Origin of the sequence: Bradyrhizobium sp. STM 3557, from assembly GCF_045571465.1 — a bacterium.
Taxonomy (GTDB): domain Bacteria; phylum Pseudomonadota; class Alphaproteobacteria; order Rhizobiales; family Xanthobacteraceae; genus Bradyrhizobium.
This window is the reverse complement of sequence record NZ_CP120697.1, coordinates 7,191,439-7,304,342: the sequence shown is the minus strand read 5'-3', so window position 1 is coordinate 7,304,342 and position 112,904 is coordinate 7,191,439. Positions and strand designations below refer to the sequence as shown.

Genomic DNA, 112,904 nt, shown 5'->3' with positions numbered 1-112,904 from the left:
GCCGTCCGGCTTGCGGGTGAATTTGTACGCACCGTGCGAGGTCCCCATCGCGATCGCGAGCGCGTCGACCTTGGTCTCACGCACGAACTTCACGGCCTCATCGGGATTGGTCAGCAGCTGGTCATGCGACAGCTTGCCTTCGGCGCCATGGCCGTCCTCCTTGTCGCCCATCCCGGTCTCGAGCGAGCCGAGCACGCCGAGCTCGCCTTCGACCGAGATGCCGCCGAGATGCGCCATGGTGGTGACAGTCCTGGTGACGCCGACATTGTAGTCCCAGTCGCCCGGTGTCTTGCCGTCGGCCTTCAGCGAGCCGTCCATCATGACCGAGGTGAAGCCGGACTGGATCGCGGTCATGCAGGTGGCGGGCTCGTTGCCGTGGTCGAGATGCACGCAGACCGGAATCTGCGGATGGATCTCGGTGAGCGCATCCATCATGTGGCGCAGCATCACGTCATTGGCATAGGCGCGGGCACCGCGCGAGGCCTGGATGATGACCGGCGCATCCAGTGCGGAAGCGGCGTCCATGATCGCGAGCGCCTGCTCCATGTTGTTGATGTTGAAGGCCGGGACGCCGTAATCGTTCTCCGCCGCGTGGTCTAGCAATTGCCGCAACGTGATCCGCGCCATCTGTCCAATCTCCCTTTCAGGGCGTCTCGCCCAAATAATTAGCGTGCCTTCAGAACCTCGACGCCGGGCAGAGGTTTCCCCTCCATCCATTCCAGGAAGGCGCCGCCGGCGGTCGAGACATAGGTGAACTGACCGGCTACGCCGGCCTGGTTGAGCGCCGCGACGGTGTCGCCGCCGCCGGCGACCGAGATCAGCTTCTTGGCCTTGGTGCGCTCGGCCGCGTGCTTGGCCGCGACGATGGTGCCGCGGTCGAACGGGGCCAGCTCGAAAGCGCCGAGCGGGCCGTTCCAGACCAGCGTCGCCGCATCGTCGATCGCGGCATGGATGCGCGCGGTCGATTGCGGGCCGACGTCGAGGATCATGCTGTCCGCGGGAATGGCATCGAGGCCATAGGCGAAGGAGGGCGAGTTGGCCGCGAAGTGATAGGAGACGGTGGCGTCCACGGGGAGGATGATCGCGCAGTTCGAGGCTTCCGCCTTCTCTATGATCTTCAGCGCGGTGGACGCGAGGTCCTTCTCCGCCAGCGACTTGCCGATCTGCACGCCCTGCGCATGCAGGAAAGTGTTGGCCATGCCGCCGCCGATCACGAGCGCATCGACCTTGGTGACGAGGTTTTCCAAGAGCTCGATCTTGGTCGAGACTTTTGCGCCACCGACGATCGCGATGACGGGACGGGTCGGCGCTTCCAGCGCTTTCGTCAGCGCATCGAGCTCGGCCTGCATGGTGCGACCGGCATAGGCCGGCAGCTTGTGGCCGAGGCCTTCGGTGGAGGCATGGGCGCGGTGCGCGGCCGAGAAGGCGTCGTTGACCCAGATGTCGCCGAGTTTTGCCAGCTCAGCGACGAAGGCCGGATCGTTCTTCTCTTCCTCTTTGTGGAAGCGGGTGTTCTCCAGGCACAGGATGTCGCCATCCTTCATCGTATCGATGGCTTTCGCTGCCGGCTCGCCGATGCAATCATCGGCAAAGGCGACGGGCTTCTTGACCACCTGCGCCAGCGCCGCGGCGACCGGCTTCAGCGAGTCCTTTTCGTCACGGCCCTTGGGCCGGCCGAAATGCGCGAGCAGGACGACCTTGCCGCCCTTGCTCGAAATCTCGGTGATGGTCGGCGCGACGCGCTCCAGCCGCGTCGCGTCGGTGACGCGGCCATTCTCCATCGGCACGTTGAGGTCGACGCGCAGCAGCACGCGTTTGCCCTTCACGTCGACGTCGTCGAGGGTGCGGAATTGTTTCATGACCTGATTACTCGCTTGCTGGCGTCAGGAAAAAGGACCCGGCGGGCTGATGCTCCGGCGGATTGCCTTCCTGTCTAGTCGTCACCTTGCCACCCCAGCGAAAGCCGTACGCGATCAAGCCGATCAGCAGGATCGCGCCGGGAATTCCGAGCCAGTGTGGCAGGCCCATGATGGCGACGCCTTACAGCAGCTTGCCCATCGCGACGGCGGTGTCGGCCATGCGGTTGGAGAAGCCCCACTCATTGTCGTACCAGGACATCACGCGCACCAGGTTGCCGTTCATGACCTTGGTCTGATCCATGTGGAAGGTCGAGGAGTGCGGATCGTGGTTGAAGTCGATCGAGACGTTCGGCGCGGTCGTGTAGCCAAGGATGCCCTTGAGCTGCTGCTCGCTGGCGCGCTTCATCGCCTCGTTGATCTCCTTCGGATCGGTGTTGCGCTTGGCGACGATCTTGAGGTCGACGACGGAAACGTTCGGCGTCGGCACGCGGATCGCGACGCCGTCGAGCTTGCCCTTCAGCTCGGGGAGCACGAGGCCAATCGCCTTGGCGGCGCCGGTCGAGGTCGGGATCATCGACATCGCAGCCGCCCGGCCGCGATAGAGGTCCTTGTGCAGCGTGTCGAGCGTCGGCTGGTCGCCGGTATAGGCGTGGATCGTGGTCATGAAACCGGTCTCGATGCCGACCGTGTCATTCAGCACCTTGGCGATCGGCGCCAGGCAGTTGGTGGTGCAGGAGCCGTTGGAGACGACGAGGTGGTCCTTGGTCAGCGAGTCATGGTTGACGCCGTAGACGATGGTGGCGTCGGCGCCGTCGGCGGGCGCGGAGACCAGCACGCGCTTGGCACCGGCGCTCAGATGCGCGGCGGCCTTGTCCTTGGCGGTGAAGATGCCGGTGCATTCCAGCGCGACCTCAACGCCGAGATCCTTCCAGGGCAGCTTCGACGGATCGCGCTCGGCGGTGACCTTGATCTTGCCGTTGCCGAGGCTGATCGAGTCGCCGTCGACGGTCACGGTGCCGGGGAAGCGGCCGTGCACGGAATCGTAGCGCAGCAAATGGGCGTTGGTTTCGACCGGGCCGAGGTCGTTGATCGCGACCACCTCGATGTCCTTGCGGCCGGACTCGGCGATGGCGCGAAGCACGTTGCGGCCGATGCGGCCAAACCCGTTGATTGCAACCCGGACTGCCATCTGCGTCTCCTTCATGCCTTTTGTCATCCCCGCACAAGACCCGTATGGGTCCCGTCACGAGGGGGTGAGGTGTCTGCGTCCGGTTCTGCCGGACGGAAAGCGACAATATGGGTCCTTGGTAGTCCTTTTTTCAGGACACCTCAACCGTTCTTGCGGCCGGTGGATGCGCGAGCCCTGCGTGCTGGGAATACGGTTTACCAAACTTTCCGCAGGGGAATGAACCAATGCGGCCCTGCCGGGTTGGTGTTCTCGCGGTTTGGCCAGTCCCTTGATGTCGATTATGGCATCCCAGCGCCAGTGCACCGCGGTTTGTGGATTTGGCGTTCCGCCTGGAACGCCAGCCATGTCTCGGCCTTCGACACACGGCGGCGGTTTCGCAAATCTGTCACGTTGGCGACAAGTTTGATCGCCCTGCCGCCGCGACCAGCGCCAGCAGTTCGTCGCCGTAATGTTCGAGCTTCTTGTCGCCGATGCCGGGGATGGTGCGGAGCTGTCCGAGCGTGATCGGACGTGCGCTTGCGATGCCATCGATCGTAGTATCGTGCAGCACCACATAGGCCGGCACGCCGCGCTTGCGTGCGACCTCTGAGCGCCACGCCCGCAGGCTTGCGAGCAGGGTTGCGTCGCCCGCCTGGCCCGGTCGCGGCACGAGATCGCCGCGCCGCGATCTGCTCCGGATCGCGCGGGCGGCGCTCGCAGTCTGCTCGCGCAGCATCACCGCGGTCTCGCCTTTCAAGACGCCGCGCGATGTCGCCGTCAGCTTCAGCGCGCCATAGGCTTCGTTGTCGGGCGCAAGATGGCCCATCGCCACGAGCTGGCGCAGCGCGGCGCGCCATTGTTTCTCGTTGAGTTCGCGGCCCACACCGAACACCGACAATTTGTCATGCCCGAACTGCTTGACACGCTCGGTCGCGCGGCCGACCAGCACATCGATCAGGTGCATCGCTCCGAAACGCTGCCCGGTGCGATAGGCGCAAGATAGCAGCTTCTGCGCGATGACCTTGCCGTCGACGACACGCGGCGGCGACAGGCAGTTGTCGCAATTGCCGCACTTGGTGGCTGTCACGGTCTCGCCGAAATAGCCGAGCAGGCGCTTGCGCCGGCAGTCTGCGGTTTCGGCCAGGGCGACCAGGGCGTCGAGCTTGCGGATCGACACCCGCTTGTAGGCCTCCGACCCGTTCGACTCGTCGATCATCCGGCGCTGCTGCACGATATCTGTGAGCCCGTAGGCCATCCAGGCGGTCGACGGCTTGCCGTCGCGGCCGGCGCGCCCGGTCTCTTGGTAGTAGGCCTCGATGCTTTTCGGCAGATCGAGATGTGCGACGAAGCGCACGTCCGGCTTGTCGATGCCCATGCCGAACGCGACCGTGGCGACGATCACGATGCCGTCCTCGTTGATGAACCGGTCCTGGTTGCGGGCGCGCAGGCCGGCGTCGAGTCCGGCATGATAGGGCAGCGCCGTGATGCCGGCCTCCGTCAGCGTGGCTGCGATGTCCTCGACCTTGGCGCGGGACAGGCAGTAGACGATTCCGGCATCGCCGGCATGGCGTTCTGCGATGAAGGTCTTGAGCTGGGCCGGCGCGTTGTACTTGTCGACGATCTCGTAGCGGATGTTGGGGCGATCGAAACTCGCGACGAATTGCGGGCTGCCGACAAGCGCGAGCCGCTCGGCGATTTCCTTGCGAGTCAGCTCGTCGGCGGTCGCGGTCAGCGCGATGCGCGGCACGTCGGGAAAGCGCTCCGCAATGACCGACAGGCCGATATATTCGGGGCGGAAGTCATGCCCCCATTGCGACACGCAATGCGCCTCGTCGATGGCGAACAGGGCTATCTCCGCGCGCTCCAGCAGCGCGAGGCAGCGCGGCGTCAGCAGCCGCTCCGGCGCGACATAGAGCAGGTCGAGATCGCCGGCGATGAGCCGCCGCTCGATCTCATCGGCTTCCTCGCGCGACAGCGTGGAGTTCAGGAATGTGGCGTTGACGCCAGCTTCGAGCAGGCCGGAGACCTGGTCGCGCATCAAGGCGATCAGCGGCGACACCACGATGCCGCAACCCTTGCGCAGCAGGGACGGCAATTGATAGCACAGCGACTTGCCGCCGCCGGTCGGCATCAGCACTAGGCAATTGCCGCCCTCCGTGACATGCCTGACCACCGCTTCCTGCGCGCCGCGAAAGCCTGACAGCCCGAACACCGAGTTGAGCACGGCCAGCGCGCGATTGGCCGTGTCGGTCGTGGCGTTGGGAGCTGTATCCATCGTGCGGAGACTATGCGGAGTGGGACATCTGGTCAGCCGATTTTAGAGCGCTTTGCCGCGCGGGAAAGAGCGATCTGTTTGGTTGGACCGCGGTCGTGCTCTCTCTGCACCTCTCCACCTCTCCCCACCGGGGAGAGGTCGGCGCGCAGCGCCGGGTGAGGGGGCTTGCGCCGACGGATGGTCCGTAAGCCCTCACCCGGATTGCATCTGACGATGCAATCCGACCTCTCCCGATGGGAGAGGTGGACCTCCAGTGCTGCGCCAGCGAGGTTGACTGCGCTGGACTTCAGCCCAGCCGCTTGACCGCCGCCTCGACGGCCGCCTCGGCGGTGATGCCGAAATGCTTGTAGAGCGCCTTGTAGGGGCCGCTCTCACCGAAACCGTGCATGCCGATGAAGATGCCGTCATGGCCGATCACAGCGTCCCAGCCCCAGCGCACCGCGGCTTCGATCGCGATCTTGACCGGTGCGTGGCCGATGATCGCCTTCTGGGCTTCCTCCGGCTGCGCCAGCAGCAATTCCAGCGACGGCACCGAGATCACCCGCGAGGCGATGCCGCGCTCAGCAAGCTGCTTCTGGGCGGTGACCGCGATCTCGACCTCGGAGCCGGAGGCGAACAGCGACACCTTGGCCTCGCCTTGCGCTGCGACTAGCTCGTAGGCGCCGCGGCTGCACGGATTGTCCGCAGGCGCGCTGGTGCGCAGCTGCGGCAGGTTCTGGCGCGTCAGCACCAGCACGGTCGGACCGTTGGTGCGGTTCAGCGCCAGCTCCCAGCATTCGGCGGTCTCGATGGCGTCGCAGGGGCGGAACACGCGCATGTTCGGGATCGCGCGCAGCGCGGCCAGATGCTCGACCGGCTGGTGGGTCGGACCGTCCTCGCCGAGGCCGATCGAGTCATGGGTCATGACATAGGTCACGCCGGTGCCCATCAGCGCCGCCAGCCGCATCGCCGGCCGCGCATAATCGGTGAAGCACAGGAAGGTGGCGCCGTTCGGCGCGAAGCCGCCATGCAGGAAGATGCCGTTCAGCGCCGCGCACATGCCGTGCTCGCGGATGCCGTAATGCACGAAGCGGCCCTTCGGCGTCTTGGCCGAGAACGCGGTCGCCGATTTGGCCTTGTTGTTGTTGGAGCCGGTGAGGTCGGCGGAGCCGGCCAGGAATTCCATCGGCATCGCGGCGGCGATCACCTCGATCGCGGCTTCTGATGACTTGCGCGTGGCGACGTTGAGCGGGTTTTCCAAGAGCGCCTTCTTGTGGTCCTTCAGCGCCTTCGCCAGCCCTGCGGGGCGCTCATGGCGCAGCCGGCGCTCGAACTCGGCGCGCTTGCGCGGACCCATCTCGCCGATGCGCGTTTCCCACTCGGCGCGCGCGGCAGCGCCGCGGCTGCCGGCCTCGCGCCAGGCCTTGAGGACATCATCCGGAACCGAGAAGGCTTCCAGCGAAATGCCGAGCTTCTCCTTGGCGCCCTTCAGCTCCTCAGGCCCAAGCGCCTCGCCATGCGCTTTCGCGGTGCCGGCCTTGGTCGGCGCGCCATAGCCGATCGTGGTCTTGCAGGCGATCAGGGTCGGCTTGCTCGACTTCTGCGCCCGGCTGATTGCAGCGGCAATCGCTGCTTGGTCCTGGCCGTCGATCAGCTCGGCGGCCCAGCCGGCGGACTTGAAGCGCTTCACCTGATCGACGCTGTCGGCGATTGAGGTCGGGCCGTCGATCGAGATGCCGTTGTCGTCATAGAGCACGATCAGCTTGTTGAGCTTCCAGACACCGGCCAGCGCGATCGCTTCCTGCGACACACCTTCCATCAGGTCGCCGTCGGAGGCGATCACATAAGTATGGTGGTCGACGATCTTCTTGCCGTATTCGGCCTGGAGCATCTTCTCGGCAACGGCCATGCCGACCGCGGTCGCAATGCCCTGGCCGAGCGGGCCGGTGGTGGTCTCGACGCCCTTGGTGCGGAAGTTCTCGGGGTGGCCGGGGGTGAGCGAATCGACCTGGCGGAATTGCTTGATCTGGTCGAGCGTCATCTCCTCGTTGCCGGTCAGATACAGGAGCGCATAGAGCAGCATCGAGCCGTGACCTGCCGAGAGCACGAAGCGGTCGCGATCGGGCCAGGCCGGATCGGCGGCGTCGTATTTGAGGAACTGCGTGAACAGCACGGTGGCCATATCCGCAGCGCCCATCGGCAGGCCGGGATGGCCGGACTTCGCCTTCTCGACGGCGTCCATCGCGAGCCCCCGGATCGCATTGGCCATACGGGTGTGATCGACCTGCGTCATGATGAAAATCCGTCTGAAATGAGATGCTTGGTGGGTGGTACACCGCCGGATGCAGCGGGTGGCGGGATTTCGAGGGGGGAATAGCACCTCGGTTCCGGAAGTCCAAGGCAATGAAACGTCAAAACCGGGGAGCCTGTTCCGATGCTCGCCATTTCGGACGCCCTTGTCCCAGCGCTCCAGCCGCAAAGGGATATGGGGCAGGGCGCCGCCGATCCCCAATCCGCCATCAATGGCTTAGCGGTGCATAGTTTCGACACGGCGTTGCGCTCGCCTGCCATCGCACGTAAATTTCCCCGTGTAAGCGTTTGCCGGACAGCGGCTTTTGTCCCGTACGGCCGGCACAGTTGAGGCCTGCGTTCGACCCCAAGTATCCGATTTCATGAGCGATCAGACAGCCATGTATCCCGGCCAGATGGAACCCGCCGCCGCGGATCTCGAACTGGCGACGCGTCGTCTGATGGCGGCGCTGGATGCGTTGGAAAGCGCGGTGGAGCGCCGGCGCGAGGCCGATCGCGACGAGGATGAGCTGGCGACCCGCATCCAGGCGCTCGGTGCCGATCGCTCGCGGCTCGCCGACGAGCTCGACGGCTCGCTGATGAAATCGCGCAAGCTGGAGCGCGCCAATCGCGAGATCGCGGAACGGCTCGATGTCGCGATCGGCAGCATTCGTTCGGTGCTGAGCGGCGCTGCAACGGCGCTGGCCGAAACCGTGCACGAGGAACACGAGGACAACGTGCACGAAGACGAAGATGCGGAAGACGAAGAAGACGCCGAAGACGAACACGACGACGAAGGCGAAGATGCCGAGGACGAAGACGAGGACGCTGAGGAATGAGCCACATCAACGTCACCATCAACGGCCGCCAATACCGCATGGGTTGCGAAGAGGGGCAGGAGCTGCGGCTCCTGAAACTCGCCGAGACGCTGGAGCAGCGCATCACCAATCTGCGCGGCAAGTTCGGCGAGATCGGTGACGCGCGCCTCACCGTGATGGCCGCGCTCACCGTCTGCGACGAGCTGCTCGATGCCGGGGCGCATGTGCGCAAGCTGGAGGAAGAGGTCGAGAGCCTGCGCAACGTGCGCAATCAGGCAGCCGATCGCGCCCGCGCCACCCAGGCTGCGGTGGCGAAGGCGCTCAATGCCGCCGCCGAGCGGATCGAGAAGACGACCCAGGTGCTCAACCGCACCATCGGCGGCGGAGTGGCGATCGGGTAGCTCGACCGGCCGTGTAGGACTTAGTGACCACCGCCGTCATTGCGAGGACGTGGGAGACGTCAACGAGACGGTTTAGACGACCTCCTCGAAGTCCGTAGCCCGGATGAGCGCAGCGATATCCGGGTCCCGCATGTCGCTTCGCACATGCGGGCTATCCTCGCGACAAACATCAAAGCTGCGCCTCGATCGCCGCCTTGTCGATCACCGACCACACCTGCTCGATCCTGCCATCGCGGAATCGATAGAACACGTTTTCGGCGAAGACGACGCGCCTGCCGTTGACGTCGAGGCCGAGGAATTGTCCCTTCGGCGTACAGTCGAAGCGAAGCCGGCTCGCAACGTGAGGCGGGTCGGCGACCAGCAGCTCGACGTCGAAATAAAGATCGGGGATATCAGCGAAATCCCGCTCTAGCATCTGGCGATAGCCGGACAGGCCGAACGGCCGGCCGTTGTGGGATGCGCCGTCATGAACGAACCGCCGGAGCTGTTCCCAGTCCTGCGCATTGAGGCAGGCGATGTAAGCGCGATAGATATCCGCAAGCTCGTCTCTGGTCACGGCGAGTCCTCTGCCTTGAAGCCGGATGGGCAAGATAACATCGTTGAGATCATATCGGTTCCTGCAGCGAGAATGCTCGCGCAAGCGCAGGAGAAATCGAGCATGGGCTGATCGAATTCCGCGATTCATTGCCGTCGGCGATTCTGCTAAAAGCTCGCGCCGTATACGCCTCGGAGACCCTTCATGCCGCAAGCCCCGTCTTCAATTCCGTTTTCGTCTCGCCTCATCGATCGCTACGTGCTTGTCACCGGTGCTTCGCAAGGCATAGGCCGCGCGGTCGCGGTCCGCTTTGCCCAGGAGGGTGCGCATGTCGCGATCAACCATGTAGGCTTACCCGATGGCGCCGAGGAGACGCTGAGGCTAGCGCGGGAAGCGTCTGCCGCACACGGACACGAAGGGCGCCATCATTTCGTGGTTCATGCCGACATCGGGATCGAAAAAGATATCGACGCCATGTTCGCCACGCTGTTCAAGCGCTGGCCGCGATTGGATTGCCTGGTCAACAATGCCGGCTTTCAAAAGGAATCGCCAAGCGAAGCGCTGGACATCGAGACCTATCGCAAGATCATCGAGGTCAATCTGACCGGCGCCGTGCTGTGCGCACGCCACGCGTTGGCGCATTTCGTGAGCCGCGAGGGTGGCGGCAACATCATCAATACGTCGAGCGTGCACCAGATCGTCCCGAAGCCCGGTTATCTCGCCTATTCGATCGGCAAGAGCGCGATGGCCGGCATGACGCGCACGCTGGCGCTGGAATTCGCCGGCCGCGGCATCCGCGTCAATTCGGTCGGGCCCGGCGCGATCGACACGCCGATCAATGCTGCTTGGACCAATGATCCGGTGCGGCGCGCCGCGGTCGAATCCCACATCCCGATGGGACGGGTCGGCACGGCGGAGGAGATCGCCGGCGTGTTCGCGTTCCTCGCATCCGACGAGGCGAGTTACATCACCGGTCAGACCATTTATGCTTGCGGTGGCATCACGCTGTTTCCGGAATTCCGCGACAACTGGGCGAGCTAGGCCGGGGCGCCCGCGCCAACGCACCGTCATTGCGAGGAGCGCAAGCGACGAACCAATCCAGACTGTCCGCTCTGGATCGCTTCGCTGCGCTCGCGATGACGGCTTCAGATCGGTGCCATGCGCTGGCCTTCCTTGCGGTTGTCACTGCGGTCTGTTCTAATTCAACGGGCAGGCGGACGTTTGAGATCGCATCATAAGCGATTCCGATCCGCCGCTCGGGAGGCACTCATGAGAACAACAATGCAGGCATTCGCCCTATCGGCGGCTGCGGCCGCTTTCGCGTTCCACGCCGCCATCGCGGCCCCCTTGCCCGAAGCCAGACCGGAGGATGTCGGCTTCTCGCAAGCAGGCCTGGCGCGGATGGATGATTTCTTCGCGCGCGAGATTGCGGCCAAGCGCGTGCCCGGTGCGGTGGTCGCGATCGCGCGCGACGGCAAGCTCGTGCACTACAAGGCCTATGGCAAGCTCGATCCGGCCAAGGATACGCCGATGCCGCTCGATGCGATGTTTGCGCTGGCCTCGATGACCAAGCCGATGGCGGCGGTCGCAGGCCTCACGCTGATGGAGCAGGGGCGGCTGCCGCTGCAGGCGAAACTGTCGGATTATTATCCTGCTTTCGCCGACATGAAGGTCGGCGTCGCGCAGCCGGATGGATCGCTGAAGCTGGAGACGCAGCTGTCGCCGATCTTCATCCACGATCTCTATCGCCACACCTCCGGCCTGATGTATGGCGGTCGGCCGGACTCGTCGAGCCCGGTGGCGCGGCTCTATCCTGACGGCGTGGCGCCCGCGATCGAGGGCGACACGCAGGCCTTCATCGATCGCATCGCCAAGCTGCCATTGGCGCACCAGCCCTCGACGGAGTTCGAATATGGCTTCTCGATCGACGTGCTGGGCGCAGTCATCGAGAAAGTCAGCGAGCAGCGGCTCGGCGAATATCTTTCGAAGAATGTCTGGCAGCCGCTCGGCATGAACGACGCCACGTTCTCGCCCTCGGACGCGCAGCGCGCCCGACTGGCCCGCCCGTTCGCCAACGATCCGCTGACCGGCAAGCCGCAGTCGATCCGGCTCTTGGACACATCGACCAAGTTCGATTGCGGCGGCGCCTGCTCGTTTGCGACTGTCGGGGACTACATGCGGTTCGGCCAGATGCTCCTCAATGGCGGCGAACTCGATGGCCAGCGCATCCTCAGTCCGAAGACGGTGCACCACATGACCTCCAATCATCTCGGGCCGGAGATCAAGAACAACGTCGCCAATATCGAGCCGCATCGCGCCGGCTTCGGGTTCGGCCTCGCCGTCGCCGTGCGCACCAGCGAGGGCCTGTCCTCGGTGCCGGGCAATCCCGGAGAGTTCACCTGGAATGGCGCCTTCGGCACACAGTTCTTCTGCGATCCCAGGGAGCGTCTCGTTGTTGTTGTCGGCACCGCCGCGCCCGGTGAGCTCAGGAAATATTATCGCGAGCAGGTGCAGGACCTCGTCTATGGCGCGATGGTGAGATAGACACGAACAATATCTGTAGCCCGGTGAGCGCAGCGACACCCGGGTTGATAGTCCCGCATGGCGCTTGCGCTCATGCGGGCTACTTCGCATTACGATTGGAGTCTCCATGCTCACCGTCCATCATCTCGGCAAGTCGCAATCCGAGCGCATCGTCTGGCTCTGCGAGGAGCTGGAGATACCCTATGAATTGAAGACCTATGCGCGCGACGCCAAGACCATGCTGGCGCCGCCGGAGTACAAGGCGCTGCACCCGATCGGTTCGGCGCCGGTCATCACCGACGGTGATATCGTGCTCGCCGAATCGGCTGCCATCGTCGATTACATCGTCGCGAAGCACGGGCAGGGCCGGCTCACCTTGCGCGCCGATGATCCCGGATTCGCATCCTTCCTGTACTGGTTTCACTTCGCCAACGGCACGCTGCAGCCTGGGCTCGGGCGGCTCATGATCCTCAACCGGCTGGCATTGACCGAGGACAATCCGATGCTGATGGCGATGAAGGCGCGCACCGAGCGCGCGTTCGATCTCGTCGAGGCCCGTTGCGGCCAGGCGGAGTATCTGGCGGGCAGCGCCTTCACCACCGCCGACATCATGAGCGTTTTCACGCTGACCACGATGCGCTACTTCCAACCCTACGATCTCGGCCGTTTGCCTAACATCCGCGCCTATCTCGCCCGGATCGCCGCGCGGCCCGCGTATCAGCGCGCGATGGCGAAGGGCGATCCCGGCATGGCGCTGCTGCTCAGCTGAGTGCTTGGTTTTCAGTCATTCCGGGGCGTTGGCGACAGCGAGCGAGCCTGGGATGGTATGAAGGGTGAGGTGTCATTGCGAGGAGCGCTAGCGACGAAGCAATCCAGATTTTTGCCTCCGGAACAGACTGGATTGCTTCGCTTGTGCTCGCAATGACGGCGGAGAGAGTGCTGCGCATGCCCGTCATGCATAAATTGCCCGTCGGGTTACTTTGTCGCACGCGTGCACGCTTGCGTTGTCGGGCAAATCAGAACGATCTTTCCGCACGTCCCACCTCGGCAAGAGGGGCGTGTCGCGACCGTCACGAGACGCGAGGTGGGATGCGATGGCCTGTCGGTATTGCAGCACGCATGTTGCGCGCGGACGAACAATACGGACAGGACGGTGAAGTCGTGTGGTCCTGGCATCCCGGTGCTGATGCCGTGCCGACGCGCAAGCGTCGCGCACAGACAGGGGCAAGAAAGCCGGTCCCTGGGGAGAGCGCGTATAACCCGTAACCCATTCGCGCAGGGAAGGCCGGTTGTCTCGGCTCGTACCTGTGGTTCTGCCGCGTGCTTTCTTGTTGCACGCGGACCGCGGGTGCGACCAGCACCCGGCCTTCCCTGCGCCCTCTGCGCTCAAGAGGGTGATTCGACTCAAATAACTCGGGCAGTTCGTGTCGCGAGAACGAGGATGCATGCCCTGCGAGGCGATGCGCGGATGCAGCTACATGTCCGCTGTCATCATCCGCGAAGGCGGATGATCCTGTACGCTGCGGCCTCTCAGTCGATCACTGCTGTCTGTGGATACTGGGTCGTCGGGTCAAGCCGGGCGACGACATCCGAGTGTTGGCGACTTGGTGCCCGATGGGTTGGCTGTTTGAAACGTGGAGTTAGGAATTTCGGTGTCCCACCGTCCGGCGCCGCTGGCGGAACGGCGCGGTCGTTGCTACATTGGGTCTCAGCGAGGCTGTGGCGCGCGTCAGGAGCCATATATCCCCGGGGCCTTATCGATCCTTTAGGGAACTGTCCCTGGCCGGGTCCGTGGATCCGGACATATGGTGCCCACCTACTTTCGTAGGGAACTCCGGGATCGAGCGCTTCAACGGCGACCGCGGCTTCGCGCTTCGTTTTCCCCAGTCGTCATACCCCGCGAATGCGGGGTAACCAGTACCCCGTGACAGTAGATGTCGGCCGTGCCGCTTGTGGATACTGGATCGCCCGCATTCGCGGGCGATGACAGCTGATGGTGAAACATACATGCCGCCGCAAATTGCCCCGCAATCCAAGCAGCAGCTGCGCGCAGCGGCGCTTGCGGCACGCGATGCGCTCGATGAGAACGCGCGGGTGGCGGCGGCCCAGGCCATTGCCGCGCGCGGCCTGCCGTTTGCGCTTGCAGCCGGCACGGTGGTGTCGGGCTATGCGCCGATCCGCAGCGAGCTCGACCCCACGCCCTTGATGCTGCATCTGGCCGGGCTCGGCGCGCGGCTGGCGCTGCCTGTGGTGCTGGCTCGCGGCCATTCGCTGTCGTTCCGCGCCTTCGCGCCGGGTGACAGGCTGGTGCTGGGCCCGCTCGGCATCCCCGAGCCGTCGCCGGCTCAAGCTGAGCTCGTGCCCGACGTCATGCTGGTGCCGCTCGCCGCGTTCGATCGCATCGGCCACCGCATCGGCTATGGCGGCGGCTACTACGATTACACTTTCTCGCATCTGCGAAGAACGAGGCATGTGATCGGCGTGGGGCTGGCCTTCACTGTCCAGGAAATCCCCGCGGTTCCGGCTTTGGCGCACGACGCGGCGCTGGATTATGTGCTAACCGAGCGGGATATGTTCGACTTCCGGAGCACATGACTTGCGTATTCTCTTCGTCGGCGACGTGGTCGGGCGTGCCGGTCGCGCCGCCGTCTCGGACCATCTTCCCGGCATGATCCGCGACTGGGCACTCGATCTCGTCGTCGTCAATGGCGAGAATGCAGCCGGCGGCTTTGGCATCACGGAAGCGATCTATCAGGAGCTCGTTGACGCCGGCGCCGATGCGGTGACGCTCGGCAATCATTCCTGGGATCAGCGCGAGGCGCTGGTCTTCATCGAGCGTGCGCCGAAGCTGGTGCGGCCTGCGAACTATCCGAAGGGGACGCCGGGCCGCGGCGCGGCGCTGGTCGACACCAAGAAGGGCGGCCGCGCACTGGTGATCAACGCGCTCGGCCGCGTCTTCATGACGCCGTTTGACGATCCCTTCAAGGCGATCGGACACGAGCTCGATGCGTGCCCGCTGCGCGAGGCCGCAGACGCGATCGTGGTCGACGTGCATTGCGAGGCGAGCAGCGAGAAGCAGGCGCTCGGCTATTTCTGCGACGGCCGCGCTAGCCTCGTCGTCGGCACGCATACGCATGTGCCGACCGCCGATCATCAGATTCTCGCCGGCGGCACCGCCTACATGACCGATGCCGGCATGACCGGCGATTACGACTCGATCATCGGCATGCAGAAGGACGAGCCGATGCGCCGTTTCCAGTCCGGGATTCCGTCGGCGCGCTTCGAGCCGGCGGTCGGCACGGCGACGCTGAGCGGCGTGGCGGTCGAGACCGACGATGCGACCGGGCTTGCGGTCAAGGTCGCGCCGGTGCGGATCGGCGGCCGGCTGTCGGCGGCAGGGCCGGAATTCTGGTAGCTTGAGCCCGCGGAGAGAAGGTCCAAGGATCAGCTCTGCCGGAAGCCGATCCGGAAAGCGCCCCAGTGCCGACCCTTCACGATGATGGGCGAGGAGACGTCCTTCATCAGCACGAAATTGCCGCCGCCCATGTCGCGCCGATAGGTCTGCAGCAGGAACGGCTTGGTGTTGGCCGCGACCTTCTTCACGGCGCGATCATTGAACAGCCGCCGGTTGCGGCAGTTCGCATTGTTCCAGACCGGGTCCGGCCCCTGTGGCAGCCGATAGTTCGGATTGTGGGTCGGCAGATAGCCGCCTTTCGCCCACGCCACCGAGAATACGATGCGCGGATCGGATTTCTGGACGGGGTCCTGGATCGGCGGCAGGATGCGATCGGTGAAGGTGACGTAGTCGGTCAGGTATTGGGCAGGATTGGTGCCGGGAATCTCCCGATAGGTCTCGTCCATCAATTGACCGAGCTGAATCTCGCCGCGGTCGATCGCGCCTTCGAATGCGGCCGAGATCACCTTTGCTGTCTCCACCGCGGTGCGGATCAGCGGTGTGTCCGAGGTCTCGACGCTGCTCTCGGCGATCAGCGCGATCAGGCCTTCCGAGAGGTCCAGCAGCTTGGCGATCCGGCTGTCCGCCTGCTTCAGCTCGGCCGAGGAGCGGTCGACGCCTTGCGCGAGTTCCGCCAGCTCCTCGATCACCATGTCGCAATGAGCGAGGTTCGAGGTTGCCGCGCGGGCGACGGCGTCGATCTCCCGGCCGACATTGGTGAAGCCGTCCTGCACGCGCGCGATGATGCCTTCGATCTGCTGCGCGCCGCTGCCGGCGTTCTTGGCCCGGGACGAGGCTTCTCCGCTCTCGCCCAGCAAGCTCTTGATCTGGCCGTCGAGGCCGCGAAGCGTGTCGCCGATCTGCTGCGTCGCCTGGCGCGTCGCTTCGGCGAGGCTCTTCACCTCGCTTGCGACGACGGCGAAACCGCGTCCGGCGTTGCCGGCGCGGGCAGCCTCGATGGTCGCGTTGAGCGCAAGCAGGTTGGTCTGCTTGGCGATCGTCTCGATCGCGACCGACACCTTCGCCACCTGCGACAGCGCCGAGCCGACGGCGCCGAGCCTGCTTTCGATCCGTTCCACGGAGTCGATCAGTTCGCCGATATGCTTGACGGCATTTTCGACCGCGCCGCGGGATTGGGTGATCTCGCCGACCGCGGCCGATGTGGCGGACTGCACGGCCTCGGAGGCGACCGCGATGTCGTGATTGGCCGCGACCATGGTCTTCGCGGTTCGCTGCAGATGGCCCAGCCGCTCGGATTGATGGCTGACGCGGGCCGCAACCTCCTGGACATTGCCAGCCACATCGGCGAGCTCGACACCGAGGCCACCGATCCGAGTTGCGAGCTCCTCGATCAGATTTTCGGCGCCCGATCGCGCATTTGCATGTTCCAGTATTGCACGCTGCGCGAGCGACATCTCAGAGCTCCTCGATCAAGCCACGACCACGACCATTTCCTGACGTCCAATGTACTCAAAGTTTGTAGGCGGTGCGGAAACCGCCCCAGTGCCGGCCACGCACGCGGATCGGCACGTCGATCTCGCGCATCATCACGGTGTTGCCGCCACCCATGTCGCGGGCGTAGCTCTGGATCAGATAGGGCCGCTGGTTGCGTCCCGCGGCGAGCCCGGCGGGATCGTTGAAGATGCGGCGGTTGCGGCTGTTCGCGGTGTTGAAGGCGACATCGCCCGGCCGCTGTGGATGCGAATAGATGCGGTTGTGGACCGGCAGATAGCCGTTGCGGTCGATGGCGACGCAGAACGCCATCCGGCTATCTTTGGTGAGGAACGCCTCCTGGAACGGCGGCAGGGCCCGCTCGGCCCAATCGAGGATCTTGGTGCGGTGCTGCTGCGGGTTGGTGCCGGCGATCTCGACGTAGTCGGTGTCGAACATGTCCTCGAGCGTGATCTCGCTGCGTGAGACCGCATTCTCGAAAATCCGCGTGAGCTCAGTGCCGGCCTCCATGGCACGGGCGATGAACTCGTTGTTCTCCTCATGCAGCGCCCATAGCCGATCCTCGATCTTCTCGCGCAATTCTGCAGTGGGTCCATCGAAGCGGGCGCGGGCGCCGGCAGGAACCTGCTCGGCGACGCGGACGGGGCAGGCGCCGACGCCTTCCAGCGTCGCATTGAAGCGCTCGTTGACCGCGAGCCGCGCGGCTTCAGGGCCTGATATCAGCAGGTCCTCGGCAGAGATCTCGTAGACCGGCGCGGCAATGCTGCGGCTGCCGACCTTGAGCTCGATCTTGAGATGGCAGGGCAGACGCTCGCCAAGGCGCTTGCTGCTTCGATCATCCTGGCGCAGCAGCACCGCGCAGCGCGCCTTCAGCCTCGAGGCGTGCATCGTCACGGCGCGGCCGGCGCTGGTGACTCGCTCGCCATAGGCCTCGGCCTGCTGGGTGGCTTGGTCGATCTCGGCGGCGCTCTCGACCACCGAGGCGATGAAGTGCGAGGCTTGGGCCGCGTTGTCGGAGATCTCGCCGGTGGTCCGGTTCTGCTCGGCCACCGCGCCGTCGACATTGGCGAAGACCGGTCGGATCGCCTCGATCGCCTGCGCGATCCGGTGCACGGCATCCGCCGAGCCGATGGCATCCTTCTGCAGCGTTTCGATCTTGCGGCTGATCTCCTCGGTGGCGTGCTGAGTCTGAACGGCCAGGGCCTTCACCTCGGTGGCGACCACCGCGAAACCGCGGCCGGCTTCGCCGGCGCGGGCGGCCTCGATGGTGGAGTTCAAGGCCAGCAGCGTGGTCTGGCGGGCGATCTGCGAGATCAGGGCGACGACATTGCCGATCGCAGCCGAGGACTCGCGCAGGCGGTCGACATTGGCTCGCGCCTCGTCGGCCGCCGCGCTCGCGGCATCGGCGAGCTGGCCAGCATCGCGGACCTGGGCGCCGATGCCCTGCGCCGATCGGGTAACCCTGTCAGCGGCCTCCGCGAATGTCGCAGCGGTGCCTTTAGCGGCATTCGAGCGCCCACTGAGCGCCTCAGTGCGCTGGCGGATGTCGGAAAGTGTGCCGGCGGTCGCGTCGGCGCCGCTTGCCACCGAATTGGCCGCGCGCTCGAGCTGCCGGATCATGCCACCGAGCTCAAGCTCCAGCAGGTCGAGAATCGCTTTGGCTGATTCGGCCTCTGCCGAGGGGACGGGTTCCGAAGGCGGAGCAGCAGTCGACGCGATGGCCTCGGCCGCCGCCATCGGGGCAGCACGTTTTCGGAACCACGCGAATGCCATCGGGGATCTCTCGAAAAAGTCGAATTCTTACAATTGGCGGTTGAGGTGCATATCCTTTCACCTTCTCATGAAGTCATGGTTAACAAATGGGCGTCTGGCAGGTGCAGGGAGAGTGCTTAAATACCGGAAAGTTGGACTATCTTTGATTCTAACGGAGCCCGGCCTATAACGCCGCGCTCCCCCTTATTCGACGGATTCAAGAGACCTCGCATGGCCGGCCATTCGCAATTCAAGAACATCATGCATCGCAAGGGCCGGCAGGATGCGATGAAATCCAAGCTGTTCGGCAAGCTGGCGCGTGAAATCACCGTCGCCGCCAAGCTGGGCACGCCGGATCCCGCGATGAACCCGCGGCTCCGTGCCGCCGTCCTCGCCGCGCGCGAGGAGAACATGCCGAAGGACAATATCGAACGCGCCATCAAGAAGGCGGTCGGCGGCGAGGGCGAGAACTATGACGAGATCCGCTATGAGGGTTATGGGCCCGGCGGCGTTGCAATCATTGTCGAGGCGCTGACCGACAATCGCAATCGCGCCGCCTCCGACATCCGCTCCTTCTTCACCAAATCGGGCGGTAATCTCGGCGAGACCGGCTCGGTGTCGTTCATGTTCGATCGGGTCGGCGTCATCGAATACGATTCCAGCGTTGCCTCGGACGATGCGATGCTGGATGCCGCAATCGAGGCGGGTGCCGACGACGTGATTTCGGGCGAGAACGGTCACGAGGTCTATACCTCTCCGGATAATTTCCGCGAGGTTGCTAAAAACCTCGAGGCCAAGTTGGGCGAGCCGCGCAAGGCGGCGCTGACGTGGAAGCCCCAGAACACCGTGATGGTCGATGACGAGACCGGCGAGAAGCTGCTCAAGCTGATGGACCTCCTGAACGATCACGACGACGTGCAGAACGTGTTCGCCAACTTCGAAATTTCGGAAACTCTGATGGCCAAGATGGGCGGTTAACGAGCTGTTGACCAAGCCCGGCGGCGAGGCGCTGGACGTTCTGTTTATGTTTTCCTCAAGCCGGCCTGAGGTTATCACTGCGGTATGACCTCGCAGCCGATTCGCATCCCAGTCCGCATCATCGGGATCGATCCCGGCCTCCGCCGCACCGGCTGGGGCGTGATCGAGAGCGAGGGCAACCGGCTGGTTTATATCGGCTGCGGCTCGGTCGAGCCGCCTGATGACCTGTCCCTGGCAAGTCGCCTGCGCGCCATTCATGAAGGTCTTGCCGCCGTGCTCGGCGAGTTCAAGCCGGCGGAGGCCGCGATCGAGCAGACCTTTGTCAACAAGGACGGCGTCGCGACCTTGAAGCTCGGCCAGGCGCGCGGTGTCGCCCTGCTGGCGCCCGCGTTGTTCGGTATCGAGGTCGCCGAATATGCGCCGAACCAGGTGAAGAAGACCGTCGTCGGGGCGGGCCACGCCGACAAGAACCAGATCGGGGTGATGCTCAAGATCCTGCTGCCCAAAGCCGAGCCGCCGTCTCCGGACGCGGCCGACGCGCTCGCGATTGCGATTACGCACGCTCATCATCGCCAGGGCCAGGCGCTGCGGATGAAGGTGGCCGGGCTATGATCGGGCGCAGGTGGCAATTGCTCCCTCCCCCCTTGTGGGGGAGGGTCGGGGAGGGGGGTAACCAAAGCGGCGGTCTTTGTGGATCCACCCCCACCCCCTCCCCGCAAGGGGGAGGGGAGTCAACCGGGCCCTCGGCGACGGCTCTGTGTCTCACTGCGAGTGCCTCTTCATGATCGGCAAGCTCAAGGGCCTGATCGATTCCTATAGCGAGGACTTCGTCATTCTTGACGTCGGCGGTGTCGGCTACCAGGTGCATTGCTCCGCGCGCACGCTGCAGGCGTTGCCGAAGCCGGGTGAGGCTGCGGTGCTGTCGATCGAAACCTATGTGCGCGAGGACCAGATCAAGCTGTTCGGCTTCAGGAGCGACGTCGAGCGCGAATGGTTTCGCCTGCTGCAGACCGTGCAGGGCGTCGGCGCCAAGGTGGCGCTCGCCGTGCTCGGCACCTTGCCACCGTCTGATCTCGCCAACGCGATCGCGCTGCGCGACAAGGCCTCGGTGGCGCGCACGCCGGGCGTCGGTCCCAAGGTCGCCGAGCGCATCGTCACCGAGCTGAAGGACAAGGCGCCGCATTTCGCCGATGCCGATCCGACCGTCGTCAGCCTGTCGGGCGCGATCGACGAAGCGCGCGCGCCGAAGCCGGTCGCCGATGCGATCTCGGCCCTGGTCAATCTCGGCTATGGCCAGCCGCAGGCCGCGGCAGCAATCGCCGCCGCGACCCGCAGCGCGGGCGACAAGGCCGAAACCGCGCAACTGATCCGGCTCGGGCTGAAGGAGCTCGCGAAGTAGGTTATCGTTGCCGGAACGCGCCAATCGAGAGGGATATGAGTTTTGAGCATGGTGAGCAAGGCCGACCAGGAACTGATCGATGCGGCGACCTCCGTCATTAGCGATCGCTATCGCAACGACTGGCAGGAGGTCGGCGCCGCCATGCGCACCCGCGACGGGCGCATCATCACCGGCGTTAATATCGATGCCTATATCGGCCGCATCGCCGTCTGCGCCGAGGCGATCGCGATCGGGCGGGCCATCACCGAGCATGGCGATCATGGCATCGAGACCATCGTCGCCGTCCGCCATCCGAAGCCCGGCGAGCCCGGCAAGATCGCGGTGGTCTCGCCCTGCGGCATCTGCCGCGAGCTGATCCACGACTATGACGCCAAGGCACGTGTCATTGTTCCCGACCAGGGCCAGCCGCCGAAAGTGGTGAGCATCGGCGAGCTCTTGCCTAACAAGTACAAGCGCGGCAGCGAATGAAGCAGCCCGCCCGCATGGTCAGCCCGGAGCGCCGCTCGGACGATGTCGGCGATACTGCGCTGCGCCCGCAGCAGCTCTCCGAGTTCGTGGGCCAGCAGCAGGCACGCGCCAACCTCTCGATCTTCATCGAGGCGGCGCGCAAGCGCGGCGAGGCGCTGGACCATGTGCTGTTCGTCGGTCCACCGGGGCTCGGCAAGACCACGCTGGCGCAGATCGTGGCGCGCGAGCTCGGCGTCGGCTTCCGTGCCACCTCGGGGCCGGTGATTGCCAAAGCCGGCGATCTCGCCGCGCTGCTGACGAATCTCGAAGAGCGCGACGTCTTGTTCATCGACGAGATCCATCGCCTGAGCCCGGCGGTGGAGGAGGTGCTCTATCCGGCGATGGAGGACTTCCAGCTCGACCTCATCATCGGCGAGGGCCCTGCGGCGCGCTCGGTCAAGATCGATCTGTCGAAGTTCACGCTGGTCGGCGCCACGACGCGCGCGGGCCTCTTGACCAATCCGCTGCGCGATCGCTTCGGCATTCCGATCCGGCTCAACTTCTACACCATCGAGGAACTGGAGAAGATCGTCACCCGCGGCGCCCGTGTGCTCGAGGTCGGCATGACGGCCGATGGCGCCAACGAGATCGCGCGCCGCGCCCGCGGCACGCCGCGCATCGCGGGACGGTTGCTTCGGCGCGTGCGCGATTTCGCCTCCGCCGCCAATGCAGATGCGATTGATCGCGCCATCGCCGACCATGCCTTGAGCGCGCTGGAGGTCGATGCCGCCGGGCTCGATGCGATGGACCGGCGCTATCTCACGATGATCGCGATGAACTATGGTGGCGGGCCGGTGGGGGTGGAAACGATCGCCGCCGCGCTGTCCGAACCGCGCGATGCGATCGAGGACATCATCGAGCCCTATCTGATCCAGTGCGGCTATCTGCAGCGCACGCCGCGCGGTCGGCTCCTCACCGCGCACGCGTTTCGCCATCTTGGCCTTGCCGAGCCGAGTCGCGATCCCACCCAATTTGGGTTATTTGGCGGGGAGGACGAGTGATGGACGCTGGTACAATCAAGATCGTTGCGGCGCTGATTTGCGATGATGCTGGCCGGATGCTCCTGGTGCGCAAGCGTGGCACCAAGGCATTCATGCAGCCGGGCGGTAAGCGCGATTCTGGCGAGGATGACGTCGCCGCCCTTGCGCGCGAGATCGCTGAGGAACTCGGATGCCGCGTGGTCTCGGCCTCGATCCGATCGCTCGGCGAGTTTGACGCGATCGCGGCGAACGAGCCCGGTTTCCGCGTGCAGGCAAGCCTCTACGCCGCCGACGTGATCGGCGAGATCACGCCGGGTCGAGAAATCGACGAGACAATATGGATCGATCCCGCGACGCCTTCCGATGTCCTGTTGGCGCCGCTGACCCGCGATCACGTGCTACCGCTGGCTGTTTGTCTGCGCAATGGCGAAGCCCCCTTGGGCAATAACTGCTGATAATCTGCACGAGCCGACCCGAAAGCGGCTGTAATCAAGCTCTAAGACAGTACACAGCAGAGGTTTCAAACGTTCATGTTGTCTCGCCGCCGCTTTATTCAGGCCTCTACCGGCTTTGCCGCCTTCGGTTTTTCCACCGCCAGCTATGGCGTTGGCATCGAGCCGCTGCTGCGGCTGCGTATCGCCAACTATCAGGTGCATCCGCAACGCTGGCCCTCCGGTCTGACATTGAAGATTGCTGCAATCGCCGACCTGCACGCTTGCGACCCCTGGATGTCGCTCGCGCATATCGAAGCCATCGTCGCACGCGCCAATGCGCTCAGGCCTGACATCATCGTCATGCTCGGCGACTATGTCGCCGGCCACCGTCATTTCACTGGACGCATCGAGGCATCCGAATGGGCGTCCGTGTTGGCCGGCCTGAAGGCGCCGCTCGGCGTGCATGCCATCCTCGGCAATCATGATTATTGGGATGACCACAACGTGCAGCGCGACGGCCGCGGATCGCCCGCGGCGCGGCGTGCCCTGGAAGCTGTCGGCATTCCCGTCTACGAGAATGACGCGACGCGCCTGAGCAAGGACGGACAGCCGTTTTGGCTCGCCGGGCTCGGCGATCAATTGGCCTACTGGCCGATGCGGCGGTTTCGCGCGATGCCGCGTATCGGCGTCGACGATCTCACCGCCATGCTCGCGAAGGTCACCGATGACGCGCCGGTCATCCTGCTCGCGCATGAGCCCGACGTGGCGGTGCGCGTGCCGTCGCGAATCGCGCTGCAGCTCTCCGGGCACACCCATGGCGGCCAGGTGCGGCTGTTCGGCTGGTCGCCAGTGGTGCCTTCGCGCTACGGCAACAGGCTGGCCTACGGTCACGTGCGCACCGCCTGCGACGTCATCGTCTCCGGCGGCCTTGGCTGCAGCATCATTCCGGTGCGGATCGGCGTGCCGCCCGAGATCGTGCAGGTGACCGTCGGTCCCGCGTCAGCGCCGGTGTCGTAGTTCCACGCTTGCGTCCGAAGCGGATTTGCGCAAAACGACCGCTTTGCTCGGCAGCGAGGGCGCCAAGTGACACATCAAGTGACACGTTCCCATCTCGACGGCGAGATCCGCGACGGCCGCCATCACATGCAGGTGCGGGTCTATTACGAAGACACCGATTTTTCGGGCATCGTCTATCACGCCAACTATCTCCGCTTCATGGAGCGCGGGCGCACCAATCATCTGCGGCTGATGGGGGCCGAGCAGCATGCGCTGTTCGAACAGGCCGAAAGCGAAGCACCGAGCTTCGCCTTCGTGGTGCGCTCGATGGCGCTGGATTATTTCAAGCCCGCGCGCATGGATGACGTGCTCGACATTGTGACTTGGCCGGTCACCGTAAAAGGCGCCTCCATCACCATGGCGCAGGAGGTGCGCCGTGGCGAGGAGCTTCTGGTCAAGGCAGAGGTGCGCGTTGCCTTCATCAGCGAAGGCAGGGCGCATCCGATTCCGAAAGCGTTGCGCCAGCTCCTGAAGGCCGACCTGCTCTAGTGCCGGCCGTCACGCCGCCGCGCGGTGGCGGGCGAGCTCGGCCTTGTAGAGCTCGAGCTCCTCGGCGATCGCCTTTGCGATCGCAGGCCGCTTCCGCAAGCGCTCATGATAGGCCTTCACGACAGGCCATTTCGCCAGCTCCACGGGCGGGGTCGCCATGGTCCAGTTGATCACCGTGACCAGATAGGCGTCGGCGACGCTGAAATGGTCGAGCAGATAGTCCCGGCCCTTCAGGTAGTTCTCCAGGTAATCGAGCCGCGACAGGTTCTTCTTCAGCACATGCGCCTTCATTTCCTCGGGCGCGGTCTTGTCGAGGATCGGAATGAACAGGCCCTTGTGCAGCTCGGTGCCGATGAAGCAGAGCCATTGATGCAGCCGGCTGCGGTCCATGCCGGGCGAGGTGCCGAGATTGGCGTCCGGAAAGCGATCGGCCACATATTGCAGGATGGCGGCATTCTCGGTCAGCACCTGGCCGTCATCGGTGCGCAGCGTCGGCACCAGGCCAAGCGGATTGACGGCGCGGAAATCGGAGCCGTCGCGCAGCACCGTCTTGGTCTTCGGGTCGACTTCGAGAAAATTGGCCTCGGCGCCGGCTTCATAGAGCGCGATCCGGGTCGCGAGCGAGCAGGCCATCGGCGAGTAATAAAGGTCCATGGACGCCTCCTTTGGGCTCCCGGCAGGAGCATTGTTGATTTTTATACTGTCTCGCATAATATACCGGACGTCAAGGAATTTAATGCGAAATGGTACAAAAAAGGAAGGGCGGCGCTCCACCCCCGGGTTCGCCCACAAAGCCCGCGCCCTCCGAGCCGAAGCGCCGCGGCCGCCCGCGGGCCTATGAGCCGGACGTGGCACTCGGCAAGGCGCTCGACCTGTTTCGTCAGGGCGGCTTTGCCGCGACCTCGCTCGACGATCTCTCGGCTGCCACGGGCATGAACCGGCCGAGTCTCTATGGCGCGTTCGGCGACAAGCGCGAGCTCTACATCAAGAGCTACCAGCGCTACCGCAACGAGGCGCGCGCTGCGATGGCCGATATTTTCCGCAGCGATGCCTCGGTCCGCCAGCAGCTCGAACGCATCTTCGCCACCGCGCTCGACATCTATCTGTCCGGCGAGAACGGCCCCCGCGGCTGCTTCACGGTGATGACCGCGGGCTCGGAAGCGGTGCAGGACCCCGACATCCGCGCCATGGTGCAGGACGCGCTGTCTGAGCTCGACAAGGCGTTCGCGTTCTGCTTCCGCCGCGCCAAGGAGACCGGCGAACTGCCCGAAAAGGCCGATCCGGCCGTGCTGGCTCAGCTCGCCTCCGCCACCATCCATTCGATTGCGATCCGTGCCCGGGCGCACGCCTCGCGCAAGGAGCTGGAGGCGATTGTCAAGGGCGCGCTCGACGTGATGCTGGGGCCAAAGTCGTCCCGTTAGTATCCCCTCCCACGGTCGACCACATTCTCCAGCGCGCCGCCTTGCTCGAAGCGGGCGATCTGCGCGGCGACGTAGCGGGAGATCGCGTCGGCGTCGGTGTCGGCGGCATTGTGCGGTGTCAGCACCACCTTGGGATGGGTCCAGAAGGGGCTGTCCGGCGGCAGCGGCTCCTGGCCGAACACGTCGAGCGAGACGGCACCGAGCGTGCCGTCGTCCAGACAGGCAAGGATATCGGCCTCGTTCTGCAGGCCGCCGCGGCCCGCATTGATGAGTACGGGCGCGCCGAGCGGGCTGGTGCGGTTGAGCTTCGTGAACACGTCGCGCTTGAGGATGTGCCGGGTGTCCGGCGTCAGCGGCAGCAGCGAGACCAGGATATCGGTCCGCTTCAGGAAAGCATCGAGCTGGTTCGCGCCATGGAAGCATTCGATCCCATCGATGCGTTTCTCGCTGCGGCTCCAGCCGGCCACACGGAAGCCGAGCCGTTTCAGCACATCGGCCGCATCGGCGCCGAGCGTGCCCAGCCCCATAATGCCGACCCCGATCGCCCCCGCAGCCCATTGATATTTCGGCGCCCAGCGCTTCTCGCGCTGCGACTGCCGCAAATAAAGCTCCTGGCGATGATGCATCAGCACATGCAGCACGACATATTCCGTCATGCGCGAGGTCAAATCGTCGACCGCGACGCGCACCAGCGGGACGTCGGGCAGGGTCTGGTCCGCCATCAGCGCGTCAACGCCGGCCCCGAGATTGAAGATCACACGCAGATTCGCAAAGCCGGCGAGCTCGCCTGGCACCGGCTTCCACACCGCCGCATAATGCACCTCGGCCGGATCGAGCGAAGCATCGGGCAGCAGCACCACAGGGCGGTCGCCGCAGACCTCGCCAAACCGTGCCTGCCAGCGTTGCGGTGACCAATTATCGCTGCCGCCATGGATCAGGAGTGCCAGTGCGCCTTTGCTCATCGTCTGGTCCTTTATCTTGGAATTGCTTGAGGCTTGGAATTGCTTGACCTGCACCACATAGCAGATCGTGCCGGCTGGCAATCTCCGTGCCAGTGCGCCGCATGCCGCCCTGCGCCACAGGGAGCCTGCCGCCGCGAGGCGGCGCAACAGCGCCGCGGGAACCCCAAAGAAATTTTCTTCTTCGGCCCGTCGGCGGAAGGCATACTCCTTCGTCTTAAGATCAGATGGAGATACTTCCCGATGCTGTATGCCGTGCTTTGCTATCATGATGAGGATTTCGTCGGCTCCTGGAGCAAGGAGCAGGACGCCGCCGTCATGGCCAAGCTTGCTGTGGTGCAGGAGAAACTTGCCAAGCAGGGCCGGCTCGGCCCGGTGGCGCGGCTGTTGCCGACCACGGCGGCGACGACGCTGCGCAAGGACGATCCGCCGCTCGTGATCGACGGCCCCTATGCCGAGACCAAGGAGCAACTGCTCGGCTTCTATATCGTCGACTGCGAGAATCTCGATGCGGCGCTCGAGGTGGCGCGGGATCTCGGCGCGGCCAATCCCGGCGGCTCGTACGAGATCCGGCCAGTCGGCGTGTTCAGGCCCGGTGCGGTGAGCTGACATGACCGATGCTGCCTGGATCGATGCGGCATTGACCTCGGCCCGTCCCCAGGCCGTCGGCGCGCTGTTGCGCTATTTCCGCGATCTCGACACCGCCGAGGAGGCCTTCCAGAACGCGTGCCTGCGCGCCTTGAAGAGCTGGCCGCAGAATGGCCCGCCGCGTGATCCCGCCGCCTGGCTGATCATGGTCGGACGCAACGCCGCCATCGACGAGGCGAGGCGCAACCGCAAGCAGGAGCCATTGCCGGAGGACGAGGCGATCTCCGACCTCGACGATGCCGAGGACGAGATCGCCGAGCGGCTCGACGGCTCGCATTATCGCGACGACATCCTGCGGCTGTTGTTCATCTGCTGCCACAAGGAACTGCCCGCAACGCAGCAGATCGCGCTCGCGCTGCGCGTCGTCTCCGGCCTTTCGGTCAAGCAGATCGCACGCGCCTTCCTGGTCGGTGAGGCGGCGATGGAGCAGCGCATTACCCGCGCGAAGGCGCGGGTGGCGCAGGCCAGCGTGCCGTTCGAGACGCCCGGCGCCGTCGAGCGAAGCGAGCGGCTGACAGCGGTCGCCGCCATGATCTACCTGATCTTCAACGAGGGCTATTCGGCCAGCGGCGAGACTGCCGATCTGCGCATGCCGCTGTCCGAAGAAGCGATCCGGCTGGCGCGCCTGCTGCTGCGGCTGTTCCCGAGCGAGCCGGAAATCATGGGGCTGACCGCTCTGCTGCTGCTCCAGCATGCGCGGGCTGCCGCGCGCTACGACGCCGACGGCGGAGTGATCCTGCTCGAGGATCAGGACCGCTCGCTCTGGAACCAGACCATGATCGCGGAGGGCGTGGCGCTGATCGACAAGGCGATGCGGCACCGGCGCAGCGGCCCGTACCAGATCCAGGCGGCGATCGCCGCGCTCCATGCGCGTGCCGCGTCGTCCGACGAAACCGATTGGACCCAGATCGATCTGCTCTACGGCGCGCTCGAAGTGGTGCAGCCCTCGCCGGTGGTGACGCTCAATCGCGCGGTTGCGGTGTCGAAGGCCCGTGGCGCGCAGGCAGCGCTCGACATGATCGAGCCGCTCGCGTGCCGGCTGTCGAATTACTTCTATTTCTTCGGCGTGCGCGGCGCGCTGTTGATGCAGCTCGGTCGCAACGAGGAGGCGCGCGTCGCCTTCGATCGCGCCATCGCGCTCGCCCACAGCTCGGCGGAGGCGGCCCATATCCGGATGCAGATCGACCGTCTCAAGCGCGACAGCGCCAAAGAGAGCACAACGGATCGCGCCGGGATGCGCGGCGCGACCAAACGTCCGTAACTGGGGGAGAGTGCGATGTCGACCGTTCTGATCATCGTCGTGGTGCTGCCGACGATCGCGATTGCGGCGGCCCTGATCGCCGCCAGCGCCAAGCCGGATACGTTCCGTGTGCAGCGCTCGGCCGTCATCGCGGCATCGCCGGAGAGGATCTTCCCGCTGATCGCCGATTTCCACCAATGGGCCGGCTGGTCGCCCTGGGAACACCGGGACCCCGCGATGAAGCGGATCTTCGAAGGGCCCCAGAGCGGCGTTGGCGCGATCTATGCCTGGAACGGCAACCGCAATGTGGGGGCAGGGCGGATGGAAATCATCGAGGCGACGCCGTCCAGGATTGTGATCAAGCTTGATTTCATCAAGCCGTTCGCAGGGCACAACATCGCCGAGTTCGCGCTGCGGCCCAACGGACCATCGACCGAAATCGTCTGGACCATGCATGGTCCGGCGCCGTTCCTGTCGAAGCTCATGCAGCTTGTCATGAATATGGACAGGATGATCGGTAAGGATTTCGAGGCCGGCCTCGCGGGCCTGAAGCGTCTCGCGGAAACGTGAGCGCCGGCGCCGCTCGCGTCGACAATGATGTTCACCAAGGAGGAAATGATGATCAGTCCCTATCTGATGTTCGACAGCAATTGCGAGGAAGCACTCAAGCACTATGAGAAGGTGCTCGGCGCCAAGATCGACATGATGATGCGCAACTCCGATGCGCCGCCAGAGGTGCCCTACCCACCCGAGCGCAAGGACAAGATCATGCACGCCCGCTTCTCTATCGGCGACGATGTGCTGATGGCGTCCGACTCTCCGCCGGAACATTTTCAGAAGCCGCAAGGCTTCTCCGTCTCCTTGCAGATCGCCGATCCGGCCGAGGCCGAGCGCAAATTCGCCGCCCTGATCGACGGCGGCACCGTGATGATGCCGTTCGGCAAGACATTCTGGTCGCAGGGATTTGGCATGGGCGTCGATAAATTTGGTATCCCCTGGATGATCAACGTGCCGGCCGAGGGCCAATGAGCGCGCGGCCATCGGGCAGAGCTACCGGCACGACGGGTAGATTGCCTTGAGCTCGCGCCCGCGCAAAAGGAGCAGCCGCGACGTCAAGCCGCCGCGGCGCTCGATCCAGACGCGAACCGGATCGGGATAGGCTTGCAGCACCAGCTCCGATGCTTCGGGCTCGGCATAGAGGTGGCCGCGCTGGTCGATCGAGCGCGCGGCGTGGAAGCCGAGCACGGCGCGTTTGGTCACGCATATGCGGTTCTCCGGGACGACGCTCAAGACCAGCGTGCAGGCCGACAGGCAGGGGCCATCGATCACCACGCGCTCGCCGGAGGCGCGGACCTTCTCGAACAGTCTGAGGAACGGACCGACCTCGCCGCCCGGCGAAGCGAGGATGCGGATATCGGCGCGCGCCATCATGGTGGCGATGACCCAGAGCGCCACACCGAGGAAAACCGTGAGGATGATCCGCGTCCAGCTCACCATGATCTGATCCTTTGTGGTCTCATCCTGTGCGTCGTTCACCGCGCAAGGTCGGCAGGCCGATGCCGGCGGCATCGAAGCCGCCATCCACCGCCAGCATCTGCCCGGTGATGTAGCTGGAGCGGTCGCAGCTCAGAAAGAAGATGGCTTCCGCGAGCTCCGCTTCAAGGCCGTAGCGGTTGAGCGGAATGGCATCGTGATAATCGGCCCGGATCTCGGGCGTGTGCACCGCCTTGGCCATCGCGGTCTCGACCGGTCCCGGTGCCACCGCGTTGACGCGGATGCCGGCCGAGGCCAGCTCGACCGCGAGCTGCTTGGTGAGATGGGCAAGGCCGGCTTTGCTGGTGCCGTAGGCTGAGCGCAAGGTCGAGGCGCGCACCGCCGAGATCGAGGTGATGTTGACGATGGCGCCGCCGCCACTGGCGCGCATCAAAGGCACCGCGGCCTTGGTGCACAGGAACGGGCCGGTCAAGTTGACTGCGAGAATCCGATTCCAGTCCTCATTCGTGGTGTCGAGCAATGGCGCGAACGTCGCCACGCCGGCATTGTTGATCAGTGCATCGAGCCGGCCGAAGCGCTTGGCGACGGCCTCGATCGCCGCATTCACCGCATCCGCATCCGAGACGTCGCAATGCAGGGCTATCGTCTCGTCCGGCCGCTTCAGCCCGCCGACCGCGTCCCGCAGCAGCTCTGCTTCGATGTCCAGCAGCGCGACGCGCCAGCCCTCTGCAAGGAAGCGCTCGGCGGTGGCGAGCCCAATCCCGCGTGCAGCGCCGGTGACGAGAGCAACTTTGGGCAAGGCGGCGGGCATGATCAACTCCGGAACCGATCGATATGATCCGTCGGCTTTACGCCAGCACGTCGGCGAACGCTCGGCTTTTCTGCAACATTCTACACCCCATCAAGCGGCTCCGCGCGCATCCGGCATCGTCGGCAAGACGGATCATGGCTTGCCTGCCTTTGCCTTCCGCGCGACCACCTTCTGATAGGCGGCCTGGAGGCGCTCGCCAGCGCTGGGGCCCGGTTTCTTCGGTCGTTTCACGCCAAGATGCAGCTCGCGCAATTCGTCCATGAGCTCGTCCCACATGTCAGGGCCGCCGTCGCGCAGCAGCTTGGCGCGAATGCCGAGCTCCTCGGAGACCGGGAGATATTTGTAACCCCAGGCGGCCATCTGCGCGAGGACCGGCAACAGCTCGATGCCTTGCTCGGTCAGGGAATAGATCCCCTTCTGCTTGTGGCTCGGATCGTCCTCGCGGGTGATGATGCCTTCCTCCAGCAGCGTCTTCAGCCGGTCGGCGAGAATGTTGGAGGAGATGCCTTCCTCGGATCGGGTGAGCAGCTCGCGAAAATGCCGGCGATTGCCGAACATGATGTCGCGGATGATCAGCAGGCTCCATTTGTCGCCGAGCACCTCGAGCGAGAGATTGATCGGACAGCCTGAGCGCTTGGCATCGGTCATGGTCGTTCCAGAGGTGCGGCGAAACAGCCGGCAAAAACCACTTGCAATATTGCACCGGTTTCGGCATCCTGCAACCAGTTGCAAAACGCAATCAGTATGGAGGAGAGCAGATGGGCAGACTGGTGATGTGGAATCTGATGTCGCTCGACGGCTTCGTCGAAGGGCCGAACCGCGACATCTCCTGGCATGAGGACGTCTGGGGCGAGGAACTGGAGCAGTTGTCGATCGCGCAGCTCCATGAGGCCGGCGGGCTGCTGTTCGGCCGCATCACTTACGAGCTGATGGCGGGGTATTGGCCGAAGGAGCGCGGTGAGATCGCCGACTTCATGAATACAGTGCCGAAACACGTGTTCTCGCGTACGCTGGCGCGTGCCGACTGGACCAACACGCAATTGTTCACTGGCGATGTTGGCGCCACTGTCGCGCGACTGAAGCGCGAGATCGCCAAGGACATCTTCCTGTTCGGCAGCGCCGATCTCGCCGCAAGCCTCATTGCCGAGGGACTGATCGACGAGTTCAGGATCGCGATCAATCCGCTGCTGCTTGGTGGCGGCACGCCGCTGTTCAAGCTCGGCACGCGCTTGAAGCTGAAGCTCACCGATGCCAGGCCGCTGTCGAACGGCGTCGTGATTATCCGCTACACGCTTGCTCAATAGGAGAGACCTATGTCGCTCACTTTGTACTATCACCCGCTGGCGTCGTTCTGCTGGAAGGTGCTGATTGCGCTCTATGAAAACGACATTCCGTTCACGCCGCAGCTCGTCAAACTCGGCGATCCCAGTGAACGCGCGGCGTTCCTGAAGCTGTGGCCGATCGGCAAGTTTCCGCTGCTGCGCGACCAGGCGCGCGGGCAGACCGTTCCGGAATCGAGCATCATCATCGAATATCTCGACCAGCATTATCCGGGACGCACACGCTTGATTCCGGAGGATGCCGAGCTTGCGCTCCAGGCGCGCCTGCGCGACCGCTTCTACGATCTCTATGTGCACATGCAGACGCAGGCCGTCATCGACAACCGGCTGCGCCCGCAGGACGCCAAGGATCGGCACGGAGCCCGCAATGCGCGGACGCGGCTGCGCACCTCCTATGCCATCATCGACGAGCAAATGAAGGGCAGTGGCTGGGCGGCGGGCGCGTCGTTCACCATCGCCGACTGCTCCGCGCTGCCGGCGCTGTTCTACGCGAGCGAGGTCGAGCCGTTCGGCAATGGCCTTGCCAATGTCTCCGCTTATCTTGAGCGGCTCAAGGCGCGGCCTTCTGTGGCACGTGTGCTGAAAGAAGCCGAGCCGTACTTCCACATGTTTCCAAGAGAGGGGGATTAGATGGGCGACAAAGCGGACATCATTCGCGCGCTGTTCGCCGCCTATCTCGCCGGCGACCGCCAGGCGGTCGATGATTGGCTTGCTGCGGATTTCCGCTTCACCAGTCCCTATGACGACGAGATCGACAAGGCGACCTATTTCGATCGCTGCTGGCGCGGCAGCGAGTGGATCGCCAGGCATACGCTCGAGCGCATCTGCGTTGACGGCGATACAGCCTTCGTCATCTATCAATGCGTCGCCAGGGACGGCAAAAGCTTTCGGAATACGGAGGTCGTCGCCTTCGCCGGCGACAGGATCCGCCGCATCGATGTCTATTTCGGCGCGACCTATCAGGATGGTGCGTTCGTCCGTCAGCAGGGATGACGTCCTGACTGTCCGTCTTGTCATTGCGAGGAGCAACGCGACGAAGCAATCCAGTTCTCCTTCGGATCGGCAGTCTGGATTGCTTCCACCGTCGCCCTTCGGGCTAAGGTGGACACGTCGCTTCGCTCGCAATGACGGAGCTCCAGTCGTTGGTATGGATCAAACGTTCTCGCGGCGCGGTCTGCGCCCGAGTTCTGCCAAAATCTGCCCTCCTCCGAACGGAGGGCGCAGGGAAGGCCGGGTGCCGGTCGCACCCGCGGTCCGCGTGCAGCAAAAAGCACGCGGCAGAACCACAGGTACGAGCCGAGACATCCCGGCCTTCCCTGCGCGATGGTTTGAGCGGCTTATACGGGCTCTCCCCGGGGACCGGCTTTCTTGCCCCCGTCGTCGGAGTGATGCGCGAGCGCCACAGCCGACTTGGCATCAGCACCGGGATGCCAGGACCACACGATTTCGCCGTACGCGTGGTGTTGTTCGTCCACGTGAGATTCACGCTGCAACACCGACGCGCCCACCGCATCCCGCACCCAACGTTCGTGACGATCGCGAAGCGCCCCTCTTGATCGAGCGCAGGACACCGGCAATTGATACCAAGTTCTGAAAAAGCGAAAGCGAAATATTTTTACGCGAAGGTCTGGACAGGGGTGATCGGCCTGAAAGTGCTTGCGAAAATAGTTTTTTCGCGCAAGCAGACGCGGCCCTGGAACCAGGACGCGGACGACGGCGTGCCGGATAAATCGCGCTTGCCGTCTGCCGATTTGCCCGTCGGGCTGGCACTCGGACTTAAAGGTATGGACGATGACGTCGCCGGCGGCCGCCGCGTGGTTTGCGGCCGGACTAGGGCGCAGCGGGAGAGGACGGAAAGGTCAACCTTGCGGGAACTCGCTTGCACCTCCCTGCTGCTCTCCTGTGTCTTTGGAACCGTCGTGGCAGGACAGGCGGCCGCAGCCGATAATGCCGCGCGCATCGCGCGGCATGTCGTCGACAACGAAAAAGGGCGGGCAGAGCGCGAGCTCGTGCCACCGGCTCAGACGCAGCAGGACGCCGAAACGGCCATGCGACAGCCCGAGGCGCCGACGACGGGTCTGAGCGTCAGCGCGCCATCGCCAGAGCCGCAAAAGCCTGCGCCGGAAGCTGCGGAGCCAAAGCGTGATGCGCAGAAATCGGGTCTCAAAGCCAACGCGCCAGCGGCGAAGGACCTCGCGGTGCCGCCGCTCGTGCTGTCGGCCGACATGGCCAGGAAGATCGGCCAGAAGATCTGGCTGAACGAAACCGGCGGCAACCGCAATGCGATCACGTCATGGAATGCGAACGAGGAATTTGCCTCGCTCGGCATCGGTCACTTCATCTGGTTTCCGCTGAACAAATGGCTGCCATTCGAGGAAAGCTTTCCGAGCCTTCTCGAATTCATGCGCAAGAACAACGCGCATCTGCCGTCCTGGCTGGACCAGCCGCAAATTCCGGCCAATCCGTGGACGAGCAAGGCCGAGTTCATGAAGGACTTCAACTCACCGCGGATGCGCGAGTTGCGACAGTTTCTGCTCGATAACGTGGCGTTGCAGACCCAATTCCTGGTGGAGCGGGCGCAGGGCGCGATGCAGAAGATCCTCAAGAATACGCCTGATAATGCCGAGCGCGAACATATCGTCACCCAGTTCGCGCGCGTCGTCCGTGCATCCGACGATGTTTATCCGCTGATCGATTACATCAACTTCAAGGGCGAGGGCACCAACCCGAAAGAAACTGCCGTTGACAAACAGACCGGGCAGCGGCAGGGCTGGGGTCTCAAGCAGGTGCTGCTCAAGATGAACGGCACGACCGCCGACCCGAAGGCCGTGCGCGCCGAGTTCACCGATGCGGTGCGATTCATCCTGCAGCAGCGGGTCCGCAACATTCCCACAAACCGTGTCTTCGAGATCGGCTGGCTGCGCCGCGCCGACACCTATCGCCGTCCCGTTGGTGAGCTGGAGCCGAGCCCGAAGCGCCTGCGACGTGAATCATCCCGCGCAATGGCGCTCCAATAGCATTCTGAAACCGGCGCCGGGTAGGCTCCCGCCTTTTTCATTGGCCACGGGCAGGCTCCCCTTGAACGCGGAGCCAAGGCTTCCATATGCCATCCTTATACCATCCAGGAGGATGGCAAAGGACATTGGTAATGCCCGAAAACCTACGTGAACTCCGCCCCAAGGTCCCGGATACCGAGAAGATCACGGTCAACCTCGGCTATGTCGATCTCGGTCAGGTCGATCTGATGGTGCAGGAAGGCTTTTATTCCAACCGAACCGACTTCATCCGGACCGCAATCCGCAACCAGCTCGAGCGGCATGCAGACGTCGTGAAGCAGTCGACGGTCCGCAACAGCCTGGACCTCGGCATGCGACACTACAGCCGTGCCAATCTCGAGGCGGCGCAGCGCACCGGCCAGATGCTGCAGATCAATGTCCTGGGCCTTGCGACCATCGCCGCCGACGTCACGCCCGAACTGGCGCGCGCCACCATCGCCTCGGTCTCGGTGTTGGGCGCGTTGCATGCCACTCCCGCGGTCAAGGCCGCTCTCGCCGACAGAACGAGGTGATGCAATGCTGAATCCGAACATGGTCCGCGAAGCGACACGGCTGACACGATCAGGCCGATTGGTCGAAGCCACGGCACTCCTGCAACGCATGCTGCGGGGAGAGAGCGCGCCGGCAACCGACGCCGCGGGTCCTGCTCGGACCAAGCCTGGGCGGCTGGAGCCACCGACCATCGAAGGCAAGGCGACGCGTGTTGCGGAGCGTGAGCATCAACGCGCGCGAGCAGCGCCCACTCAGGCTGCGTCTGCTCAGGCACGCAGGCGCCCGCGCGCAGTCGTTGGCGAGATCCCGGGCCTCAATCTGCGAGGTCCGATCCGGCGCGCGCCCGCGATGCGGGAGATCGCACCGGAGGGCACGCGATTCATCGAAGGCAGCTTTGCCAATGCGGCGGGACGCCGAAGCTACAAACTGTTCATCCCGAGCTGCTCCAAGGGACAACCGCTGCCGCTGGTCGTGATGCTGCATGGCTGCACCCAGTCGCCGGATGATTTCGCGGCCGGCACACGGATGAACTTCCTGGCGGAGGAGCAGAGCTGCTTCGTGGTGTATCCCGAGCAGCCCAGCGGAGCCAACCAGGCGAAATGCTGGAACTGGTTTCGCAGCGCTGACCAGCAGCGCGATGGGGGTGAGCCGTCGCTGATCGCTGGCATCACCCGCCAGATCATGCGGAAACATGCGATCGATCCCAAGCGCGTCTATGTCTGCGGCCTGTCGGCTGGCGGCGCCGCTGCCGCGATCATGGCCGCGACATATCCTGATTTGTACGCCGCTGCCGGAATTCATTCTGGCCTGGCCTGCGGCGTCGCGCGTGACCTGCCCTCAGCGCTGGTCGCCATGCGGCAGGGCGGCGTGTCCGATGTGACGGCGGACGCAAGATCAGCAGTGCCCACCATCGTCTTCCATGGCGATCGCGACACCACCGTGCATCCGGACAATGCCGATCGGATCGTGGCGCAATCGTCAGGAGCCACGCGCCAGACGAAGTCTGTCGTTCGTGGGCGGGTCCCCGGCGGGCACGCCTATACGCGGACGATGTCGGCAGACCCGGACGGCAAAGTGACGTCCGAGCACTGGACCATCCACGGCGCCGGTCATGCCTGGTCGGGAGGCAGTCCCGCCGGCTCCTACACCGATCCGAAGGGGCCGGACGCAACGCGGGAGATGCTGCGCTTCTTCCTGGCGCATTCACTCGCCAGCTAGATCCGGCATGAAGGCCCTGCCGACGAATTGAGCGGCCGCGGCGTACTGGCGCTCGCGCGGGAGTGTGTCATCAGCCTGTCATCCGGCCGATCATAGGCCGGACCGGGTGGCGGACGATGACATTGGAATGCGTGGCAGCGCCCGAGCATTGCTCAGGCAGGCTCGCCGTCCTGCTGCGCCATCGGCGTAAATTTTTCATCGAGACATGTCGGCCGCGGAGCAGGCCATTCGTCTTTCAGGCACCACACGTTGGAAGCCAATGGGAGGAGCCAAGGGATGCGGTTCATGGTGATCGTGAAAGCCACCAAGGATACGGAAGCCGGCGTGATGCCGAGCACCGAGATGCTGGCCGCGATGGGCAAGTTCAATGCCGAGCTGGTCGAGGCCGGCATGATGGAAGCGGGCGAAGGGCTGCACCCGACCGCGCGGGGCGCGCGGCTCGATTATGCCGACAGCGAGGCCGCGGTCACACGAGGACCGTTCGCGCTCACGGCGGATACGGTGGCCGGCTTCTGGCTGATCAAGGCGAAATCGCTCGACGAGGTGATCACCTGGATGAAGCGCGCGCCGTTCGAAGCCGGCGCTCGAATCGAGATCCGCCAGGTGTTTTCGGCCGAGGATTTCGGCGAGGCGCTGACGCCCGAGCTGCGGGCGCAGGAAGAGGAGCTGCGCGCCAAGTCTGCGAAGAACTAAGGCCGCCAAGCACTGAATTTTCAACAAGCCTTCAGACCAGGAGCAACCCGATGCGATTCATGATGCTGATGATCCCGCTTGGCTATGAGAGCGCGCCGCCGGACGTGCAGCTCGATCCCGAACGCGTGGCGGCGATGATGCGCTATAACGAGGCGCTGAAGGACGCCGGCGTGCTGATCACGCTGGACGGGCTGCATCCGCCGTCGATGGGCGCGCGGGTCTCGTTCGCAGGCGGCAAGCCGGTCGTGACCGATGGGCCGTTCGCGGAATCGAAGGAGGTGCTCGGCGGCTATTGGATGATCGACGTCGCCTCGCGCGAGGAAGCGATCGCCTGGGCCAAGAAGTGTCCGGCCTCCGACAATGAGATCATCGAGATCCGCCAGGTGCAGGAGATGACGGATTTCTCCGAGGACGTGCAGAAGGCTGCGGCTGGCTTCGACAAGCTGAAGCAGGCCGGCCCGCGGTGAAGTTGGGAACTGCGACCACGGATTCGGTTCACCTCTCCCCAGCGGGGAGAGGTCGGATTGCGAAGCAATCCGGGTGAGGGGCTCCACCTCGAGTTAGATCGCAACCCCTCACCCGGATTGCATCTGGCGATGCAATCCGACCTCTCCCGATGGGAGAGGTGAACCTCCGATGCCGAGCGAGATCAACACACCACTCACAACTCCAAACTCACTCAAACGGAAGGAAGCAACATGACCGACAATACGAACACCTATCTTGCCGTCTTCCTCGGCAGCCGCACCAGCGCGCGATGGAAAGCCTGGGAGGCCCTGCCCGAAGCCGAGCGACAGGCCACGATGCAGCGGGGCATGGCCGCTTGGCACGCCTGGGTCGACCAGCACAAGGACGCGATCGTCGGCATGGGCGGTCCGCTCGGCAAGACCAAGAAGGTCGACAAGGACGGGGTCACCGATATCAGCAACGAGATGAGTGGCTTCACTGTGGTCCGCGCAGCATCTCACGAGGACGCGGCAAAGATGTTCGAGAACCATCCGCACTTTGCGATCTTCCCGGGCGAGCGGGTCGAGATCATGCCGGTGCTGCCGATCCCCGGTGGTTAGACGGTCACTGGCCCGAGACAGGGCGGCATTCGCGCTACCCACCCTCCGCCTCAAGGGGAGGGTGGGCACCTTTGTGGCGGCGTCACGCATGTGCCGCGTCGGACCGCGACGCGCGCATCCTCGTCGATGTGAAAAGTTTCTGGCCTGCCGGCGCCCGGCTCATGTAAAAGCCATTCACATGAGCTGGCGCAAGGAACGCGGCCGCGCTGAGCGCGGCTATCACCACGGCAATCTGAAAGAGGCGTTGCTGCAGGCTGCGCTGGACCTGATCGCGCAGAAGGGCGCCGCCGGGTTCACTTTCGCCGATGCCGCACGCATGGCCGGCGTCAGCCCGGCCGCCCCATACCGCCATTTCCGCGACCGTGACGAATTGCTGTCGAGCATCGCCCAGCGCGGGTTCGAGCAGTTCGAAGCGCAGCTCTCGGCCGCCTGGGACGATGGCCGTCCCGACACCGTCACCGCCTTTGAGCGGGTTGGGAAAGCCTATCTCGCCTTCGCCCGTGAGGAGCCGGCGTTCTACTCGGCGATGTTCGAATCCGGCATCGCCGCCGATTCGACCGCCGGCCTGATGGCTGCGGGCGAGCGCGCGTTCGGCGTTATCCGCGCCGCAGCCGAGCGACTTGCGGCATTGGCGCCGGCCGGCACGCCGCGGCCGCCGGCGCTGATGATGGCCCTGCACATCTGGTCGATGGCGCATGGCGTCGCCTCGCTGTTCTCGCGCGGCGATGCGGCGCGGCGCAAGCTGCCGATGTCGCCGGAGGAGCTGTTAGAGGCCGAAGTGCTGATCTATCTGCGCGGGCTCGGCTTCTCGACCGATCGTAGCGGCGGGCAGGCTGGGCCTTCGTCGGGGCCGCCACCGATTCCGCAGGATGACACGCCACCCCAACCTTGGGGCAAGCCGAAATAATCTTGCCCAAATAATTCCGAGCCTGCGTCAGGCGGCCGCCTTGACAAAAATCCTGGTTGGTTTAGCTATGTAAATGTTATTTACATTCACAACGGCGTGACGCCGTATGGAGAGCCACATGGCCTACACCGCAGATGTCAATCGATGGCGCGGCCCGGACGACGACCAGTATTATCGACGACCGCATATGCTGGAGACGCCCTGGCATCCCGGCTGGATCGCCGTCACCGTGCTCGGCTTCATCATCTGGTGGCCGATCGGACTTGCCCTTCTCTTTTTCACACTCGGGAGCAGAAAGATGGCGTGTTGGAGCCCTGATCGCTGGCAGAACAAGATGGACCGGATGCAGTGGAAGATGGAGCGGATGCGCGACAAGATGGAGCGCCGCGGTTTCGGCTTCGGCTTCTCGGCCCCCTCCAGCGGCAACCGTGCGTTCGATGAATACCGCATGGAGACGCTGCAGCGCCTCGAGGAGGAGCAGCGCGAGTTTCGCGAGTTCCTGAGCCGGCTGCGCCATGCCAAGGACAAGGAAGAGTTCGACGCCTTCATGGCCCAGCATCGGCAGCGCCCGACGCCGCCAAACGATCAGCCGCAGGGCCAATAGGCTGAAGTTCAAGGTTGATCTCGTGACGGTTTAGCCTCAGGTCGATCAGCCCCCCGCCTGATGGCAGTGAAGCGCCCGCCGGTTGTATAAGCCGGCGGGCGTTTTGCTGCGGGCGTGGAACTTCCGCCTTTCAGAGAGCGGTTCCTGAGTGTTTCGGCCTGGACGGCCTTAGCGCGAGACGACGCGCTGGCGCCCTGCGGCGTCTCGGCGCGGCCGGCAACAGCGGCTTGAATCCCAAACATTTGATTGTAAAAGCGTATTAAGGGGCTGCGGCGGCTCGGCTTTCGCCGACGAAAGTTGCCGCTGGTAACTCCGCGTTAACCGCGGTTGGGGTTTGGTTGGACGTGTAGCGCCTGCGCAAACAGCCCTTGTTTTGACATGATGGCGGGGGAAGGAGGCCAGGGCTTCGGCGGGCCTCCCAAGCGACCAGGACAGGGCTTTTCGCGCAGGCGCGCAAACCGCCGCGATTGCAGCCGCCGTGATGACGGCTGCCGCATGGTCCCGCAGGGTCGGGACAGTTGAGAGGATGCTGTCAATGAACCCGGCCGAAGTGGGTCAATCCGCCCTTCCGGTTGTCTCCGGCGACGTCTCGCTGATCGCGTTGTTCTGGCAGGCCCATTGGGTCGTGAAGCTGGTCATGCTCGGCCTCATCACCTGCTCGGTCTGGGTCTGGGCGATCGCGATCGACAAGATCTTTCTTTACTCCCGCACCCGCCGCTCGATGGACCGCTTCGAGCAGGCGTTCTGGTCGGGCGAGTCGATCGAGGAGCTTTACCGTGCGCTGTCGGCCAAGCCGACGCAGTCGATGGCGGCCTGCTTCGTCGCCGCGATGCGCGAGTGGAAGCGCTCCTTCGAAAGCCATGCGCGCTCCTTCGCCGGCCTGCAGATGCGGATCGAGAAGGTGATGAACGTCTCGATCGCGCGCGAGATCGAGCGGCTGGAGCGGCGCCTGCTGGTGCTCGCCACCGTCGGTTCTGCAGGTCCTTTCGTCGGCCTGTTCGGCACCGTCTGGGGCATCATGTCGAGCTTCCAGTCGATCGCCGCCTCGAAGAACACCTCGCTCGCGGTGGTCGCGCCCGGCATTGCGGAGGCGCTGTTCGCCACCGCCATCGGCCTCATCGCGGCCATCCCGGCGACGATTTTCTATAACAAGTTCACCTCGGAGGTGAACCGGCAGGCCCAGCGGCTGGAAGGCTTCGCAGATGAATTTTCGGCCATCCTGTCGCGTCAGATCGACGAGCGGGGCTGAGGGCGGGTATAGTGTGACCGCATGGCGAGCACCACGATGAGCACCCCGACATGGGCATGAGCATGGGAAGCGCCTCCGGCGGCGGTGGCCGTCGGGGCGGCCGGCGCAAGGCTGTCATGGCGGAGATCAACGTCACCCCCATGGTTGACGTGATGCTGGTGCTGCTCATCATCTTCATGGTGGCGGCGCCGCTGCTCACCGTGAACATCCAGGTCGATCTGCCGCAGGCGCAGGGCGGCTCGGCCTCGACGGCCGATGCCAAGCCGCCGCTCGAGGTGACGGTGAAGAAGACCAGCGGCGGCTGCCAGTCCAAGGTCGACGTCTATCTCGGCGACACCCAGATCGCGCTCAATGAGCTCGAGCCGAAGATCAAGGCGATCAAGGATTCCAATGCCGGCGGCGAGAACGTGGTCAAGATCCGCGGCGATCGCGACGCCTGCTATTCCGACATGATGAAGGTGCTGGGGCTCGCGCGCGACGCCGGCTACCGCGCCAGCATCGTGGTGATTCCGGATCAGGGCTCATGACGGCAAAGGACGTCATCAGCTTTCTTCGTACGCGCAGGGGCACGGTGCTGTCCGTGGCCCTGCATGTCCTCGTGGTCGGCTGGGGTCTGTTCTCCTTCTCCGCGCGCTCGGTCCCGGTGCCGCCGCCGGAGGATCTCGTGCCGGTGGACGTGATCTCGGAGGAAAGCACCAAGTCCAAGCTCGGTCATAAGGAGGGCAAGAAGGAGCATCCGAAGCCGCTCGCGGACAAGATCGGCGAGGTCAAGCCGACCGAGGACATCGTCGGCAAGGTCGATCCGAAGCCGGTCACCGAGACTGATTCCGCGCCGACGCCGCTACCGAAGCCGGAGAAGCCCGTCGAGAAAAAGCCGGATCCGCCAAAGCCCGTTGAGAAGAAGCCTGATCCGCCCAAGCCTGTGGTCGAGAAGAAACCCGATCCGCCCAAGCCCGTCGCGCAGGACAAGCCGAAGCCCGAAGAGAAGAAGCCCGAGGCCTTCAATCCGGATCAGATCGCAAGCGTCCTGAACAAGGACAAGGCCAAGCAGCCTCCGAAGCCGCAGCAGGCCGAGGCCGCACAGCCGGAACCGCCCAAGCACAAGAGCGAGCGCAAGTTCGACTACGAGAAGATTGCAGAAGCGATCAATCAGAAGGACCCGACCCGGCGTGCGGCGACCGGTAGCGAGCTCAACGCCCATGCAGCGCTGGGAACCGCGACCGGCAACGCGGTCGCGAACGTCGCGAGTTGGCAGGCCGCTTTCCAGGATGCGGTCAGCCGCTGCTTCAACACGCCGTTCAATGGCGTGGACGAGGACAAGATCGAAGTCGATATCGACATTCAGATGCGCCCCGACGGATCGCTCGCCGCGGTTCCCGCGGTTGTCGCCATGAGAGCGCCGAACAGGGCGGTCGGTCTGGCGATGGCCGAGAGCGCCAAACGCGCGGTCGAGAATTGTCAGCCATACGCGTTTCTGCCGAAGAACCAGTACAACGACTGGAAGCTGATACCGACGACATTTAACCTCAAAATGATGAATTCGATGCGAGGCCGAACTTGACGACACCTCCGAGGAGCAAAGCCGGTGTGATTACGCGACGCCAGGTGGTGGCGGGTGCGGGGGCCGCGTTCGCGGCGCTGGGTATCGGACCCGCGTTCGCGCAGTCGGGGCAGGGGCGACTGTCGATCCAGCCAAGCGGTGAATTCAGACCGATCCCGATCGCGATCCCACCCTTCGTGCCGGGCGGGCCTGGCGATGGCGACGTCGCCAACGGCATCTCGCAGGTCATTACCAACAATCTGAAGCGCAGCGGCTTGTTCTTGCCGATCGATCCCTCCGCCTTCATCGAGCGCATCACCAATTTCGATGCCGTGCCGCAGTTCGCGAGCTGGAAGCAGATCAACGCGGATGTGCTGGTCACGGGACGGGCGACGCGGCAGGGCGACGGCCGGCTGAAGGTCGAATTCCGGCTGTGGAGCGTCGCCTCCGGCCAGCAGCTCGCCGGCCAGCAATATGTCACGGCGCCGGAATATTGGCGGCGGATCGCTCACATCATCTCCGATCAGATCTACACGCAAGGGACCGGCGAGAAGGGCTATTTCGACAGCCGCGTCGTGTTCGTCGACGAAAGCGGCCCGTCGGAGCGCCGCGTCAAGCGGCTCGCGCTGATGGACCAGGACGGCGCCAATGTGCGTTACCTGACCCGCGGCGCCGACCTCGTGCTGACGCCGCGCTTTTCGCCGTCGAGCCAGGACATCACCTATATGGAATTCGGACAGGGCGATCCGAAGGTCTATTTGTTCAACATCGAGACCGGCCAGCGCGAGATCGTCGGCAATTTCCCCGGCATGTCGTTCTCGCCGCGCTTCTCACCGGACGGCCAGCGCATCATCATGAGCCTGCAGCAGGGGGGCAATTCCAACCTGTTTGTCATGGACCTGCGCTCGCGCACCACGACACGTCTCACCGACACGCCGGCGATCGATACCTCGCCGTCCTACTCGCCCGACGGCAGCCAGATCTGTTTCGAAAGCGATCGCGGCGGCAAGCCGCAGATCTATGTGATGCCCGCCAGCGGCGGGCAGGCGCAGCGCATTTCGTTCGGCAACGGCAGCTACTCGACACCGGTGTGGTCGCCGCGCGGCGACTATATCGCCTTCACCAAGCAGGGCGAGGGCCAGTTCTCGATCGGCGTCATGAAGACCGACGGCTCGGGCGAGCGCATTCTGACCGCCGGCTTCCACAATGAGGGGCCGACCTTCGCGCCGAACGGCCGCGTGCTGATGTTCTTCCGCGATCCCGGCGGCAATGCCGGGCCGTCGCTCTACACGATCGACGTCTCCGGCCGCTTCGAACAGAAGGTGCCAACCCCAGGCTACGCCTCAGACCCGGCCTGGTCACCGCTGTTGTCCTGAGCACTGCAAGTTCCTGCTCGGCGATATTTCTCGCCGGGCATGTCGTGTTCACGTTTTTCGATGTCAGTTGTTCTGTCAGCGATTGCCAGTCATGTCCTCCCGAGATCAGTTTCTTGGTTCAGATCCGAGGCCGACGCGCCGCAACGTGATCCTGGCCATGGCCGGCCTTGCGGCCCTGCCCGGACGTGTGCTCGGGGAGCAGCGCATCACCATCACCCCGGGCGAGTTCGTGCCGATCCCGATCGCCGTTCCGCCTTTTCTGCCCGGCAGTCCTGCCGATACCGAGATCGCCAATGGACTCGCGCAGGTCATCACCAATAACCTGACGCGCAGCGGCCTATTCGCGGCGGTCGATCCTTCGGCCTTCCCCGAGCGCATTGCCGATATCGACACGGCGCCGCAATTCGACGGCTGGCGCACGGCAAAAGCGCAGGCCGTGGTGGTGGGGCAGGCCAAGAAGCAGGACGATGGGCAGATCCAGGTCGGCTTCCGGCTGTGGGACATCGAGACCCGGCAAGACCTGGTCGATCGGGCCTTCAGCTCTCCGCCGCAGAACTGGCGGCGCATCGCCCACCTCATCTCCGACCAGATCTACACCCGCATGACCGGCGAGCAGGGCTATTTCGACAGTCGCGTCGTGTTCGTCGACGAAAGCGGCCCGTCGGATCGCCGCATCAAGCGGCTCGCGCTGATGGACCAGGACGGAGCCAATGTGCGCTATTTGACGCGCGGCGCCGAGCTGGTGCTCACGCCGCGCTTCTCGCCGTCGAGCCAGGCGATCACCTATATGGAGTTCGGACAGGACGATCCGCAGGTTTGCCTGTTCAACCTCGAGACCGGCCAGCGCGACGTCGTCGGCAACTTTCCCGGCATGTCGTTCTCGCCCCGCTTCTCGCCGGACGGGCAGAGCATCGTCATGAGCCTGCAGCAGGGCGGCAACTCGAACCTGTTCGTGATGGATCTGCGCTCGCGCGTCACCACGCGGCTCACCGACACGCCGGGGATCGACACCTCCCCCTGCTACGCGCCCGATGGCAGCCAGCTCTGTTTCGAGTCCGATCGCGGCGGCAAGCCTCAGATCTATGTGATGCCCGCTGGCGGCGGCGAGGCGAAGCGCATCTCGTTTGGGGAGGGAACCTACTCGACCCCGGTCTGGTCGCCGCGCGGCGACTTCATTGCCTTCACCAAGCAGGGCGGCGGGCAGTTTTTCGATCGGCGTCATCAAGCCGGACGGCTCCGGCGAGCGCATTCTGACCTCGGGCTTTCATAACGAGGGGCCGACCTTCGCGCCGAACGGCCGCGTGCTGATGTTCTTCCGCGATCCCGGCGGCGATGCCGGGCCGTCGCTCTATACGATCGACATTTCCGGCCGCTTTGAGCAGAAGGTGCCGACGCCGGGCTACGCCTCCGATCCGGCCTGGTCGCCGCTATTGTCGTGACGATTTTGAGGCTATGAACTTCTGGTTGAGATCGGCGCCTTCGGCGGTCAGCAGATAATCTGCTGATTTGGTGGGCAAAAGCCGACCGTCGCCCGGCTGTGGCAAGGTTCCGGTAACGATGTTCGCTCAGAAAGGCTTCATCTGCCACCGGTAATACTCCGCGCGGAACAAGACGCGTGCGGGTCGAATGCAGCTTGCAACTCAGGACGGCGATGCCGATCAGAAGATGTCGCCCGCGATCCACGCGGCGTTGATCGATTCGCTCTTTCAGGATCCCGGCCCGATGTTCGCTGGCGCGCTCTGCGCGGCGGTCGCGGCCGTCATGACCGCCGTCAAGAGCGGTGATCCCACGCTTTGGCCCTGCGTCGTCCTGCTGATCCTCGTCGGCGCGTTTCGCTCGCTCGACATGCGCCACTATGCGCGCCTGCGCGACTCGGGCCGGCTGTCGCAGACGGCGGTCGCGCGCTGGGAGCTCAGATACCAGGTGGGCGCAATGATGTATGCGCTCGTGCTCGGCGTCTGGTGCCTCGCCGCCGTCACCGGCAGCGACGATGCGGTCGTTCATCTGATCGCGATCGCCGTCACGCTTTGCTATATGTCGGCTGGGGCCGGCCGTACCTACGGACGCCCCTGGATCTTCCATGTCCAGATCCTGCTGGCCTGCGGACCGCTGACCGTCGCTCTCGTGGCCAATGGCAGTCCCTATTATCTCGGAATGGCGGCCTTCTGCGTGCTGTTCTTCCTGTCGCTGAAGCACATCTCGACCAATCTGCAGAAGATGTTCGTCCAGGCGTTCGTCGCCCGCGAGGGCGAGGCGGCGCTTGCCAGCCAGTTCGACAGCGCGCTGAACAACATGCCCCACGGGCTTTGCATGTTCCGCGCCGACGGGCGGCTCGCGGTCATGAACCATCGCTTCAGCGAGATGATCAGCCTGCCCGACGATCTGACGCGTCAGGGCGCCGACGCCGAAAGCATCGTCAATGCCTGCGTGCTCGCAGGCTCGATCTCGGCGGCAAACGGCAAGGTGATCCTGGAGCAGATCAAGAACAGCCAGCCACACGACATCGTCACCAGCGATCCCGATGCGAGGCGCGATCGCTCGCTGGCCTGGACCTTCCAGCCGAAGGTCGGCGGCGGCGCGGTGGTGCTGCTCGAGGACATCACCGAGCGCCGCCAGGCCGAGGCCCGGATCTCGCATCTGGCGCGCTATGACGAGCTGACCGCGCTGCCGAACCGCGTCTCGTTCCGTGACGAGATCGAGCGGCTGCTCACGCGGCCGCAGCCGGATGGTGAGCTGTCGGCGTTGTTGTTCGTCGATCTCGATCAGTTCAAGCAGGTCAACGACACGCTCGGCCATCCCTGCGGCGACCAGCTGCTCTGCGCGGTCGCCGATCGGCTGCGCGAGATGCTGCGGCCGGAGGATTTCGTCGCCCGCTTCGGCGGCGACGAATTCGTGGTGTTCCAGCGCGGCATCCGCTCCAACGACGACGCCGCGACGCTGGCGCGGCGCATCGTCGACCGCTTGAGCGAGCGCTATAAGATCGACAACCACCTGGTCGAGATCGGCGCCTCCGTCGGCATCGCGCTGACGGCGCCGGGCATCAGCGCCGACACGCTGCTCAAGAACGCCGACATGGCGCTCTACCGGGCGAAGGCCGACGGCCGCGGCACCTTCTGCTTCTTCCGCGACGAGCTCGCGCAGACCGTGGAGGCGCGCCGCATTCTCGAGCTCGACCTGCGCAAGGCGCTGGCCAACGAGGAGTTCGAGCTGTTCTACCAGCCGCTGGTCAACCTCAAGTCCGGCAAGATCTCGACCTGCGAGGCGCTGCTGCGCTGGAACCATCCGGTGCGCGGCACCGTGTCTCCGGTCGACATCATCCCGGTCGCCGAGGACATGGGCCTGATCGTCGATCTCGGCCGCTGGATCCTGCGCCGCGCCTGTCTGGAATGCATGAAATGGCCGGAAGGGGTCTGTGTCGCTGTCAATTTCTCGCCGCAGCAGTTTCATCAGCGCGACGTGCTGAGCGAGGTGCGCTATGCGCTCGAGGTCTCGGGCCTGCCGCCGCATCGGCTCGAGATCGAGATCACGGAATCATCCTTGCTGCGCAACACCCAACTGACGCACGACGTGCTGTCGCAGCTGCATGCGATCGGCGTGCGCATCTCGCTCGACGATTTCGGCACCGGCTATTCGAGCCTCAGCTATCTGCACAACTTCCCGCTGCAGAAGGTGAAGATCGACCGCTCCTTCCTGGAGGGCATCGACAGCGATCGTCCGCTGACCCTGCTGCGTGGTGTCGCCCGGCTGTCGGCCGATCTCGGCATGTCGGTCGTGGTGGAGGGCATCGAGACCAACGAGCAGCTTGAGCTGATCAGCGTCGATGGCACCGTGAGCGAGGCGCAGGGCTATCTGTTCAGCCGGCCGGTGCCGGCGGTGCGCATCCGCCAGCTGCTGAATGCCTCCCATGGCCGCCGGCCGGCGGACGAGCCGAAGCTCGTCGTGGTCGCGCGCTCGATCGCCTGATCGGCCGCCATCGATTTCGTACATGTGGTCTTCGTACATCTTGAGATGGCCGAGCTCGATGCCGCCTGCCGCAGTTAACCCTATAAAAGTCTAATCTTTGCGTCTTCGTTAAGGAGCTGTTAACGTTCTTCCCTGCCCGTGAGAGTTGTGTGCGTGCGTGAGGGGGGTTGGATGTCGGCAGCTGAGGCGAGCAGCACAGCTTCCATGAGGGGTTTGGAGTTACTGGATCAGGTCGATTATCGATTGGTGCAGACCGCGGAAGAAAAAGAGCAAGTCTATCAGCTTCGCTATCGCGCTTACTTGCGCGAAGGCGCGATCCTTCCCTCCGACAGCGGTCGGGTCACGGACGAATATGACGATCTGCCGAACAGCTTCATTTTCGCAGTCTATGTCGGCGGCGAGCTCTGCAGCTCGATCCGCGTCAGCATCCTCACACCGCAATGGCGCGAGTCGCTGTCGGCGGGCATGTTCTCGGATCTGCTCTATCCGGAGCTGGATCAGGGCAAGGTGATCGTCGATCCGACCCGCTTTGTCGCCGACTATGAAAAAGCGCGCCGCCTTCCGGCACTGCCCTATGTCACCGTCCGTCTCGGCTACGTCGCCTGCGCCCATTTCAACGCGGATATTGGCCTGGCCAATGTCCGGCCCGAGCACCGGGCCTTCTATCGCAAGGTGTTCCTGCAGGAGCCCTGGGGTGAGCCCCGACGCTATGGTGGTCTGATCAAGCCGGTCGGCCTGGTCGCCGCGCATTATCCCTCGATCCGCGACCGCGTGTTCCAGCGCTTCCCCTTCATGCGCTCGAGCGCGTTCGAGCGGCGCATGCTGTTCGAGCGCCCGGGGCAGGCGGCTTCCATCAGACCTCCGCTTCCTCAATTGGCCCCGGCCATCGCAGCCGGTTGAATCGTCGGACGCGCAAGGCTGTGCTGATTCGGCCCGCTTCGCGTGGAAAATGAACAAAACGTCCGCCGCCTAGCGCGGCAAGACTGCCATACCTAGCAAAAAACGACGCAATAGGCGCGGGTTCCGGGCGGGCCGCCGCTTGCCTTCACCCTCGCGCCACATTTACAAACGATTAACCATCGCGGTCGCTTTCCGCCGATTGTTGGCATTTGAGTCGGGCTGGCAAGACCTCATCAAGGTTGACGGAACGTTCGCTTAACCATCGCCCTGTAGACCGGATGACAGTCTAGAACGTGAGCGTGGAGGCTCTCGGAATGAAATATCAGATGCGTATCCTCCAGGGATTGAAGCTGGCCGCCGTGCTCGCGGTCGCGCTGTCGATGGGCGCCTGCGCCAACAAGAATCTGACCGGTACCGACGCCATGGCGAGCGCTGCCACGCCCGGCAGCCAGCAGGACTTCGTGGTCAATGTCGGCGACCGCGTGTTCTTCGAAAGCGACCAGACCGACCTGACGCCGCAGGCGACCGCGACGCTGGACAAGCAGGCGCAGTGGCTGCAGACCTATCCGCGCTATCAGTTCACCATCGAAGGCCACGCCGACGAGCGCGGCACCCGCGAGTACAACATCGCGCTCGGCGCCCGGCGCGCCCAGTCGGTGCGCAACTATCTGGCCTCGCGCGGCATCGATCCGAGCCGGATGCGCACGATCTCCTACGGCAAGGAGCGCCCCGTCGCGGTCTGTAACGATATTTCCTGCTGGTCGCAGAACCGCCGAGCGGTGACGGTCCTGAACGCCAGTTCATGAAGCTGAACGTCGCTGTCCGTTAGCTTGCAATCAAAGGCCGGCGCGCCCTCGCGCCGGCCTTTTTCGTTTGCGTTTCGCTCGAACGTCATTTGTATGAATCGCGTTTTTGACGTAGTCCGTGTCCCAATGAGGCGGGCTTCACCGCGCGCGTCACGCTGATCCGGTCGTCAGGGCAAGATGTCATCCATTTTCCAATACGGACGCACCACTGCGGCGATTGCCGCGCTGGTGCTGTTGTCGTCGCAAGCATTGTCTCAGCGGGCCATGTCACAGGTCCTGACACAGGCCGATGAGGATCCGGAGGTGCGCATCGAGCGGCTGGAAAACCAGCTCCGTCAGCTCACCGGTCAGAATGAGGAACTGCAATACAAGAACCGCCAGCTCGAGGAGCGGCTGCGGCAGCTCGGGGGTGGCCAGGCCGGCGCGCCGGCCGGCCAGCCGCCGGTTGCAGCAGCGCAGCCCGGTTACGGGCAGGGCGGGCAGCCGGCTTACAACCCCCCGCCGCAACAGCCGCAATATGGCGCCCAGCCGCAGCAGAATTATCCGCAGCAAGCCTATCCGCAGCAGGGCTATGGCCAGCCGCAGGGCGGGGCGCCCGCGCCGATCGTGCAGGAGCAGGCTGCAGGTGGTCGCGGCCGTGGTGATGCCTTCGATCCCTCCCAGAATCCGAATGCGCCCGGAGCGCCGCGCGCGCTCGGCGGCGGCCAGCTGCCGATGCAGCAAGGCGGTGGCGGGCCGACGAACTTCGCCAACACCGGCGGCGGCCGTTATCCGCAGGGCGGCCCGCCGCCCGCGGCACCGGCTCCGGGCGGCGGCGCGGGCGGGCTCGACACCCTGCCGCCCACGGCGACGCCGCGCGACGAATACGACCTTGGCATCGGCTACATGCAGCGCAAGGACTATGCGCTCGCCGAGCAGACCATGCGCAACTTCACCCAGAAGCATCCCGGTGACCCCTTGGTCGGCGACGCGCAATATTGGCTCGGCGAGAGCTTCTATCAGCGCCAGCAATATCGCCAGGCGGCCGAGACCTTCCTCGCCGTGACCACCAAATACGAGAAGGCCGGCAAGGCGCCCGACGCGCTGCTGCGCCTCGGCCAGTCGCTCGCCGCGCTGAAGGAGAAGGAAGCCGCCTGCGCCGCGTTCGGCGAGGTAACGCGGAAATATCCGCGCGCCTCCGCCGGCGTCAAAGCCACCGTCGACCGCGAGCAGAAGCGCGTGAAGTGCTGAGGCCTGCGCGCGCATGACATGCGCGTGTCGATTGGTAGCGCCACGTCAATTAGTGCTGTCGTCCCGGCGAACGCCGGGACCCATAAACACAGTTGGGCGTGGATAGGCTCAAGCTGTCGCTCCCGCACATTTCAACAATTTCCGCCGGTGGTTATGGGTCCCGGCGTTCGCCGGGACGACAGTGGAGTTTGTGGTTCGCTCCGCCCGCGCCTAATCTTCCGCGCAATGGTACAGCACAAGATTCCGCAACCCAAAGGCTCCGACGACGATCGCCCGATCTCGGATGCAGATGCTGCGCGGCTGTTCGCGGGATTTGCTAATGCACCCGCGCTGGTGCTTGCGGTGTCCGGCGGACCCGATTCGATGGCGCTGATGTGGCTCGCCGCGCGTTGGCGGAAAGCGCAGGCGAAAGGGCCGCAGCTCGTCGTGGTGACGGTCGATCACGGCCTGCGGCCGGAGGCGGCGCGCGAGGCCCGCGTGGTCAAGCAGGCGGCGCGCAGCCTCGATCTGCCGCACCGGACACTGCGCTGGCGCGGCGACAAGCCCGATACCGGCGTGCCGGAAGCCGCGCGCGCGATGCGCTATCACCTGCTCGCCAAGGCTGCTAGGGCTGCGGGTGCCAGCCATATCCTCACGGCACATACCCGAGACGATCAGGCCGAGACGCTTCTGATGCGGCTATTGCGCGGCAGCGGCATCGCCGGACTGGCGGCGATGGCTGCGGTCAGCGAACGCGACGGGCTGCTGCTCGCCCGGCCATTGCTGGATGTGCCCAAAGCGCGGTTGATCGCGACGCTCAAGGCTGCGCAGCTCGACTTCGTCGACGATCCGACCAACAGAGACGTGACGTTTACCCGGCCGCGGCTGCGTTCGCTGATGCCGACGCTGGCCGCCGAAGGTGGCGATGCCCGCAATTTGGCGCGGCTGGCGGCGCGCCTTGCCCGTGCCAATGCCGCGCTCGAGGTGCTGGCCGATGGCGCCGAACGGTATCTGGCGCTGATCGGACGAAAACCGTCTCTCATCGGCCAGCATGGCGAGATCTATGACGCGCGCGCCTTCGCACGCCTGCCGGACGAGGTGCGGCTGCGGCTTCTGATGCGTGCGATCGATCGTTTCGGCACCGAGGGTCCGGTGGAACTGGGCAAGGCGGAAACCTTGCTCGCTGCCTTGGATCAAACCCTGAATCACGCGTCTGGCGACCGGACTTTTGCGGGGATTGCCGGGAGTGGCGCAGCGGCGCGGGGCAGGTTAAAACAGACGCTGGCCGGGGCATTGGTCAGCGTCGGAAAGGGCTGGATCCGCATCACGCCCGCACCGCCGCGCTGTGCGCGCCGGAGCTGATCGTCCAAGCGGGCGACGGATCCTTTCGGCGCGCCTTAACCACCTGCCAGGACGCAGCTTTCCGGCGTCACTTTTTACGCGGGAATCAGGCCAGGATGCGCTAAATAGTCCCGTGTGGTTCCCTTGGCATTGATGCGAGCGGCACCTAGATTATGGGACGATCGACCGGGGGATTCCCTCGTGGCTACCTGGACATAAAGTCCGTAAAGGTCGAAGGACAGACGGCCGCGATCCGCGCGACCACGAAGGAAAATCGATGAACGCCAATCTGCGCAATTTCGCCCTTTGGGTCATTATTGTCCTGTTGCTGTTGGCGCTGTTCACGCTCTTCCAGAACCCGGGTCAGCGCGCCTCCTCGACAGACATTTCATTCTCGCAGCTCCTGACCGAGGTCGATCAGGGCCATGTGCGCGACGTGCAGATCCAGGGGCCGGAGATCCACGGCACCTTCACCAACGGCACCTCGTTCCAGACCTACGCGCCGAACGACCCGAGCCTCGTGAAGCGCCTGTACGACGCCAAGGTGCAGATCACCGCGAAGCCGCCGGGCGACAACGTGCCGTGGTTCGTGTCGCTGCTCGTCTCGTGGCTGCCGTTCATCGCGCTGATCGGCGTCTGGATCTTCCTGTCGCGCCAGATGCAGGGCGGCGCCGGCAAGGCGATGGGCTTTGGCAAGTCGCGCGCGAAGATGCTCACGGAAGCGCATGGCCGCGTCACCTTCGAGGACGTCGCCGGCGTCGACGAGGCCAAGCAGGATCTGCAGGAGATCGTCGAGTTCCTGCGCGACCCCGGCAAATTCCAGCGGCTCGGCGGCCGCATTCCGCGTGGCGTGCTCCTGGTCGGTCCTCCCGGCACCGGCAAGACGCTGATCGCGCGCGCGGTCGCGGGCGAAGCCAACGTGCCGTTCTTCACCATCTCGGGTTCGGACTTCGTCGAGATGTTCGTCGGCGTCGGCGCCAGCCGCGTCCGCGACATGTTCGAGCAGGCCAAGAAGAACGCGCCGTGCATCATCTTCATCGACGAGATCGACGCGGTCGGCCGTCATCGCGGCGCCGGCCTCGGCGGCGGCAATGACGAACGCGAGCAGACGCTGAACCAGCTCTTGGTCGAGATGGACGGCTTCGAGGCCAATGAAGGCGTGATCCTGATCGCCGCGACCAACCGTCCCGACGTGCTCGATCCGGCCTTGATGCGTCCCGGCCGCTTCGATCGCCAGGTCGTGGTCTCGAATCCCGACATCATCGGCCGCGAGCAGATCCTCAAGGTTCACGTCCGCAAGGTGCCGTTGGCGCCGGACGTCAACCTCAAGACCATCGCGCGCGGCACGCCCGGCTTCTCCGGCGCCGACCTGATGAACCTCGTCAACGAGGCGGCCTTGACTGCGGCACGCCGCAACAAGCGCATGGTGACGCAGGCCGAGTTCGAGGAGGCCAAGGACAAGGTGATGATGGGCGCCGAGCGCCGCTCGATGGTGATGACGGAGGAGGACAAGCTCCTCACCGCCTATCACGAGGCGGGCCACGCCATCGTCGCGCTCAACGTGCCGAGCCATGACCCGATCCACAAGGCCACCATCATCCCGCGCGGTCGCGCGCTCGGCATGGTGCAGTCGCTGCCCGAGAGCGATCGCCACTCGCACACCCGCGAATGGTGCGTCTCCAAGCTCGCGATGGCGTTCGGCGGCCGTGAGGCCGAGGTGCAGAAGTTCGGTCCCGAGAAGGTGACCAACGGCGCCACCGGCGACATCCAGCAGGCGACGGGCCTCGCGCGTGCCATGGTGATGGAATGGGGCATGTCGGACAAGCTTGGCCGCGTGCGCTACCAGAGCAATGAGCAGGAGGTGTTCTTAGGGCATTCGGTGGCGCGCTCGACCAACATCTCGGACGACACCGCACGCCTGATCGACTCGGAGATCCGCAGCCTGATCGAGGCCGGCGAGCAGGAAGCGCGCCGCATCATCACCGAGAAGCGCGATGACTGGGAGAAGATCGCCCAGGCGCTGCTCGAATACGAGACGCTGACCGGCGACGAGATCATCGACCTGCTCAAGGGCAAGAAGCCCAACCGCGAGTCGGTCATCGAACCCTCGACGCCGCGGGCCTCCGCAGTGCCGCCGGCAGGCCGCCCACGCCCGCGTCCCGATCCGGACCCGGGCCTCGAGCCGCAGCCGCAGGCCTAGTCCTCCGACTGCGCTACCCAATCAAAGCCCGGCCTTGTGCCGGGCTTTTTGTTTGTTTGGCTCGCAGGATTATTTGTTTGGCTCGCAGGAAGGGCTGAGCCGGATGCAAGGCGCGGCCAAGCGGCATCATGGCGAGCCAACGGGCTGCGCGGCGAAGCTCGAATGCGACGGCGGCCGGATGCCCCGCCATCGGCAGCTTAAGTCTTCCTCAAACCTATCCGCCTATTGCTGGGCTTTGAGTGCGCCTCCAGGTGCAGAACGAGACCCGCATGGCCGAAAGCTTTCCCGCCTCTGCAACCAAGCCTCAGGCGAACGCCGCCCCCGGTGCACTGTTCGTGGTCTGCTTCGTGCTGTTGTGCGTCAACGCGACGTTCTTCCCGGCGTCGCTCTTCTCCGGCGGCTGGATCTGGCAGAAGGATGGGCTCGGCATCCCCACCGATTTCGTCAACGTCTGGGCTGCCGGCAAGCTCGCGCTGCAAGGCCATCCGGCGCTGGCCTGGGACTGGGACGTCCAGCGCGCAATCGAGCTCGATGTGCTCAAGCAGGACTGGCCGGGCGGCTATTTCGCCTGGCACTACCCGCCGCCCTTCCTGTTCGTGGCGGCGTTCCTGGCGCAGTTTCCCTATACGGTTGCTTTCGTCGGCTGGGTCTGTGCGAGCTTCGTGCCCTACATCCTGGTGATGCGCGCCATTGTCGGCCGCGCGTTCGGCTTCATCCTCGCCGCCGGCTTTCCGATCGTGTTCACGAACGTGCTGGTCGGGCAGAACGGCTTCCTTACCGCGGCGCTGGTCGGCGGCACGCTCTATCTGCTGCCGGTGCGCCCGGTGCTTGCCGGCATCTGCCTCGGCTTTCTGACCTACAAGCCGCAATATGGCTTGCTGTTTCCGATCGTGCTGATTGCGAGCGCGCGCTGGACCACCTTCGTCTCGGCCGCCATCACGGCTGTTGCGCTGGCCGCGATATCGGCGCTCGCTTTCGGCCTGGAGAGCTGGCAGGCCTTCTTCCACTGGCTGCCGCACTTCTCGCAGGCATTCCTGGTCGAGGGCAAGGCGACCTGGTGGAAGCTGCAGAGCCTCTATTCGCTGGTCCGGTATCTCGGCGGCAGCGAGCAGCTCGGCTGGGCCTTCCACTGGGTGCTGACGTCAGCGGTGGCGGTGGTGCTGGTGCTGCTGTGGCGCAGCCCGGTGCGCTACGGCTTCAAGGCCGCTGCGCTGGCGGTGGGCACGTTGCTGACCACGCCCTATCTCTTCATGTACGACATCATGGTGCTGGCGGTCGCGGTCGCCTTCCTGGTGCGGATCGGCCTCAGGGAAGGCTTCCTCGCCTACGAATTGCCGGCGCTCGGCGGCACGCTCCTGCTGCCGATCGTGTTCGTGCTGTCGGGCATTCCCGTCGGCCTTGCCGCCAACCTGATCGTCGCCAGCCTGATCCTGCGTCGGGCCGGACACTGGTGGCGGCGCGAGCCGGCCGGATCGCGGGCCGCGATGGCCGCCGCCTGACGCCGTCCTCTCATATTCTTCTGATGAGCCTGCCATTTGCGGCTTGTCATCCGGTCTGAATAGTTGTTCAGTTCTTCCGCGTGGCCCCTCGCGTGGTCACCAAAAACACTGAACATGTGTGCGTCCTGGCACGTGTCCGGACGGCCCGGCCGGGATGAGAAGCGCATCATGGTGTATCGGCGGACCCATCAGGTGGTGAAGCGGCTCGCTGCGCGTCGCAGCGCGATCCTCGCTGCCGCCAGGGAGACCGCCGCCGAAGGCGGCATGGCCGCGGTGCAGATCGCGCCGGTCGCGGTCCGCGCCAACGTCGCCGCGGGAACTGTGTACCGCTATTTCCCTTCGAAGGCCGATCTGATCTCCGAACTGATCGCCGAGGTGTCGCGCGACGAACTCACCGCGATCCGCCGCGCCGCCGACGCCGCGCCAGGCCCGTCATCGGCGCTGGCGGCGGCGGTCTCCACCGTTGCCGTGCACGTGCTGTCGCAGCGCAAGCTCGCCTGGGGCATCCTGGCCGAGCCGGTCGATGTCGACGTCACCGCCTCGCGCGTGGCGAGCCGCCGCGAGATCGCGGGCGAGATCGCGGCCCGCATCGATGCCGCAGTCCGCGCCGGTCATCTGCCGGCCCAGGATACCCAGCTCGCCGCGACCGCATTGCTCGGCGCGCTGCATGAAGCCCTCGTCGGGCCGCTCGCGCCGGAGAATCTCGAGGATGCCGGCAAGCTGCGCGACACCGTGCAGGCGGTGACGCTGCTCGCCTTGCGTGCGGTCGGCGTCATGGATGCGCGCGCGCGCGGGCTCGTGGTGCAGGCGGTGCTGCCGGTAAAGAGCCTGGTCGGGGCTTAGCGGATCGAGCGCTGCACCTTAAAGAAGATTTCACGGCTGATGCGCATCCTGAGCGCCGGCTCATTTCCGATTGCAGCGCTCGTTGGCCGCGGCGCTTGGCGCATAATCATCACGCAGGCGTTCCCCTCCATGGTCATCGCGCGCAAACTTCCTGCGATGCCGGTCGTGAGCTTGGCGGTGATCTTGGGCGCAGCGCTCACCGGCGCGCTCTATGCGCTTTACGCCGGTGAAGACGTCAATTGGGACTGGCAGAACTACCACGACTATGCCGGCTTCGCGCTGCTCCACGGGCGCTTCGATGTCGACGTCGCGCCGGGCGGCTTTCAAAGCTACCTCAACCCGCTGATCTATACGTTGCCCTATCTCGCGCGGCACGGGCTCGGCGCGCCGTGGTGGGGCATTGTGCTCGGCGCGCTGCATGGCCTCAATCTCGCGCTGATCTATTGGACTGCGCGCAATCTGCTGGGGCGGACCGAAAACCCGATCGGGCCGCTCGCTTCTGCCGTCGTCGCGGCGTTCGGTCCGATGACGCTATCGGAGGTCGGCACCAGCTTTGCCGACATCCTGACCGCGCTGCCGATCATCGCCGGCGTCGCGCTGATGTTCGCGGACGACGACGGGGAAGGGCAGGGGCAATTGCGCCGCCTTGTGATCGCAGGCGTTCTGATCGGCGCGGCCACCGGCCTGAAGCTCACCAACGCCGTCTTCCTGATCGGCGCCGGCATCTCGCTGCTGCTGCTGATGCGACCGCTGCCAGCGCTGCTGTGCTTTGGCATTGGCAGCGGCCTCGGCATGCTGGCCACCGGCGGCGCCTGGGCATTCCACCTGTGGCGCGCGTTCGGCAGTCCGCTCTTTCCGTTCTACAACACGATCTTCCATGCCAGCGAGGCGCCGGTCGAATCGATCGTCGATACCCGCTTCATGCCGCATGGCCTGCTCGATGCGCTGGCTTATCCGTTCTATTGGCTGATCGGCAGGCACCCGTCGTCGGAGTGGCCGTTCCGCGATCCGCGCTTCGCGCTCGTCATCGTGCTGATGCTGCTGGTGCTCTGTGCCAGCATCGGGCGCCGGCGCGAGCTGCTCGGCCGAAAGGATCGTCGGCTGCTGTTCTTCTTCTGGGGCAGCTACATCCCATGGCTCCTGGCCTTCTCGATCCAGCGCTATGCGATCGTGCTCGAATTGCTTTCGGCGCCACTGATCGTGCTGTTGCTGACGCGCCTCGGTGCGGCCCGGCGAGGTGAGGCCGACGCGCAGAGGATCACACCATCGCATGGGCTGCAGCTCGCGACCGGCGCGGTCGCACTCGCGATTGCGCTATGGTCGCAGCCGACCGACTGGATGCGCCGTCCCTGGTCCGACCCCTATCGGCCGCAGGTCGCCGAGGCTCTGCAAGCGCCGGCGACGTTCCTGCTGTTGCAGAAGCCGCTCGGCTATATCGTGCCGCTGCTGCCGCAAGGTTCTCGCGCCTATCAGATCTCCGATGTCGTGCTGCCGGTGGTGCCGGACGGCGTGCTGGATCGCCGGATTCGCGCCGGCCTGGCGCAGCCGCTGCCGGGCGGTCTCTGGGCGCTACATCTTGCCGAGAGTCCCGAAGGCAATCCGCTGCGGCTCGATCTGCTCGATGCCTACGATCTCAGAATCGATCCGGATCGCGCCTGCCTGCGCATTGCCGGCGCCGAGCGCATCGACGTTATGGCGTGCCCGTTGATTCCACGCGCGACCAAAGCCTCCACCGCCGAGCTGAACCCGAGCGCATCCCGCAACTAATTACATATTCGCATCGCCGGACGGGCCGACATAGGCGATGCGCACCATGTTGGTAGTGCCGGGCGTGCCGAGCGGCACGCCGGCGACGATCAGCACGCGCTGGCCTGATCGCACGAAGCCGTCGCGAAAGGCAATCGAGCCGGCGCGGTTCACCATGTCGTCCTGGTCGCGCGCGTCCTCGGCAACCACGCAATGCACGCCCCAGACCACCGACAGCTTGCGACCCGTGGCGAGGTTCGGCGTGATCGCGACCACCGGCGTGCTCGGCCGCTCGCGTGCCACCCGGATCGCGGTCGAGCCCGACGAGGTCCAGCAGATGATGACCGGCAGATCCAGTGTCTGCGCGATCTGCCGCGCCGCATCCGCGATCGCATCGCCCGCGGTCGCCTCCGGCTCGGGTCGCTGGGCCGAAATGACGGAGCGATAGACCTGGTCGCGCTCGACCTCCTCGCCGATCTTGTTCATGGTCGAGACCGCCTCGACCGGATATTTGCCGGCGGCCGATTCCGCAGACAGCATGATCGCGTCGGCGCCCTCATAGACGGCGGTGGCGACATCGGAGACCTCGGCGCGGGTCGGCACCGGCGCCTGGATCATCGATTCCAGCATCTGGGTTGCGACCACCACGGGCTTGCCGGCGCGCCGCGCCATCCGCGTCATCTGCTTCTGCAGGCCGGGCACCCGCTCCAGTGGCATCTCGACGCCGAGATCGCCGCGCGCGACCATCAGTGCATCGGCCGCCTCGATGATGTCGGCAAGGCGGTCGATCGCCTGCGGCTTCTCGATCTTGGCCATGACGGAGGCTCGGCCGCGGATGATCTTCTTCGCGTCCAGCACGTCGTCGGCGCGCTGCACGAAGGATAGCGCGACCCAGTCGATGCCGGTGTTGAGCGCGGCATCGAGATCGGCGCGGTCCTTCGGCGTCATCGCCGAGACCGGCAGGTCGGTATCGGGCAGGCTGACGCCCTTGCGGTCGGACATGCGGCCGCCGACCACGATCCGTGTCAGCGCGTGCGTCGGCGAGGTCTCCTCCGTGATCAGCTTCACCTTGCCGTCGTCGAGCAGCAGCGTATGACCGGGCCGGAGTGCGGCGAGGATCTCCGGGTGCGGAAGGTAGACGCGGTTGGCGTCGCCGGGCGTCTGGTCGTTGTCGAGGGTGAAGCTCTGGCCGTTCTGCAATTGGACGGCGCCGCCTTCGAAGGCACCGACCCTGAGCTTGGGGCCCTGCAAATCGATGAGGATGCCGATCGGCCGGCCATAGCTTGACTCGACATTGCGGATGGTCGCCACCAGCTCCCGCATCTTGTCATGCGGGGTGTGGCTCATGTTGATGCGGAAGATATCGGCCCCGGCCTCGAACAGGCGACGGATCATCGCGCTGTCGGACGAGGCGGGACCCAATGTTGCGAGGATCTTGATCCGCCGCAGCCGTCTCATGGCTTCTGCCCGGGGGCAGGCGGAGGCGCAAGTGCTGGCGGCACTCCTGGCGCTGCACCCGGCGGAGATGGCGGAGCGCCTGGCGGCTGCGCGCCCTGCGGGGCCGGCAGGCCCGGCAGATTGCCGCCCGGGCCCACCGGTCCCGGAATCCCCGGAACCCGTTGCTGTGAGGGCTGCTCATTGGCTTCCGTGAGTTGCACGGTCCAGGCGCGCTGGTCGCCGGTATCGACCTCGAAGAAGCCGGTGCGGTCGAAGCCGCGCGCCAGGCAATTCTCGGTGCCCTTGATGGTGAATTCCTTGTCGCGCGAGCACATGAACGCCTGGCCGGACCATTCGCCGCCACGGTCGTAATCGAGCGCATAGATGTAATAATAGCGGGCGACCAGCGTGCCTTTGAGCAGGGTCTCGCAGCTTCGCGACGAGACGTTCCACCAGCCCTCCGTGGTCCAGCCTTCGGCATCCTTGTAGCCGAGCGCGATGCCGACACGGCTCGATGTGTTGTTGCAGAGGCGGAAATCGGCCGCTGCGGGGCTGGTCCAGAGCGCTGCGAGGCACAGCGTCAGCGCTGCCAGCAGGCCGAGGTGGTGGCGAAGCGAATGCGCGTGACGGAGGATTGAGGATCTGGGGATCATTTCACGAACGAGTTTCAGTGGACGTGTCGGGGCGGCCGGGCGGCAAGAGTCGGAGATAGCATCTTCATGCAAATTGCGCGTCCGGGCCAGTCCCGTTCAATCGCGCCCATTCAGCTCCTTGCAACCCCTTGTTTTGCGCTGCGATATGGCAAAATCGGCGGGCAGTCGCCATTATACCTGAAATCGGCAACAACAGCACAACGGACGACATGGCTATGGACAGCACGACCCGCACCGAACTCGAGGCCGCCGCCTTCCGCCGGTTGCTTGAGCATCTGCGCAGCCGCAGCGACGTCCAGAACATCGATCTGATGAATCTGGCCGGATTTTGCCGCAACTGCCTCTCGAACTGGCTGAAGGATGCCGCCGACGCCAAGGGCACGCCGATGACCAAGGACGAGAGCCGCGAGGCGGTCTACGGCATGCCGTACGAGGAGTGGAAGGCGAAATATCAGCGCGAGGCGACGCCTGCGCAGCTCGAGGCGATGAAGAAGAGCCATCCCGGCCATTGAGCGCCGCGGATTCCTTAAGGGGAACAAGGCTAACGAAGTCTTGGGCGCTTCCGATCTGTTTACCCTGACGGATTAGGGATTGGGCAAGCCGGATTCGCCGCCTCGCGAATCCATCTGTCTCGGCAAGGCAACGAAAAACGCAAGCGGCGTGACTGCCTTTTGTGGGCGCTGCGACCTGCAGCTACAACAAGATGTGGGCACGCTGTGGATGAGGGTGATGTTGCCTTGACGCAAGGCGCGCCGAACGTTGAGGGTTTTCCTCAAGAAACGCGCGCGTTGCGTTGACGGCGCCTTCATCGAGCCCACACCAGTTCCACCAGGAGTCATAGATGGCCACCTCCGCCGCCATGAAGGAAGACGAGTCGCCCGCGACGCGCTTTGCCGTAGACCAGCTCAAGTCGATCATCGAACGGATCGAGCGGCTCGAGGAGGAAAAGAAGGCGATCTCCGAGGACATCAAGGATGTCTACGCCGAGAGCAAGGGCAACGGTTTCGACGTCAAGGCGCTGCGCACCATCATCCGGCTGCGCAAGCAGGATCCCAACGAGCGCCAGGAGGAGGAGAGCATCCTCGAGACCTACATGCAGGCGCTGGGGATGATCTGAAGCGCTTTCAAGCCCTGCAAAAACGCTCCCTGGCCGAGGCCATGGGAGCGTTTTTCGTTGTGATAGAGCGTTTTCAAGCGAAGTGGATACCGGTTCGCGTCAAGAAAACGCGTCAAAACAAAAAGCTAGAGCCCCGTTCCGATTCAATCGGAACGGGGCTCTAGACGCAGAGACGCCGATTGCGCTGCGCGCTTCATCCTGCGCAAAACGTGGCGCTGCGCGGATGGCCGCAGATGCGAGCCTCAGCGCAGCGCGGCTGCGCGCATCACGAAAGTTCGCGTTTCCAGCTTGATCGCCGCCGGGCCGGTAAACTGGTCGTAGGTCAGTCCCGGCGTCGCGTCGCCGGAGAAGCTGATCGCAATCGCGCTTTGCGGCTTGACGAAAAAGCTGCGCATCACACTGAGGTCGGCGTCACCGAGCATCGTGACCGACATCGCGCGCGAGGCGCTCGGTGCCAGCATCATCGCCCGGATCCAGATTGCGTCGCTGTCCTTGGCGATCGAAACGCGGCTGGCCGTAACCAGGCCGTCCTGAGTCTGCGCACCCCTGGTTTCGGTCGCATCGGCCTCGCTCGTGGACGTCGCGCTACGGGATGACGAGCGGCTGCGCTGCTGCGGGACCGGAGCAGAGGCGGCGCCGGCGTTCGCGCGATCGGCCGGCGAGGATGCGAGCGGCACAAAGGCCATCGCGTTCATCACCGATGTGCTTCCGGTCGGCTGCGGATCCGACGTTGCTGCCCGGCGGGCCGTGATCGCTGCGACCTGCTCCGGCGTTGCCTGTTTCGGTGTCGCGGGGTTGTCACCCCAGAAGCCACGGGCGTTGATGATATCCGCGACGCTCTGCGGGCCCGCGCTTGGCGCCGGCATCGCGGGCTCTGCCTTGCCGGCGGCGTCAGGCGCTTGCTTCGGCTTCTGAACCAGCTGGGAGTCGGCGGAGGCGAGCTGCAGGGCGCTGGCGAGCTTGCCGCGCGCGCCGGACGGCTTGTCGGCCTTGTCCGAACTCCTGGTGTCGTTCGACTTGGCCGCGCTGACGGAGGCGACCTGGATGGGCTTGGCCTCGCTCTTGGCCTCGCTCTCGGCCGCGCCCTCGTCGTCATCCTCGCTGGGCTTGCCTCGGAACAGGCGGGCCAGCAGGCTTGGCATGCTGACTGTCGCAGCATCATCGCCATTGCCGCGCTTCTCGATCTCGGCCCGCGCGAGCTCGTAGCCCTTCAGCGGAACGCCATCGGAGGGAATGTGGACGGTGCGGCCGTCCGGGAACACCTTGGCCAGCTGGTCATGCGTCATCCGCGGCCAATGGCGGATGTTGCCGGTATCGAGATGGACGAAGGGCGAGCCGGAGGTCGGATAGAAGCCGACGCCGCCCCGCTGCAGCCGCAGACCGGCAAAGCGGATCTGCTCCAGCGGCACGCCCGGAATGTAGAAGTCCATGGCGTGGCCGAGCATGTGCTGGCTGTGACGCGCCACGCCGGAATGCGCCGAGCGATGGCGCAGCATCGCGTTGGTGCCCGGCGAGCGATAAGACGAGACGATCTGGATCGGCTGCTTGGCCTCGACGTCGCGATAGACTTCCCAGAGGATATCGAACAGGTGACGGTCCATCACCGTCTCGTCCTGGGTCCGCCAGTCGCGCAAGTAATGATTGAGCTGCTTCAGCGCGTTCTCGTCGTAGCGGCCGTCGCGCTTGAAGGTGATCGTGAGGTCTTCGCCGGAGTGGGTGTGGTGGAAGGAGAGTGTGCGGGTCTCGTTGGATGCGGAGGCATCATGGACCGATCCGGCGCCCATGAGCAGCAACAGCGACGTCAGGCCAAGATGGCATCCGGCCAACCATCCGCTCCGGCCGAAACGTCCGTTGCTGAAGGCTTGGCTGCTCAAGACCCCGTTGCTGAAGATCTTGTTCTCAAAGATCTTGTTCTCAAAGATCTTGGGCAGCGATTGCCAGTGGCGCACGAAAACAGACAGCAAGATGCAGCCCACCCGTCGACGAGCGTTTACTCAAATACCCTCTTGCGGCCCGTCCCGGCGGAAGAGAGAGCAAACGCGTTTTAAGGCGGGATGGTTAAAGGAGATTCACCGGCCCGCCCCCCAAGTCAGTCTTAACTATAATCCCTTGAGTGTGGCGAAAAAGCGCCAAGGAATCATAGTGATCCGGAGTAGTTAACAATCAATGACCCCGCCTCTGGGGTGAGGCGGGGTCATTGATATCACACGGATAATTCCTGAAGTCTTCCAGACAGCATCCTTAGCGGGTGAAGATGCGCCGCTGCTGCATCCGGCGGCCGATCGGAGCCGGCGGCGCTATCGGGCCGCCGCCGCCGAACAGCCGCTCGAAGAAGTTCATGCCCGATGACGAGCTGTTGTCGCTGGCGATGCTGACCGAGCTCGGCAGCGGTCCGGTCGGGCGCGCATAGCTCGGCTGGGCGCGGGCGACATAGTTCTCCAGGTCCTTGCCCTTGTTGCCGTTCCTGAGCATGGCGATCATCTCGGCGTCTCGGCCGTAGATGTCCTTGCGGAAGTTCAGCTTGCCGGCATCGTCCACGAAAGCGGTCTGGTAGGTGATGTTGACCGGGATCGGGGTCGGGAATTTCAGGTCGATCTCGCTCGAGCCGTACATGCTGCGGATCCTCTCCGGCGTGTAGTGCTCGTTCGGCATGGTGATGTTGAGCAGCACCGAGGCGTACTGATCGGGATTCTGCACGCGCATGCAGCCATGGCTGTAGGCGCGCTCTTCCTTGGCGAACAGGTACTTGTCCGGCGTGTCGTGCTGATAGACCAGGAACTTGTTCGGGAAGTTGAAGCGGATGCGGCCGAGCGCGTTGCGCTCGCCAGGCGGCTGCGAGATGTGCACCGAGCCGTCGCTGTTCCGCTCGAGCCTCAAGCCCATACGCGCAAGCACGTCCGGATCCTGCTGCAGCGCCGGCAGATACTCGCCATAGACGATCGATGGCGGCACGTTCCAGGTCGGGTTGACCGTGATGTACTTCATGGTCTCGGTCAGCAGCGGCGTGGCATGAATACCGGGCTTGCCGGTCACCACCCGCGTGGTCCACACCTGCGCGCCGTGCTGCATGACCTTCAGCGTATAGTCGGGAATGTTGAGGATCACATAGGCATCGCCGATCGCGGGCGCGCCGAGGTCGCGCGGCAGCCAGCGCCAGCGCTCCATGTTGACGATGACGGTGTCGATCTGCTTGTCGCGCTTGGGCGTGTTGAGCGCCTTGACGGTGCGCTCGTCGAGCACGCCGGTCGGCTTCAGGTCGACGCTGTCCTGGAATTTGCGCACCGCGGCCGCGACCTTGGCATCATAGCGATCGTCGCTCGGGTTCTCGACGCCGAGCCGCGAGCGAAGCTGCGGCACGCGCGGGTCCGACATCTGGGCTTCGGCCTCCGGCGCATTCTTGGCGCGGGCCGGGGTATATTTCAGCGCTGGGCCGTCACTGATCTTGATGGCCGCGCCGCCGGTCTCCCCGCGCAGCTCGGCCAGCTTGGCCTTCAGCTCCTTGTAGAGCTTCTGCGGCGGGTTGTAGCTCTCCAGCGCCGCAGAGGCGTCGGTCGCGCTGGTGATCTTCGCGAGCACCTCGTTCGGATCGACCGGGTGCTCGGGATATTGGATATCGGCCGAGACCTGCGACCAGTGCATGCGGCCGCTCTGCGCCTGGCGCGCATAGTCGAGCATGCTCGCGGTCAGCTTCAGATCGGCTTCTGCGAGCGCGTCAGGCGTGGTCGCTGCGGCGAAATCCGGCACTGGATAATCGGCCGGGTTGAGGCCATCGGCGGCGGCATCGTTGAGGCGGGCGATCACCCCCTTGGCGGCGGAGGTCAGGCTGCCGCCCTGGGTCCAGATCGGGGCGTAATCATGCGCGGTGTAGAATTTCTCGACCGCGGCACGCTCGTTCTTGCGGTCGAAATAGCGGGCGCTCTTGGCGCCCATGAGGTCGCGCAGGCGATCGGCAACCGGCTGGTCCGCCGCCGGCACGTTGCTCGCGGCCTTGGCCGGCTCGGCGGCGGGAGCTGTGGCGGTGGCCGGTGTGGATGGTGCTGCGGCCGGCGTCGTTGCGACACTGGCTGGCGCCGTGGTGGCCGGGGCCGCGGGAGCCATATCCTTGGTGTTGTCCTTCGTCGCGTCCTGCGCTGGAGCGGCTGCGGTGAGGGGCTTGCCAGATGCCTTTTCGGATGCGTTGGCGCTGTCGGTGGCCGGCGGCACGGCCGCTGTGGTGTCGAGCTTGAAATCGGCGGCGGTCGGCGGTGGAACGTTGGCCGGTTCGGGCATCGGGACGGCGGCGTCGATGGCGAGCTCGGCGGCGCTGCTGCGCGGCTGGCCGCTTTGCGCCACCGCCGACGTCGCCGACACCGTGAGGAAGGTCGCCGCGACAGCCATCAGCACGCGGTCGAATCCGCCACGGGAATTCACAGAGTCTCGCATCGTCGCATTCCTCGGATGATTTGTTCCGTCATGGAAACAGCGCAGGTTTCGTCCGTCAGCTTTTCGCTCAATCGCCGGCGCTCAGAGTTGGATCCGCCGACGCGTCATGATTCACGCCAAAACGATACCCAGGCCTCGCTTTCGCGCCAGCGCACGCGAGGCTGCTCACGACAACTGACTCTTGGGAAAACCCTCGGGCCACGCCAATCGTGCGTTTGTGCCACGCGACATTTCCTTTGTCTGTCACTCCAACGCAACGGTTCATATGTTCCATAGTTGCGGGTACTTACGGCATTTTTCGGCCATAATTCGATCCGCACCGCGCAACTACGGTGACAGCAAATGGCGATGTCATTCGATTGGACGCGTCGTCGGGGCTGCATCCTCGCCGGTGGCTTCGTCGAGCTTGCGGTAGAGCGTCGAGCGGCCGATCTTCAGCCGCCGCGCCACCTCCGACATCTGGCCGCGGTAATGGGCGATGGCGAAGCGGATGATCTCGTTCTCCAGCTCCTCAAGCGGCCGCACCTCGCCATTGGCCGAGAGCATCGACAGCGTACCAACCTGGTGAGGGGCGGGCAGGGGCGCGATCGGAATCTCGCTGCCTGAGACCATTGCAGGCTGGGCCGCGGGCCGCTCCACCATCAGCGGCGGGGCGTGCTCGACCGGGGGGGCATGCGCCGGGATCAGCGGAAAATCCGCGATGCCGAGCTGATCGCCCTCGCTCATGACCACGGCACGGTAGACCGCGTTCTCGAGCTGGCGGATGTTGCCGGGCCAGTCGAGCTGCGACAGATAGGCCACCGCCTCGCCGCTGATGCCGGTCACCGCGCTGTTCTCCTCGGCGGCAAAGCGCGCCAGGAAATGCCGCAACAGATGCGGGATGTCGTCGCGACGGGCGCGCAGCGGTGGAATCGTGAGCGGCAGCACATGCAAGCGGTAGAACAGGTCCTCGCGGAAATGCCCTTCCTTGACGCGCTCGAGCAGCCGGCGGTTGGTCGCCGAGATGATGCGCACATCGACCTTGACCGGCTTGCGGCCGCCGACCGCCTCGACCGCGCCTTCCTGCAGCGCGCGCAAGAGCTTGACCTGGGCGGTCAGCGGCAGCTCCGAGACCTCGTCGAGGAACAGGGTGCCGCCATGAGCCTCGACGAACTTCCCCATGTGACGCTCGGTCGCGCCGGTGAAGGCGCCCTTCTCGTGACCGAACAGGATCGATTCCACCAGGTTGTCCGGGATCGCGCCGCAATTGACCGCGACGAAGGGCTTGGCCCTGCGTTCGCTGCTGCCATGGATGGCGCGGGCGAACAGCTCCTTGCCGACGCCCGAATCGCCTTCGATCAGCACGGGGATCGAGGAGGCCGCAGCCTTTTCGGCGATGCGCAGGATCGGCGCCATCGCCTCGCTGCGGGTGATGATGTCGGAGAAGGTCAGCCGGCCTTCGCGGCTGTGACGGATGCGCTGCAGCTCGCCTTTCAAGGCCGACGTGTTGAGCGCGTTGCGCAAGCTAACCTGCAACCGCTCCATGCCGACCGGCTTGACCACGAAATCATGGGCGCCGGCGCGCATCGCGGAGACGACATTGTCGATGCCGCCATGCGCGGTCTGCACGATCACGGGCATGGAGATGCCGGCCTCGCGCATCTTGCTGAGCACGCCCATACCGTCGAGCCCGGGCATCACGAGGTCGAGCACGATGGCGTCGATGGCGCTTGCGTCAGGGCCGGTCAGCCGCTCGATGACGGCGTCGCCATTGTCGACGACGATGGCCTCATAGCCACATTTCTGCACCATGTTTTCCACCAGCCGACGCTGGACCGGATCATCGTCGGCAATCAAAATGCTGGCAGCCATGGTCTTCCCCGCACGCTACAACTATCTGTCTCGAATCGGGGCACTCTCGCCGATGCCGATTAACGCGACCTTAAACCTTGCTAACCGCACTCAGCTTGTGACCTGCGAATTCGCAATCTCCCGTTTGAACAACAGGTTCCCCACCCGATGACCTTGCGCGCTTCCGCTCTCCGCAAACCCGCCAAATCTACTGCTGCCAAGACCGCCTCTGCCAAGACCGCTTCCGCCAAGACCGCTTCTGCCAAGTCTGCTTCAGCCACGTCTGCCAGCAAGACCACCGCCAAGGCCAAGGCCGCCGCGAAGCCGGCCAAGAAGATCGCAGTCAAGGCGCCCGCTAAAGGATCGGCGAAGCCCAAAGCGAAGATCGGCGCGCTGCCGGAATGGAACCTGGCTGATCTCTATTCCGGCATCGACGCGCCGGAGATCGCGCACGACCTGCAGAAGATGGACGCCGACTGCGTCGCATTCGAGACCGACTACAAGGGCAAGCTGGCTGAGCATACCGCGCGTGAGGACGGCGGGGAATGGCTCAGTGAGGCGGTGAAGCGCTATGAGGCGATCGACGATCTCGCCGGCCGGCTCGGCTCCTATGCCGGGCTTGCCCATGCCGGCGACAGCGTCGATCCGGCGATCTCGAAATTCTATGGCGACATCTCCGAGCGGCTGACGGCCGCCTCGACGCATCTGTTGTTCTTCCCGCTCGAGCTCAACCGGATCGACGACGAGGTGATCGAGCGCGCCATGGCGACGCCGGCGCTCGGCCACTACCGGCCGTGGATCGAGGACCTGCGCAAGGACAAGCCGTACCAGCTCGAGGATCGCGTCGAGCAGCTGTTTCACGAGAAGTCGCAGACCGGCTATTCCGCCTGGAACAGGCTGTTCGACCAGACCATCGCCGGCCTGCGCTTCAAGGTCGGCGGCAAAGAGCTTGCGATCGAGCCGACGCTGAACCTGCTGCAGGATCGCGATGGCGCCAAGCGCAAGGCCGCCGCCGAAGCGCTTGCGAGCACGTTCAAGGCCAACGAGCGCACCTTTGCGCTGATCACCAACACGCTGGCCAAGGACAAGGACATCGCCGACCGCTGGCGTGGCTTCCAGGACGTCGCCGACTCCCGCCACCTGAACAATCGCGTCGAGCGCGAGGTGGTGGATGCGCTGGTTGCCTCGGTGCGCGCGGCCTATCCGAAGCTGTCGCATCGCTATTATGCGCTGAAGGCGCGCTGGTTCAAAAAGAAGAAGCTCGCGCATTGGGATCGCAACGCGCCGCTGCCGTTTGCCGCGACCAACGTCATCGCATGGCCGGATGCCAAGAACATGGTGCTGACGGCCTATCGCGGTTTCTCGTCCGACATGGCCGAGATCGCCCAGCGCTTCTTCGATGACCGCTGGATCGACGCGCCGGTGCGGCCCGGCAAGGCGCCGGGCGCGTTCTCGCATCCGACCACGCCGTCGGCGCATCCTTACGTGCTGATGAACTATCAGGGCAAGCCGCGCGACGTGATGACGCTGGCCCACGAGCTCGGCCACGGCGTGCATCAGGTGCTGGCGGCGAAGAACGGCGCGCTGATGGCGCCGACGCCGCTGACGCTCGCGGAGACCGCGAGCGTGTTCGGCGAGATGCTGACCTTCAAGCGCCTGCTCAAAGAGACCAAGAACGCCAGGCAGCGCCAGGCGCTGCTCGCCGGCAAGGTCGAGGACATGATCAACACGGTGGTGCGGCAGATCGCATTCTACTCGTTCGAGCGCGCGGTCCATCTCGAGCGCAAGAACGGCGAGCTCACCGCGGAACGCATCGGCCAGATCTGGCTGTCGGTGCAGACGGAGAGCTTAGGGGAAGCGATCGAGATCAAGCCGGGCTACGAGAACTTCTGGATGTACATCCCGCACTTCATCCATTCGCCCTTCTACGTCTATGCCTATGCGTTCGGCGATTGCCTGGTGAACTCGCTCTACGCGGTCTACGAGAACGCTGCTGAGGGCTTTGCCGAGCGCTATCTGGCGATGCTCGCGGCCGGCGGCACCAAGCACTATTCCGAACTGCTGAAGCCGTTCGGGCTCGATGCCAAGGACCCCAAGTTCTGGGACGGCGGCCTCTCGGTCATCGCCGGCATGATCGACGAGCTGGAGGCGATGGGGTGAGGGCAGGGCCGTAAAACATTTGTTGAACGGGCGGTGGAGGCATGTTATACGGGTGTATAACATGCCTTTTTCGTTGGAGATCTGGCCGTGAAGATCGAGATCAAGAAAATCGGCAATTCCGACGGCCTGTTGCTGCCACGCGAGCTGATGCAGCGCCTCGATCTCAAGCGCGGCCAGCAATTGCACATTGTGGAGCTGCCGGGCGGCGGTTTCCAGGCGTTGCCCTACGACCCGGATTTCGAGCGGACGATGGAGATCGCGGACGAACTGATGGACGAGTACCGCGATACGCTCGCGGCGCTCGCCAAATGAGCGAGCAGCACGCGCCGCTCTGGATCACTTACGAACAGGCCATCGCGATCCACGCGCGTCAGTTGCGCCGTTTCGGCGGTGCGCCGGGCCTGCGCGACGAGGGCATGCTGTGCTCGGCATTGGAGCGTCCGATCAACAAGTGGAGCTATGAGCAGGCGTCGTTGCCTGAACTCGCGGCAGCCTATGCGTTCGGACTCGCGAAGAACCATGCCTTCGTCGACGGCAACAAGCGCATCGCCTTCATGGCGATGATGGTTTTTCTGCGAAGGAACGGGATTGCGTTCGCGCCCGACCCCGCGCATGCGACGACCATCATCCTCGCGCTCGCGGCTGGCGAGGTCAGCGAGGAAAGCTTGACGCGCTGGATCAGGGACAATTTGCCTTCCGAATGAGCTGATAGGAAAAAGCGTTCATTTTCACGCGTTGCCCTGAACGCCGCTTTGCGCTATGCGACCCAGCTTAAGGAATATTTCTGGGGGACCCCAATGGCTGACCATGGCGAGATCGCCTATTCGACGGCAGACGGCAACGACTACGCGGCGCATGAGGCGACGTATGTCGGCTTCATCAAGCTGGTGAAATACGGCACGGTCGCCGTTGCCCTCATTGTCATCTTGATGGCTATTTTTCTGACTTGATTGTCAGCGCCCGCCGCGCAATTGGCGGCGGGCTTTCGGCTGCGGCCGAAACAACGACCAGATTCCCGCCTGTCCAGCTCGTGCGCGCGTCCGCGCCGGAGGCCTCATGAAGATTGCCGTCGCTAAGGAAATCGACCCGTCGGAGCCGCGGGTGGCTGCCTCGCCCGATACGGTGAAGAAGTTCAAAGCTCTGGGCGTCGATGTCGCGATCGAACCCGGCGCCGGCGTCAAGTCGGGCGTGCCGGATGCGGAATTTACCGCTGCGGGCGCGACCGTCAGCGCCGATGCACTGAAGGATGCCGACATCGTCATCAAGGTGAAGCGTCCCGAGGCATCCGAGCTGGCGCAATACAAGCGTGGTGCGCTGGTGATCGCGATCATGGACCCCTATGGCAATGAGGCCGCGTTGAAGGCGATGGCCGACGCCGGTATCTCCGCCTTCGCGATGGAGCTGATGCCGCGCATCACCCGTGCGCAGGTGATGGACGTTCTGTCGAGCCAGGCGAACCTCGCCGGCTATCGTGCTGTCATCGAGGGCGCCGAGGCTTTCGGCCGTGCCTTTCCGATGATGATGACCGCGGCCGGCACCGTGCCGGCCACCAAGGTGTTCGTGATGGGCGTCGGCGTCGCCGGCCTGCAGGCGATCGCGACCGCGCGCCGATTAGGGGCTATCGTCTCGGCGACCGACGTGCGTCCCGCCACCAAGGAGCAGGTCGAAAGTCTCGGCGCCAAATTCCTCGCGGTCGAGGACGAGGAGTTCAGGAATGCGCAGACCGCCGGCGGTTACGCCAAGGAAATGTCCAAGGAGTACCAGGCCAAGCAGGCGGCGCTGACGGCCGAGCACATCAAGAAGCAGGACGTCATCATCACCACCGCGCTGATCCCGGGGCGCCCGGCGCCGCGGCTGGTGACGCTGGACATGGTGAAGTCGATGCGTCCCGGCTCGGTGCTGGTGGATCTTGCGGTCGAGCGCGGCGGCAATGTCGAGGGCGTCAAGCTCGGCGAGACCGTCGAAATCGACGGCGTCAAGATCATCGGCTTCCCGAATCTCGCCGGCCGCGTCGCGGCCTCGGCATCCGGCCTCTATGCGCGCAATCTTCTCGCCTTCATCGAGACCATGATCGACAAGGCGAGCAAGGGGCTCGCGGTCAACTGGGACGATGAGCTGGTCAAGGCCACGGCTTTGACAAAGGACGGCGCCATCATCCACCCGAACTTCCAGCCGAAGGCTTAGATCGAGTGATGAGCCGCGATTTCCATTCTCCCTTCACCTCTCCCCAGCGGGGAGAGGTCGGCGCGCGTCAAGCGTGCCGGGTGAGGGGGCGTGGGTCGCTCTTTCATCTGAACCCCCTCACCAGGCGCGCAGCTTCGCTGTGCGCCACCCTCTCCCCTTCGGGGCGAGGGTAAGACCAGGAGAGAAGCCATGGAGCATGTGGTCCAAGCCGTCGATCCCTTCGTATTCCGGCTGTCGATTTTCGTGCTGGCGGTGTTCGTCGGCTATTTCGTGGTGTGGTCGGTGACCCCTGCGTTGCATACGCCGCTGATGAGCGTGACCAACGCGATCTCCTCGGTGATCGTGGTCGGTGCGTTGCTCGCGGTCGGCGTCGGCATGATCTCGAGCGGCAGCGGCCTGGCGCGGGCCTTCGGCTTCATCGCGCTGATCTTCGCCTGCGTGAACATCTTCGGCGGCTTCCTCGTCACCCAGCGCATGCTGGCGATGTACAAGAAGAAGGCCAGGTAAGAGCTCCGCCGAGAGCCATACGAAACGGATGACAGGAACAACGGGGCACCTGCAATGAACGCCAATCTGTCGGCACTCCTTTATCTCGTGGCGGGTGTGCTGTTCATCCTGTCCCTGCGCGGCCTGTCCAGCCCGGCCACGAGCCGGCGCGGCAATTTCCTCGGCATGGCCGGCATGGCCATCGCGGTCGTCACCACGCTGGCGAACCACCCGCCGGCGGATGGCGTCGCCTGGGTGCTCGTCATCCTTGGCGTCGCGATCGGCGGCGGCATCGGCGCGATGATCGCCCGCCGCGTGCCGATGACGGCGATGCCCGAGCTCGTCGCGGCCTTCCACTCGCTGGTCGGTATGGCCGCCGTTCTGGTCGCCGCCGGTGCGTTCTTCGCCCCCGAGGCCTTCGACATCGGCACCTCAGGCAACATTCATCCGCAGAGCCTGGTCGAGATGTCGCTCGGCGTCGCCATCGGCGCGCTGACCTTCACCGGCTCGGTCATCGCGTTCCTGAAGCTCTCCGCCAGGATGAGCGGCGCGCCGATCATCCTGCCCGCACGCCACATCATCAACATTGTGCTCGCCGTGCTGCTGGTCGTGTTCGTCGTCCGCCTGGTGCTGACCGGCGGCGGCTTCGATTTCCTGATGATCACGCTGCTGGCGCTGGCGCTCGGCGTGCTCATGATCATCCCGATCGGCGGCGCCGACATGCCGGTCGTGATCTCGATGCTGAACTCCTATTCGGGCTGGGCCGCTGCCGGCATCGGCTTCACGCTTGGCAATTCGGCGCTGATCATCACCGGCGCACTGGTCGGCTCGTCGGGCGCGATCCTGTCCTACATCATGTGTCACGCGATGAACCGCTCCTTCATCTCGGTCATCCTTGGCGGCTTCGGCGGCGAGACCGCGGCAGCGGGCGGCGGCAGCGGCGAGCAGAAGCCGGCCAAGCTCGGGTCGGCGGACGATGCGGCCTTCATCATGAAGAACGCCTCCAAGGTCATCATCGTGCCCGGCTACGGCATGGCGGTGGCGCAGGCCCAGCACGCGCTGCGCGAGATGGCCGACACGCTCAAGAAGGAAGGCGTCGAGGTGAAATACGCCATTCACCCGGTCGCCGGCCGCATGCCCGGCCACATGAACGTGCTGCTGGCCGAGGCCAACGTGCCCTATGACGAGGTGTTCGAGCTGGAGGACATCAACTCGGAATTCGCCCAGGCCGACGTTGCCTTCGTGATCGGCGCGAACGACGTCACCAACCCGGCGGCCGAAGAGGACAAATCCTCGCCGATCTACGGCATGCCGGTACTGCAGGTCTGGAAGGCCGGCACCGTGATGTTTATCAAGCGCTCGCTGGCCTCCGGCTATGCCGGCATCGACAATCCGCTGTTCTATCGCGACAACACCATGATGTTGCTCGGCGACGCCAAGAAGATGACCGAGAACATCGTCAAGGCCATGTAGGGAGCACGCGCGTGGCGCTGAACAAGGAGTGGCATCGTCAGCATCCGATGCCGCCCAAGGCCACGCGTGAACAGCGGATCGAATGGCATGTCGCGCATGCGACCGCTTGCGGCTGTCGTCCAATTCCCGAAAGCATCAGACAGGATGTCGAAAAGCGGCTAAAGTCGCCTCGCAAGAGGGACTAGGCCGGAGCCGTCCAATGCTCGACCGTCGCGGGATCATTGACCGCGGGCAATTACAGCGCACCGGATCAAGGGATGCCGCCGATCCGCGTGCGCGAAGCCGTGGTGCCGAGCCTGTCATTGTGACGACCGATATGTGAGAGCAAGCGGCGCGCTGCATGACCGTCCTGAAATGGCTCCTCATCGTCGTCGCGGCGCTCTACTGCGCAGGCCTTGCAGGCTTGTTCATCATGCAGCGCGCGATGCTGTTTCCGGCTCCGCCGGTCGGCCGCATCACGCCTGAAGAGGCGCATTTCCCGGAAGCCGAGGAGCATGTGCTGACCAGCGCCGACGGCGAGAAGGTCATCGTCTGGCACGTGCCTGCGAAGGTGGGTCATAAAGTCGTGCTGTACTTCCCGGGCAATGGCGATTACCTCGCCGGCGTGGCCGAGCGGTTCAAGGCGCTCGCGGCGGACGGCACCGGCCTCGTCGCGCTGTCCTATCGTGGGTATGCCGGCTCGAGCGGCAGCCCGAGCGAACACGGCCTGCTGCTGGATGCCGAGGCCGCCTATGCTTTCGCCGCGGCACGTTATGACGCGGAGCGTATCGTTGCCTGGGGATTCTCGCTCGGCAGCGGCGTTGCGACCGCGATCGCCGCCGAGCATCCGGTCGGAAAGCTGATCCTGGAGGCGCCCTATACGTCGATCGTCGATATCGCGGCGTTTCGCTTTCGCATCGTTCCCGTCAGCCTGCTGATGCGCGATCAGTTCAGATCCGACAGGCGCATCGTGAAGGTCAACGCACCGCTGCTGATCATGCACGGCGAGAACGATCCGGCCATCCCGATCGAATTCGGTGAGCGCCTGTTTGCGCTAGCTCATGAGCCGAAGCGCTTTGTCCGTTTCGCCGGTGGCGGCCACAACGACCTCGACCAATTCGGCGCGACCGCGGTGGCGCTCCGCTTCATCAATGGACCGGAAGGCTGACGACATCCGCGGTTTCCCGCATAATGCGCGACAATCGAGGGGAGGCGCACGATGACGACGCAGGCAGCAATGCCGAGATCGGCCTGGATCTTCCCGCTGCTGTCGATGCTGCTGTTTGCGGCAATCTCCGTGGCGCATTATGACTTCACGCTGTCGCCGGCGGGCCTCGTGTTCGCCGCAGTGCTGCTCGTGATCCTGTTCGGCACCGTGTTCGCAGCCGTGCACCATGCCGACGTGATCGCACACGAGCTGGGCGAACCCTATGGCACGCTGCTGCTGACGCTGTCGGTGACGGTGATCGAGGTGGCGCTGATCGTGACCATCATGCTCGGCGATACGGCCGTGCCTGCGCTCGCGCGCGATACGGTGTTCGCGGTGGTGATGATCGTCTGCAACGGCCTGGTCGGCCTCTGCATCCTGATCGGCGGCCTGCGATATCGCGAGCAGGACGTCCAGGTGCTCGGTGCCAACGTATATCTGAGCGTGCTGTTCGTGCTCGCGACGATCACGCTCGTGCTGCCGGACTACACCCTGACCACGCCCGGTCCGGTCTATTCAGCCGCCCAGCTCGGCTTTGTCAGCGTTGTCACGATGCTGCTCTATTCGGTGTTCCTGTACACGCAGACCATGCGGCACAGGAACTATTTCGTCGGGCCGTCGTCGGATCGGGACGAGCAGGGCATGAAATTGCCGCGGTCGATGCTCGCGCTCAGCGTCGCGCTGCTGCTCGCCGCGTTGCTCGGTGTGGTTCTGCTGGCGAAGAAATTCTCGCTGGTCGTCGATGCGGCGGTGGCCGCGAGCGGCGCGCCGCCGGCGCTGGCCGGCGTCCTGGTGGCGCTGCTCATCCTGCTGCCCGAGAGCGTCGCCGCGATCGGGGCCGCCCGGGCCAATGACTTGCAGAAGAGCATCAACCTGGCGCTCGGCTCCTCGCTCGCCACCATCGGCCTGACCATCCCGGCGGTTGCGGCCGCGACCTACTCGCTGAACAAGCGCATCGTGCTCGGGCTCGACTCAAAGGGCACGGTGCTCCTGTTTCTGACATTCGTGCTGAGCATGCTGACCTTCGGCGCCGGCAGAACCAATGTCCTGTTTGGTCTGGTCCACATGGTCGTGTTCGCCATATTCCTGTTCATGCTATTCGTTCCGTAGCAAACAGAGAGGATGACGATGCTCAGCGCCAAATCCGAGATCCAGGTCGACACGCCCGAAGTGCGGGTGACCGAATGGCGGCTGGCACCCGGCAGCGCGACCGGACATCACATCCATGAGATGGATTACGTGATCGTTCCGGTCACCGATGGCGAGATGACGATCGTCGTGCCGGGTGGGGCGCGTTCCAAGGCGCAGCTTTCGATCGGCAAGTCCTATTTCCGCAAGGCCGGCGTGGAACACGACGTACTGAACGAGACGTCCACGGAGATCGTGTTCCTCGAGATCGAGCTGAAATCTTAAAGCTTTTGTTTACCGGAATGTCGCTGATTTGTGGTAAATCAGATCCGCTTCCGTAGCTCCCGAGTCGTCGCATCCGCTTCTGTGCGAAGGTCAGTTCGTCAACGTGAACGGCTGCTTTTGCTCACAAGTTCCATGCGTGTCTCGAAAGCCGCAAAGACCTTCGGACGAGCGGTCGTGGTCCCTAATTGTGCCTCAAAGTTCCCGCAAATGCTGTGCGGGGAGTGGTCAGGATGCTGAAATACGTCACAAAGCTCACCATGGAGATCGTCCCGTCGGTGGTTGCCACCATCCTCGGGGCCTACATCGTCAACCACTACATCAACACCAAACCCGCAACCCCGGCCGCAGCCGTAGCTGCGGCGGCCGCTCCGTCGACTGCCGACTCCGTGAAAATCGATACCGGCAAAGCCGACGGCGCCAAGATCGATGGCCTGAAGGCTGACGCCAAGCCGGCAGAAACCTCGGCCGAAATCTCCAATATCCCGGGCGCCGGCATCAAGGCCAAGGGCATCGCCGAGAAGTCGGTCAACGACAAGGCCGCGGCCGAGAAACCTGCTGAAGCCAAGGAAACCAAGCCGGCCGAGACCGCGAGCCTGCCTGCCGAGAAGAGCCACAGCGTGACGCCGAAATCGAGCGCCCGTTCGGCCGAGACGCCGGCCACGCAGGAGGAGCGTCGCGACGCGACCGATCTGGCGCGTGCGGCGATCGAGCGGCTGCGCGCCAGCGAAGGTGCCCGTTCATCGGAGTCGGCGCGCACGACAGGGGAAGCGCCCCGCATCGTGACGGCTGCGCCGTCGGTATCCCCTGTTCGCCCGTTGCCGCCGCCGATCAGCGTGTCGACGCCATCGGTCGATGGTGCACCTTATGCAGCGGGGACGCCGCCCTACACCGGATCGGTTCAGGTCGATGGCCGGATGACGCCGCCAGCCGACATTCCGGCACCGCCGCCGGCGCGTCCGCTCGACCTGCGGGCTGACCGGGGTGGTGATCCGTCGCTGAAGGATCAGATGTCGAATGTGGCCCAGGACATGGTGTCGGCAGCCAAGTCGGTGTTCCACTCCGTCCTGCCGAAATAGCCGACGCTTCGCCCGATGGCCTTGAGACAAGTAGCGGCGGCGCCTATGCGCTGCCGTTTCTCGTTGGAGCTCAAACTCCGCGCGTCAGCGCGACCGCGAATTTTGTGCTGGTCAGTCCCGGGCTGAATTCGGCATCGACGATGCGTCGCGACGTCCCGCTATCGGCAAAATACTCAACGGCAAAATAAAAGCGCGGGCCAAGGGCCCGCGCATCGTCAGTTCAGGAAACTGAATTGCTGCTCGGTTAGCGCGGTCCGCGCGGACCTGCGCCCGGTCCGCGGCCAGCGCCGCGATCACCGCCCGCGCCAGCGCCGAACACCGGCTTCGGCTTCATCGGCAGCAGGCCTTCACGCTGCAGCTTCTTGCGCGCCAGCTTGCGGGCGCGGCGAACGGCTTCCGCCTTCTCGCGGGCTTTCTTCTCGGACGGCTTCTCGTAATGGCCGCGGAGCTTCATCTCGCGGAAAATGCCCTCGCGCTGCATCTTCTTCTTCAGCGCCTTGAGGGCTTGATCGACATTGTTATCGCGAACGAGAACCTGCACGCGGCATCCTCTTTTCAGGAGATCGGTTTTGTGAAACTGGTGAAGCAAAGGCTGGCAGAAAAGGCCTCGCCCTTAACCTTGAGCGCGCGGATGTATCAGACAAAGCCCGCGATGTCCACCCGCTCGCGAACGGTTGACGAGAAGTTTAGCCCGAAAAAGCGGGTTTTTTCACTCCTACTCTGCTTTTGCGGGCAGGGGCGCGACTTCGGTGACGTGGCCCATCTTGCGGCCCGGGCGGGGGGCACCTTTGCCGTACAGATGCACGGTAGCGCCGGGAACGGTCAGCCAGCGCTCGTAATCCCTGATCTCGTCTCCGATCAGGTTGGTCATGGTCACCGAGCCGTGGCGGACAGGCTTGCCGAGCGGCCATCCCGCGATCGCCCGGATGTGCTGCTCGAACTGCGAGATCGAGGCGCCATCCAGAGTCCAGTGTCCGGAATTGTGGACGCGTGGGGCGGTCTCGTTAACCAGCACGGTCGGGCCGTCCTTGCCGGGCACCACGAACATCTCGACTGCAAGCACGCCGACATAATTGAGCGCGGTGGCGATCCGGGTGGCGATGGCGCGGGCTTCCGCGGCCACGGCATCGGGGATCGCGGCCGGTGCTCGCGAGATCTTCAGGATGTGGTTTTGATGCTCGTTCTCGGTGACGTCGAAGCATTCGACCTGGCCGTCGGCGCCGCGCGCGGCGACCACCGAGATCTCGCGCTCGAACGGCACGAATGCCTCCAGGATCGCAGCCTTGGTGCCGAGCTCGGCCCAGACGCGCTCCAGGTCGTCGGCCTTGCGGATGATCGCCTGTCCCTTGCCGTCATAGCCGAAACGCCGCGTCTTCAGCACCGCCGGCAGGCCGATCCGCATGATCGCCTCGCGCAGGCTCGCCACTGAGGACACCTCGGCATAGGCCGCAGTGCCGATGCCGAGCGAGGTGACGAAATCCTTCTCGGTGAGGCGATCCTGGGTGGTCTCCAGCACGTTGCGGCCAGGCAGCACCGGGCGCTTCGCAGCCAGCACCATGGCGGCCGCCGACGGGACGTTCTCGAATTCGTAGGTCACCACGTCGACGTCATTGGCGAACAGCTCCAGCGCCTCGACATCGGCATATTCGGCGCAGGTCGCGTTCAGCACGACGTCGAAGGCGGGCGAATCTGGGTCCGGCGAGAACACTTGGCAACGCAGGCCGAGTCGGGCGGCGGCGAGCGCCAGCATCCGGCCGAGCTGTCCGCCGCCGAGAATGCCGATGGTGTCGCCCGGCTTCAGCTTCATGCTACGCGCTGCGATATCGGTCACGCGGAGCCCTCCGGGCGCTCGGTGACGGCATCGGTCTGCTGCTGGCGCCAGGCTTTGAGCCGGCCTGCCAACGCCGCGTCGTTCAGCGCCAACACGCTGGCGGCGAGCAGCGCGGCATTGATCGCGCCGGACCTGCCGATCGCGAGCGTGCCGACGGGAACGCCGGCCGGCATCTGCACGATCGAGTATAACGAATCCAGGCCCGAGAGCGCCTTGGACTCCACCGGCACGCCGAACACCGGCAGCTCCGTCAGCGCCGCCGTCATGCCCGGCAGGTGCGCTGCCCCACCGGCGCCTGCGATGATGACTTTGAAGCCCGCCGCTTTGGCTCCCTTGGCGAAGGCGTAGAGCCGGTCGGGGGTGCGGTGAGCGGAGACGATCCGCGCCTCGTGATCCACGCCGAGGTCCGCCAGTGTCTCGGCAGCATAGCGCATGGTATCCCAGTCCGACTGGCTTCCCATGATGATGGCGATCGGGGCGGTCATAAGATCAATTCTTCTCGGGAATCCAGAAACATGGGCCGGAGTATAGGGACGGGCCCAACAGCGGCAAGCCAAGGTAACTGGACTGGCAAGGGGACAGGGATGGACTATCCTGACTTGGTAAATCCGGGCAAGCGCATAAGATGGGCTTGGCAGGAAATCCGATGAAAAAGAAGCGGATCGCGGCCGCGCCGACCGTGGCCAGGCGCGCGCGACACAGGCGCGGGCGGCCTCCGGCCTGGAGCGAGGGCGGAACTTCGGCCACGCCGGAGCCGGTCGGGCGCACCATCCGCCGCCTAAAAAGGGAGCTCGCAAAGGCCCTGCAGCGGATCGAGGAGCTCACGGCGAGCGCAGAACGCGACTTCCTGCTCGGCATCGTCAACCGCCGCGGATTTTCGCGGGAACTCGATCGATCGATCGCCTATATCAAGAGGTATCATGCGACCGGCGCGCTGATCCTGCTCGATGTCGACCGGCTCAAGCCGATCAATGACGCCTTCGGGCACGCTGCGGGCGACCAGGTGCTGAAGGCGGTAGCCGCCTCCCTGGTGAGCCAAGTGCGGTCCTCAGACGTGGTCGGCCGGCTTGGCGGCGACGAATTTGGCGTCCTGCTCTGGAACCTGGATGAGGTCGATGCACATGGCAAGGCAATCGCGCTGGAACGGGCGATCGACGCCTTGAGCTTCAGCTTCGGCGACACCACGGTGCACGCCGGCGCCTCCGCCGGCATCGCGATCCTGGACATCTGGATGGACGCGCAGAGCGCGTTCGAAGCGGCCGATCGCGCCATGTATGTCCGCAAGGCGCAGCGGCGGCTGCAGAGTGAAATCTCGGCGTCCGAGCGTGCCGCTCAGAGCTCGCCGAGATCCTCCAGGACCTGACCGAAGCTGCGCAACAGGTGCGCATCCTTGAACTCGCCCATCATCGGATCGCCGCTACGGCTGAAGGCGATGGCGCCGGTATTGCCGGCAAGTCGCGACATCATCTCCGCGCGCCGCAGCGCTGTCGTCGAGCTCTGGCATTCCTCGGCATTGCCGGCGATCAGCACGCCGGACTCGTCGCGCAGAAAAGGCATCGCGACGTAGTACGTAATCTCGGCCATGGCGTCGTCTCCTCGTTCTCCTTTCGATTTCTCGAATGTGGTGCCGCGCAGTGCAGTGACGTCGCAGGAGATCAGGCGGCATCGCTGCTGATGGCGACGACGGTGTTCGGCACGCAGCCGCAGGCAATCGTCGCGCGCAGCTCCTGCAGCTCGATCTCCAGATATTCATTGGCCATGATCAGCGCCTTGATGGTGGAGCGCAGGTTGCCGTCGCACATCGCAATCGCCTGGTCGCAGGCCTGCTCGTAAACGCTGTTATCCGCAGAGAAGGCTGTGGGCATGGGGATCGTCCTGGGTTTCGTCCGGGTTTGAGCTATCGACCGATCTCTCGTGTGGTGATGACTTCTTCCCCCATTGTTCCCGTTCTGTTCTCATTTGTCAATCGGAGATTTTGATCTGCCGGCAAGGAATTGAGGGCACGTGCCGATATGGTTGTGATCATGGTTGTCATCGGGCCGGATGCAGGCTGCAGCTCGTTCGGCCCGCCGGATCCCGCAAGTCCAACCTCAAGTCCAACAAGTCCAAACTAATAAGATCCGGGTCGTCTCAAGTGTTCTCAGCTATCGGATATTCCGATCGCAGCGCGGACGCGCGATGCGCATCACGCAATGATGTCCGGCGTGATCTGGTCTTCGATGAAGGCGATCCGGTCTCGCAGCAGCAGCTTGCGCTTCTTCAGCCGTTGCAAGCGCAACAAATCCGGCGCGGGTGATTGATGCAACGCATCAATCGCCGCATCCAAATCGCGGTGTTCCTGCTGCAGGCGTGCGAGTTCGGCCTGCAGTTCGCGCTCGTCTTGGTCGGCCATGTTCTATGATAGCAAAAAAGCGGGAGAAGGGGGAAACGGTTGCGGGAGGAGGTCCAAAATATCGCCTTCGAACAGTTTCATGCAACCCATGGACGTCCAAGCTTTCAGCCTATCCCATGAATTCAGGTTAGGAAACGGAGGGACATTCGTATTTTGTGTGCTCACGTTTCATTACACATGGTGCTCAAATTTGCCGCTGTGGTATTGGGCCCCATCGACATGACAAAGGACTGGTGTACACTTCCTGGTCCTCAGCGAATCTGAGGCGGAAACCTACCAAGGAGGTCGCGAATGGCAATACAGGCGCATCTCGTTGAATTGGAGCGCAAGCACAAAGTCCTGGAGAACGAACTACACGAAGCGCTCCTGCACCCATCAACGGATGATTTGCAGATCGCCGAATTAAAGCGACGAAAATTGATGGTAAAGGACGAGATCGAGCGCTTGAAGCAAGCCACCGAGACGCTTCACTAGTGCGATTTACTTTGAAGTTCGTGTCAGTTTGCGAACTTCTTCATCGACACTGGATGAGCAGCGTAGCTCTTTCTGCTCTGGGGTGGGCGGATCAGCCCATCTCAGGTGCAGATGTCCAAATGGACCCATTCTCAACGACAGCTTTTCTCAACGACAGTTTTCCAGGTTGCGAGCTGGTTCAGCAAGCAGCCAAGTTTAAGCAAGCAGCCAAGATTAATTTTTCGCACGGCCGATTTTTCGAGCGCCTAATTTTCCGGGGGAGTGTCTTTCCGATCAAATCTCAGGCCTCAGCGAGCTCACCGACATAGTCGGCGATCGCCAGCGATGACGTCAGTCCGGGGGATTCGATTCCGAACAGGTTGATCAGCCCGTCGACGCCGTGATCGCGCGGGCCCTGAATCAGGAAGTCCTGCGTGGCCACCGCGGGCGGGACGATCTTCGGCCGGATGCCGGAATAGCTCGGCATCAGCGCGCCGTCGGGCAGCGCCGGCCAGTATTTGCGGATCGCAGGATAGAAGCGCTCGGCGCGCGCGGGATCGACGGCATAATCGATGTGGTCGACCCATTCCACGTCGGGACCGAAGCGGGCCTGACCCGCCATATCGAGCGTGAGGTGGACGCCGAGCCCGCCGGGCTCCGGCACCGGATAGATCAGGTGCGTGAACGGCGCCCGCGCGCTGCAGCTGAAGTAGTTGCCCTTGGCGAGATAGGCCGGCGGGATAAGCTGCAGCGGCATGCCTTCGATCATCCGCGCCACCGCCGGCGCGCTTAGCCCGGCGGCGTTGACGAGCAGGCGGCAGGCCAGCGTCATCGGCTGCGCGCCGCCGGCGTCGATCTCGATGCGGCCAGCGTCGGCGAGGGCGCGCTCGAGCGGCGTGTGGAACGCAAAGGCCGCGCCGGCCGCCTCGGCGTCGCCGCGCAGCGACAGCATGTAGGCGTGGCTGTCGATGATCCCGGTGGACGGCGACAGCAGCGCGGCTTCGCAGGCCAGTGCCGGCTCCAATGCGCGTGCAGCCTCACCGGACAGCAGCTCCATGCCTTCGACGCCATTGGCCTGCGCATGCGCGCGGATGCCCTCGAGCTTTTCCGTCTCCTTCGCAGTCGTGGCGACGATCAGCTTGCCGCAATTGCGGTAGGGAATGCCGTGCTCATCGCAATAGCGATAGAGCGCCTGCTTGCCGCTGACGCACGTCCGCGCCATCAGGCTGCCGGCCTTGTAATAGATGCCGGCGTGAATCACCTCACTGTTGCGCGACGAGGTGACGGTGCCGATGCCCTCGGCCGCTTCCAGAACGATCACCTCGCGGCCCGCCAGCGCCAGCCGTCTTGCGATGGCAAGGCCGATCACGCCGGCGCCGACGACAACGCAATCGACCTTATCCATGCCGGGCCTCGACCTCGAAACGGGTCACAGCCGAAAGGAGCGTGCACGTATATAATGCAACCCCTGGTATTCGGTGCGGCCACGCGATTAAAGAAGCATTTATCATGACGGGCCAATTGCAGAAGTCGCGGGGCTTTTTGCCGGCGCGTGTGCAAGCGCGTTTACCCGATCCAAACCCGTGAGGCCAGACACTCCGCTGCTGAAATCCGCGGGTGATTAATGGCTGGGAAGATCTGGCAGGCAGGCGCCAAGAGTACGATTCCTGCATGCGCCATTGCAGGCTTGGCGGCGATCGCCGTGCCGCTCGCGCCCAGTTGGGCAGGCCCGCAGGATTCTTCGTCATCGAGCTATCTGAGCAACGTCGATCCCAACATGGCGTGGGAAGTCCTGATTGCCGGAATCGTCATCTGCGCCTTTCTTGCCTCGATCGCGATCTGGGTCAATTCGGCACTGCGCCGCGTCCGGCATGCGCAACTGCGTCGTAACGCCTTCATCAGCTCCGCCCTGAACAATCTGAGCCAGGGCGTCATCATGACCGATCGCGACAACCGGGTCGTGTTCTATAACGACCGCTTCCTGGAGATCTATGGCCTGACGCGTGCAGAGATTCCGCGCGGCTGCAGCGGGCGCGACCTGATCGAGCTCCGCCGCCAGCGCGGCAAGCTTGGGGTGTCGATCGACGAGTATGCACGGCGCGCCCTCGAGCCGGAGGGCTATGTCACCGAACTCCCCGACGGACGTTCCGTGCTCGCCAAGCTGTTCCATCTGCCGAATGGCGGCACGGTCGGCGTGCACGAGGATTGCACCGAGCAGCGCAGACTGGCGCGGCAGCTCGCCTCCACCAAGCAGTTCCTGGAATCGGTGCTGGACAATGTGCCGGTCTGCGTGGCCGCCAAGAGCATCGAGGACGGCCGCTATATTTTCGCCAACCGCGCCTTCGAGGAGTTCTCGAGGATGTCGCGCGAGCGCATCGTCGGCAGCCATGCGCGCGAGATCTTCTCGCCCGTGACCGCGGCGAATATCGAAGCCACCGACAAGGCAGCGTTGGCCGCGCCGGGGACGAGCTATCGCAGCGAGCTCGTCGTCGAGCGCCGCGGCGAGAAGCGCATCCTGGCCTCGAACCGGGTGATCGCCCGCAATGAGAGGAACGAGCCCGAATTCCTGATCGCGCTGTTCGAGGACGACACCGAACGGCGTTCGCTGAGCTCCGAGCTCGAGAACACCAAGAAATTCCTCGAGCTCGTGGTCGACAACATCCCGGTCTCCGTGATCGTCGAGCGGGTGTCGGATGGCCGCTATATGCTTGCCAACCGCAGCGCCGAGATCGTCCTCAACCGCAAGCGGGAGGAGGTCACCGGCCTGACCTCGGCCGACATCTTCAATCCGCGCGAGGCCAAGCTGATCATCTCGCGGGACGAGGCGGCGATCAAAAAGGGCGGCCTCCTGATCGAGGAGCATCCGATCTCGACCAAGGATGGCTTGCGGCTGTTCCTGACCCGCCGCATGACGGTGCTCGGCGACAAAGGCGAGCCGCAATATCTGATCAAGACCCACGAGGACGTCACCGACCGCCGGCAGACCGAATCGCGGATGGCCCACATGGCCTATCATGACGGCCTCACCGACCTGCCGAACCGCGCCGCCTTCCTGCAGGCGCTGAGCCAGATGATCGAGGCCTGCGAGAGCACCGGCGAGGAGTTCGCCGTGCTCAACGTCGACCTCAAGGGCCTGAAAGAGATCAACGACGTCTTCGGCCATGCGATCGGCGACAAGCTCCTGGTCGAGGTCGCGCACCGCGTCCAGGATGCTGCGCGCGGCGGTGTGGTGGCGCGGCTGTCGGGCGATGAGTTCGGCCTGATCATCGACGGCAAGCAGCCCGAAGCCGGCCAGGCGCTCGCCGAGCAGCTGGCCGAAGCGATCGCCGCTGAGTTCCAGATCGACGGCAAGCCGATCCGCACCGCGCTGACCACCGGCATCTCGGTGTTCCCGCACAACGGTTCCGACGGCGCCTCGCTGCTCGCCAATGCCGGCGCCGCATTGTTTCGCGCCAAGGCCAAGTCGCGCGGCAGCATCACCTTCTATCAGCCGGAAATGGATCAGCAGATCCGCGATCGCCGCGTGCTGCACCAGGAGCTCTCGGTCGCGATCAGGAACGGCGAGCTGTCGCTGTACTTCCAGCCGCAGGCCGCCTCCGGCCCCACGGTCGATTCCAGCGAGATCATCGGCTTCGAGGCGCTCGCGCGCTGGCATCATCCGGTACGTGGCTTCGTCCCGCCGAGCGAATTCATTCCGCTCGCGGAGGAAAGCGGCCTGATCGTCGAGATGGGCGAGTGGATCCTGCGGCAGGCCTGCCGCGAGGCCGCGTCCTGGCCGAAGCCGCTCCAGATCGCCGTCAACCTGTCGCCGGCGCAGTTCGTGCACGGCGATCTCGTCGCGCTGGTGCATTCGATCCTGCTCGAGACGGGGCTTGCCCCCGACCGGCTCGAGCTCGAGATCACCGAGGGCGTGCTGATCGAGGACTTCGACCGCGGTCTTGGCCTCTTGCGCCGGCTGAAGGCGCTCGGCGTGCGCATCTCGATGGACGATTTCGGCAGCGGCTACTCCTCGCTGAGCTATTTGCAGGCGTTCCCGTTCGACAAGATCAAGATCGACCGCGCCTTCGTCATGAATCTCGGCCGCAACCCGCAATCGGCGGCGATCGTGCGCGCGGTGATCGATCTCGGACACGGCATGAACATGTCGATCGTGGCCGAAGGCGTCGAGACGCTGGAACAGCTCGGCTTCCTCGCCGAGGAAGGCTGCGATTCGGTTCAGGGCTATCTGCTCGGCAAGCCGATGCCGATCGAAAAGTATGATGAGCTGGTCGGCCGCAGTAATGACAATGTCGTGGAGTCAGTGCGCAAGATCGGGTAGGCGACAGCGCGCAAGGGGCGCGTGCCACCCACGACTTAAGCGCAATGGCGGACTACGATCTGGCGATCATCGGCGGCGGCCTGAACGGCGTGAGCTTGGCGCGCGATGCCGCCGGCCGCGGCCTGCGCGTCATCCTGTTTGAGCAGGGTGATCTCGGCGGCGCAGCGTCTTCGGCGACCTCCCGCCTCGTGCATGGCGACCTGGCCGCGCTGGAGCGGCGCGGTTTCCTGCGGGTCCGCGCAGCGCTCGCCGAGCGCGACGTCTGGCTTGATATCGCTCCACACCTGGTGCGTCCGATCAGGTTTGCGATTCCGGCCCATGCCAATGAGCGGCCGCCATTGTGGCTGCGCACCGGACTTTGGCTCTATGATCGGCTGGCAGGTCGAGCCCGCCTGCCGGGCGCTACCACGCTGGATGTCACGCACCATCCGGTCGGCGATGCATTGAAGCGCCCGATCGGCACCGCGTTCGAATATTCGGACTGCCTGGTCGATGATTCCCGCCTGGTCGTGCTCACCGCCCTGGACGCCACCGAGCGCGGCGCCGAGATCCGCACCGGTGCGCGCTGCACCCGCGCCGACCGCGAGCGCGTCTGGCGGCTGGCGGTGATCGATCGCGGCCACCGCCGCGTCCTGACTGCTCGCGCGCTGGCGAGCGCCACCGGCGCCTGGAGCGCTTCGACCGCCGAGGCCGTGCTGCGCCAGCCGCCCCCGCGGCTGACCGTCCGGCGCGTCAGCCAGATCGTGGTGCCCCGCCTGTTCGATGTCGACGCCGTCTACGTGTTCCAGAACAGCGATGGCCGGCTGATCTTCGCGAGCCCCTATATGCGTGTGTTCACCCTGATCGGCAGCGTGGCCCATCCCTTTGTCGGCGATCCAGCGGTCGTGACCGCGCCGGCGGAGGACGTGGTCTATCTCTGCACGGCGGCCAATCGTTACTTCCGGCAGCAGATCCAGCCGGTCGACGTCGTCAGGATCATCGCCGGTGCGAACATGGCGCTGCCGCGCCGCGATCCAGGTGATATGGCCGGTGTGATGAGTTTCAGCGGAGGGCGCGGCAAGGCCCCGCTGCTCACGATGTCAGGCGGCGACGTCACCACGGCGCGGCGGCGCGCCGAGCAGGCAATATCACGGCTTGCGCGGGTCCTTCCGATGGGACGGCGCTGGACGGAAGCGGCGCCGTTGCCGGGCGGCGATTTCGGCTGGGACCAGTTCGATACCAAGGTCGAGGCGGCACGCGAACGCTGGCGCTTCCTAAGCGAAATCGAGGCACAGCGGCTGGTCGGCGCCTATGGCTCCCGCCTGACCGACGTGCTCGGCGATGCCAAGACACGCGACGATCTCGGCCAGAGCTTCGGGCCAGAACTGACCGAAGCCGAGGTGCGCTACCTCATGACCAAGGAATGGGCGCGTTTCCCGGACGACGTGTTGTGGCGTCGCTCCAAACTGGGTCTAACCATGCCGCCGGAGGCGCGCGAGGCGCTGGCGGCGTTCATGGCGAAGGCGAGCGGGGCTGGCCACTCTGCCACAGTCAGCGACTGCAGCGGGGATAGCGAGGTCGCGAAGGTTGAGCCGCGCCCTCGCCGCCGCTAGCTTGCGGCCACGATTGCAACGCTCATCGGGACATGGCTGAGGACATCGCGAACATCGAGACGGCTGCCGCGCCGGTCAAAGCCGCAGCCCTGCCGGAATTGGCGCAGCCGCTGCTGCGTATCGAGGGCGTGGTCAAGAGCTTTGGCGGCTTCCGCGCCGTCGACGGCGTCTCGCTCGATATCCGCGCCGGCGAGTTCTTCGCGCTGCTCGGACCCTCTGGCTGCGGCAAGACCACGCTGCTACGCATGCTTGCAGGCTTCGAGGCGCCGGACGAGGGGCGCATCCTGCTGGCAGGCGAGGACATCGCGCAGGCGCTGCCGCATCAGCGGCCGGTCAACATGATGTTCCAGAACTACGCGCTGTTTCCGCATTTGTCGGTGCGCGACAACATCGCCTTCGGGCTGAAGCGTGCCGGCATGGCGCGCGCCGAGATCGCCGCGCGGGTCGCCGAGATGGTGGCGCTGGTGAAGCTGGAGGGGCTGGAGAAGCGCAAGCCGGACCAGCTCTCCGGCGGTCAGCGGCAGCGCGTGGCGCTGGCCCGCTCGCTGGCGCGGCGGCCGCAGGTGCTGCTGCTCGACGAGCCCATGGCGGCGCTCGACAAGAAGCTGCGCGAGAGCACGCAAGTCGAGCTGATGGAGCTGCAGCGGCGGCTGGGGCTGACCTTCATCATTGTCACCCATGACCAGGACGAGGCGATGACGGTGGCTGGCCGGATCGGCGTCATGCAGGCCGGCCGGCTGGAGCAGGTGGCGAGCCCGCGGCTGCTCTATGAGGAGCCGGTGTCGCGCTGGATCGCGGAGTTCGTCGGCGACATCAACCTGTTCGAGGGCGAGGTGAAGACGCGGGCGATGCACCGCCTGGCGGTCACGACGCGCGATGCCGGCGAGCTCGTCGCCACCGAGCCGCGACGCGCGGTGGTCGGCACCAAAGTGTGCGTCGCGATCCGCCCTGAAAAGATCAGGCTGGCGCGCCGCGGCCCTGCGAGCGACGCCGCGACGGGGCATGCGATCAATCGGATGGAGGGCGCCATCCTTGACGCCAACTATCTCGGCGGCACCACGATCTACAAGGTGAAGCTCGACAGCGGCCCGGTGGTGCGCGCAGCCGTTGCCAACACGGCACGGCTCGACACCGACGGCTATGGCGTCGGTCAGCGCGTGGTCGTCTGGTTCACGCCTGACGATTGCGTGGTGCTCGACCGATGAGCGCGCGCCGAATTTTCTCCCGGCCGGCGCGCCTGGCGGCGATCGCGCCCTATGTCTGGATGGTGCTGTTCTTCCTGGTGCCGTTCGGCTTCGTCCTCAAGATCAGCCTGTCGCAGACCGAGATCGCGCAGCCGCCCTATACGCCGGTGTTCGATCTCACGGCCGGCTGGGCAGCGCTTCAGAATGCCTTCGCCGCGCTGTCGCTGGACAACTTCCGTTTGCTGCTGTCGGACAATCTCTATCTGCTGTCTTACTCGCGCAGCGTCGTCGTTGCGGCTGTTGCAACTGCGATCCTGCTTTTGATCGGCTATCCCATCGCCTATGGCATGGCGCGACTGCCGCAGCGCTGGCAGGGCATCGCGATGATGCTGGTGATCGTGCCGTTCTGGACCTCGTTTCTGATCCGTATCTATGCCTGGATCAATATCCTGCAGCATGACGGCCTGCTCAACCAGATCCTGTTGGCGTTGCATCTGGTATCGACGCCGGTCGTGTGGCTGTCGACCGACACGGCGATGTATCTCGGCATCGTCTATTCCTATCTGCCGTTCATGATCCTGCCGCTGTTCGCGACGCTGTCGAAGATGGAGCCGGCGCTGGAAGAGGCGGCGGCCGACCTCGGCGCTGGCAGGTGCGAGACATTCTGGCTCGTGACCTTCCCGCTGTCGCTGCCGGGCGTCGGCGCCGGCTGCCTGTTGTGCTTCATCCCGATCGTCGGCGAGTTCGTGATCCCCGACCTGCTCGCCGGCTCGCAATCGCTGATGATCGGGCAGACACTGTGGCTCGAATTCTTCAGCAACAAGGATTGGCCGGTGGCCTCCAGCATCGCCGTGGTGCTGCTGATCGTGCTGCTCGCGCCGCTTCTGCTCTACGACCGCCTGCAGCGCCGGCAACTGGAGGAGCGGTGATGGGCATCGGCAGTCTTTCCTGGGCTACCCCCCTCCCTAGCCCTCCCCGACAAGGGGGGAGGGAACGCAGCGGTGCGAGTGGCGAGACCGTCGCGATGGTCAGTCAAAAACGGCTGGAGTTGGCCAATACCGCGCTCTGCGCGCAACGAGCGACGGCCTCTCCGTTTCCTCCCCCCTTGCGGGGGAGGGTCAGGGAGGGGGGTACCCAGGAAAGACTGCCGATGCGGACCAACCCCTCCCCGCAAGGGCGCGGGGAGCGAGAGAGCGTCGCTCGGAACAGGGCAGGGCGAGACCATGCCTAAACCCGTCCACCTCTCGCGCTTCAACATTGCCGCGCTCTCGCTCGGCCTGGCGTTCCTGTATCTGCCGATCCTGATCCTGGTGATCTACTCGTTCAACGACTCGCGCCTGGTCACGGTGTGGGGCGGCTGGTCGCTGCGCTGGTACCGCGAGTTCTTCAAAGACGGCGCCATGATCGATGCGGCCTTGATGAGCCTGCGCGTCGCGGTGGCCTCGGCCAGCATCGCGACAGTGCTCGGCACGCTCGCCGCGGTGGCGCTGTCACGCGGCGCTGGCTTTCGCGGCCGCATGCTGTTCTCCGGCATGCTTTATGCGCCGTTAGTCATGCCGGAGGTGATCACCGGGCTCTCGCTGCTATTGTTGTTCGTGGCGCTCAACGCCGAGCGCGGCTTCTGGACCGTCACGATCGCGCATACCACGCTGACCATGTGCTTCGTCGCCGTGGTGGTGCAGTCGCGCCTGGTCGCGCTCGACAAGAGCCTGGAAGAGGCCGCCATGGATCTCGGCTGCGATCCCTTGCGCGCCTTCGTGTTTGTCACCCTGCCGCTGATCCTGCCGGCGGTCGCGGCCGGCTGGATGCTGGCCTTCACGCTGTCGCTGGATGATCTCGTGATCGCGAGCTTCACCACCGGGCCGGGCTCGGCAACCCTGCCGATCCGAATCTATTCCGAGGTGCGGCTCGGCGTGAAGCCCGAGATCAACGCGATCTGCACGCTGGTGATCGGCCTGATCACGGTCTTGATCGTGGTGGCCTCGCTGGCCTCGAAACTGTCGAGCGAGCGCGGCGAGAGCGCGGCGCCGTTGTAGCCACGCCGTCATCGCGAGGAGCGAAGCGACGAAGCAATCCAGAGTGGCGTTCCTGGTCCTGGATTGCTTCGCTTCGCTCGCAATGACGAATGGTACGTCCTACGACTTCACCGCGCCGGCCGTGAGCCCGCCGACCATGTAGCGGCGGAAGGCGTAATAGACCGCGGCCGGCGGTAGCGCGTAGATGAAGCCGGTGGTCATGAGCAGCTCCCAGGGCGAATCGTCGGCGGCGAGGAAGTTGCCGAGCGCCACGGGCAGCGTGATCTCCTTGTCGTTCGACAAGAGCAGGAACGCGTAGAGATATTCGTTCCAGGCCAGCAGCACGGCATAGGTGCCGATCGCCACCAGCGACGGCATCATCAAAGGCACATAGACCAAGCGGAAGATCTGCAGCGGGCTGGCGCCGTCCATCACGGCGGCCTCGTCGAGTTCGACCGGCAGTTTGTCGGAGGCCTGCTTCAAGACCCAGATCGCGTAAGGCGATGCGATGGTCACCATGGCCAGGATCAGCGACCAATGATTATTCAGCAGGCCGTATTTGCCCATGGTGCGATACATCGGCACGGCAAGGAACGCGGCCGGGATGAAATAGGTGAACAGCGCGAGATTCATCACCATCCGGCTGCCGGGCACGCGCAGCCGCGAGATCGCGAACGCCGCGCAGGTCGCGATGATCAGCGTCAGCGCGCCGACGGTGGCGGCGATCAGCACCGAGTTGCCGAACTGCACCCAGAAATCGCGCAGGAAGTAGTGCTGCTGGTTAAACACGATCTCGAAATTGTGCAGGGTCGGATGGTCCGGCCACAACTTGCCGGAGAACGCGTCCTCCTTCGGCGAGATCGCGAACAGGAACATGTGGTAGATCGGAATCATGGTCCAGACGAAGACCGGGATGCCGATCAGCAGCAGCCGCGCCTCGGTGCCGATGTCGCGCCAGGTGATGTCGCGCCAGTTGATACCGCCAATGCCTGAGAGCTTCATCGGGACAGCCGTTTCATCATGAAATAGACCAGAGGCAGCACCAGCGGCATGGCGCAGACGATCGAAGCCATCGCCAGGCTGAGCTGATCGAGCCGCAGATAGCGGATGCCGAGCGTCGACAGCACATGCGTCAGGTCGGCCGGTCCGCCGCCGGTCAAGAGGTAGACGCTGTTGAAGTCGCCGAGCGTCCAGATCATCGAGAGCAGCGTGCAGGTGACGTAGAGCGTCTGCATCGACGGCCAGGTGATGTAGCGGAATTTCTGCCACCAGGTGGCGCCGTCGACTTCGGCGGCTTCGAACAGGTCGTTCGAGATCGCGAGGCGCCCGGTCATCAGGATCAGGGTCCAGAACGGCAGCGACTTCCAGATGTGGACGCCGATCGCCATCGTCAGCGCGATCGCCGGATCGTTCAGCCAGTTCGGACCGTCATCGCCGGTGAACTGGAATATGAGCTGGTTGATGACGCCCCATTCCGGATTGAACATGAAGCGCACCGACAGGATGGTCGGAATCGACGGCACCGCCCAGGGCAGGATGAAGATCACCGAAAGCCACCTGATCCAGCCGCGCTGCTGCACGAAGAAGCCGGACAGGAATAGCGCGATCAGCATTTTGAAGTTGATGCCGAGAACCAAGAAGATCAGCGTGTTGACGGCGGCGCGGGCGAAGATCGGATCGTTGAACAGCGCGACATAGCTCGCGGGCTGGCGCGCCAGCCACAGGCCATAGCCGACCGGATAGACCACGAAGGCGAGGAACACGAGCAGATAGGGCGCCAGCATCACGATGCCCCAGACCTGCGGCATCGTCAGCCGAGGGTTGGGTGGTGCGACGGCTATCGCCTTATCGGGTGCTGAGAGCGTGATCGCCATGTCGGTTACTTTCTAACGCTGCTGCTGCAGTGACAGTGTCGTCCCGGCGAACGCCGGGACCCATACGCCGCGGCGCTCGTATTGAAAGACGCTGTTCAACGACTTTGCGTCAACACGACGGCCGGTGGTTATGGGTCCCCGCTTTCGCGGGGACGACGCCGGTACAAACCAATGCACAGTTGAATCGCTGTCCCTAACCCGCGACCTCCTTGATGCGCGCGATCAGCTCGTCGACGGCCTTGTCGACCGGCACCTTCTCGCTGACCACGCGATTCATCGCCTTGGCCCAGACGTTCTCGTTGTTGAGAATCGTGAACTTGTAGTTCTTGGTGAAGTCGAACGGCGAGGTGCCGCCGGTGAACTGGGTGTAGACCGCCTTGCGATGCCGGTCCGCCTGCCAGAACGGGCTCTTCTGTCCGGCGATCGTCACCGGGAACCAGCGTCCCAGCGCGCCCTCGACATACGGCCCAAGGTTCTCTTCCTGCATCAGGAACTTGATGAACTCCTTGCCCTGCTCCTTGTGCTTGGCATTGGCGAAGATCAGGCCGGTCTTGACGTCGGAGCGGTATTTGATCGGCGTGCCGTCGGGCTTGTTGGGGAAGGACGCGGTGATGATGTCCTCCTCATAGGCCTTCTTGCCGGCTGCGCGCTGCTCGGGCGTCAGAGCGGGGTTGGTCGAGTCCTCGAACCACTTGGCCGCGATCGAGATCGTGAAATTGTGGGTCATCACGATCGTCTTGTTGTGGAACGCGACGTTGTTGTCCGGGTCCTTCCAGGTGGTAGAGGAGGGCGGCGTGCAGCCTTTGATGTAAGTGTCGGTGTAGTCCTTCAGCGCGTGGATCAGGCCGTCGCGCACCTTGGGATCATCGACCAGCAGCTTGCCGTCGTCGTCGACCAGCTTGACATTGTAGGCGTCCATGAAGGTGTAGAACGACTGGAAGGAGTCGGTGGATTCCACGCCCATCGGCTGGCCGACGCCATAGATGCGCTCGCGGGTCGCTTTGCGGATTCCCGGCTGCACCTTGTCGCACCAGAACGACCAGTAATCCTCCCACTTGGTCGGGATGTCGCTTTCCTTGTATCCGGCCTTCTCAAGCAGATCCTTCCAGATCTGCACATGCATGCTTTGCTGCTTCAGCGGAAAGCCGTAATAGGCCTTCTTCTTGGTGACATTGTTGTAGAGATAGGCGGTCTCGATCGTGTTGGGCGCGAAGGCCGATTTCATCGGCTCCAGGATGTCGCTGAGATCCTCGAGCTTGCCCTCATAGGCCCATTTGCCCTGCGCCTGCACGTCATAGGTGTCGGCATAGGCGACATCGGGCACGGTGCCGGAATCGAGCGCTGCGACCGTTTTCGGAATCATGTCCTGGATCGCATATTGCGACAGCTCGACCTTGATGCCGGTCTTCGCCTCGAACTTCTTCACGACGTTGAGCAGGGCATCGTCTTCGGACTTGTAGAAGCCTTTGCCCCACCAGACGGTGATGGTGTCCTGGGCGATGGCCGGTGCCGCAACGCAAAAGGATCCGGCAGTCGCAACTGCCAAGATCAGCGCACCCATTCCTCTGGATTTCACGCGTGTCTCTCCCTGTTGGCCGATCATTGTCCGACCGGTTTGAGGTCGGGACAGTAGCGCAGGGAACTGGGCCGATCTAGCAGGATATTCTACGAAATAGGTCGTGTGGACTGCGTCGTCGCGCCGCGCCGCGTTGGTTAATTCGGCTTGTTCTGGTCGCTCGCGGACGGCGTCTCGCTCGGGGTCGGCGTCGGGCTCTCCTGCGGCGTCGGCGCCGGCTTCAAGCCCCCGGTGAAGCGCTCGAGCACCGAGCGCACCGCGTCGCGGGTCTTTTTGTCCTTGACGGCGTCGAGCAGCGGCGCTGCCGCCGGGGCGCGGCGGATCAGGCTTTCCGGGTCGGGAAAGATCAAGGGATCCTCCCACGGCCCCTGCACCACGAAGGGCAGCTCGAACGTGCTGCCGCCATTGGCGGCCTGCGGCAGGCTGGCGACGCCTTTGAAATCATATTCGCGCGTCGGCACCGAGGCGGTGCCGGTCATGGTGATACGTGCCGTCGGCCCCTCGACGCGGATGTCGTCGGCGGTGGCGACGCCGTCGGAGAATTTCACTGCAACGGTGAGGTTTTCGTAAGGCGTCGAGCCGGAGCGGAAATTACCGCTGCCGGACAGCGGGCGCCGCTCCAGCCGCTTGAGCAGTTGCTCGACATTGAAGCCGGAGATCGCGCCGTCATGGCCGTTCAACGTGGCAGTGCCGTCAAGCGACTGCGCCAAGCCGAACGGGCTCGAGCCCGATGCGGTCAGCGAGACGTTGAGATTGCCGCGGCCTGAGAGCGAGGAGACGCCGAACAGCTCGCCGGCGCAGGCCTGCAGGTCGACATCGGTGAATTGCAGCTCGGCCTTGACGTCGGCCACGGTGTCGGCGCGCGCAACGCCGAACGAGCCGCGCACGATGCCGCCATACATCTGCGCCTCGCCGACCGAGAGCGCCAGCACGCCGTTGCGCAAGTTGGCGCCGAACGCGGTGCGGCCGAGCCTGGAGGAGCCGATCGTGACCCTGGCCGCCGACAGGCGCATGTCGAGATCCGTGGTCGACAGCGCCTTGAGGTCGAACATCTGCCGATTCCAGTCGCGCGCGCCGTTGGCGAGCAGGCGGAAGGTCGAGATGTAGGGCGTGAAATCGAGCGCATCGGCCGCAAGCGTCGCCTGCAAGGTCTGGCGGCCGTTATTGGTGTAGGTCATCACGCCCTCGGCGGCGTTGCCGTCGAGTTCGACATTGACGTTGGTCAGCGCGATCGAGGCTCCGACGACATTGGCGCGCGCGCGCAGCGCGAAGCGGCCGAAGCCGCCGGCACCGAGCGGGGTCTGTCCTGTCCAGCGCAGCGCCTCGCGCAATGACGGACTGTCGACGGTGACTGTGCCTTCCATCACGGCGCTGGTGCGGTTGGCGACGGTACCATCGAAAGCGAGCTTCAGCGGCGGGCTCGCCAGCCGCATCTTCAGCCCCGAGCGGTCGCCGGACAGCGCCGCGAGGAAGTCGCTGACGCTGACCGAGCCCTCGATGCGCTGGCCGCGCCAGTCGAACTGTCCAGTGGCGGCGAAGGAGCGCGAGATCGAGGGCCAGGCGAGCGAGAGGTCGATGTCGTCGAGCTTCTCGGCGGCCTGTGTGCCGGTATCCTCGAAGGCAAGGATGCCGTCCTGGATCCGGATCTCCGAGAACGACATCTGGTTCTCGGCGCCGGGGCGCATGGTCCGTGCGATGGTCTGGATGAAAGGCGTCCAGTTGCTGACGCCGTCGGCTGCGCGCACGACGTTGATCTGCGGCCGCAACATCATCACGTCGGCGATTTCGAAGCGCTGCAAGAGCAGCGGCAGCAGGCGCAGATTGGCGGTCAGCACGTCGACGCGCAGCGCAGGGTCCGCGGTGCCGCCGCCCTTCAGGCCGACATCGTGAAAGGACACATAGCTGCCGGGAAACACCGAGACGTCGATATTGCCTTTGACGACGAGATCGAGCCCGGTCACGGTGCGGATCTGGGCCTCGATCGCGCTGCGCAGTGCGTCGCGGTTGACGAGCCAGGAACTTGCCACCAGGCCAGCCACGGCCAGCCCAAGCAGCGCCGCGATCGGCGTCCCGAGGCGCCTCATTCCTTGGGCCATGGTCACGGACATATCGTGGATGTCGTTGGGGTCGCTGGTTCCTGAAGACGGGCAGGGTTCGCCGAAATCCCGTGCCAACATCAACAACTTGATGGGTTTTCTTGACGCTTTCAAGGCTGTGCCGCAGGTAGGACGGGATTGCGGCGGCAGCCTATTGTCGCACCGGAACATCCCGGTACGAAGCATCCATGCGCGTGCTTAAAGCGCGCCTTGCGGGCACGCACAAGGGGAAAGCCGCGCCCACGGAGCGCCGCATTGACGCATTGCGAAGATTTCGCCTAATAATCCGATCGCTCTCGGCCGTCAGCCGTTCTTTGCATCAGGTCATTTCCGCATGAACAAGGTCTATCCCGACGCCAAATCGGCCCTCGCCGGCCTGCTCAAGGACGGCATGATGATCATGTCAGGCGGTTTTGGCCTCTGCGGCATCGCCGAGACGCTGTCGGACGCGATTCGCGATTCCGGCGTGAAGAACCTGACCGTGGTGTCCAACAATGCCGGCGTCGACGGCATCGGGCTCAGCCGGCTCCTGGAGACGCATCAGATCAAGAAGATGATCTCGTCCTATGTCGGCGAGAACAAGCTGTTCGCCCAGCAATATCTGGCGGGCGAGCTGGAGCTGGAATTCTGTCCGCAGGGAACCCTCGCCGAGCGCATTCGCGCGGGCGGCGCCGGCATCCCGGCCTTCTACACCAAGACCGGCGTCGGCACGCTGGTGGCTGAAGGCAAGGAGATCAAGGAATTCGACGGCGAGAAATACCTGATGGAGCGCGGCCTGTTCGCCGATCTCGCCATCGTCCACGCCTGGAAGGGCGATACCGCCGGAAATCTCGTCTATCGAAAGACCGCGCGCAACTTCAATCCGATGATGGCGACCGCGGCCAAGATCACGGTGGCCGAGGTCGAGCATCTGGTGCCGGCGGGCGAGATCGACCCCGATCACATCCACACGCCCGGCATCTTCGTGAAGCGCATCGTCGAGGTCGGAACGGCGCTCAAGCGCATCGAGCAGCGCACCACGCGCAAGCGCGAGACCGCGGCTGCGCCTGCCGGAACGGGAGAGGAAGTCTGATGGCCTGGACCAGAGAGCAGATGGCCGCGCGCGCGGCGAAAGAGTTGCGCGACGGCTTCTACGTCAATCTCGGCATCGGCATCCCGACGCTGGTCTCGAACTTCATCCCGCCGGGTGTCGACGTCGCGCTGCAGAGCGAGAACGGCATGCTCGGCATGGGGCCTTTCCCCTATGAAGGCGAGGAGGATCCCGACCTCATCAATGCCGGCAAGCAGACCGTCACCGAGCTGCCGATCACCAGCTACTTCTCGTCGGCGGATTCGTTCGGCATGGTGCGCGGCGGCCATATCGATCTGTCCATCCTTGGCGCCATGCAGGTGGCCCAGAACGGCGATCTCGCCAACTGGATGATCCCCGGCAAGATGGTGAAGGGCATGGGCGGCGCGATGGATCTCGTCGCCGGCGTCAAGCGCGTCGTGGTGGTGATGGAGCACAGCGCCAAGGACGGCCCGAAGCTGCTGAAGAAGTGCACGCTGCCTTTGACCGGCGAGCGTGTCGTCGACATGGTGGTGACGGATCTCGCCGTGTTCACCATCGACAAGCACGGCAATGACGGCATGGCGCTGATCGAGCTGGCCGACGGCGTCACGCTCGACGAGGTGAAGGCCAAGACCGAGGCCGAATTCCGCGTCGCGTTGAAGAACACCTAAGCCCGGCCGAATGTTGTTTCGGGGGATGTGGATCGAACCCCGAACGTCCATTCCGCAACGCGCCTCCTCACGCATTTCGACCTGACGCAGGATCGCCGCGCGGCTTTCCTGCGCACAGGCGCATCGTGGCTGCGCGGCCGCTGCGCTTGCAAGTGGGCGCATCTCCCGAATTTGCAGACGTAGAACCTCCCTCGCAAAAATGCTCGCCGACGCTGACGCAGCTCGGCGGGTCCGCGATCATGTCATTCCTGATCGCTTGCCGACGACGTCCATGTGGTGGCAGTATTGCCTCGTACGGTGCAAGATCGGACATCAGGGCCAGATGCAGCGGATCAGGATTTGGGTCTATGACGGCATTCTGGCCTCCAGCGTCGCCGGCGTGATCGACGTGTTCATGGCCGCCAATGCCGTGTGGGCCGAAAGAAACGGCCGCGGCAAGGCGCCACCGCTGCAGTGGCGGATCGAGTCGCTGGATGGCAAGCCGGTGCAAACGGCATCGGGCCAGCTCGTGAGTGCCGATGCCCCGATCAATGCGAGAGCCGCCGCGGATGCGATCGTCGTGCCGGGGCCGTTCGTCGTCGACCTCGAACGCTTCTTCGCACGAACGGACATATTGAAGCCGCTATGCGCCGCGCTACGCCGCCAGCATGAACGCGGTACGCTGCTGGCCTCCTATTGCACCGGCAGTTTCATTCTGGCCGAGGCGGGCTTGCTCGACGGTGGAGTGGCCACCACGCATTGGGCCAGGGCCAAGATTTTTGCCAAGCGCTACCCGGATATCGACTTGCGCGTGTCGGAGATCTTGACCGAGCAGAACAACATTCTCTGCAGCGCTGCCGTCACCACCTCGCTCAATCTCGCTTTGCGCATCGTCGAGAAGTTCGTGGGCCGGCAGATCGCGGAGGATATCGGGCGGATCATGCTGATCGACAGCAATCGTGTGCCGCAATCGTCTTACGCGATCATGCCGGAGGAGGCTGGGCATTCGGATGCGCTGGTCGCGCGGGCCCAGCGCTTCATGGAGAAATCGCTGCGGCAGGGATTCAACCTGGCCGAACTGGCGCGTCATTTGTCCGTCAGCGAGCGTACGCTTAACCGACGCTTCAAGCTGGCGGTCGGCGTGGCGCCGCTGCAGTACCTGCAGACTTTGCGTGTCGACGTCGCCAAACGGCTGTTGCAGCAGGGGCGACTGACCGTGGATGCGGTCGGCGAGCGGGTCGGCTATCGTGATCTCTCCACGTTTCGCCGGCTGTTCAGGCGCCAGACCGGGCTTTCGCCGCGCGATTACCAGCGCCGGTTCTTGCACCGGACCAGGCTCGGCGGCGTATCCGATGCAGGCCGAGCCGCCGGCTGAGCGCGCAGGGGCTGTCCGATTTTCCTCGAAAAGTGGCGATACTGCCACTGCCGACCTGACAATGCCGCGCTTACACCTTCTCGCGTCAACTAACCGAGAGGTCAGCCATGCCGATGATCGACGTCATCATTCCCGAAGGTGCGCTCGAGCCCGAAGCCGAGGAGCGGCTGCTCAAGGAGCTCGGCGACATCCTGATCGGGCACGAGGGCTTCAGTCCCGACAACAAGGTCGCGCAAAGCGTCACGGTCATATTCCTGCATCGACCGGCAGCCGTCTTCGTTGCGGGCGCGCGTTCGGCGAAGCCGCGCTATCGCATCGTTCCGACCGTGCCTGAAGGTCAATATACCGAAGCCTCGCGGGCGGCGCTGGTCAAAGACGTGACGGAGGCCGTAGTGCGCGCGGAAGGCGGCAGCTACGAGGACGTTGCGCCCCGGGTATGGGTATTTCCGAGCGAGATCCCTGATGGCCAGTGGGGGAGTCGCGGCGTGATCCGCACGCTGCCGGAGATTCAGGCCTTCATTGCCGGTGAGCATGAGCGGTCAGTTGGAGTGCAGCGTCTCGCCAGGCGCAGGCGCGTCAAGGCGTTGCAGATCCTCGAAGGCGCGCTCGACGCCGCCCGCAACGGCTTGGCGGCGGATTAGACGGGAGCGATCGCCGACCGGGATGGATCAGTTCCTGCTGCTACAATTGAGCGAACGATAGGGACTTCCCGATCTTGCGCGCGATCCTGCCCTTCCAGGATGGCTGTTCGCGCACCAGGCGAAAGCCGAGATTGGCCGGCGGCGCGCCGCTGGCGCAGCCGCCGGCGCGCGCATCGCGGATGAAGTCGGTGACGTAGGCGCGATGCGCTCCCTCGGCGAGGCGGACGCCGCAATTGGGCCTGGTCCTGATGATGGTCCCGGTCTCATCCAGCTCGCTGCGGTCGAAGCAGGTCGAGGTCCATTCCCAGACATTGCCGGCGAGATCGGCGACGCCGTTCTCATTGACGCCGAACGCGCCGAAGCTGCGGGTGGCGCTGTCGGCCTCGGTCGCGGTTTCGCGCTCGTAGCGCGCGATCCAGCGTCGCGAAGGATCATCGGCGTCGGCTGCAAGCCCGTCATCGCGGAGTCTGCTGCCGGCGGCGAAAGCCCATTCGACATCGCTCGGAAGCCGATAGGTCTCGCCGGTCCGCTGCGACAGCCAGGCCGCATAGGCGGTGGCGTCGTGCCAGCTCACCTGCACAGCAGGACGGTCGAGCGCCACCGCGACATCGCTCTGCAGCGGCCGGCAGGCGCGATCCTCGACACAGGCCTGATAGTCGGCCGCACTGACCTGGTGCCTCATGATGGCAAGCGGTCGCTCGAGATGCGTGGTGAGGAGCCGCGGCGTCGCCGGACGCCCGGCGCGGGTGAAGTCGCCGGCCGGCCGATAGGTGAAACTGCGCGGAGCGAGTTCGATCAGCGCCGGCGCACCGGCCACATCGCTCGGCCCGGTGGCGATGCCGCCGACCAGAGGAGTCATCGCCAGCGGACCGGCCAGACCGGCCGCACAGGCGAGCGCGAGCTTGAACTTGAAGGCGAGCAGCATGGTGCTCTCCGACTGAAGGGAAACGCGGGCTGATGTAACGGATCGGGGTGTTTGCGGTCGTCGGCCGCAGCGTCCCGATGCAAGATCGCATGGAGGCGTCGCGGCTGACGACAGAAGGCAGGAAGGGCGGGTGCGGCGAAGCCGAAAGCAGGAATAGCAATTCGCCGCACGCGTAGCTATGGGGCGCGATCGCGCCGTCAGTTGGTCGGAATCTCCGCGGGTGCCTTCACCTGCGTCATCAGGTCGTCATTCCACTTGCCTTCGACCTTGAAATGCGCGGTGGCACCGAGATCGGCCGCCTCGATCAGGTTATGCGTGACATAGGCGTAGATGCCGGGCTGCAGGAATTTGTACAGCGCGGCCCCCGCCGACCCGCCACGGATGAACCAGGTCTCCAGTCCGGTTTCCGGCGGGTTGGAGAACTTGCCGGTCTCCCAGACATAGTCGCCATGGCCGCCGATCAGATGCGGGCGGCTGTCGCGATTGGCCTGCGAGTGCACGATCAGCACGTTGTCTCCGACATTGGCGGTCAGCGCGTTCTTACCGGTGAGCGCGCCGACCTTGCCGTTGAACACGACATGGGTCGGGATCAGCTTGCGCATCACCTCCTCGGTGTCGGCATAGGCTTCGCCGGGCGAGTCGTAGGGCTTGAAATTGCCCTTCTCGTCGCGCGGCACGTAAAGGTCCTGCTCGCCGATATAGTAGACCTTATCATAGCGCAGCGCGTGCCCATGGCCGTCGTTCAGCCCGTCGCGCGGCAGCACCATCACGGCGCCGTTCATGCCGGACACGACATGCCAGGGGATCATCGGGCCGCCCGGTGCGCAATGATTGACGAACACGCCGGTGCGCGTTGCCTTCCAGCGCAGCACCACCTGCTCGCCGGGATTGATCAGGGTCAGGCCGCCGCCACCGAGCGCACCGGTCGCCGCGTGGAAATCGATGTTGTGCGGCATGGTGTTGCTGGCGGGATTAACCAGGGTCACCTCGACATAGTCACCCTCGTGCACGACCATCAGCGGTCCCGGCATCGAGCCGTTGAAGGTCATGGCCTGGAAGGTGGTGCCCTTCTCGTCGATTACCATCTTCTTCTCCTGGATCACGAGCTTGAACTCCATGATCTTCGGACCCTGCTTGGTGGCCTGCTCGTGCGGATGCACGAAGGGCGGCGCGACCAGCTCGACCTTCTGGCGCGGCAGCTTGAGATCCTCAGCAATCGCGGGCGTCGCCAGCATCATGGCTGCGACGGCTGCGCTGATCATGACGGCCCTGCGGGTAAACATGTGATGCTTCTCGATGTGAGATTTGTATCCCGTCGCAATCATCATGCACGCATCCAGGGCAAGCATGTTTGCGCTGCAACAAGCTTTCGGCGGTTTGAGCGCGTGCGTTCTGCTGGCCAACCTTCCGGACAATCGGGAGTTTGATCGAGCGCAAGGTGCTCGCGGCCAATTGCGAGTAGTTGGCATCACGGCGCATCGCGATGGGCGCCTGTTTCGATCTTTAAGGGCAGGTTCGAGGATGAGAGCAGATCTGGCGGCCGTTTACGGGCAGGAGCGGCTTCCGCGCTACACCAGCTATCCCACCGCGCCGCATTTCTCGGCCGCCGTCCAGCCCGCCAGCTATGCCGCGTGGCTGAAGGCGATACCGGAACAGGCGACCGCATCGCTATACCTTCATGTGCCGTTCTGCCGGTCGATGTGCTGGTACTGCGGCTGCAACACCATGGTGGCCAAGCGCGATGAGCCGATCGCCGTCTATCAGTCGGCGCTGCGCTGCGAGGTCGAGATGGTATCACGCCAGATCGGGCGCAGGCTCGCGGTCGGGCACATCCATTTCGGCGGCGGCACGCCGACCATCATGGCGCCCGAGGCGTTCGTCGACCTGATCGGCGCCCTGCGCCACGCCTGCTCCGTGCAGCCCACCGCGGAGATCGCGATCGAGATCGATCCGCGCACGCTGACCGCTGACATGATCGGGGCGCTCGGGCGCTCCGGCGTCAATCGCGCAAGCCTCGGCGTGCAGAGTTTCGATCCCGTGGTCCAGCAGGCGATCAATCGTGTGCAGAGCTTCGAGCAGACCGGGGCGGCGACGACCGGGCTGCGAGGGGCGGGAGTCGGTGGCATCAACTTCGATCTGATCTACGGGCTGCCGCATCAGACCGTGGCCTCATGCCTCGAGACCGTGCGGTGCAGCCTCGAGCTGCGCCCGGAGCGCTTCTCGGTGTTCGGCTATGCGCATGTGCCGGCGTTCAAGCCGCACCAGCGCAAGATCAACGAGCTGTCGCTGCCGGACAGCCTGGAACGTTATGATCAGGCCTGCGCGATCGGCAATGCGCTGAAGCAGGCCGGTTACGTCCAGATCGGGCTGGATCATTTCGCGCTTCCTGATGACGCGATGGCGATCGCTTTCCGTCAGGGGCGCCTGCACCGGAATTTCCAGGGCTACACCACCGACAGCAACGAGGTGCTGATCGGCCTTGGCGCCTCGGCCATCGGGCAGTTGCCGCAAGGTTACGTCCAGAACGAGGTGCAGGTCCGCGCCTATTCGCAGGCGATCGCGGCCGGTCGGTTCGCCACCGTGAAGGGCTATGCCCTGACCGACGACGACCGGCTGCGCGCTGATATCATCGAACGCATCATGTGCGACTATGGCGTCGATCTCGAGGCCGTCTGCAAGCGCCATGGCGCGAGGCCGGAGCAGATGCTCCGATCGGCGCCGCGGCTGCAGGCGCTGATCTCCGACGGCGTGGTCGAGCTCAATGGTGCCTCGCTTGCGGTCCGCGAAGGCTCGCGATTCCTGGTGCGCAGCGTCGCCGCCGCCTTCGATGCGCATCTCGATGCGGCGCAACGGCTGCACAGCCGCGCGGTGTAGGCCTACCTAATAAGTCTCTGTTACTCGCGGCGGAGCCGTCGAACCATCAAGTTGCAACGTAACCCTGACCTATCGTGCGCGCGCAATGGCAGTGTTTATAGCGATAGCTATCTCAACTCGGTTTCGGCTTGTCGAGCACAACTGACCGGTTTATTCTAATCGGTGGTTTTTAATTATTTGTTGAAAGCTCCATCCATAATAGGGAGGCCGCAATTATGGCCAGCTCGCCCGTTGGAAGCAAACCCTTTGGTCAAGCCCGGCTAATGCCTAATGGCAGCAGGTCCGCAGGCGTGACCGTCGACCATGTGAAGTCGATTTTTCCTACGTATTCTCAGAACAACGTAAAAAACGGGTACGAAATAATTGAAGCTGAATTTGAGCGACAGGTGAATCGGCTTGCGGTGAACGGGACAAAACTGACGGGCGACCAGGTTGAATCTCTACGCCATTTTACTTATGCGACCGTTCGTGCGGAGAATGACAAGTTTCTTCCAAAGTACGATGAGACGTCTAATCAGTCGAATACCTCATCACCTGGAAGTGCAAACATGACGCTATTCAAGTACGAGTACTTGAATCCAGGAGATTTCGTCAAAGTACCTTACAACAAGTACTACAGACGCTCGCTCGGAAATGAGTCGCTTTATGATGCGCAGACGTACCATGGTCGGGGTTACGTTCAGCTCACCGGCAAGGAAAATTATTCCCACTATGGTGCGCAGGCCGGAATACCTGGTCTGGTTGAAAATCCTGATCTTGCATCTTCGCCGAACAACGCTGCGAAACTCCTTGTTGCTTACATATTGGATAAGCGGAACCGGCAAAAGATATTAGATGCCCTCGCAGATGATCAACTCAGCGAAGCGCGCCGCGCCGTAAACGGAGGTCTCAACGGACTGAATCAGTTCAGACGCGCTTACAAGACTTTAAAAAGCGAGTACGTGAAACAGCTCGAGGGCATTGACCCGGGCCTGCGCGACAGAGTTCAACGGCAAATAGTCAATTCCGATAGCCATGTGCCTCCAGCCTGAGGTCCTGAAACAGCGTTGGCTCTCAGTTGATTTCGTAGATCTGGAGATGCATGGGTTGCGAATAAGGAGCCGCGCGCTCTGCAAGATCACCATCGTGTTCTTGCGGTCGGCAGGTCTGGCCCGAAATCCGCGCGATGTGCTAATGCGCGAGCTTGCTCTGCCGCCATTCCCGCGGCGAGGCGCCGTAGTGCTCGCGGAACGCCCGTCCAAAATGGGAGAGGTCGTTGAAACCCCAAGCAAAGGCGATCTCGCCAACCTGGCGGTGCGCCAGCATGGGCGAGGCGAGATCGCGCGCGCATTGTGCAAGCCGCTCCTTCAGCACGTGGCGCTGGAACGAGACCTCCTCGTCCGAAAGAAGATCGTTGATATAGCGCGGCGAGATGCCGAGCGCCGCGGCGGTGTCGGCAAGGCACAGCTCAGGATCGGCAAGATGCGCGCGGATATGGGCTTTGAGCCGGTAGAGCAGCGCTGCGCGATGGGTCGAGGCGGAAGGCCGCGCGGGCAGGCGCTCGGCGAGCGCCATCGCAACCAGGTCCACCGCCTGTTCGGACAGGCGCGTCGCCTGCTCGGGTGCGATGCTGTCTGCGCTTTCGCAAAGCCGATAGACAAAATCATACGCGAGCTTTGACAGCGGACGGTCAGGGCCGAAGCTGACGGCGGTCAGGGCCTCGGTGCCGCAGATGCAGCGGTGAAGCATGTCGCGCGGCACCTGCAGGATCGTTTGCGTGAAGGCGTGCTCGAAGCGCAGCTCGTAAGGACGTGTAGTGTCGTAGATCGCGAATTCGCCGGGGTGGATCACCGTCTCCCGGCCATCCTGTTCGACGCTGCCGCTCCCATGCTTGCCGAGCGCAATCAACACGAACTCCTCATGCGCACGCCCAATCCGCGCCGGCGTGCGGTAGACCCGCTGTTCGCACGATGACACCTCCGAGCAGGCAGCCCGGCCCAGTGCAGTGCGGCTCACTTCGCCGCGGAAGTTGCTGCCGAGCGAGGAGGTGCAATCGAGCCCGACATAGACATCGCAGACGATGTCCTGCCAGAGCGCCAGGCGACGGTATCCCGGCGTGGCATCGGTGGTGAAATGGATCGGCATCGCGCCTCCTTTCACATCGGCCAAAGGCAATATCCGTACCGCGCTTCTCACGCGCGCGGTGCCAGTGCCGCCGCGGTCGAATTCTTGTTCCGAGCCAGACGAGCGTCACGGCCCGACCTCCGGCAAAACAGACTGCAACGGACGCCGGCTCCGATCAACGGGAAACCGCCCGGCGCAACGGGCCGGCAAGCATGGAGGATAGCCGATGGGCATTTCGCATCCCAAGTACAAGGTGGCCGTGGTGCAGGCAGCACCGGCCTTTCTCGATCTCGACGGCTCCATCAAGAAGGCCATTGCGCTGATCGCGGAGGCGGCCGAGAAAGGTGCAAAGCTGATCGCCTTTCCAGAAGTGTTCATCCCCGGCTATCCCTGGCACATCTGGCTGGACTCGCCCGCCTGGGCGATCGGCCGCGGCTTTGTGCAGCGCTACTTCGATAATTCGCTCGCCTATGACAGCCCGCAGGCCGAGCAGCTGCGTTTGGCGGTCAAGAAGGCCAAGCTGACGGCCGTGATCGGTTTGTCCGAGCGCGACGGCGGCAGCCTCTATATCGCGCAATGGCTGATCGGGCCTGACGGCGAGACTATCGGCAAGCGGCGCAAGCTGCGCCCGACCCATGCCGAGCGCACGGTCTATGGCGAGGGCGACGGCAGTGATCTCGCCGTGCATGACCGGCCCGACATCGGTCGGCTCGGGGCCTTGTGCTGTTGGGAGCATCTGCAGCCGCTCTCCAAATACGCCATGTATGCCCAGAACGAGCAGGTTCATGTGGCCTCATGGCCGAGCTTTTCGCTCTACGATCCCTTTGCGCCGGCGCTCGGCGCGGAGGTGAACAACGCGGCCTCCCGCGTCTATGCCGTTGAGGGCTCCTGCTTCGTGCTGGCGCCTTGTGCCACGGTCTCCCAGGCCATGATCGACGAACTGTGCGACCGGCCGGACAAGCATGCGCTGCTACATGCCGGCGGCGGACATGCCGCGATCTATGGACCCGACGGCAGCTCGCTCGCGGAGAAGCTGGCTCCGGACGCGGAGGGCCTGCTGGTGGCCGAGATCGATCTCGGTGCCATCGGCGTCGCCAAGAACGCGGCTGATCCGGCCGGTCATTATTCAAGGCCCGACGTGACGCGGCTGCTCCTCAACAAGACACGGCTGAAGCGGGTCGAGCCGTTCGCGCTGCCGCTCGATGCGGTCACGCCGGACGAGGCTGAACCGTCGCAAGCGAAGTCCACCCAGGCCGCGTGAGGAGCCATGCCATGGAATCCGCTATTCCAGAGCATCTGAAGACCACCCGCTCACGCCATCGCCGCATTCCCGATGACTACGTCCCGCCATATCCGTCCTTCGTGGCGCGGCACAAGCCGAAGGTCGCCCGCGTCGTGATGGCCTATTTCGGCCTGCAATATCAGGGCGAGGCGCCGCCCGCCGCGGCAAGTGCGCTCGGCGACATCGCCGCGCGATTTGCGGATGCGCAGGGGCCGGCGCATTGGGACCGTGCGCAGTATTTCGATCAGGCCGGCTATTCGAACGTGGTCTCGGTCGCCTATTGGGACGATGCGGCCAAATTCGATACCTGGTTCGATGCCGCGCGCGAAGCTTGGACGGGCCGCGCGAACGGGATCGGGCGCTACATCGAGGTGCTGCGGCCGGCTGTGGCGCGTTACGAGACCCTGTTCTCCTCGCCAGACCGCGCCGAAGGTGTTGCTGTCATGGCGGAAGGCATGAGCGGCGAGGTGCAGGAGCACGCTTATTGGGGCGGCATGCGAGATCGCATTCCGCTGTCGCAAACCGACGAGATGGCGCCGGGCGGCAAGCCGGCACTCGAGCGCGACGGCTCGCGTTTGCGCATCGTCCCGCATGACAATCTCTGCCTGATCCGCTCCGGACAGGATTGGAGTGACACCGACGCGGCGGAGCGAAAACTCTATCTCGAGGAGGTCGAGCCGGTACTCCGCGAAGGCATGGACTTCCTGCGCGACGATGGCGTTCGGATCGGCTGCTATACCAATCGCTACATGCGCGTGCTCGGTGCCGACGGGAGCCCGACCGAAAAATCATACGGGCAGAGCTGGTGGCACAGCCTCGCCGCACTGGAGCGCTGGGCGGAATCGCACCCGACCCATGTCAGGATATTCGGGGCGGCGATGAAATACCTGTCGACGCTCGGGCCTGCGGCCAAGCTCAGGCTCTATCACGAGGTGACGGTGGCGGCTGCGGCTGAACAGTTCTTTGAATACCGCGACTGTCACGCGAGAACGGGAATGCTGGCGGCCGTGGCTGTCGACTGATCAAGGTCTGGCACGATGTGCGGCGGCGACTGTCCGCTATGGTAATCATTGATCGACCGGCCACGTCTTTCTCGGCGCGCGATGCAGCGGAACATTGCGCTAGCACAACCCGGCACCGGTCAGGTCGCACTACATCATGGGCAACATCTGACCGGCGAGAGCTGGCCGGTTCCCGAGAACTTAACGAGCGATGCAATGAATCCTCCACATCCGCGCCGCCAGCATGGCTGGACCATCCTGGCGAACGGCTTTCGTCCGTTCTTCCTGCTGGGAGCGATCCAGGCCGGGCTATCGATCCTGGTGTGGCTGCCGGTGTTCCATGGCGAGCTCAGCCTGACCTCGGCCTTTGCGCCGCGAGACTGGCACGTGCATGAAATGCTCTATGGTTACCTGCCGGCCATCATCACCGGCTTCCTGTTCACCGCGATCCCGAACTGGACCGGACGGCTGCCGCTCCCGGGTCTGCCGCTGCTGACCCTGGTGATCGCCTGGCTCGCCGGGCGACTGGCGGTGACCTTTGCTGCTGATCGCGCTGATCGGCGGCCGCATCACGCCGAGCTTCACCCGCAATTGGCTGGTGAAGGAGAATCCCGGCCGGCTGCCGATCCCCTTCGGCCGTTTCGACATCATCGTCATTCTGTTCAGCGCGCTGAGCCTGCCCGCTTGGATCGCAGCGCCCGGCAGCGCTTATACGGGCATGGCCCTGGCGCTTGCGGGCCTGCTGCATGTCGTGCGGCTGGCGCGCTGGGCCGGTGACCGCACGCTGCGCGAGCGCCTGCTCGTGATCCTGCATGTCGGCTACGCCTTCGTGCCGCTCGGTTTTCTGATCAATGCCGCTGCGGCGTTCGGTTTGGTGTTGCCGAGTGCCGGCGTCCATGCCTGGATGGTGGGTGCTGCCGGCATAATGACGCTCGCGGTGATGACGCGCGCCGCGCTCGGCCACACCGGCCGGCGCCTCACGGCTTCCGTCGCGACGCAGGTGATCTATGCCGGCATCATCATCTTGGCGCTCAGCCGGGTGGCGGCGATGCTCGCGCCCGATCAAAGCGACGCGCTGCTGCATATCGCCGCCTCCGCCTGGGTCGTCGCCTTCTTCGGTTATGCGCTGGCCTATGGCCCGCTGCTGCTCAGCCTTAGGGTTCGGGCGCTGGCCGTGCGCTCAGCCTAACCCTTGATTGCGCGCCAGCGCGCGCGAGAACACCACCTCCATCAAGGTGCCGGATCTCGGCGCCGCCTTGATGTGGAATTGCGCGCGGTTGGCCTCGACCAGCGCCTTCGTCAGCGACAGGCTGACGCCGGCGCTGTCGGCCGCCTGCTCGGAAGGCGCGTGCGAGCGGAACGGCTCCAGCGCCGCCGCGACCTCCTGATCATTGAGGCCATGGCCGGTATCGCGCAGGCGCAGCACCACCTCGCCGAAATCGGACATCGCCGTGGAGACGATGACCTGGCCGCCGGGATTGGCAAGCGCGATCGAGGTCGAGATCAGGTTCAGCGTGATCTGGCGCAGCGCGCGCGCGTCCGCCACCACCGACGGCAGCCCATGCGACAGCGAGCTGCGGATGATGATGCGCGCGCGATTGGCATGCGGCTGCATCATCGCGACGCAGCTTTCGACCAGCTCGTTGAGGTTCTGGTTGCTGAAGGCGAGGTCGAGCTTGCCGGTCTCGATGCGCGAGAGCTCGAGCAGGTCGTTGATCAGCGCGATCACCCGCTCGCCCGAAGAGCGGATGTCCTTCATGTAGTCGACATAGCGCTCGTTGCCGAGATTGCCGAAGCGCTCGCCGATCATCACCTCGGCAAAGCCGATGATGGCGTTCAGCGGCGCGCGCACCTCGTGGCTGATCCGCGCCAGCATGTCGGCCTTGGCATTGGCGGCACGGTCGGCGAGCCGCCGCGCCTGCAACAGCTCGCTTTCGCCGCGCCTCGTCTGCGACAGGTCGCGGAACACCGCGAAGAAGTTCGGCCCGTCGGGTCGCGTGCGCCCGATCGTGATCGAGAGCGGAATGAGGCCGCCCTGGCTGACCCGTCCCAGCACCTCGCGGCCCTGGTCCAGCACGCTGGCTGCGCCGGATTCCCTGACGCTTTCCAGATAGTCGAGCACGAGCCGCGTGCTCTCGGTCGCGAACAGCTCGATCAGATTGCGGCGGACCAGCGCCGCGCCGTCATAGCCGAACAGCGCCTCGGCGCTACGATTGCAGGCGTGGATGTTGCCGCCGGCATCGAACATCAGGATGCCCTCGGCGGTGACGTCGAGGATGGCGCCAAGGTCCTCGGCGTCGGCGCGGCCCGGCGGCGGCGCAATCACGAGCGGCGGTGCGGCCGGTGGCGCCGGCGCTGCGCCGAGGGGCGCGGGTGCCGGCGAGGCCAAAGGCGCGGTCTCGCTGGTCGCGTCGGTGCGCGGCGTGAAGATCAGCGCGTGTGCGGTGTCGCCATCCCAGCTGATCGTGAACAGGCGCGCAGCAGCCGAGCAGCCTGCGTTCGACGAGCCCTCCGCGGTGGTGATCATCACCGGCGTGCCGGCTTCGGAGCTGCCGGACGACGACGGCACGCCCGGCTCGACATAGAGCGCATCGAGCCCGCCGGCCTGCTCCAGCGCGGCAAGGTTCGGATAGCCCATCTGCGACAGGAAGGCGTCGTTGGCATAGAGCAGCCGGTCGAGCCGGTAGATCAGGACGCCGCCCGGCAACAGGTCGAGCACGATCCGGTCGCGCTGGCTTTCGCCCTGCGGCGGCGGCGCTTCCGGCGCGAGCCAGTCTGGCGGCGGCTGCACCGCGCCATCGTCCATCGCAGGATGCTCGTCTGGTTCGCGGCGCGGCGGCTCGCAAGGTGGCTCGGTCACGGACGGCATGTGCGTGGTCTCGACCCCCGCAATCGGTTCGGCTTGCGCCTCGCGGAAATCGCCTTCGAGCCGTGCCGACAATTGCCGTGCGAGTTCATGAAAGGCACTGTTCTCCACCGGCGTCAGCGCCGGAAACTTGATCTCGCCCGGGGAGCGAAACGGCACGACATTCCCGGACGTCTCGGCACCGGAGCTGCCCTCGGAATGATCCGGCTCGGGTGGCTCGGTCGCGTTCCGCCCGGCCGCCTCGTGCTGCGGGCCCTCGGGCATAGTGTCCGCGTCCGGCGTATCTGGGGCGCCGGTGTGGTCCGATTGGAGAGCGTCGGCAGTTGTCGACGCGGCCGGCTCGTTCCCAGCGTGCATGTCATCGGGTGCGGGCTGCGGCGGCGGCTGAGTGCCCTCCG

Annotated in this window: 106 protein-coding genes, 1 other RNA gene and 3 pseudogenes (2 of these 110 only partly in view); 75 read left to right on the top strand and 35 right to left on the bottom strand. The window is 64.6% G+C overall.

The features are described 5' to 3' along the window. From fba to tkt, 6 genes are all read right to left on the bottom strand, one after another. On the bottom strand, positions 1–627 hold the 5' portion of the coding sequence (gene fba, locus P6U24_RS33810) for a class II fructose-bisphosphate aldolase (RefSeq protein ID WP_407156723.1). It extends 441 nt beyond the left edge of the window; the window shows 627 of its 1,068 coding nt (coding positions 1–627); it begins with the start codon at positions 625–627; its stop codon lies off the left edge, out of view. Positions 628–665: 38 nt separating this feature from the next. Further along, positions 666–1,859, bottom strand: coding sequence for a phosphoglycerate kinase (locus P6U24_RS33805; protein WP_407156722.1), 1,194 nt, complete (start codon positions 1,857–1,859; stop codon positions 666–668). A 7-nt stretch (positions 1,860–1,866) separates the two neighbouring features. Then, on the bottom strand, positions 1,867–2,028 hold the full coding sequence (locus tag P6U24_RS33800) for a hypothetical protein (RefSeq protein ID WP_407156721.1): 162 nt from the start codon (positions 2,026–2,028) through the stop codon (positions 1,867–1,869). Positions 2,029–2,040: 12 nt separating this feature from the next. Continuing rightward, positions 2,041–3,048, bottom strand: a complete 1,008-nt coding sequence (gap, locus tag P6U24_RS33795; RefSeq protein ID WP_407156720.1) for a type I glyceraldehyde-3-phosphate dehydrogenase — start codon at positions 3,046–3,048, stop codon at positions 2,041–2,043. A gap of 385 nt (positions 3,049–3,433) precedes the next feature. Next, entirely contained in the window at positions 3,434–5,302 is a 1,869-nt protein-coding gene (recQ, locus tag P6U24_RS33790; protein ID WP_407156719.1) for a DNA helicase RecQ, read from the bottom strand. A gap of 286 nt (positions 5,303–5,588) precedes the next feature. Next, the gene (gene tkt / locus P6U24_RS33785; RefSeq protein ID WP_407156718.1) at positions 5,589–7,574 is read right to left on the bottom strand and encodes a transketolase; all 1,986 of its coding nucleotides are present in this window, start codon (positions 7,572–7,574) and stop codon (positions 5,589–5,591) included. 379 nt (positions 7,575–7,953) lie between these two features. Between tkt and P6U24_RS33780 the strand changes: the two are divergent. Beyond that, a pseudogene (locus tag P6U24_RS33780) lies at positions 7,954–8,259 on the top strand (DUF4164 domain-containing protein); the annotation flags it as partial. Between the two features lie 146 nt (positions 8,260–8,405). Continuing rightward, a complete protein-coding gene (locus P6U24_RS33775) occupies positions 8,406–8,789 on the top strand; it encodes a cell division protein ZapA (RefSeq protein ID WP_407156717.1) in 384 nt (127 codons plus the stop codon). Positions 8,790–8,958: 169 nt separating this feature from the next. On the opposite strand, the gene P6U24_RS33770 is transcribed toward P6U24_RS33775, so the two are convergent. After that, positions 8,959–9,345, bottom strand: coding sequence for an ester cyclase (locus tag P6U24_RS33770; protein WP_407156716.1), 387 nt, complete (start codon positions 9,343–9,345; stop codon positions 8,959–8,961). Positions 9,346–9,528: 183 nt separating this feature from the next. On the opposite strand from P6U24_RS33770, the gene P6U24_RS33765 reads away from it, so the two are divergent. From P6U24_RS33765 to P6U24_RS33740, 6 genes are all read left to right on the top strand, one after another. Then, positions 9,529–10,365: an SDR family oxidoreductase gene (locus P6U24_RS33765; RefSeq protein WP_407156715.1), complete on the top strand. Its 837-nt coding sequence runs from the start codon at positions 9,529–9,531 to the stop codon at positions 10,363–10,365. Between the two features lie 228 nt (positions 10,366–10,593). Next, positions 10,594–11,868: a serine hydrolase domain-containing protein gene (locus P6U24_RS33760; RefSeq protein WP_407156714.1), complete on the top strand. Its 1,275-nt coding sequence runs from the start codon at positions 10,594–10,596 to the stop codon at positions 11,866–11,868. A gap of 106 nt (positions 11,869–11,974) precedes the next feature. Further along, a complete protein-coding gene (locus P6U24_RS33755; RefSeq protein ID WP_407156713.1) occupies positions 11,975–12,616 on the top strand; it encodes a glutathione S-transferase family protein in 642 nt (213 codons plus the stop codon). Positions 12,617–13,558: 942 nt separating this feature from the next. Next, a non-coding RNA gene (gene ssrS, locus P6U24_RS33750) (6S RNA) lies at positions 13,559–13,719 on the top strand. Between the two features lie 135 nt (positions 13,720–13,854). Beyond that, a complete protein-coding gene (locus tag P6U24_RS33745; protein ID WP_407156712.1) occupies positions 13,855–14,442 on the top strand; it encodes a 5-formyltetrahydrofolate cyclo-ligase in 588 nt (195 codons plus the stop codon). A gap of 1 nt (position 14,443) precedes the next feature. Further along, positions 14,444–15,262: a TIGR00282 family metallophosphoesterase gene (locus P6U24_RS33740; RefSeq protein ID WP_407156711.1), complete on the top strand. Its 819-nt coding sequence runs from the start codon at positions 14,444–14,446 to the stop codon at positions 15,260–15,262. A 29-nt stretch (positions 15,263–15,291) separates the two neighbouring features. Here the strand turns inward: P6U24_RS33740 and P6U24_RS33735 are convergent, their stop codons facing one another. Next, positions 15,292–16,716 carry a methyl-accepting chemotaxis protein gene (locus tag P6U24_RS33735; protein ID WP_407156710.1) on the bottom strand — a complete coding sequence of 475 codons (1,425 nt, stop codon included), beginning with the start codon at positions 16,714–16,716 and terminating at the stop codon, positions 15,292–15,294. 55 nt (positions 16,717–16,771) lie between these two features. Further along, positions 16,772–18,526: a methyl-accepting chemotaxis protein gene (locus P6U24_RS33730; protein WP_407156709.1), complete on the bottom strand. Its 1,755-nt coding sequence runs from the start codon at positions 18,524–18,526 to the stop codon at positions 16,772–16,774. Positions 18,527–18,736: 210 nt separating this feature from the next. Here P6U24_RS33730 and P6U24_RS33725 point away from each other — a divergent pair, with 210 nt between their 5' ends. The 8 genes from P6U24_RS33725 to ybgC all read left to right on the top strand — a co-directional run bounded on the left by P6U24_RS33725 (position 18,737) and on the right by ybgC (position 24,348). After that, the gene (locus P6U24_RS33725) at positions 18,737–19,483 is read left to right on the top strand and encodes a YebC/PmpR family DNA-binding transcriptional regulator (protein ID WP_407156708.1); all 747 of its coding nucleotides are present in this window, start codon (positions 18,737–18,739) and stop codon (positions 19,481–19,483) included. Between the two features lie 84 nt (positions 19,484–19,567). Continuing rightward, a complete protein-coding gene (gene ruvC, locus P6U24_RS33720) occupies positions 19,568–20,095 on the top strand; it encodes a crossover junction endodeoxyribonuclease RuvC (protein WP_407156707.1) in 528 nt (175 codons plus the stop codon). Between the two features lie 169 nt (positions 20,096–20,264). Then, a complete protein-coding gene (gene ruvA / locus P6U24_RS33715; protein ID WP_407156706.1) occupies positions 20,265–20,882 on the top strand; it encodes a Holliday junction branch migration protein RuvA in 618 nt (205 codons plus the stop codon). A 48-nt stretch (positions 20,883–20,930) separates the two neighbouring features. Continuing rightward, on the top strand, positions 20,931–21,350 hold the full coding sequence (locus P6U24_RS33710; protein ID WP_407156705.1) for a cytidine deaminase: 420 nt from the start codon (positions 20,931–20,933) through the stop codon (positions 21,348–21,350). Beyond that, on the top strand, positions 21,347–22,390 hold the full coding sequence (gene ruvB, locus P6U24_RS33705) for a Holliday junction branch migration DNA helicase RuvB (protein ID WP_407156704.1): 1,044 nt from the start codon (positions 21,347–21,349) through the stop codon (positions 22,388–22,390). The genes P6U24_RS33710 and ruvB overlap by 4 nt, the downstream gene beginning before the upstream one ends. Beyond that, a complete protein-coding gene (locus P6U24_RS33700) occupies positions 22,390–22,824 on the top strand; it encodes an NUDIX hydrolase (RefSeq protein WP_407156703.1) in 435 nt (144 codons plus the stop codon). Before ruvB ends, P6U24_RS33700 begins: the two co-directional genes overlap by 1 nt. A gap of 75 nt (positions 22,825–22,899) precedes the next feature. Further along, positions 22,900–23,820, top strand: a complete 921-nt coding sequence (locus P6U24_RS33695) for a metallophosphoesterase (RefSeq protein WP_407156702.1) — start codon at positions 22,900–22,902, stop codon at positions 23,818–23,820. Between the two features lie 78 nt (positions 23,821–23,898). Next, positions 23,899–24,348 (top strand): tol-pal system-associated acyl-CoA thioesterase, encoded by a 450-nt coding sequence (gene ybgC / locus P6U24_RS33690; RefSeq protein ID WP_407156701.1) that lies wholly within the window; start codon positions 23,899–23,901, stop codon positions 24,346–24,348. A 9-nt stretch (positions 24,349–24,357) separates the two neighbouring features. On the opposite strand, the gene P6U24_RS33685 is transcribed toward ybgC, so the two are convergent. Further along, complete coding sequence (locus tag P6U24_RS33685) at positions 24,358–25,002, bottom strand: glutathione binding-like protein (protein ID WP_407156700.1); 645 nt, start codon at positions 25,000–25,002, stop codon at positions 24,358–24,360. An 89-nt stretch (positions 25,003–25,091) separates the two neighbouring features. On the opposite strand from P6U24_RS33685, the gene P6U24_RS33680 reads away from it, so the two are divergent. Further along, on the top strand, positions 25,092–25,769 hold the full coding sequence (locus P6U24_RS33680; RefSeq protein WP_407156699.1) for a TetR/AcrR family transcriptional regulator: 678 nt from the start codon (positions 25,092–25,094) through the stop codon (positions 25,767–25,769). Here P6U24_RS33680 and P6U24_RS33675 read toward each other — a convergent pair. Next, on the bottom strand, positions 25,766–26,731 hold the full coding sequence (locus tag P6U24_RS33675; RefSeq protein WP_407156698.1) for a 2-hydroxyacid dehydrogenase: 966 nt from the start codon (positions 26,729–26,731) through the stop codon (positions 25,766–25,768). The genes P6U24_RS33680 and P6U24_RS33675 overlap by 4 nt on opposite strands. A gap of 240 nt (positions 26,732–26,971) precedes the next feature. On the opposite strand from P6U24_RS33675, the gene P6U24_RS33670 reads away from it, so the two are divergent. From P6U24_RS33670 to P6U24_RS33655, 4 genes are read left to right on the top strand one after another with little or no spacing between them, the layout of a single operon-like run. Further along, positions 26,972–27,337 carry a YciI family protein gene (locus P6U24_RS33670; RefSeq protein WP_407156697.1) on the top strand — a complete coding sequence of 122 codons (366 nt, stop codon included), beginning with the start codon at positions 26,972–26,974 and terminating at the stop codon, positions 27,335–27,337. Between the two features lies 1 nt (position 27,338). Then, complete coding sequence (locus tag P6U24_RS33665) at positions 27,339–28,637, top strand: RNA polymerase sigma factor (RefSeq protein WP_407156696.1); 1,299 nt, start codon at positions 27,339–27,341, stop codon at positions 28,635–28,637. Positions 28,638–28,652: 15 nt separating this feature from the next. Then, a complete protein-coding gene (locus P6U24_RS33660) occupies positions 28,653–29,186 on the top strand; it encodes an SRPBCC family protein (RefSeq protein ID WP_407156695.1) in 534 nt (177 codons plus the stop codon). 48 nt (positions 29,187–29,234) lie between these two features. Further along, a complete protein-coding gene (locus tag P6U24_RS33655) occupies positions 29,235–29,645 on the top strand; it encodes a VOC family protein (protein ID WP_407156694.1) in 411 nt (136 codons plus the stop codon). A gap of 21 nt (positions 29,646–29,666) precedes the next feature. Here the strand turns inward: P6U24_RS33655 and P6U24_RS33650 are convergent, their stop codons facing one another. From P6U24_RS33650 to P6U24_RS33640, 3 genes are all read right to left on the bottom strand, one after another. Next, on the bottom strand, positions 29,667–30,113 hold the full coding sequence (locus tag P6U24_RS33650; RefSeq protein ID WP_407156693.1) for a hypothetical protein: 447 nt from the start codon (positions 30,111–30,113) through the stop codon (positions 29,667–29,669). Positions 30,114–30,132: 19 nt separating this feature from the next. After that, complete coding sequence (locus tag P6U24_RS33645; RefSeq protein ID WP_407156692.1) at positions 30,133–30,921, bottom strand: SDR family NAD(P)-dependent oxidoreductase; 789 nt, start codon at positions 30,919–30,921, stop codon at positions 30,133–30,135. Between the two features lie 132 nt (positions 30,922–31,053). Then, positions 31,054–31,569 carry a winged helix-turn-helix transcriptional regulator gene (locus tag P6U24_RS33640; protein WP_407156691.1) on the bottom strand — a complete coding sequence of 172 codons (516 nt, stop codon included), beginning with the start codon at positions 31,567–31,569 and terminating at the stop codon, positions 31,054–31,056. Positions 31,570–31,679: 110 nt separating this feature from the next. Here P6U24_RS33640 and P6U24_RS33635 point away from each other — a divergent pair, with 110 nt between their 5' ends. From P6U24_RS33635 to P6U24_RS33520, 24 genes and pseudogenes are all read left to right on the top strand, one after another. Next, on the top strand, positions 31,680–32,225 hold the full coding sequence (locus P6U24_RS33635; protein WP_407156690.1) for a dihydrofolate reductase family protein: 546 nt from the start codon (positions 31,680–31,682) through the stop codon (positions 32,223–32,225). Positions 32,226–32,234: 9 nt separating this feature from the next. Then, complete coding sequence (locus tag P6U24_RS33630) at positions 32,235–32,891, top strand: glutathione S-transferase family protein (protein ID WP_407156689.1); 657 nt, start codon at positions 32,235–32,237, stop codon at positions 32,889–32,891. Beyond that, positions 32,892–33,254 carry a nuclear transport factor 2 family protein gene (locus tag P6U24_RS33625; RefSeq protein ID WP_407156688.1) on the top strand — a complete coding sequence of 121 codons (363 nt, stop codon included), beginning with the start codon at positions 32,892–32,894 and terminating at the stop codon, positions 33,252–33,254. Positions 33,255–34,180: 926 nt separating this feature from the next. After that, positions 34,181–35,278: a hypothetical protein gene (locus P6U24_RS33620; RefSeq protein ID WP_407156687.1), complete on the top strand. Its 1,098-nt coding sequence runs from the start codon at positions 34,181–34,183 to the stop codon at positions 35,276–35,278. A 131-nt stretch (positions 35,279–35,409) separates the two neighbouring features. After that, the gene (locus tag P6U24_RS33615) at positions 35,410–35,829 is read left to right on the top strand and encodes a CopG family transcriptional regulator (protein WP_407156686.1); all 420 of its coding nucleotides are present in this window, start codon (positions 35,410–35,412) and stop codon (positions 35,827–35,829) included. Positions 35,830–35,833: 4 nt separating this feature from the next. Further along, positions 35,834–37,027, top strand: a complete 1,194-nt coding sequence (locus P6U24_RS33610; protein WP_407156685.1) for an alpha/beta hydrolase family esterase — start codon at positions 35,834–35,836, stop codon at positions 37,025–37,027. A 276-nt stretch (positions 37,028–37,303) separates the two neighbouring features. Next, entirely contained in the window at positions 37,304–37,720 is a 417-nt protein-coding gene (locus tag P6U24_RS33605; RefSeq protein WP_407156684.1) for a YciI family protein, read from the top strand. Between the two features lie 50 nt (positions 37,721–37,770). Further along, on the top strand, positions 37,771–38,187 hold the full coding sequence (locus P6U24_RS33600; RefSeq protein ID WP_407156683.1) for a YciI family protein: 417 nt from the start codon (positions 37,771–37,773) through the stop codon (positions 38,185–38,187). Between the two features lie 231 nt (positions 38,188–38,418). Further along, complete coding sequence (locus P6U24_RS33595) at positions 38,419–38,787, top strand: hypothetical protein (protein ID WP_407156682.1); 369 nt, start codon at positions 38,419–38,421, stop codon at positions 38,785–38,787. Between the two features lie 178 nt (positions 38,788–38,965). Beyond that, the gene (locus tag P6U24_RS33590) at positions 38,966–39,694 is read left to right on the top strand and encodes a TetR/AcrR family transcriptional regulator (protein ID WP_407156681.1); all 729 of its coding nucleotides are present in this window, start codon (positions 38,966–38,968) and stop codon (positions 39,692–39,694) included. Between the two features lie 118 nt (positions 39,695–39,812). Then, the gene (locus tag P6U24_RS33585; RefSeq protein ID WP_407156680.1) at positions 39,813–40,298 is read left to right on the top strand and encodes a DUF2852 domain-containing protein; all 486 of its coding nucleotides are present in this window, start codon (positions 39,813–39,815) and stop codon (positions 40,296–40,298) included. Positions 40,299–40,833: 535 nt separating this feature from the next. Beyond that, positions 40,834–41,547 (top strand): protein TolQ, encoded by a 714-nt coding sequence (gene tolQ, locus P6U24_RS33580; protein WP_407156679.1) that lies wholly within the window; start codon positions 40,834–40,836, stop codon positions 41,545–41,547. 50 nt (positions 41,548–41,597) lie between these two features. Then, positions 41,598–42,074 carry an ExbD/TolR family protein gene (locus P6U24_RS33575; RefSeq protein ID WP_407156678.1) on the top strand — a complete coding sequence of 159 codons (477 nt, stop codon included), beginning with the start codon at positions 41,598–41,600 and terminating at the stop codon, positions 42,072–42,074. Continuing rightward, complete coding sequence (locus tag P6U24_RS33570) at positions 42,071–43,108, top strand: protein TolA (RefSeq protein ID WP_407156677.1); 1,038 nt, start codon at positions 42,071–42,073, stop codon at positions 43,106–43,108. The genes P6U24_RS33575 and P6U24_RS33570 overlap by 4 nt, the downstream gene beginning before the upstream one ends. A gap of 26 nt (positions 43,109–43,134) precedes the next feature. Continuing rightward, positions 43,135–44,463, top strand: coding sequence for a Tol-Pal system beta propeller repeat protein TolB (tolB, locus tag P6U24_RS33565; protein ID WP_407156676.1), 1,329 nt, complete (start codon positions 43,135–43,137; stop codon positions 44,461–44,463). 67 nt (positions 44,464–44,530) lie between these two features. After that, a pseudogene (gene tolB, locus P6U24_RS33560) lies at positions 44,531–45,902 on the top strand (Tol-Pal system beta propeller repeat protein TolB). Between the two features lie 187 nt (positions 45,903–46,089). Then, positions 46,090–48,426: a putative bifunctional diguanylate cyclase/phosphodiesterase gene (locus tag P6U24_RS33555; protein ID WP_407156675.1), complete on the top strand. Its 2,337-nt coding sequence runs from the start codon at positions 46,090–46,092 to the stop codon at positions 48,424–48,426. A 204-nt stretch (positions 48,427–48,630) separates the two neighbouring features. Next, positions 48,631–49,326, top strand: coding sequence for an N-acyl amino acid synthase FeeM domain-containing protein (locus P6U24_RS33550; RefSeq protein WP_407156674.1), 696 nt, complete (start codon positions 48,631–48,633; stop codon positions 49,324–49,326). Between the two features lie 314 nt (positions 49,327–49,640). Continuing rightward, the gene (gene pal, locus P6U24_RS33545; protein WP_407156673.1) at positions 49,641–50,132 is read left to right on the top strand and encodes a peptidoglycan-associated lipoprotein Pal; all 492 of its coding nucleotides are present in this window, start codon (positions 49,641–49,643) and stop codon (positions 50,130–50,132) included. 177 nt (positions 50,133–50,309) lie between these two features. Beyond that, positions 50,310–51,362: a tol-pal system protein YbgF gene (gene ybgF, locus P6U24_RS33540; protein ID WP_407156672.1), complete on the top strand. Its 1,053-nt coding sequence runs from the start codon at positions 50,310–50,312 to the stop codon at positions 51,360–51,362. Positions 51,363–51,587: 225 nt separating this feature from the next. Continuing rightward, a complete protein-coding gene (gene tilS / locus P6U24_RS33535; protein WP_407160680.1) occupies positions 51,588–52,703 on the top strand; it encodes a tRNA lysidine(34) synthetase TilS in 1,116 nt (371 codons plus the stop codon). Positions 52,704–52,959: 256 nt separating this feature from the next. Beyond that, positions 52,960–54,882, top strand: a complete 1,923-nt coding sequence (ftsH, locus tag P6U24_RS33530) for an ATP-dependent zinc metalloprotease FtsH (protein ID WP_407156671.1) — start codon at positions 52,960–52,962, stop codon at positions 54,880–54,882. Positions 54,883–55,151: 269 nt separating this feature from the next. Further along, entirely contained in the window at positions 55,152–56,381 is a 1,230-nt protein-coding gene (locus P6U24_RS33525) for a glycosyltransferase family 87 protein (RefSeq protein WP_407156670.1), read from the top strand. Positions 56,382–56,549: 168 nt separating this feature from the next. Further along, complete coding sequence (locus tag P6U24_RS33520; protein ID WP_407156669.1) at positions 56,550–57,224, top strand: TetR/AcrR family transcriptional regulator; 675 nt, start codon at positions 56,550–56,552, stop codon at positions 57,222–57,224. On the opposite strand, the gene P6U24_RS33515 is transcribed toward P6U24_RS33520, so the two are convergent. Then, positions 57,221–57,424 carry a hypothetical protein gene (locus tag P6U24_RS33515; RefSeq protein ID WP_407156668.1) on the bottom strand — a complete coding sequence of 68 codons (204 nt, stop codon included), beginning with the start codon at positions 57,422–57,424 and terminating at the stop codon, positions 57,221–57,223. The two genes, P6U24_RS33520 and P6U24_RS33515, sit on opposite strands and share 4 nt — an antisense overlap. Here P6U24_RS33515 and P6U24_RS33510 point away from each other — a divergent pair. Then, positions 57,402–58,991 carry a glycosyltransferase family 87 protein gene (locus tag P6U24_RS33510; RefSeq protein ID WP_407156667.1) on the top strand — a complete coding sequence of 530 codons (1,590 nt, stop codon included), beginning with the start codon at positions 57,402–57,404 and terminating at the stop codon, positions 58,989–58,991. The genes P6U24_RS33515 and P6U24_RS33510 overlap by 23 nt on opposite strands. On the opposite strand, the gene pyk is transcribed toward P6U24_RS33510, so the two are convergent. Both pyk and P6U24_RS33500 read right to left on the bottom strand, forming a co-directional pair. Continuing rightward, the gene (pyk, locus tag P6U24_RS33505) at positions 58,992–60,428 is read right to left on the bottom strand and encodes a pyruvate kinase (protein ID WP_407156666.1); all 1,437 of its coding nucleotides are present in this window, start codon (positions 60,426–60,428) and stop codon (positions 58,992–58,994) included. After that, positions 60,425–61,060: a DUF1036 domain-containing protein gene (locus P6U24_RS33500; RefSeq protein WP_407156665.1), complete on the bottom strand. Its 636-nt coding sequence runs from the start codon at positions 61,058–61,060 to the stop codon at positions 60,425–60,427. Before P6U24_RS33500 ends, pyk begins: the two co-directional genes overlap by 4 nt. A 215-nt stretch (positions 61,061–61,275) precedes the next feature. On the opposite strand from P6U24_RS33500, the gene P6U24_RS33495 reads away from it, so the two are divergent. Together P6U24_RS33495 and P6U24_RS33490 are read left to right on the top strand one after the other, a co-directional pair. Further along, a complete protein-coding gene (locus tag P6U24_RS33495; RefSeq protein WP_407156664.1) occupies positions 61,276–61,572 on the top strand; it encodes a DUF1244 domain-containing protein in 297 nt (98 codons plus the stop codon). A gap of 329 nt (positions 61,573–61,901) precedes the next feature. Further along, the gene (locus P6U24_RS33490) at positions 61,902–62,177 is read left to right on the top strand and encodes a DUF2312 domain-containing protein (protein WP_407156663.1); all 276 of its coding nucleotides are present in this window, start codon (positions 61,902–61,904) and stop codon (positions 62,175–62,177) included. Between the two features lie 242 nt (positions 62,178–62,419). Here P6U24_RS33490 and P6U24_RS33485 read toward each other — a convergent pair whose 3' ends face one another. The 3 genes from P6U24_RS33485 to P6U24_RS33475 form a co-directional block, all read right to left on the bottom strand. Beyond that, positions 62,420–63,961, bottom strand: coding sequence for a DUF882 domain-containing protein (locus P6U24_RS33485; RefSeq protein ID WP_407160679.1), 1,542 nt, complete (start codon positions 63,959–63,961; stop codon positions 62,420–62,422). Positions 63,962–64,418: 457 nt separating this feature from the next. Then, positions 64,419–66,599 (bottom strand): murein L,D-transpeptidase, encoded by a 2,181-nt coding sequence (locus P6U24_RS33480; RefSeq protein WP_407156662.1) that lies wholly within the window; start codon positions 66,597–66,599, stop codon positions 64,419–64,421. Between the two features lie 351 nt (positions 66,600–66,950). Continuing rightward, positions 66,951–68,450, bottom strand: coding sequence for a sigma-54-dependent transcriptional regulator (locus P6U24_RS33475; RefSeq protein WP_407156661.1), 1,500 nt, complete (start codon positions 68,448–68,450; stop codon positions 66,951–66,953). Positions 68,451–68,597: 147 nt separating this feature from the next. On the opposite strand from P6U24_RS33475, the gene P6U24_RS33470 reads away from it, so the two are divergent. The 11 genes from P6U24_RS33470 to P6U24_RS33420 all read left to right on the top strand — a co-directional run bounded on the left by P6U24_RS33470 (position 68,598) and on the right by P6U24_RS33420 (position 78,407). Then, positions 68,598–70,589 (top strand): M3 family oligoendopeptidase, encoded by a 1,992-nt coding sequence (locus tag P6U24_RS33470; RefSeq protein WP_407156660.1) that lies wholly within the window; start codon positions 68,598–68,600, stop codon positions 70,587–70,589. Positions 70,590–70,676: 87 nt separating this feature from the next. Beyond that, positions 70,677–70,901, top strand: coding sequence for an AbrB family transcriptional regulator (locus P6U24_RS33465; RefSeq protein ID WP_006612211.1), 225 nt, complete (start codon positions 70,677–70,679; stop codon positions 70,899–70,901). After that, complete coding sequence (locus P6U24_RS33460) at positions 70,898–71,293, top strand: type II toxin-antitoxin system death-on-curing family toxin (RefSeq protein WP_407156659.1); 396 nt, start codon at positions 70,898–70,900, stop codon at positions 71,291–71,293. The genes P6U24_RS33465 and P6U24_RS33460 overlap by 4 nt, the downstream gene beginning before the upstream one ends. Before the next feature lie 93 nt (positions 71,294–71,386). After that, positions 71,387–71,539: an aa3-type cytochrome c oxidase subunit IV gene (locus P6U24_RS33455; protein ID WP_407156658.1), complete on the top strand. Its 153-nt coding sequence runs from the start codon at positions 71,387–71,389 to the stop codon at positions 71,537–71,539. 106 nt (positions 71,540–71,645) lie between these two features. After that, positions 71,646–72,773, top strand: coding sequence for a Re/Si-specific NAD(P)(+) transhydrogenase subunit alpha (locus P6U24_RS33450; protein WP_407156657.1), 1,128 nt, complete (start codon positions 71,646–71,648; stop codon positions 72,771–72,773). A gap of 189 nt (positions 72,774–72,962) precedes the next feature. Then, entirely contained in the window at positions 72,963–73,280 is a 318-nt protein-coding gene (locus P6U24_RS33445) for a proton-translocating transhydrogenase family protein (RefSeq protein WP_407156656.1), read from the top strand. A gap of 54 nt (positions 73,281–73,334) precedes the next feature. Further along, positions 73,335–74,732 (top strand): NAD(P)(+) transhydrogenase (Re/Si-specific) subunit beta, encoded by a 1,398-nt coding sequence (locus P6U24_RS33440; protein WP_407156655.1) that lies wholly within the window; start codon positions 73,335–73,337, stop codon positions 74,730–74,732. Positions 74,733–75,072: 340 nt separating this feature from the next. Next, the gene (locus tag P6U24_RS33435; protein WP_407156654.1) at positions 75,073–75,879 is read left to right on the top strand and encodes an alpha/beta hydrolase; all 807 of its coding nucleotides are present in this window, start codon (positions 75,073–75,075) and stop codon (positions 75,877–75,879) included. Between the two features lie 51 nt (positions 75,880–75,930). Then, positions 75,931–77,028: a calcium:proton antiporter gene (locus P6U24_RS33430; protein WP_407156653.1), complete on the top strand. Its 1,098-nt coding sequence runs from the start codon at positions 75,931–75,933 to the stop codon at positions 77,026–77,028. A gap of 18 nt (positions 77,029–77,046) precedes the next feature. After that, positions 77,047–77,331 (top strand): cupin domain-containing protein, encoded by a 285-nt coding sequence (locus P6U24_RS33425; protein WP_407156652.1) that lies wholly within the window; start codon positions 77,047–77,049, stop codon positions 77,329–77,331. 230 nt (positions 77,332–77,561) lie between these two features. After that, positions 77,562–78,407, top strand: coding sequence for a hypothetical protein (locus tag P6U24_RS33420; protein WP_407156651.1), 846 nt, complete (start codon positions 77,562–77,564; stop codon positions 78,405–78,407). Between the two features lie 244 nt (positions 78,408–78,651). On the opposite strand, the gene rpsU is transcribed toward P6U24_RS33420, so the two are convergent. From rpsU to purE, 3 genes are all read right to left on the bottom strand, one after another. Beyond that, a complete protein-coding gene (rpsU, locus tag P6U24_RS33415; RefSeq protein ID WP_407156650.1) occupies positions 78,652–78,948 on the bottom strand; it encodes a 30S ribosomal protein S21 in 297 nt (98 codons plus the stop codon). A gap of 174 nt (positions 78,949–79,122) precedes the next feature. Further along, entirely contained in the window at positions 79,123–80,214 is a 1,092-nt protein-coding gene (locus P6U24_RS33410) for a 5-(carboxyamino)imidazole ribonucleotide synthase (RefSeq protein ID WP_407160678.1), read from the bottom strand. A gap of 20 nt (positions 80,215–80,234) precedes the next feature. Next, positions 80,235–80,723 (bottom strand): 5-(carboxyamino)imidazole ribonucleotide mutase, encoded by a 489-nt coding sequence (gene purE, locus P6U24_RS33405; protein WP_407156649.1) that lies wholly within the window; start codon positions 80,721–80,723, stop codon positions 80,235–80,237. A 161-nt stretch (positions 80,724–80,884) separates the two neighbouring features. Here purE and P6U24_RS33400 point away from each other — a divergent pair, with 161 nt between their 5' ends. Continuing rightward, complete coding sequence (locus tag P6U24_RS33400) at positions 80,885–81,601, top strand: GGDEF domain-containing protein (protein WP_407156648.1); 717 nt, start codon at positions 80,885–80,887, stop codon at positions 81,599–81,601. Here P6U24_RS33400 and P6U24_RS33395 read toward each other — a convergent pair. From P6U24_RS33395 to P6U24_RS33385, 3 genes are all read right to left on the bottom strand, one after another. Then, positions 81,571–81,822: a hypothetical protein gene (locus tag P6U24_RS33395; protein WP_407156647.1), complete on the bottom strand. Its 252-nt coding sequence runs from the start codon at positions 81,820–81,822 to the stop codon at positions 81,571–81,573. The genes P6U24_RS33400 and P6U24_RS33395 overlap by 31 nt on opposite strands. Positions 81,823–81,893: 71 nt before the next feature. Then, on the bottom strand, positions 81,894–82,103 hold the full coding sequence (locus P6U24_RS33390; protein ID WP_407156646.1) for a hypothetical protein: 210 nt from the start codon (positions 82,101–82,103) through the stop codon (positions 81,894–81,896). Between the two features lie 320 nt (positions 82,104–82,423). Further along, on the bottom strand, positions 82,424–82,630 hold the full coding sequence (locus P6U24_RS33385; RefSeq protein ID WP_009028242.1) for a YdcH family protein: 207 nt from the start codon (positions 82,628–82,630) through the stop codon (positions 82,424–82,426). A gap of 291 nt (positions 82,631–82,921) precedes the next feature. On the opposite strand from P6U24_RS33385, the gene P6U24_RS33380 reads away from it, so the two are divergent. Continuing rightward, positions 82,922–83,104 (top strand): YdcH family protein, encoded by a 183-nt coding sequence (locus tag P6U24_RS33380; protein ID WP_407156645.1) that lies wholly within the window; start codon positions 82,922–82,924, stop codon positions 83,102–83,104. Positions 83,105–83,384: 280 nt separating this feature from the next. On the opposite strand, the gene P6U24_RS33375 is transcribed toward P6U24_RS33380, so the two are convergent. Then, entirely contained in the window at positions 83,385–84,488 is a 1,104-nt protein-coding gene (locus P6U24_RS33375) for an NAD(P)/FAD-dependent oxidoreductase (RefSeq protein WP_407156644.1), read from the bottom strand. 219 nt (positions 84,489–84,707) lie between these two features. Here P6U24_RS33375 and P6U24_RS33370 point away from each other — a divergent pair, with 219 nt between their 5' ends. The 5 genes from P6U24_RS33370 to P6U24_RS33350 all read left to right on the top strand — a co-directional run bounded on the left by P6U24_RS33370 (position 84,708) and on the right by P6U24_RS33350 (position 92,213). Continuing rightward, positions 84,708–87,401 carry an EAL domain-containing protein gene (locus tag P6U24_RS33370; RefSeq protein ID WP_407156643.1) on the top strand — a complete coding sequence of 898 codons (2,694 nt, stop codon included), beginning with the start codon at positions 84,708–84,710 and terminating at the stop codon, positions 87,399–87,401. 44 nt (positions 87,402–87,445) lie between these two features. After that, positions 87,446–88,993, top strand: a complete 1,548-nt coding sequence (locus P6U24_RS33365) for a glycerol-3-phosphate dehydrogenase (RefSeq protein ID WP_407156642.1) — start codon at positions 87,446–87,448, stop codon at positions 88,991–88,993. Between the two features lie 32 nt (positions 88,994–89,025). Further along, complete coding sequence (locus tag P6U24_RS33360; protein WP_407156641.1) at positions 89,026–90,198, top strand: ABC transporter ATP-binding protein; 1,173 nt, start codon at positions 89,026–89,028, stop codon at positions 90,196–90,198. After that, the gene (locus tag P6U24_RS33355; RefSeq protein ID WP_407156640.1) at positions 90,195–91,106 is read left to right on the top strand and encodes an ABC transporter permease; all 912 of its coding nucleotides are present in this window, start codon (positions 90,195–90,197) and stop codon (positions 91,104–91,106) included. The genes P6U24_RS33360 and P6U24_RS33355 overlap by 4 nt, the downstream gene beginning before the upstream one ends. 294 nt (positions 91,107–91,400) lie before the next feature. Further along, positions 91,401–92,213, top strand: coding sequence for an ABC transporter permease (locus P6U24_RS33350; RefSeq protein WP_407156639.1), 813 nt, complete (start codon positions 91,401–91,403; stop codon positions 92,211–92,213). 99 nt (positions 92,214–92,312) lie between these two features. On the opposite strand, the gene P6U24_RS33345 is transcribed toward P6U24_RS33350, so the two are convergent. From P6U24_RS33345 to P6U24_RS33330, 4 genes are all read right to left on the bottom strand, one after another. Then, positions 92,313–93,194, bottom strand: coding sequence for a carbohydrate ABC transporter permease (locus tag P6U24_RS33345; protein WP_407156638.1), 882 nt, complete (start codon positions 93,192–93,194; stop codon positions 92,313–92,315). Further along, positions 93,191–94,066 (bottom strand): carbohydrate ABC transporter permease, encoded by an 876-nt coding sequence (locus P6U24_RS33340; protein WP_407156637.1) that lies wholly within the window; start codon positions 94,064–94,066, stop codon positions 93,191–93,193. Before P6U24_RS33340 ends, P6U24_RS33345 begins: the two co-directional genes overlap by 4 nt. A gap of 193 nt (positions 94,067–94,259) precedes the next feature. Beyond that, positions 94,260–95,627: an ABC transporter substrate-binding protein gene (locus P6U24_RS33335; RefSeq protein ID WP_407160677.1), complete on the bottom strand. Its 1,368-nt coding sequence runs from the start codon at positions 95,625–95,627 to the stop codon at positions 94,260–94,262. Positions 95,628–95,779: 152 nt separating this feature from the next. Beyond that, positions 95,780–97,738 carry an AsmA family protein gene (locus P6U24_RS33330; protein ID WP_407160676.1) on the bottom strand — a complete coding sequence of 653 codons (1,959 nt, stop codon included), beginning with the start codon at positions 97,736–97,738 and terminating at the stop codon, positions 95,780–95,782. Between the two features lie 334 nt (positions 97,739–98,072). On the opposite strand from P6U24_RS33330, the gene P6U24_RS33325 reads away from it, so the two are divergent. The 4 genes from P6U24_RS33325 (at position 98,073) to P6U24_RS33310 (ending at position 101,455) form a co-directional block, all read left to right on the top strand. Continuing rightward, complete coding sequence (locus P6U24_RS33325) at positions 98,073–98,810, top strand: CoA transferase subunit A (protein WP_407156636.1); 738 nt, start codon at positions 98,073–98,075, stop codon at positions 98,808–98,810. Continuing rightward, positions 98,810–99,460, top strand: coding sequence for a 3-oxoacid CoA-transferase subunit B (locus P6U24_RS33320; RefSeq protein WP_407156635.1), 651 nt, complete (start codon positions 98,810–98,812; stop codon positions 99,458–99,460). The genes P6U24_RS33325 and P6U24_RS33320 overlap by 1 nt, the downstream gene beginning before the upstream one ends. A 322-nt stretch (positions 99,461–99,782) precedes the next feature. After that, positions 99,783–100,814 carry a GlxA family transcriptional regulator gene (locus tag P6U24_RS33315; RefSeq protein WP_407156634.1) on the top strand — a complete coding sequence of 344 codons (1,032 nt, stop codon included), beginning with the start codon at positions 99,783–99,785 and terminating at the stop codon, positions 100,812–100,814. 107 nt (positions 100,815–100,921) lie between these two features. After that, a complete protein-coding gene (locus P6U24_RS33310) occupies positions 100,922–101,455 on the top strand; it encodes a 4-oxalocrotonate tautomerase family protein (RefSeq protein WP_407156633.1) in 534 nt (177 codons plus the stop codon). A 40-nt stretch (positions 101,456–101,495) separates the two neighbouring features. Here the strand turns inward: P6U24_RS33310 and P6U24_RS33305 are convergent, their stop codons facing one another. Next, positions 101,496–102,380 carry an SUMF1/EgtB/PvdO family nonheme iron enzyme gene (locus tag P6U24_RS33305; RefSeq protein WP_407156632.1) on the bottom strand — a complete coding sequence of 295 codons (885 nt, stop codon included), beginning with the start codon at positions 102,378–102,380 and terminating at the stop codon, positions 101,496–101,498. 197 nt (positions 102,381–102,577) lie between these two features. Further along, on the bottom strand, positions 102,578–103,663 hold the full coding sequence (nirK, locus tag P6U24_RS33300; RefSeq protein WP_407156631.1) for a copper-containing nitrite reductase: 1,086 nt from the start codon (positions 103,661–103,663) through the stop codon (positions 102,578–102,580). A 238-nt stretch (positions 103,664–103,901) separates the two neighbouring features. Here nirK and hemN point away from each other — a divergent pair, with 238 nt between their 5' ends. Further along, positions 103,902–105,254, top strand: coding sequence for an oxygen-independent coproporphyrinogen III oxidase (gene hemN, locus P6U24_RS33295; RefSeq protein ID WP_407156630.1), 1,353 nt, complete (start codon positions 103,902–103,904; stop codon positions 105,252–105,254). A 215-nt stretch (positions 105,255–105,469) separates the two neighbouring features. Beyond that, on the top strand, positions 105,470–106,285 hold the full coding sequence (locus P6U24_RS33290; RefSeq protein ID WP_407156629.1) for a hypothetical protein: 816 nt from the start codon (positions 105,470–105,472) through the stop codon (positions 106,283–106,285). Between the two features lie 139 nt (positions 106,286–106,424). On the opposite strand, the gene P6U24_RS33285 is transcribed toward P6U24_RS33290, so the two are convergent. Then, a complete protein-coding gene (locus P6U24_RS33285; RefSeq protein ID WP_407156628.1) occupies positions 106,425–107,378 on the bottom strand; it encodes a helix-turn-helix domain-containing protein in 954 nt (317 codons plus the stop codon). A 205-nt stretch (positions 107,379–107,583) separates the two neighbouring features. On the opposite strand from P6U24_RS33285, the gene P6U24_RS33280 reads away from it, so the two are divergent. The 3 genes and pseudogenes from P6U24_RS33280 to P6U24_RS33270 all read left to right on the top strand — a co-directional run bounded on the left by P6U24_RS33280 (position 107,584) and on the right by P6U24_RS33270 (position 110,829). Further along, positions 107,584–108,618 (top strand): carbon-nitrogen hydrolase family protein, encoded by a 1,035-nt coding sequence (locus P6U24_RS33280; protein ID WP_407156627.1) that lies wholly within the window; start codon positions 107,584–107,586, stop codon positions 108,616–108,618. An 11-nt stretch (positions 108,619–108,629) separates the two neighbouring features. Continuing rightward, entirely contained in the window at positions 108,630–109,661 is a 1,032-nt protein-coding gene (locus P6U24_RS33275; protein ID WP_407156626.1) for a phenylacetaldoxime dehydratase family protein, read from the top strand. A gap of 195 nt (positions 109,662–109,856) precedes the next feature. Beyond that, positions 109,857–110,829: pseudogene (locus tag P6U24_RS33270) on the top strand (NnrS family protein). On the opposite strand, the gene P6U24_RS33265 reads toward P6U24_RS33270, so the two are convergent. After that, a protein-coding gene (locus P6U24_RS33265; protein ID WP_407156625.1) for a sensor histidine kinase crosses the window boundary here: on the bottom strand, positions 110,821–112,904 show its 3' portion. The gene runs 658 nt beyond the window's last position; only the last 2,084 of its 2,742 coding nucleotides appear in the window; the start codon falls outside the window, past its right edge; its stop codon occupies positions 110,821–110,823. The pseudogene P6U24_RS33270 and the gene P6U24_RS33265 sit on opposite strands and share 9 nt — an antisense overlap.

Excerpts from the sequence above, each read along its gene's own strand:
- P6U24_RS33805 (WP_407156722.1), bottom strand. The coding sequence starts at position 1,859 with ATGAAACAATTCCGCACCCTCGACGACGTCGACGTGAAGGGCAAACGC.
- P6U24_RS33800 (WP_407156721.1), bottom strand. The coding sequence starts at position 2,028 with ATGGGCCTGCCACACTGGCTCGGAATTCCCGGCGCGATCCTGCTGATC.
- gap (WP_407156720.1), bottom strand. The coding sequence starts at position 3,048 with ATGGCAGTCCGGGTTGCAATCAACGGGTTTGGCCGCATCGGCCGCAAC.
- recQ (WP_407156719.1), bottom strand. The coding sequence starts at position 5,302 with ATGGATACAGCTCCCAACGCCACGACCGACACGGCCAATCGCGCGCTG.
- tkt (WP_407156718.1), bottom strand. The coding sequence starts at position 7,574 with ATGACGCAGGTCGATCACACCCGTATGGCCAATGCGATCCGGGGGCTC.
- P6U24_RS33775 (WP_407156717.1), top strand. The coding sequence starts at position 8,406 with ATGAGCCACATCAACGTCACCATCAACGGCCGCCAATACCGCATGGGT.
- P6U24_RS33765 (WP_407156715.1), top strand. The coding sequence starts at position 9,529 with ATGCCGCAAGCCCCGTCTTCAATTCCGTTTTCGTCTCGCCTCATCGAT.
- P6U24_RS33760 (WP_407156714.1), top strand. The coding sequence starts at position 10,594 with ATGAGAACAACAATGCAGGCATTCGCCCTATCGGCGGCTGCGGCCGCT.
- P6U24_RS33755 (WP_407156713.1), top strand. The coding sequence starts at position 11,975 with ATGCTCACCGTCCATCATCTCGGCAAGTCGCAATCCGAGCGCATCGTC.
- P6U24_RS33745 (WP_407156712.1), top strand. The coding sequence starts at position 13,855 with ATGCCGCCGCAAATTGCCCCGCAATCCAAGCAGCAGCTGCGCGCAGCG.
- P6U24_RS33735 (WP_407156710.1), bottom strand. The coding sequence starts at position 16,716 with ATGTCGCTCGCGCAGCGTGCAATACTGGAACATGCAAATGCGCGATCG.
- P6U24_RS33730 (WP_407156709.1), bottom strand. The coding sequence starts at position 18,526 with ATGGCATTCGCGTGGTTCCGAAAACGTGCTGCCCCGATGGCGGCGGCC.
- P6U24_RS33725 (WP_407156708.1), top strand. The coding sequence starts at position 18,737 with ATGGCCGGCCATTCGCAATTCAAGAACATCATGCATCGCAAGGGCCGG.
- ruvC (WP_407156707.1), top strand. The coding sequence starts at position 19,568 with ATGACCTCGCAGCCGATTCGCATCCCAGTCCGCATCATCGGGATCGAT.
- ruvA (WP_407156706.1), top strand. The coding sequence starts at position 20,265 with ATGATCGGCAAGCTCAAGGGCCTGATCGATTCCTATAGCGAGGACTTC.
- P6U24_RS33710 (WP_407156705.1), top strand. The coding sequence starts at position 20,931 with ATGGTGAGCAAGGCCGACCAGGAACTGATCGATGCGGCGACCTCCGTC.
- ruvB (WP_407156704.1), top strand. The coding sequence starts at position 21,347 with ATGAAGCAGCCCGCCCGCATGGTCAGCCCGGAGCGCCGCTCGGACGAT.
- P6U24_RS33700 (WP_407156703.1), top strand. The coding sequence starts at position 22,390 with ATGGACGCTGGTACAATCAAGATCGTTGCGGCGCTGATTTGCGATGAT.
- P6U24_RS33695 (WP_407156702.1), top strand. The coding sequence starts at position 22,900 with ATGTTGTCTCGCCGCCGCTTTATTCAGGCCTCTACCGGCTTTGCCGCC.
- P6U24_RS33685 (WP_407156700.1), bottom strand. The coding sequence starts at position 25,002 with ATGGACCTTTATTACTCGCCGATGGCCTGCTCGCTCGCGACCCGGATC.
- P6U24_RS33680 (WP_407156699.1), top strand. The coding sequence starts at position 25,092 with ATGGTACAAAAAAGGAAGGGCGGCGCTCCACCCCCGGGTTCGCCCACA.
- P6U24_RS33675 (WP_407156698.1), bottom strand. The coding sequence starts at position 26,731 with ATGAGCAAAGGCGCACTGGCACTCCTGATCCATGGCGGCAGCGATAAT.
- P6U24_RS33670 (WP_407156697.1), top strand. The coding sequence starts at position 26,972 with ATGCTGTATGCCGTGCTTTGCTATCATGATGAGGATTTCGTCGGCTCC.
- P6U24_RS33665 (WP_407156696.1), top strand. The coding sequence starts at position 27,339 with ATGACCGATGCTGCCTGGATCGATGCGGCATTGACCTCGGCCCGTCCC.
- P6U24_RS33660 (WP_407156695.1), top strand. The coding sequence starts at position 28,653 with ATGTCGACCGTTCTGATCATCGTCGTGGTGCTGCCGACGATCGCGATT.
- P6U24_RS33655 (WP_407156694.1), top strand. The coding sequence starts at position 29,235 with ATGATCAGTCCCTATCTGATGTTCGACAGCAATTGCGAGGAAGCACTC.
- P6U24_RS33650 (WP_407156693.1), bottom strand. The coding sequence starts at position 30,113 with ATGGTGAGCTGGACGCGGATCATCCTCACGGTTTTCCTCGGTGTGGCG.
- P6U24_RS33645 (WP_407156692.1), bottom strand. The coding sequence starts at position 30,921 with ATGCCCGCCGCCTTGCCCAAAGTTGCTCTCGTCACCGGCGCTGCACGC.
- P6U24_RS33640 (WP_407156691.1), bottom strand. The coding sequence starts at position 31,569 with ATGACCGATGCCAAGCGCTCAGGCTGTCCGATCAATCTCTCGCTCGAG.
- P6U24_RS33635 (WP_407156690.1), top strand. The coding sequence starts at position 31,680 with ATGGGCAGACTGGTGATGTGGAATCTGATGTCGCTCGACGGCTTCGTC.
- P6U24_RS33630 (WP_407156689.1), top strand. The coding sequence starts at position 32,235 with ATGTCGCTCACTTTGTACTATCACCCGCTGGCGTCGTTCTGCTGGAAG.
- P6U24_RS33625 (WP_407156688.1), top strand. The coding sequence starts at position 32,892 with ATGGGCGACAAAGCGGACATCATTCGCGCGCTGTTCGCCGCCTATCTC.
- P6U24_RS33615 (WP_407156686.1), top strand. The coding sequence starts at position 35,410 with ATGCCCGAAAACCTACGTGAACTCCGCCCCAAGGTCCCGGATACCGAG.
- P6U24_RS33610 (WP_407156685.1), top strand. The coding sequence starts at position 35,834 with ATGCTGAATCCGAACATGGTCCGCGAAGCGACACGGCTGACACGATCA.
- P6U24_RS33605 (WP_407156684.1), top strand. The coding sequence starts at position 37,304 with ATGCGGTTCATGGTGATCGTGAAAGCCACCAAGGATACGGAAGCCGGC.
- P6U24_RS33600 (WP_407156683.1), top strand. The coding sequence starts at position 37,771 with ATGCGATTCATGATGCTGATGATCCCGCTTGGCTATGAGAGCGCGCCG.
- P6U24_RS33595 (WP_407156682.1), top strand. The coding sequence starts at position 38,419 with ATGACCGACAATACGAACACCTATCTTGCCGTCTTCCTCGGCAGCCGC.
- P6U24_RS33590 (WP_407156681.1), top strand. The coding sequence starts at position 38,966 with ATGAGCTGGCGCAAGGAACGCGGCCGCGCTGAGCGCGGCTATCACCAC.
- P6U24_RS33585 (WP_407156680.1), top strand. The coding sequence starts at position 39,813 with ATGGCCTACACCGCAGATGTCAATCGATGGCGCGGCCCGGACGACGAC.
- tolQ (WP_407156679.1), top strand. The coding sequence starts at position 40,834 with ATGAACCCGGCCGAAGTGGGTCAATCCGCCCTTCCGGTTGTCTCCGGC.
- P6U24_RS33575 (WP_407156678.1), top strand. The coding sequence starts at position 41,598 with ATGGGCATGAGCATGGGAAGCGCCTCCGGCGGCGGTGGCCGTCGGGGC.
- P6U24_RS33570 (WP_407156677.1), top strand. The coding sequence starts at position 42,071 with ATGACGGCAAAGGACGTCATCAGCTTTCTTCGTACGCGCAGGGGCACG.
- P6U24_RS33555 (WP_407156675.1), top strand. The coding sequence starts at position 46,090 with ATGCAGCTTGCAACTCAGGACGGCGATGCCGATCAGAAGATGTCGCCC.
- P6U24_RS33550 (WP_407156674.1), top strand. The coding sequence starts at position 48,631 with ATGAGGGGTTTGGAGTTACTGGATCAGGTCGATTATCGATTGGTGCAG.
- pal (WP_407156673.1), top strand. The coding sequence starts at position 49,641 with ATGAAATATCAGATGCGTATCCTCCAGGGATTGAAGCTGGCCGCCGTG.
- ybgF (WP_407156672.1), top strand. The coding sequence starts at position 50,310 with ATGTCATCCATTTTCCAATACGGACGCACCACTGCGGCGATTGCCGCG.
- tilS (WP_407160680.1), top strand. The coding sequence starts at position 51,588 with ATGGTACAGCACAAGATTCCGCAACCCAAAGGCTCCGACGACGATCGC.
- ftsH (WP_407156671.1), top strand. The coding sequence starts at position 52,960 with ATGAACGCCAATCTGCGCAATTTCGCCCTTTGGGTCATTATTGTCCTG.
- P6U24_RS33525 (WP_407156670.1), top strand. The coding sequence starts at position 55,152 with ATGGCCGAAAGCTTTCCCGCCTCTGCAACCAAGCCTCAGGCGAACGCC.
- P6U24_RS33520 (WP_407156669.1), top strand. The coding sequence starts at position 56,550 with ATGGTGTATCGGCGGACCCATCAGGTGGTGAAGCGGCTCGCTGCGCGT.
- pyk (WP_407156666.1), bottom strand. The coding sequence starts at position 60,428 with ATGAGACGGCTGCGGCGGATCAAGATCCTCGCAACATTGGGTCCCGCC.
- P6U24_RS33500 (WP_407156665.1), bottom strand. The coding sequence starts at position 61,060 with ATGATCCCCAGATCCTCAATCCTCCGTCACGCGCATTCGCTTCGCCAC.
- P6U24_RS33495 (WP_407156664.1), top strand. The coding sequence starts at position 61,276 with ATGGACAGCACGACCCGCACCGAACTCGAGGCCGCCGCCTTCCGCCGG.
- P6U24_RS33490 (WP_407156663.1), top strand. The coding sequence starts at position 61,902 with ATGGCCACCTCCGCCGCCATGAAGGAAGACGAGTCGCCCGCGACGCGC.
- P6U24_RS33485 (WP_407160679.1), bottom strand. The coding sequence starts at position 63,961 with ATGGGCGCCGGATCGGTCCATGATGCCTCCGCATCCAACGAGACCCGC.
- P6U24_RS33480 (WP_407156662.1), bottom strand. The coding sequence starts at position 66,599 with ATGCGAGACTCTGTGAATTCCCGTGGCGGATTCGACCGCGTGCTGATG.
- P6U24_RS33475 (WP_407156661.1), bottom strand. The coding sequence starts at position 68,450 with ATGGCTGCCAGCATTTTGATTGCCGACGATGATCCGGTCCAGCGTCGG.
- P6U24_RS33470 (WP_407156660.1), top strand. The coding sequence starts at position 68,598 with ATGACCTTGCGCGCTTCCGCTCTCCGCAAACCCGCCAAATCTACTGCT.
- P6U24_RS33460 (WP_407156659.1), top strand. The coding sequence starts at position 70,898 with ATGAGCGAGCAGCACGCGCCGCTCTGGATCACTTACGAACAGGCCATC.
- P6U24_RS33455 (WP_407156658.1), top strand. The coding sequence starts at position 71,387 with ATGGCTGACCATGGCGAGATCGCCTATTCGACGGCAGACGGCAACGAC.
- P6U24_RS33450 (WP_407156657.1), top strand. The coding sequence starts at position 71,646 with ATGAAGATTGCCGTCGCTAAGGAAATCGACCCGTCGGAGCCGCGGGTG.
- P6U24_RS33445 (WP_407156656.1), top strand. The coding sequence starts at position 72,963 with ATGGAGCATGTGGTCCAAGCCGTCGATCCCTTCGTATTCCGGCTGTCG.
- P6U24_RS33440 (WP_407156655.1), top strand. The coding sequence starts at position 73,335 with ATGAACGCCAATCTGTCGGCACTCCTTTATCTCGTGGCGGGTGTGCTG.
- P6U24_RS33435 (WP_407156654.1), top strand. The coding sequence starts at position 75,073 with ATGACCGTCCTGAAATGGCTCCTCATCGTCGTCGCGGCGCTCTACTGC.
- P6U24_RS33430 (WP_407156653.1), top strand. The coding sequence starts at position 75,931 with ATGACGACGCAGGCAGCAATGCCGAGATCGGCCTGGATCTTCCCGCTG.
- P6U24_RS33425 (WP_407156652.1), top strand. The coding sequence starts at position 77,047 with ATGCTCAGCGCCAAATCCGAGATCCAGGTCGACACGCCCGAAGTGCGG.
- P6U24_RS33420 (WP_407156651.1), top strand. The coding sequence starts at position 77,562 with ATGCTGAAATACGTCACAAAGCTCACCATGGAGATCGTCCCGTCGGTG.
- P6U24_RS33410 (WP_407160678.1), bottom strand. The coding sequence starts at position 80,214 with ATGAAGCTGAAGCCGGGCGACACCATCGGCATTCTCGGCGGCGGACAG.
- purE (WP_407156649.1), bottom strand. The coding sequence starts at position 80,723 with ATGACCGCCCCGATCGCCATCATCATGGGAAGCCAGTCGGACTGGGAT.
- P6U24_RS33400 (WP_407156648.1), top strand. The coding sequence starts at position 80,885 with ATGAAAAAGAAGCGGATCGCGGCCGCGCCGACCGTGGCCAGGCGCGCG.
- P6U24_RS33395 (WP_407156647.1), bottom strand. The coding sequence starts at position 81,822 with ATGGCCGAGATTACGTACTACGTCGCGATGCCTTTTCTGCGCGACGAG.
- P6U24_RS33390 (WP_407156646.1), bottom strand. The coding sequence starts at position 82,103 with ATGCCCACAGCCTTCTCTGCGGATAACAGCGTTTACGAGCAGGCCTGC.
- P6U24_RS33385 (WP_009028242.1), bottom strand. The coding sequence starts at position 82,630 with ATGGCCGACCAAGACGAGCGCGAACTGCAGGCCGAACTCGCACGCCTG.
- P6U24_RS33380 (WP_407156645.1), top strand. The coding sequence starts at position 82,922 with ATGGCAATACAGGCGCATCTCGTTGAATTGGAGCGCAAGCACAAAGTC.
- P6U24_RS33375 (WP_407156644.1), bottom strand. The coding sequence starts at position 84,488 with ATGGATAAGGTCGATTGCGTTGTCGTCGGCGCCGGCGTGATCGGCCTT.
- P6U24_RS33370 (WP_407156643.1), top strand. The coding sequence starts at position 84,708 with ATGGCTGGGAAGATCTGGCAGGCAGGCGCCAAGAGTACGATTCCTGCA.
- P6U24_RS33365 (WP_407156642.1), top strand. The coding sequence starts at position 87,446 with ATGGCGGACTACGATCTGGCGATCATCGGCGGCGGCCTGAACGGCGTG.
- P6U24_RS33360 (WP_407156641.1), top strand. The coding sequence starts at position 89,026 with ATGGCTGAGGACATCGCGAACATCGAGACGGCTGCCGCGCCGGTCAAA.
- P6U24_RS33355 (WP_407156640.1), top strand. The coding sequence starts at position 90,195 with ATGAGCGCGCGCCGAATTTTCTCCCGGCCGGCGCGCCTGGCGGCGATC.
- P6U24_RS33350 (WP_407156639.1), top strand. The coding sequence starts at position 91,401 with ATGCCTAAACCCGTCCACCTCTCGCGCTTCAACATTGCCGCGCTCTCG.
- P6U24_RS33345 (WP_407156638.1), bottom strand. The coding sequence starts at position 93,194 with ATGAAGCTCTCAGGCATTGGCGGTATCAACTGGCGCGACATCACCTGG.
- P6U24_RS33340 (WP_407156637.1), bottom strand. The coding sequence starts at position 94,066 with ATGGCGATCACGCTCTCAGCACCCGATAAGGCGATAGCCGTCGCACCA.
- P6U24_RS33335 (WP_407160677.1), bottom strand. The coding sequence starts at position 95,627 with ATGGGTGCGCTGATCTTGGCAGTTGCGACTGCCGGATCCTTTTGCGTT.
- P6U24_RS33330 (WP_407160676.1), bottom strand. The coding sequence starts at position 97,738 with ATGGCCCAAGGAATGAGGCGCCTCGGGACGCCGATCGCGGCGCTGCTT.
- P6U24_RS33325 (WP_407156636.1), top strand. The coding sequence starts at position 98,073 with ATGAACAAGGTCTATCCCGACGCCAAATCGGCCCTCGCCGGCCTGCTC.
- P6U24_RS33320 (WP_407156635.1), top strand. The coding sequence starts at position 98,810 with ATGGCCTGGACCAGAGAGCAGATGGCCGCGCGCGCGGCGAAAGAGTTG.
- P6U24_RS33315 (WP_407156634.1), top strand. The coding sequence starts at position 99,783 with ATGCAGCGGATCAGGATTTGGGTCTATGACGGCATTCTGGCCTCCAGC.
- P6U24_RS33310 (WP_407156633.1), top strand. The coding sequence starts at position 100,922 with ATGCCGATGATCGACGTCATCATTCCCGAAGGTGCGCTCGAGCCCGAA.
- P6U24_RS33305 (WP_407156632.1), bottom strand. The coding sequence starts at position 102,380 with ATGCTGCTCGCCTTCAAGTTCAAGCTCGCGCTCGCCTGTGCGGCCGGT.
- nirK (WP_407156631.1), bottom strand. The coding sequence starts at position 103,663 with ATGTTTACCCGCAGGGCCGTCATGATCAGCGCAGCCGTCGCAGCCATG.
- hemN (WP_407156630.1), top strand. The coding sequence starts at position 103,902 with ATGAGAGCAGATCTGGCGGCCGTTTACGGGCAGGAGCGGCTTCCGCGC.
- P6U24_RS33290 (WP_407156629.1), top strand. The coding sequence starts at position 105,470 with ATGGCCAGCTCGCCCGTTGGAAGCAAACCCTTTGGTCAAGCCCGGCTA.
- P6U24_RS33285 (WP_407156628.1), bottom strand. The coding sequence starts at position 107,378 with ATGCCGATCCATTTCACCACCGATGCCACGCCGGGATACCGTCGCCTG.
- P6U24_RS33280 (WP_407156627.1), top strand. The coding sequence starts at position 107,584 with ATGGGCATTTCGCATCCCAAGTACAAGGTGGCCGTGGTGCAGGCAGCA.
- P6U24_RS33275 (WP_407156626.1), top strand. The coding sequence starts at position 108,630 with ATGGAATCCGCTATTCCAGAGCATCTGAAGACCACCCGCTCACGCCAT.